The sequence below is a fragment of the Frigidibacter sp. SD6-1 genome (assembly GCF_030143255.1).
Classification (GTDB): domain Bacteria; phylum Pseudomonadota; class Alphaproteobacteria; order Rhodobacterales; family Rhodobacteraceae; genus TMP-24.
Genome location: NZ_JARJNR010000007.1, coordinates 165827 through 275473, shown reverse-complemented (window position 1 = coordinate 275473; position 109647 = coordinate 165827). Strand labels below are relative to the sequence as shown.

The window sequence follows — 109647 nt, the reverse complement described above, 5'->3', positions numbered from 1 at the left end:
CGAAGGCACGTTCTGGGCCGTGGACGAGGAACGCGCGAAGGATCTGCAACTGCATGTGAAAAGCTGGTTCGGCAACCCGGACGGCCTTTACACGCTGCAATATTTCATCTCGGACCAGGTCGGCATCTGGAACTGGGAGGGCCTTGCAAACCCCGACTATGACGCGCTGGTGGAAAAGGCGCGCGAGACGATGGACGAAGGCGAACGGGCCGCGATCTATGTCCAGCTTCAGGACATGCTGGAGGAAAGCGGCGATTTCCTCTTCCTCACGCATGAGCCGCTGACGGTCCTGTGGCGCGACAGCATCGTCCCGGGTAGCCTGCCCGATGGCCGCCCGATCTTCGGCGCTTTCGCCAAAGCGGCGAACTGATCGACAGAACGGGGCGGGCAACCCCGCCCCCCGACCTGACCGGAGCCCCTTCATGTTCGGCTATATCCTGCGGCGGATCGCGCTTGGCTGCGCCGTGCTTCTGCTCGCCATCTCGACGCTTTATGTCATCGTGCAGGCGGCGCCCGGCGATCCGGCCTCGGCCATGCTCGGGCCCAAGGCCACGCCCGCGATCAAGGCGGCCTTCGCCGAGAAACTTGGCCTCGACAAGCCGATGCCGGTACAGATCGTCCGCTATGTGGGCTCGGTCCTCAGCGGCGATCTCGGCACCGACCTGCGGTCGCGCCGTCCGGTGACCGAGGTTCTGGCCGCCCACGCGCCCTATACGGTCGAACTGATCCTCGCCTCGCTGCTGATTGCCGCCGGGCTTGGCATTCCCCTTGGCTGCGCGGCGGCGGTCCGGCGCAACAGCCTGTTCGACCAGGCGATCGGGCTTTTGTCGGTCAGCCTGATCTCGGTCCCGCCTGTGATCATCGCGATCTACGGGATGCTGCTTTTCTCTGCTGCTCTCGGCTGGCTCCCGGCCATCGGCGCGGGCGTGGGCGAGGGCCTGGGCTCGCGGCTGCACCACCTGATCCTGCCCGCCATCGCGGTCGGCATCGGCTGGGTCGGCTACATCGCCCGCCTCGTCCGCGCCTCGATGATCGAGGTGCTGAGCGCCAACTACATCCGCAATGCCCGCGCCTTTGGGCTGCCGGAACTGCGAATCGTCTACCGCTATGCCTTGCGGACCGCCGTCGCGCCGACGATCACGGTCCTTGGCGTCGGTGTAGGCTACATGCTTGGCAGCGCGGTCTTTGCGGAAATCGTCTTCGCCCGGCCCGGCATCGGCAAGCTGATGTATGATGCGGTGATCCTCAGGAACTATCCCGTCACCCTCGGCGCCGTCCTTGCCGCCACCGCGCTTCTGGTCGCGGCCACCACGCTGGCCGACATTCTCAACGCGCTGATCGACCCACGTTTCAAGGAGAGCCGGGAATGAGCGCCGTGCCCACAGAGATAAGCGCCGTGAAACCGGCCGGGGGCTTTCGCGCTTTCCTCGGCGATCCGATGGGCCTGTTCGGCCTGACCATCGCGGTCCTTCTGATCCTCTCGGCGCTTTTCGCGCCCTGGATCGCGCCCTATGATCCGGCGGCGCTGGATGTGCCCGCGAAATTGCAGGGGCCGAGCGCGGCCCATTGGCTCGGCACCGACGAACTGGGCCGCGACGTCCTCAGCCGTGCCATCTGGGGCGGGCGGGTCGCGCTGACCGTGGCGCTGGTCGCCACCACGCTTTCGGTGATGATCGGAGGGCTTCTGGGGATGCTGGCGGCGATGGGGCCGCGCTGGCTGGATTATGCGCTGACGCTCGGCTTCGACACGGTCCGCGCCTATCCGGTCATCATCCTCGCCCTTGCCATCGGGCCGATCTTCGGCGGCGGCATGGGGGTTCTTCTGGGGCTTCTGGTCGCGACCTCGGTTCCCTATTACGCCCGCGTCATGCGATCGTCGGTCATCGCGCAATCCTCCACCGAATATGTCGAGGCGCTGCGGGCGATGGGCATGGGCCGGGCCCGGATCGTGCTGCGCCACATCCTGCCCAATGTCATCGGCCCGATCCTGATCATCGCCTCGATGGACATCCCCGCCTATATCACCGCCGAGGCCGGGATTTCCTTCCTCGGTGTCGGCGTGAAGGCGCCCGCGACCAGCTGGGGCCTGATGCTCGACCAGGGCTTCCGTTATGTCGGCCACACCCCCTGGCTGGTGATCGCGGGCGGGTTGCCGCTGATCCTCGCCACGCTCGGCTTCACGTTTCTGGGGGAGGCCCTGCGCGACGCCTTCGACCCGAAACTGCGGCGGAGGGGCTAAGATGGACACGCTTCTTCAGGTCGACAACCTCGCCGTGCGCTTCGGCCCGGTTCAGGCGGTCAAATGGGTCAGCTTCGCGCTGGGGCGGGGCGAAACGCTCGGCATCGTCGGCGAAAGCGGATCGGGCAAGTCGACGCTTCTCTGGGCGCTGACGCGCCTTCTGCCGGAAACCGCCGCGATCAACTCGGGCGAGGTCTGGTTCGACAGCGAAGACCTTCTGCGCCTGCCGCCCGACCGGCTGCGCGCCCTGCGCGGGACCCGGATTTCCTACATCTCGCAGGACCCGATGACCTCGCTCGCGCCCGGCCTGACGATCGGCCAGCAGATGATGGACGTGCTGCACCGCGAGCCCTGGTCCGCCCGGGAAAAGCGTGCCCGCGCCATCGACGCGCTTGAGTGGGTCAGCCTGCCCGACCCGGCACGGCGCATGGAGATGTATCCCCACGAGCTTTCGGGGGGCCAACGCCAGCGCGTCTCCATCGCCATGGCACTGATGCTGGGCCCCGATCTGCTGCTGGCCGACGAACCGACGACCGCGCTCGATGCAACGCTTGAGGTCGAGGTGCTGGACCTGCTGAAGCGCCTACAGCGCGAAACCGGCTGTGCGGTGATCTTCGTCAGCCACCACCTCGGCACCGTCGCCACGCTTTGCGACCGGGTGATGGTGATGAAGGATGGCGAAATTCGCGAGGACGGGTCGGTGGCGCAGGTCTTCACCCGACCCGAAGATGATTATACCGCGCGGCTGCTGCGCTGCGATCCCGCGCGGATCATCGAACCCACCCGGCGGTTGCCGACCATGGCCGACGCACCAGCCGCGACGGCCGCCGCGGTGGTAGGACCTGCCGGACGCGTGAAGGGATCGGAATCACCCATATTGGCGGTGTCCGATCTTTTTGTAACTTTCCACCGTGGCGGCTTTCTCCCCGCCGCCATCGGCGGAGCGGTGGAAAGGATTCACGCGGTCCGGCAGGTCTCCTTCTCGATCTCGAAGGGCGAAACGCTGGCATTGATCGGCGAGAGCGGTTCGGGGAAATCGTCCGTGGCGCGGTCGATCCTGGGGCTGGTGCGGCCGGATGCGGGCACGATCCGCCTTGGCGAGCGAGAGCTCACCAAGGCCGACCGCGGCGGCTGGCAGGCCGCGCGGGGCGAGGTGTCGATGATGTTCCAGGACCCGGCAGGCTCGCTCTCGCCGCGCAGGACGCTGGCCGAACAGGTGGTCGAACCACTGATCGTCCATGGTCGCCGCGCCGAGGCCACACGCGCGAAGGCGGTGGAGCTTCTGACGCTCGCGGGCCTCGATAGCCGCTTCGCCGACCGCTATCCGCACGAGCTGTCCGGCGGTCAGGCCAGGCGTGCCGGCATCGCGCGGGCGCTCGCGATGTCTCCCCGGCTGATCGTCGCGGACGAACCGACGGCGGGGCTCGATGTCTCGGTCCAGGGCGAGGTTATCAACCTTCTCAATGACCTTCAGGAACGGCTCGGCCTCTCGATCCTGCTCATCACCCACAATATGGCCATCGTCCGCCATGCGGCCGACCGGGTGGCAGTGATGCTGAAAGGTCAGATCGTCGAAACCGGCCCGACCGCCCGCATCTTCGCCGCCCCCGAACACGACTACACGGCGCGGCTGATCGCCGCCGCCCATCACGACCTTCCAACCCATGAAAGTGCCTGACATGACCGCCCGCGCGACGACCGTCGATCTCGACCTCTGCTACATGCCCGCGACCGAACAGCTTCGGCTGTTCCGTGCGGGCAAACTGTCGCCGGTCGAGGTGCTTGAGGCGCAGCTTGCCCGCGCCGAGGCGGTCGAGCCGGTGATCAACGCCTTCACCGAGACCTTCGCGGACGAGGCTATGGCCGCCGCGCGGCGCGCCGAGGAGGTCTGGACAAAGCGGCCCGAAACCGCGCGGCCGCTGGAAGGGATCACCGTCGCGGTGAAGGACGAGATGCCGGTCAGGGGCCAGCGCAACACTCAAGGATCGCTGATCTACAAGGATTATGTCGCCGACCATACCCACCCGGTCGCCACCCGGCTGCAACAGGCAGGCGCGATCTTTCACGCCCGCACAACGACCCCTGAATTCTGCTGCGCCTGGATCACCGCCTCGCGGCTTCATGGCGTGACGCGCAACCCGTGGAACCCCGAATATACCTGCTCGGGCTCCTCGGGCGGGGCTGGGGCGGCGCTTGCCGCCGGGACCACCACGCTTGCCACCGGCTCGGACATCGGCGGCTCGATCCGGGGTCCGGCCGGCGCGAACGGTATCGTCGGCTACAAGCCCCCCTATGGCCGCGTCCCCGACGAGCCGCCCTTCAACCTCGACTGGTACTGCCATGTCGGCCCGATGGCGCGGACGGTGGGCGACACGGCGCTGATGCAGAACGTCATCTCGGGCATCCACCCGCAGGATATCGCCACCGTGCGCGAAAAGATGGTGATCCCCACCGGCGGCTGGGGCGACCTGAAGGGCAAGCGCATCGCCTGGACCTTTGATGTCGGCAACGGCGTGGTGGCCGATGAGGTGGCGGCGCAGACAATGAAGGTGCTTGAAGCACTTGCCGCTGCCGGGGCGGTCGTCGAGGAAGTGTCGCTCGGCTGGGGCGCGGATGTGCGCGACGGCTGCAAGTACTACCTCGACCACCTGATGGGCTCGGCCCTGAAGCGCGAAGTCGCGGCGCATCCCGATCTGGTCTGCGACTACACCGCATTTTACGCCGAACGATCCGGCACAACCACCGCCGACCAGTTTCTCTGGTCGCTTGACGTGGCGGGCGACATCTACAGCCGCTTCGGCCCGATGATGGAGGATTACTACGCCTTCATCTGCCCGACCTTCGCCACGCACGAGATCCGCGCCGAACAGATGCCCTGGGAACGGATGATCGTGCAGGGACGCGATTTCGACAGCGACTACGACTGCAACCTGCAGACCGTCTTCAACATGCTGTCGCGGCTGCCGGTCCTGGCCGTGCCCGCCGGGATCGCGTCGAACGGCCTGCCTGCGGGCGTCCAGATCGCCGCCCGCGCCTTCGACGACCCGCGCGTCTTCCACGTCGCCAGTGTTCTTGAACAGGCCATGCCCTGGCTCGACCACGAGGAACGTCGGCCGCGTCTGCCCGTCAAAGCCTGACCGGCACCGGCCCGGAACGTCGGCCGGACGAGGTGCGGCAGGTGCGGATCACTTCGGCCAGTTGCACGCGGTCGGACGGACCGCTGTCGGCCGCCGCGAGAGGTGCCCAGATATCCGGAAAACTCTCGACCCGTTTAAACTGGGACATAGCACGATGCTGAGAACTGAAAGATTTTCGCCGGGAACGAACCTTGCCTAATCTGGTTCCCTTGCCCCCGAACTTTCTTGAAGTCCTGCACGAGATCGCCACTGACGAACTCGTGATCCCTGCCGGTACGCCGTTCGTCTCGGAGGGCCAGGACGGACGGCAGGTTTTTCTGGTGCGCTCTGGACAGGGCCTGCGCGCGAACCTCTTGCAGGACGGGCGCCGTCAGGTGGTCAGCTTTCTGTTTCCGGGCGATATCATCGGCCTGCAGGCGCTGTTGATCGGTCAGTTCCTCAACAGCGCCGAGGCCCGATCAGACATGGGTGTCAGCGTTATCGAGCGCCGGGATTTGCGCGCGCTCTGGCGCGAGCGGTTCGAGGCCGTGGTCTTGTCGCTGCAGGCGATGGCCTATGAAGAGGTGCGGCTGACCAAGGCCATGGTGGCGATCGGACAGTTTTCCGCCGAGGAAGCCGTCGCCTCGCTCTTGCACACTCTGTTCAGCCGGGCCCGGACGCACGGCATGCTGCGCGGCACGTCGATGGCGTTTCCGTTCCGTCAGGCCGACCTTGCCGATGCGCTTGGCCTGTCACTGGTTCACATGAACAAGACCATCGCAAAGCTGCGGCGCGCGGGGCACCTGGAACTGGTCGACGGGCGGCTGTCCCTGCAAGATGCCGATCGTCTGGCGCGCACCTACAACCTTGACGTGACATAAAGGCGCGGCGGCGCGGCCTCAGCCCGTCGGACCGTTCAGCATCAGGAGCGCCGCATTCAGGAGCGTCGCAAACCCGACCCAGAGCGCATAGGGCACGAGCATCCAGGCCGAAGGACGGTCCTGCCGCCAACTGACCAAGAAGAGAACGGCAATGGCTGCGAACAAAGCCACGATGATGGCCAGCGCGGCGTCAATGCGGTGCACCAGGAAGAACATGGGCGACCAGAGGAAGTTCAGAACCAGCTGTGCGTACCAGGCGCGCATCGCCGTTCCCGCAGGCGCGCGCCGCCAGGTGCGCCAGCCCACGATCGCCATGAGCAGGTAGAGCACGGACCAGACCGGGCCGAAGAGCCAGTTGGGCGGATTGAACCAGGGTTTGGCCAGCGCGGCGTACCAGGGGCCGGGCGCGGTCTGCGTGCCAATGAAGAGGCCGCCCCCCATGACAATTGCAAGGAAGATCGCGAGGGCGAGGTAGGAGTGCTTGGGGTTCGTTCTGTCCATGAAAGTTCCCTTTGGTTCGCGGGGGCCGACGTCGGTGCGCGTCTTTCCAATGCCTGTGGCGGGTGCCGGTTCCACCTTACCGCCGCGAAATGATTTCGGAAGCCGGCCCAAAGACGGCCCACCGTCTGGCAGGACAGGCGCAGGCCAGTCCTGGCCCGGCGGATCCACTGACCTGGCGGAAATCGCTGCGGCCCGGGCCCGCAACCTCAGCCGTCTATGTCGTAGTCTAATGCGCCTGGCGTCGGAACTCGGCCATCTGAAGAGAGGGTGGTTGACAGGTTCCATTGCCGAACGAATTTGCAGAACACGAGACGGAAGGCCGAAAGCCGTGGGGCAGCACACTGAGGTTTCGCGCCTTCCCCGACCTCCGGAACCCGGACGCGCATTGCGGGTTGTGCGGAAGTAGGGGCGGTATCGGATGGAGGAAGGGATGCGCGTTCATTGTCAGGTTGCGGCGGTTGCGGCTGTCGCGGTTTTCCCGGGATGGGCACAGGCGCTTTGCGTCATGGAAACCGACGGCGCGCGCTGCGTCTCGGTCGTTCCGGCCAACCTTGTGACGTCAAGCCTTGCGGTCGGCGACCGGATTCCCGAAGGCACCACCATGTTGTTCAATCCCGAATATCATGGCCTGCCACCCGTCACGGGCTACTGGCGCTATTACCGGATCGATGGCCGCGTCTACGAGGTGCACCCCGAGACGATGGAAGTTCTGGCGATCGTCGGCGACGGCAACAGCAGTCTGCGTTGATCAGCGGGATTCGATCTTCCTTCCGCAGTTTCAAGGATGGTTTGCCACGCAAATGCAACGCTGCGCTTCTTGGGAACTCTTCCCTGACACAAACAGTTCTCGCAAGAGTCCGGGGACGTTTACGGGGGAGCGATGGAAGCTGGAACAGTAGGCCCGCACGCGAAGGATGCTGGCGCGCCGAGCGGTTTCCGCGATCGGCTTCGCGCCGCGGTTTCGCACGATCATGACGCCGTCGAGGCAGTTTTCGCGCCATTCCTTCAGTCGCCCGAAAGCCGGTTGTTCTGGTATCTGGCGGCACAGCGCGCAGCGCTTGCGGCCCTTCGGCAGGAGGAAGGCGGGCCAGAACCAGCCTGGACACATGAGTTTGCCTGACAGGAGTTGACGTGCAGACGGCCAATACCCCGACCGTGGATCTGACGAACTGCGACCGCGAAGCGATCCACCTTTTGGGCCGCGTGCAATCCTACGGCGCGCTTCTGGGCCTGTCGTCGGACTGGATCGTCCAGCAGGCGTCGGCAAATCTGGATAGGATCCTTGGCGTCCCCGCTGCCGAGGCGCTCGGGCAGCCGCTGTCCGAGCTTGTCGTTTCGGAGGGTTACGACAGGATCCGGCAAAGCCTGCGTTTCGTCACCGAAGGCGATGTCGCCATCCGGATTTTCGGCGTCGTCCTGAAATCGAACGGCGCGGCCTATGACGTGTCGCTGCATCAGTCCGGCGCCCATATGACCGTCGAATTCGAGCCAAAGGGCGCGCGCGCAGGACATGATCTGATGGGCGAGGTCTATCAGCAGATCGCGGGCCTGCGCGACATGGGCGATCTTGAAAGCCTCGCCAGCCGCGCCGCCGAGGCGCTGCGGGCGCTGTCAGGCTTCGACAGCGTCATGGTCTATCATTTCCAGCCGGACCATTCCGGCCGCGTCATTGCCGAAATCCGCGCGGACGGCCGGTCGGTCTACAATGGCATGATGTTTCCCGCCACCGACATTCCGGTTCAGGCGCGCGCGCTTTACAAGCGATCCCTGTTGCGGCTGATCGCCGACGTCAACGATGCGGGCAATGTCATCCAGCCCGGCGTCGACATGGCGGGGCGGCCGGTCGATCTTTCGCTGGCAGTCACGCGGGCGGTTTCGCCCATCCATATCGAATATCTGCGCAACATGGGCGTCGAAGCCTCGATGTCGGTTTCGATCATGAAGGATGGCGAGCTTTGGGGCCTGTTCTGGTATCGGAGCTGAACCACCGGGTGCGCAACATCCTGACGCTGATGCGCGGCCTTCTGGCGCAGTCGCGGACTTCGGCGCGATCGCTTCAGGAATTCACCGCAAATCTCGACGGCCGGATCCAGGCGCTGGCGCGTGCGCACGACCAGCTGACCGCCGAGAGATGGGAGCCTACTTCGCTGCGGGCTTTGATCACCTGCGAATTCGCAGCTTATGCCGACAGGAAGGTCGATCGCGTCACCATCGGCGGACTGGACGCGCTGATCAAGCCCTCTGCCTACACGACACTGGCGCTTGTGCTGCATGAAATGGTGACCAATTCCATCAAGTATGGTGCGCTCTGCGACCGGTCGGGCCGCGTCGAGATCACGCTGTCGACCGACCGGAGCGGCGGTGTCGTGATCAACTGGCAGGAACGCGGCGGCCCGCCCGTGACCCCACCAAAGCGGCGCGGTTTCGGCTCGATGATCATTGAAAGCTCAATCCCGCACGAACTGAAGGCCGACGCGACGGTGAACTACAAGATGACCGGGCTGGAGGCACGCTTTCGCATTCCTCCCATGGCAATCGATGCGATCGTGCCCGGAACAGCCGATGCTGCGCCCCCGGAACCCGCCGGCGCTCGGACCGCCGACGGCAAGAGCCGATCGCTCACCGGCCTTGCATTCGTTCTGGAAGATACGCTGATCATCGCGATGGATGCGGCAAGCATGCTTGAGGAGCTTGGCGCGTCGGAGGTGAAGATACATTCCTCGGTCGGTGCGGCGCTGGAATGGTTGAAGGAGGCCACGCCGGATTTCGCGCTTCTCGACGTCAATCTTGGCGATGAACAATCCCTGCCTGTGGCAGAAGAACTTGCGCGGCGTGGCATCCCCTTCGTGCTCGCCACGGGATATGGCGAGGCACAGGATCTTGTCGAGACTCATCGGCCCTGCGTGGTCTTGCAAAAACCTTTCACGCGCAGTTCGGTCGATGCGGCAATCTCGACCGCAATGCCATCGGTCTACAGGCCCTGATTGTGGTTGGAAGCCATCAGGCCGGAGGCAGCAAGGCAGAAAGCCCTTCCAGCGTGTCGGCCTCGGAAGGTGGCTTGTCCCAGCGCAGTCGCGAAATACGGGGAAATCGCATGGCGACACCGGATTTGTGCCGGGTTGATCGGTTCAGCCCTTCGAATGCGACCTCGACGACGAGCCCCCGATCCCGCGTGGCGCGCACCGCGCGCACCGGGCCGAAACGGTCGGTGGTATTTTCGCGCACATAGCGGTCGATCTGAAGCAGCTCTTCGTCGGTGAAGCCGAAATAGGCCTTGCCGACCGGCGTCAGCGTACCGTCGGCCGCCCAGACCCCGAATGTATAGTCGGAATAATAGCTCGACCGCTTGCCATGGCCGCGTTGCGCATACATCAGCACCGCGTCGATCAGGAAGGGATCGCGCTTCCACTTGAACCAGGCGCCCTTCGGCCGCCCGGCGAGGTAGGGGCTGTCCCAGCGTTTCAGCATCAGACCCTCGATCACCGGGTCGGGCGGCTCGGCGCGATGGCGGGCAAGCGCGGTCCAGCTGTCGAACGTCACCAGCGGCGACAGGTCGACGCGCGGAGAGCCCAGCGCGGCGACGGCGGTTTCAAGCCGGTCGCGGCGGTCGCGGAACGGCAGGGGCCGCAGGTCCTCGCCGTTCCAGACCAGGATATCGTAGGCGCGGATGAAAGCGGGGAAACGCGCGGCGAGACGGGCATCGACGGTCTTGCGGTTAAGCCTCTGCTGAAGGTCGGCGAACGGGGCAACGCCATCGCCCTTGCGCACCAGAAGCTCGCCGTCAAACGCGCCTTCAAACATCAGCGCTTCCGACAGGTCCGGGAAGGCCGCGGATATCTCGTCGCCGGTGCGCGTGTAGATCCGCCTTGTGCCCTGTTCGCAGACCACCTGCACGCGAATGCCGTCCCATTTCCATTCCGCTGCGAAATCGGAAGGGTCGAGCATCTCGCTGTCCTTGTCCGCAAGGGGCGTGGCCAGCATCACCGGGCGGAACGGCGCATGGCCGACGGCGGCGGGGCGCGGGCCACGACCGTCGAGCCAGGCGAACAGCTCGGGATAGGGCGGCCGAAGCCCGTGCCAGATTTCCTCGATCTCGTCGACCGCTACGCCGCCATGGTCGGCAAGCGCGGTCTTGGCCAGACGGGCCGAAAGACCCGCGCGCAGGGCGCCGGTGGCAAGCTTGATCAGCGCATGGCGCGATGAGGCATCGAACCGGTCGAGAAGGCCTGCGACGACGCGCGCAGCCTCGACCTTTCCCGCAGTTCCAAGTTGGTGAACGACCTCGGACAGGGGCAGGTCGCTGTCCTCGCGGCCGTCCCAGATAAGGGCAATGGTTTCGGCGAGGTCGCCCACGTAATCGTAGGAGAGGCGGAACAAGACCTCATCCACCCGTTCCGCCACCAGCGCGCGCAAAAGCGCGGGCTTGACGCCGGGCAGGTCGAGCCCGCCGGTCAAGGCCGCCAGCGCGTAGCCGCGGTCAGGATCGGGCGTCGTGGCCAGATAGTCGCGCACCAGACGCAGCTTTCCGGTGCGGGAGGGTGTGGTGACCAGACGGGCGAGAAGACGGGCGAAGGCTTTCATTCCGGCTCGTCCTCGTAGCCCACCAGGTGCAGCGGGCGCGCCGCCTGGCCGTTCAGCGTGCACCAGCGCACCAGCGCCTCTTCGCGGCCATGAGTGACCCAGATTTCCTCTGCCGCGACATCGGCGATCGTCGCCGTCAGCTCGGGCCAGTCGGAATGGTCGGAGATCACAAGCGGCAGTTCGACGCCGCGTTGCCGAACCCGCTGGCGCACCCCCATCCAGCCAGATGCGAAGGCAACGACCGGGTCGGGAAAGCGCCGCGCCCAGGGTGTGCCGAAACTGGCGGGCGGGCCAAGGATGACCTGCCCGGCGAACCGGTCGCGCGGCCCGTCCCCGGTCGCGGGCAGAAGCGGCCCGAGCGTCACGCCGCGCGCGACGTAATAGTCGCAGAGCCGCGCCATGGCGCCATGCAGGTAGATAGGTGCATCATGGCCCGCGTCACGCAAGAGGCGGATCACCCGTTGCGCCTTGCCAAGCGCATAGGCACCTACCAGATGTGCGCGGTCAGGGTTGGCGGAAAGCGAGCCGAGGAGCTTTGCGATTTCGTGCTGCGGTGACGGATGGCGGAAGACCGGCAGGCCGAAGGTGGCTTCCGATATGAAGATGTCGCAAGCAACCGGTTCGAAATCGGCGCAGGTCGGATCGCTGCCGCGCTTGAAGTCACCCGCCGCAACGATCCTCCGGCCGCCGGTTTCGATGACGATCTGGGCCGAGCCGAGGATATGCCCGGCCGGAACGAAGCGCACGCGTGCATCGCCGAGCGTCGTCCATCCGGTCCCGGCTGCCTGTCGTGTTCCGGCGAAATCCGCGCCATAGCGGATCGCCATGATGTCGAGCGTCTCGGGCGTTGCCAGGACCGCGCCGTGCCCGGCCCGCGCATGATCGCCATGGCCGTGCGTGATCAGGGCACGGGCGACCGGGCGCACCGGATCGACGAAGAAATCGCCCGCCGGGCAATAAAGCCCCTCCGCTCGCGGCAAGAGCGGCGGGGCGCCGGGGGGCAACGAGGTCTGGTTCGCCGCCATGTCGGCCCTTTCCATCCGTCTCGTTCCGGCTGCGCGGGCCGGATCAGCCATGCCCGGTGCCGCTCGCGATCCTGTCGGAGCCTACAGGGACCGCGGCGGCCTTGTCATATGGTCCGGCAGGCACGCCGCGCGGGCCAGCGGCAAGCGAGGCGACGACCGCTGCCCCGACCTCCCGTCCCATCGCGGCGCAGCCGGGAATGCCCTGAAGAAACGGGCGGCGGTGCAACAGAAACGGCGCGGCGGGCAGCCAGATGCGCCCCGGCGTTGCGGCGGGGCACAGGATTTCGAGATCGCCGGAAAGCGGCACAGGCCCGCCGCGTTCATCGGAAGTGTCCAAGGCGGCACGCAGCCCGGCGAAGGGCAGGTCCGCCGCGCCCTGCGCACCCTGCCCACGGGCATCGATGACCGCGGCAAGCCGCAACCTTTCGTTGTTACCGTTCACGGCAATGCCGCCGCGCGCCTCGGCAATCTCGTAATCCTCGCCAAGCGCCAAGACGTCGATGAGACCCGCGCGCCGCAGGGCCAGAAGCCGGTGGATCGAATGCGGCGGCACGGCCGCGTAATTGTCGATGAAGACGCGCTTCAGGCCCGCATCGAACCGCGCCCGGTCGCCCGCATCGAAATCGCCATAGATCGCGTCGAAAATCTCGTGCACGCGCAGGATGGCGTATTTCCATGCGACTGTCCGGCAGGCGGCCTGATTGGCCTCTGCCTCGCGCAGGTCCTGCGCGGCCCAGTCAAACGGATCGGCCGCCTTGCGCGCCGCGAAGTAATGGTCGGCGAATGTGTCAGGCGTGGGCTCGTCTGCCGCCCCGAGGACCGGCGCCGCAGGATCGGCGGCGCGAAACTCTGCCAAGAACAGCGCGAAAAGCCGGTCGAGGAGACCCGCGTTACCTTCCCCCACCGCTGCCGCGACGGCGTGCGCGGTCATCACCTTCGGCGGATCATAGGGAAGGGGGCAGTAGAAATCGGCCTCGGGGAGCAGGCCGTTGCGGGACATCAAGGTCACATGCAGGCCGCGGCTTTCGGGTAGAAGCGTATAGACGAGCCCGCCACCGGGGTCGTCAGTGAAGCTGCCATGCTGCAAGACGACCGCGACGAGGGCGTCGATCGCGCTGAGCGATGTGCCGAGGATGCCGATCGGTGCCGCCGGCACGCCGCCCTCCAGAAGCCCCGACCAGGGGCTGGGCACCAGCCGCCGGGGGGCAGGCGTGCCGACGCGCGCTGCCTGTGGCCAACTGTGACCGATCGCGAGGATGACGCGGTCGTGCAGGATGGGCTGTTGCGGCACGTCGCCCGCGGCAATCTCAAGCCAGATGCCGTCAGGGTCGGGACGGAGGTCGACGACCTCGCTTCCCTCGCGCAGCGCGATCTGCACGCCGGCCTCTCGCCCCCGCGCGACCAGCGTCTCGAGCGCGTCGCGGAAATAGCCGCCCAGAAGAACGCGCGGCACGAATGTCCGGTCCGACAGCGTCTCGGCCGACACGCCGTAGAGATCGAGGATGACCTGCGGCTGGCGTTGCAGCCAGGAAAGAAGCGTTTCCGCGACCGGCGGAACCTCGATGCTGGCGATATTCGCCAGCATCGCCGCATGGGTCGTTTCGGGATTATACGGCATGCCGACGCCCGCAAGGCCGGATCGTTCGTACAAAGTGATGAAACAGGGTCCCGCCTCGGCGATCAGATGCTGCAGCAGGTAGATGGCCGTCGGGCCGGTTCCGACGATGGCGATATTGCCGATCACTCTGGTCATCCTTCCTGATGGCGCGGTGCATTTCGCCCCGGACCGGTCGCGACGGTCCTAAGGGTGAACGCCGATGGGGCAATGCGGGTTGCACGGCGAAATGCGCCGCCGGGCGAAGTCCCCGCGAAACCTGCGCCGGAACCTTTCGCGTGCCCGCCTGGTTGAGATCTGGACCGGACAGGAAGAATCCGGATGTCACCCGAGAAGACCCTGTCGACCGTCGAAGCCGATCACACACTCGATAGCGAACAGGGGGCGATCGCCGTGGAGGAGGCCGGAAAACTCTCGGCCCGGCTGATCTACGAGATCACTTGCCGCGACGGCGAGGCGGAATTGGCGCGACCGCCTGCGTCGCTTCTGTGGTCGGGGGCGGCTGCGGGCGTTCTGATGGGCCTGTCCGTCCTGGGAGAGGCGATCCTGCGCACGCATCTGCCCGACACGCCCGCGCGTTTCCTGATCGAGCATCTTGGCCAGAGTTTCGGCTTTCTTGCCGTCATCCTCGGCAGGCTGCAGCTTTTCACCGCAATGGCCGCTACCGACATGCTTTCGGGCGTGCTTGCCGAAATCGCGGATCAGCATCCCCGTCCGGAAGTGCTGGCCGGATCGGACGGCTGGGCGCGCGCCATTCTTCCCGGGGTCGGCCTGCGGCAGATTTTCGGCCAGGCATTTCATCCGCTGCGCGGATCCGCAAAGGGCAATATCCTGATGTCGCAGGGTTTGGCCCGGGCCCACGGGCGCCTGTATGAAACCTGTATGAAAGCGGAGGCCACGAGGCGCGCGAGGCGATGGCGGACCATGCGCGGCACCTGCTGCGCGATCTCGATCCGTCTGCAGTGGCACCATCTGACAGTGAAAGCGTGACGGAACTTCTGCCCAGAGAGTGCGCGCAGAGCTGATCGCCGAGCCGGCAAGAAACCGACCGGCGGCGCTGCCCTGAGAGAGTTTCCTCGGAACAACAAATCGGCTGTCGCGTTGCTCTGACATGCGCCACCGACACGCACAGAAATTTATTCTGGAGTACCTCTGATGAAGAATCTTTTGCTTTCGACGGCCGTTCTTGCTGCCGTCGGCACCGCTGCATTTGCGGAAGACAAGACCGCGATGTTCCGCATGGAAGCAGATCCGATGGAAATCCATGCGTCGGACTTCATCGGCAAGCGCATCTACGCGAGCGAGGCCGAAATTGAAGGCAAATCCTATGAGCGCGCGCAGCCGGACTGGGAAGATATCGGCGAGATCAATGATGTGGTCCTGTCGCGCAACGGCAAGGTCGAGGCGGTTCTGGTCGACGTGGGAGGTTTCCTCGGCATCGGCGAGCGCCAGATCGCCATCGACATGGCTGCCGTTCGGTTCCTTGCCGACGATGCGACGCCCGAAGACCTTTCGGATTATTTCCTCGTGATCACTGCGCCGCGCGCCGCCGTCGAGGGTGCACCGGAATACACCTGGACGCATAACGCCGCGGCGAAGGTCGATCAGGCCGTGGAAAACTCCGTCGATGCAGCGACATCGACTGCAGAGGCAGCAGGGGATCAGGTTGAGCAGGCCGCAGAGAACACAGCCGACGCCGCTCGCGAGCCGATCGTGCGTGAAGGCTACGCGCCTGCGAAGCCCGAAGACCTGACCACTGAGATGCTGACCGGTACGAAGGTCTATGACGCCAATGACGAATGGATCGGCGATGTGTCGCAGCTTCTCATCACGACCGACGGCAAGATCACCGACGCGATCGTCGATGTCGGCGGCTTCCTCGGCATCGGCGAAAAGCCGGTCCAGTTGAAGATCGGCGATATCGACATCCTGCGCAAGGATGACGGCAGCGACCTGCGCGTCTATGTCGGGATGACGAAGGAACAGCTTGAAGCGCTGCCGACTTACGACAAGTAAGCCCGCTTCAAGACAGAAGAGCCCGCCGGTCGGCGGGCTCTTTTGCGCGTTCAGGCCCGCGGCATCTCGAAGCTGAAGATGGTGTCGTCGCCTTCGGATGTCACGGTCAGTGTCCCGCCATGGGCCCGCGCGATCTCGGCCGAAATGTAGAGACCCAGCCCGAGACCCTGCTGGTTGTTGTCGATATTGGCGCGAAAGAAGGGCTGGAACAGATCGTCCATCGCCGCCGGCGCTATCGACGGGCCGGAGTTCGCAACTGTCATCACGAATTTTCCGTCCCTGTCCACCGCGCGCACCCGGATCGCACGGGTCCCGTCGCCATGTGAAATCGCGTTGGCAAGAAGGTTGGACAGAAGCTGCGCGATGCGGCCCGGATCCGCGTTCAGCCCCTCTGCAAAATCCAGCATCACTTCGATGGCGACCGATGGCTGCGCAAGGCCGATCTCGGAGATCGCCTGTTCCAGGGCGGGCTTCAGGGGGACCGATGTTCGGCGATTGACGGACAGGCCCTTGCCAAGACGGGCACGGGCAAAATCCATCACATCGCTGATCAGCTTGGCCATGCGGTCGACCGAACCCTGCGTGACGTCGAGCAGATGCAGCATCTTCTCGCCCTGTGCCTCGCGCCGCATCATCCGGGTCGCGGCAGAGATTGCCGCAAGGGGATTGCGCAGGTCATGACCCAGCACTGCAATGAACTGTTCCCTCAGGCGCGCTGCCTCTTCGCTGGCCAGAAGGGCGGCGGCATTTTGCTTGTGCTCGGTGATGTCGCGCGCGCTGCAGAAGAACCGATGATCCTCCGGCACCGCATTCCAAGACAGCCAGCGATAGGTTCCGTCCTTGTGACGATAGCGGTTCTCGAAATTCAGGATCGGGCGCCCGGCCTTCACAAGCTCGAACGCCCTGCCGCTGCGCTCGACGTCGTCAGGGTGAAGCAGTTCGAAAAACAGCCGGTTCTCGACCTCTTCGGCCGTGTAGCCGAGGGTCTTCAGCCAGGCGGGATTGGTGTTCTCGAACCTGCCACTTTCGCTGAGAATCCCCAACAGGTCGGGGGTTACCATCCAGGTCAGGCTGTACTTCCGCGCAAGTTCCGGCATCTGCGTTGCTTCCATCGACCCCGAACGACCAGATGCGCGATATATCCATGAGTTTGAACGGCTTGCAACGCGCATGTCGGGGCGCCGCATACAAAGGCGCCGCGAGGAGACCTCGCGGCGCTTTGGCGTCACGTCCGGCTCTGTCAGACGGGCGGCTTGCCGCGCGCGGCGCGCGCCACCATCGCGACGACGAACAGGATCAGGAAGATCACGAACAGGATTTTCGCGATGCCGGCCGATGCGCCGGCGATGCCGCCGAAGCCAAGAGCGGCTGCGATCAGGGCGATGACGAGAAAGGTGAGGGCCCAACCAAGCATTTCATTTTCTCCTTGGGGAATGGATCTTTTCGGCGTTTGCAAAAATGAAACGCAAGGGCGCCGACTTGGTTCCCACCGGCCCCGCGGCCCTCGGGCTGCCGCCTTCGCTGCGCGCCATCACGTATGGCGTCGCGTGCACCTGTGTCGGCTCGGCCTTGGCTGGACGCAATCCGATTTGGTCTCGATCAGCGCGGAACAAGCCTTCTTCGGCTGCGTTGCTACTTCAGATACTGCCCGATCCCCGGGGCCGAAGCTGAAGGGCCCGAGATGGACCGCATCTTCTATGCAATCGGCGTTGTCGTCGTGGCGTTGTTCGTCATCAACCTTCTTGTATGAGGAGCCGAAAAATGAACCACAAAGATATCCGGACCTCGGCCGCGAAGGCCGCGGAGGCCGTCAGGGAAACCGGGCGCGACGCCTATGCCGCAGCCAGGGATGGTGTGGTGGACGCAGCGTCCCAGGTAGGGTCCGCATTGCGCGACGAGGCGGAAAGCCGCGCCGAGGCCGGCAAGAACCTGGCCGCAGAGCAGGGCCAGCGTTTCGCAAACGATCTGCGGGCCGAGGCCGGGCGCCGGGGCAACAAGACCTTTCAGGGCCAGGTCCTCGATACGATGGCAAACGGCGTCGCCGACCTGTCGGAAGGGCTGCGCGGTCACAGCATCGCGTCGATCCTGCAGCAGGCGGAAAGTTTCGCGCGGCGCAATCCTGGCGCCTTCGTGGCCGATGCGGCGCTTGCGGGCTTTGCCGTTGCACGGTTTGCCCGCGCGAGCAGCCAACCGGATCATCCGGCGTCGCCTGGCGAAGCCGCCCAGACCTCCCCGCAGGACAGCGGCGTGATCGTCGGGTCGCCGCAGAAGAACAATACCGCCAAAGCGGCTGCCACCTCGCACACTGGTGCATCTTCCCTTGCGGAGACCATGCCGTGACCCCCGATCCCCGGACGAAATCAACCGGAGAGTTGCTGACCGATATTCTGGACCATCTGTCCAACCTTGTCCGTGGCGAGGTCGCGCTGGCCCGGGCCGAGGTGGAAGAGAATGTCCGCGCCGCGGGAACCGGCGTCGGTCTGGTCCTGGCGGCGGCCGTGATCGCCACAACGGCGCTGAATGTGCTGACGGGTGCTCTGGTCGCCGGATTGACGGAACTTGGCCTGGCTGCGGGCTGGTCGGCGCTTGCGGTCGGCATTCTATTCGCGCTCATCGCCTTCCTGCTGGCGCGCAAGGGTGCCGCGGCGCTCAAACCCTCCAGTCTCGCGCCGGACCGCACGATGCGGAATGTGCGGCGCGACGCCCAAACCCTCAAGGAGATCGTGAAATGACCTACACGAACGAAACCGACACTATCGAGGCCGGCATCGAACGCGAGCGCGCCTCGCTCGCATCGACGCTGGGCGCCCTGCAGGACCGCGTGTCCGTGGACCACCTTGCCAAGGAAGCGCTGGGTCTGGTGAAGACCAACGCCGCTGCCTACACCCGGTCGATCGACAGCGCGGTGCGCGCCAATCCGCTGGCACTGGCGCTGACGGGCGTCGGCATTGCCTGGCTGGTCTTCGGCGGCAAGAAGGCCGAAGAACCGCAGGTCGAGGCACCGATGGAGCGTTGGGAAGATGAGGGCGGCAGCGGGTTTGCCTTCGCCGACGGCGCTGCACCGACCGAGGATGAGTGGCAGCGCGAGATCGATCAGCTGCGCGATTCCGCGTCGAGTACGCTGAGCAGGATAGATGCGGAAGCGCGCCGCCATGCCGAGGCGCTTCGCCGTGGCGCTGCCGATACGTTATCCAAGGCGCGCGACTTCGCGGCCGAGCGTGGGGCGGTTCTGGGCGATTTTGCCGAAGGCATGAAAAAGAGCTTCCGCTCGGGCCTTGGTGACCTGAGCGATGCGGCGCGCGAAAAGATCGCCGCTGCGCGCGAACAGGCCTATGCGGCGCGGGTCCGGGGCGAGCGCGTCATGCGCGGCGGAACGCGTGAGGCGGGTCGCCTGATCGAGGACTATCCGCTGGTCGCGGGCGTCGCCGCCCTTGCTGCGGGCGCTGCCTTTGCCGCCGCTCTGCCACGCACCGAAACCGAAGACCGTGCCTTCGGGTCGGAAAGCGACCGGCTGACCCGGGAAGCGACGCGTCTCTTGCGCGAAGAGCGCGCGCGCCTCGGCCGCGTCGCGGCAGGCGTTGCGGACGAGCTGAAGCAATCGTCGCGCGACCTTGCCGATACGATCGCTGGCGAAGTGAAGGACGCCTCACGGTCTCATGCCGCAGCGCTTTCCGACAAGCTGAGCGAGGATGCCGAGGCGGTGAAGGATAGAGCCGCCAAAGAGGCAGGCGACATCGCTGCGGCAGCGACTGCTGCGGCAGGGCCGTCGAAAGTGAAGGACAAGGTCGGCTGATCTTCCAAACTCGCCAACCAACTCGAGCAAGACGCCTGTCCGCTCTGCGGCAGGCGTTTTCTTTTATGCCGACATATGCGCGCCCGGCCGCAGGGCATCGCCCAGGCGGCAGGACTTGTCGACGCCAAAGGAAAAGGCCAGCGGTTTCCCGCCGGCCTTTGAGTGTCGCCTGATCCAATGTCAGGAAACGGCGATCAGACACCCGCCATCCATTCGTCGACTTCGCGCTCGGCCTGTTCTTTCGCGCGACCGTACTTTTCCTGGACGAGGCCGACGAGCTGCTCGCGGCGGCCGTCGACCTGATGCCATTCATCATCCGTGATGTCGCCCCAGTTGGCTTGCGCCTTGCCCTTGAGCTGTTTCCATTCGCCTTTGACTTGATCCCAGTTCATATCGTCCTCCGGGTTGCCTGCGACATCGTGGGTGCTGCCGCTTCTACATGACGGAAACGTTTGCCGGGCTGGCCGGTTCCGGTCTTGTTCATCCGGTCCGGCGGGGAAGCACCCGATAGGCTGATTCAGGCCGATGCGATGATAGGGGCGTTGGTCAGCAGGCCGCCGACGGTTGGCATCTCGGTCCGGGGCTTGCCTGATCAGCGGTCATGTGCGGCCCGCTTGCGGGCATCTGCCTCGGCCACGAAGGCCAGCGATTTCGAAAGCGAGATGAAGGCAAGCGGTAGAAGTACGACGGCGAAAATGAAGGCGAGTTGGAACCCGAGCGTATCGCGCATCCGGCGCCGCTGCGCCGGTATCTGCGTCATGCGGCCTGCGCCCCCGACTGTCCGAGGACGGCAAGCGTCGCCCTGTCGGCGCCCGCGACCGGATGCTCGCCATGTTCCAGCCCGAGCAGCTCGCACAGCCGGGCGCGTCCGCGATTGGCGCGACTCTTGACCGTCCCGACGGCGAGGCCGGTCATTTCGGCAGCCTCCTCGTAGGAAAAGCCCGAAGCGCCGACCAGGATCAGAACCTCGCGATGCTCGACCGAGAGCAAGTCGAAGGCCCTGCGGAAGTCGTTCATCGCAAGCCGCCCGTCATGGGCAGGCTGTTCACACAATCGCGCCGCATGGATACCGTTCGGATCGGCAACCTCGCGCTTGCGCTTGCGGCGCAGCGAATAGAACGTATTGCGCAGGATCGTGAACAGCCAGGCCCGCATGTTGGTTCCGGCCGAAAACTTGTCGATGTTGCTCCAGGCTTTCACGACCGTGTCCTGCACCAGATCATCGGCCGTGGAGACTTCGCGAACCAGACTGATCGCAAAAGCCCTGAGCGCGGGAAGATGTTCGGCAAGCTCGTCGCGCGGATCGCCAGCGCCCGAATTCATTTCGCGGATCCCTTCTGCCGAAGCCGATCCAGAAGCTGCTTGAACCGGTCAGGAACCTCTTCCTCGAGCACTTCCTGATATACCCGCTTGAGATTTTCGTCGATTCTCGCCTTTAATCCCTCGGCGTCCCGCTTCTCTGCCATGACTGACTGCATGCCTGTTCCAGTTGTCTTTTTCGCAGTTTCGCAGGGAACCAAACGCATGCACAGACGTTTGGTTCCCAAGAAATTCAAAAGAGGGAAGCTAAATGCCTAATACAGACGCGACCGATCTTGCTTCGTCGGTTGGTGCCAATCTGCCTTTCCTTCGCCGCTATGCGCGTGCGCTGACCGGCAATCAGGACACCGGCGATCGTTACGCGGCCGCAACCCTGGAGGCGATCCTTGCCGACAGCCAGCCATTCGACGCCGGCGAAAATCTGAAGGTCGCGCTGTTCCGCGCATTTCACCTTGTCTGGTCGAGCGCAGGAGCCCCCGTCGGAGACGCCGACTCGAAGCTCTCTGCAAGCGCCCAGAACCACATGTCCAAGCTGACACCCAATTCGCGCGAAGCTCTGCTCCTGCATGCCGTGGAAGGATTTTCCAAGGATGAGATCGAGACGATCATGAGCCTCGACCCTGGCGAGGGCGACGACCTTGTGACGATTGCGCGACGAGAGATGTTGGATGCCATTTCCGGCAAAGTGATGATCATCGAGGATGAGGCCATCATCGCGCTCGACCTCTCGGCCATTGTCGAGGAAGTCGGGCACAAGGTGACCGGCATCGCGCGCACGCGGACGGAAGCCGTCGAGCTTGCGGGACGCGAACGCCCGGACCTGATCCTGGCCGACATCCAGCTTGCGGACAATTCGTCGGGCATTGATGCAGTGAACGATATTCTTGCCCAGTTCGACGACCTGCCGGTCATCTTCATTACCGCCTTCCCTGAGCGGCTTCTTACCGGCACGCGCCCCGAACCCGCGTTCCTGATCACCAAGCCCTTCAGCGAAGAGCAGGTCCGTTCCGCCGTCAGTCAGGCGATGTTTTTCTCGTCGACGGAAACGCTCGCGGCCTGAGCGCGGCCTGAGCGCGGCCACTCGTTTCTTGATACGACAAGCCTTGTCGCCCCGGATCGGAAGGTCCGGGGTTTTGCTTGTCCGCCGATCCTCGTCTCGGCCCAGAATATCTGCCGGTGCGCAGTCTGGCGCAGTCGAAAGAAACCGCGTCCGGAACCTATCGGCGAGGTCGGCGTTGTTTCGCTGACGCGGCCACGAAATGCCGCGACAGCTTAGGAACGGAGACAAGACAATGTTCACGAAAAAAGCCAGGTCTGCCCTGATCGCGGCGCTTCTGCTGTCCACAGGCCCGGCCTTCGCGGAAACGATGGTCAAGGAGGTTCAGGTCGATATCGACATGGACGCGGTCCAGAACCTCAAGGCGGCAAACCAGTGGGCCAACATCGCCGACGATCTTGAGAACGCAGTGGTTGGCCGCCTTGCCGGCCGCACGGCGGATGACGGCGCAAAGATATCGATCGATATCGACGAGGTTACGCTCGCCAATACGATCGAGCAGATGGCCGGTGTTGCCGACTCCAAGCTGACGGGTCACGTGAACGTGACGCATGACAACAACAACACCGTGTTCGACAGCTACGACCTGACCGTCACCTTCGATCAGGCCGGCCCACTGATCGTATCCGGCACCGACCTCGCGCAGCTGACCACCAACAGCAAGGAATATTACGACGCGATGATCGCGGCCTTCGCCGATCGGGTTGTGGCCGACCTCAAGTAAGATCTTTGGTCTTGCCGCTATCGGCGCCCCGGAACTTCAGTTCCGGGGCGTTCCTCTTGGATGCATGACGCGTCCCGCCGGTGGTGCGAGTGCAGGAATGAAAATTCACCCCTACGCAATCGCAACGACCATCTGGAGAGAGCTTGGAGACGACCGAATTTGCCTCATCTGCGCAGGTATAGCCTTCTACGGTCTTCTGTCGCTTTTTCCGGGTATCGCCGCCCTTCTGGCGCTTGGCGGGCTGCTGACCGAACCCGCGACGCTTGTCGAAAACTTCCAGGCGATCGGCAGAGTCCTTCCGAAAGAGCCCTCAGACATCATCATTTCGCAGGCCAGCGATGTTGCAGGGTCCAGAGAGGGCGGACTGGGGCTAGCGGCTCTGGCAGGCTTTGCTCTTGCTTTGTATTCTTCGTCGAAGGCTGTTGCCAGCCTGATCGCCGGGGTCCATGCCGCCTACGACGAAGCTGACGACCGCGGCTATTTCGCAAACACAGTCTTTACGCTGACGATGACACTTCTTCTGCTGGGTCTCGTCCTTGCCGCGATCTTCTGCAGCGTCGGCGTTCCGATCCTGTTTGCAACCTTCTTCACCGACGAGAAGGGCGCACAATGTGTTGCGCTGGTTTGCTGGCCCTTGCTTGCGGCGCTGACGGCACTTGCTCTGGGACTGCTCTACCGGCTTTCCGTCCGGCATCGCCGCCCGCCCGTGCGCTGGATCACCCCTGGCGCTGTCACCTCGGCCGTCTTGTGGATGATCGCTTCTGCTCTTTTCTCGATCTATGTCCGGAACTTCGCCAACTACAACGAAACCTTTGGCACCCTCGGCGGTGTCATTTCCCTGCTGATGTGGATGTGGCTCTCGGCCTACATCGTGCTTCTGGGCGCCGAGATCAATTCTGTGCTGGACGACCTTGCGGCGGACACCGCCGACAGCCGAGGCGCCGGTGTTCAACCGCGCAGCACAAGACCGAGGCGGCGAAACACGATTTCCGATGAAAACGGCCTATGAAGGATGGGGGTGCGGACGCTTGCACAGGCTTCTTCAGCCTCGTCGCCAAGAAAGATCATCCGCCCCCGACGCGCATGTATCGCCGCACAAAGCCTTGTGCAGGCAAAGTCGTCCGGTGCGGCCTCGATGAAGGCCACCACAATCTCCGGAACCTTGGCAATCGCCAGCAGCGCATCGCTCGCACGGTTGACGGCAATCACGGTCGCGCCAGTGTCGAATTCGGCCACGGTATCGGACAAATCCTGCAAGACGACGCAATCGCCGACAACGACGAGATAGTGCGCGCCGGAACGTGCTGTGTGATTCTCGGGACGCATGGCAGACCCCCAGTCCTTTTGACATGATGGAACCAGGCGAGGCCGTTCGCATTAAACTGTGACATAGGATCGAGGATGGCCAAAATGTTGACCACAGCCTGCGCGGCCTGCCCGCTGAGAAAGAAGGAGCTTTTCACGCAGTTCACCGAGGAAGAGCTGGCCTTCATGATCCGCTTCAAGTCGGGCGAACTTGCGGTCGATCCGGGCACCACGATCCTGATGGAAGGGTCCAACAGCCCGCAGCTCTTCACGGTGCTCGAGGGGATGGGCACGCGCTACAAGACGCTTGAGAACGGGCGCCGGCAGGTCATCAACTTCGTGTTTCCCGGCGATTTCTCGGGCCTTCAGGCCGGGCTCATGGGCGAGATGATGCATTCCGTCGAGGCGACGACGACCATGCGCCTTTGCGTCTTCAAGCGCGGCGACCTTTGGGAGCTTTTCAAGTCGCATCCCGAACGTGCCTACGACCTGACCTGGATCGCGGCCGTCGAGGAACATTTCCTGGGCGAGACGATCGCCTCTTTGGGCCAGCGCGACGCCAGCCAACGGATCGCCTGGGCGCTGATCCGCATCTTCGAACGGCTGCGCGCCATCGGATTGGCAGACGGCAATGTCGTCCCCCTGCCTTTCCGCCAGCAGGACCTGGCAGATGCGCTTGGCCTGTCGCTGGTGCACACGAACAAGACCCTGAAGTCGCTGCGCGGCGCCGGTCTGGTGAACTGGTCTGACAGCAAACTGTGTATCCACAAGATCGGCCCGCTCGCCGATCTCGCCCTCATCGAACTGGAACAGCCCAAGCGGCGCCCGATCATGTAAAGGGCGCCATTCCGGACGGATCGACGGCCGGTTCGGGAACCAACAGGCGCCTGCGGCGTTTGCCGACAGTCCGGCAAGCCGCCGGCAAAGGGAGCGTCTAATGGGTATCCTCTGGACCATCATCATCGGCTTTCTGGCCGGGGTCATCGCCAAGTTCATCATGCCGGGCGACAATGAACCGTCGGGCTTCGTCCTGACCGCAATTCTCGGCATCGTGGGTGCTTTCGTGGCCAGCTATCTCGGCCAGAACCTCGGCTGGTATGCGCCGGGCGAGGGTGCGGGTCTCATCGGCGCCGTCGTCGGTGCCATCATCGTGCTGTTTGTCTGGGGCCTCGCCTCCCGTCGGGCATGAGTTCGGTAAGCTCGTCTCCGCCCGGAGCTTGCACAAAAGGGAGTTGCTTCAATGAGTAATCGCACTCCGTCCTTACTCGCGCTTCTCGGCCTGGCTGCCATCGCTGGCTACCAGCACCGCGACAAGATCGGCTCCGTCATCACGGATGTGAGGACGCGCCAGCAAGCGAACGGTGCAGCCACCGACAGGCCTCGGGGCGGAGATTTCCTGTCTGAGGTCGGCTCGATCTTTACGGGCAACAATGCGGGTATGGCCCTATCCGATGCGGTTGGCGGTCTGATGCGCCTTCTCTCCGGCGACACCGGAGGTTCGGCTGCGGACAGCTGGGTGGCGAGCGGTCCCAACAAGCCGATGTCCCGTGACGAGCTGCGCGACCGTCTCGGCGCGCCGCTGCTGTCTGATCTCGCACGGCGTACCGGCCTGGCGGAAGAGGTGATCGTCGATCGCCTGGCCGAGGCCTTGCCCGACATGATTGACCGGTTGACGCCCGAGGGGCGGCTGCCATCGGCTGCCGACGCTGCCTATCTCATCTGAATACGGCGACTGTCACACACATTGCCCCTCCGGATGCGCCTCGGGAGGTGAAGATACTATTGCCCAGAACTGAAAAGGAGAAATCGATGAAAACGCTGGCCGATGCCTTTCACCACACGCTGAAAGATGTCTATTACGCTGAAAACGCGCTGACGAAAGCGCTGCCCAAGGTGGCCGCCGCGGCGAAAAGCGCCGAACTGAAGAAGGCGGTGGAACACCACCTTGCCGAGACCAAGGAACAGATTTCCATTCTGGGCAAGGTCTTCGCGTCGATCGGCGCCAAGCCCGAGGGCGAAAAGTGCGATGCGATCGAAGGGCTGATCAAGGAAACCGAGGGCCTGATCAAAGGGGCCAGCGGTGTCGCCCTCGATGCCGCCCTCGTCGCCGCCGCGCAGGCGGTGGAGCATTACGAGATCGCCCGCTACGGCACGCTGCGCGAATGGGCCAAGGTGCTTGGCCATTCCGAGGCGCATGACATGCTGTCGCAGATCCTCGACATGGAAAAGGCGGCGAATGCCAAGCTGACAAGCATGGCAGTGGAATCGGTGAACGCGGCGGCCTGACCGGGGTGGTCTGACCGGGCCAGCCTGACAAGGCTCGTGCCCGGGCGCACCGCATCTTGGTGCGCCCGTGGCCGTTTCAATCTGTGCCCTGGTAAAGCGGCACGGTGGAGATCGACATTTTCGCCGATCCGGTTTCGACCTCGCGCGTGTGCGACAGATAGATCAGGGTCTGGTTCATTTCGTCGAAGACCCGCCGGACCACAAGTTTCTTGAACAGGATCGAACGACGCTCCTTGAACACCTCTTCGCCGTCCTCGCTGCGGTCGATATCGCCCAGGACGATCGGGCCGGTCTGACGGCAGGCGATGGACGAATTGGACGGATCCTCGAACCAGTTGCCGTTCTGAAGCCGGTCGATGACACCGCGATCGAAATAGGCAAGATGACAGGTCACCCCCTCGACCTTCGGATCGACGAGCGCCTCGATCACGATATCATTGCCGAACCAGTCGACGCCGACCTCTCCCACCTTCTCGCCTCGCGCGCCCGTCGCGCCAAGGCAGATGGCCAGAATCACGCCAGCGGCCAGATGCGGTCTTGCTACGGTTTTTTTCATGATGGTCCCCTTTGCGCCCTCAACGCCGGAATGGGCTGCCGGTTCCGGCGGCCCTCCACCCGGCCGGGCATGTCTTCGTCGCCCGACCTACTTGCCGGACACCCTCTCGGCCTTCGTCCAGTCACGGCTGTCTCAGGCGCGCGGCATATCGCGCTTGCCCCCGTGCTGAACCCGTCCGCAAGCCAGGCAGCCCAGCGGCCCGGTGACCGACACCGCAGACCCGGCACCTTGCAGTGACTTCACATCCCACGACGGCTCGATCGACAGGCCCGCCCGCCGGTCCAGCGGAGCAGGAGGAGCGAGCAGGCATGGACCAGGCAGGTGCGAAAGACGATTTCCAGGTAAAAGAGGGTGGGCTGGGTGCCAAGAAACATCCGTGCAATGTCGAAGGGTACGAAATCGTCACGCATCTTGTACGCCCTTGCGCGATCTGCCGGGCATCTGCCCGGCAGGCTTTCCGACCTCGTCCCGGACTGGCGGGGATCACGGGCCGGGCCATCAAGCCGGTCGCGCCTCCGGCGACACGGGCGTCAGGGGTTTTTCCAGGGAAGGCGCCGGCGCCTCCTTTCCGAAGACCGTCGCGAAGACGGCTTCCATCCCTTCCGCGACCGGAAAGTTCCTTTCCTTTCCGGTTGGTGACTGCGCCTGCCCGACGGGGATGGCCCACCGCGCCACAGAGACGCCGACCCCGGGCAGACGACGCCGGATCAGCCGGACGAGCAACGGCACGGGCGTCGCCACGACCGCATCAAGCGTGACGATGATCAGCGCGGTCGGCTCGAACTTGCCCAGGGCCCGCGGAATGGCGGCACGCAGCGGCAGGACAAGCGCTTCCGCGCCCTCGGCACGCAGCGACTGACCAAGCATCATCGCCGCAACCGCATCCAGCTCGGACTGCGCCCCGATCACAGCGACCCGGGCGCCGATCCCGTCAAGAATGCCGTTCGTCACCAGAGAATTCGCCCCCTCTTCCGAAGGTTCCTCTTCTGCATTGGCAAGCTCGTCCTCGACCACCGTTTCCAGCTCTTCGGCGAGGGTCCAGGCAGCGCTGGCGATCCGCTGCACCTGATAGTCGGACAGAAGCCCCGCCTCATGATCAACCCTCGCAAGCGCCAGCGCGGGGATTGCCGTCTGATCGTAATAGTCCGCCAGATGGCGTTGCCTGGTTGTCGATGCCGCGGCTTCGGTGAAGTCGAGCGACCGGCCGGCGAGCAGCCGATCGTAAAGCCGGGCGGATTCGGTCAGCACCGGCTCATCCCCCAACATGATCGGAAACAGCCTCAGACCGGGCACATGATGCCCGATGACAACCAGGCACACTGTCAGCGGCGTGGCGATGATCAGTCCCATCGGACCCCAGAGCCAGGTCCAGAACATTGCCGAAACGATCACGCCCAGCGGCGACATGCCGGTTTGCTGGGCATAAAACCAGGGTTCGATCACATATGATGTGACCAGTTCGACCAGCAGGAACAGGGCCACGGTCCACAGAACGATCGACCAACCGGACGATACGGCCACGGCCATCAGCAGGGGCAGGACGGCCGAGACGGCCGATCCGATATAGGGCACGAAGCGCATCACAAGCGTGACAAGCCCGAAGAAAAGCGCATTGGGAACGCCGATGACCCAAAGGCCAAGCCAGATCGGCACCGCATAGATGGCGTTCACCGTCAGTTGCGCCACCAGGAATTTCGAAACCCGCATGCCTGCCTCTTCCAGCAACCGTGACGTGGCCAGGATGTTCGAGCCTCCGATCAGCTGCACCAGCCGGTCCCTCAGGGTTCCGCGCTCAAGCAAGGCGAAGATAACGACAATGAAAATCAGGCCGAACACGCCGACGGGTGTCAGCGCCGGCAGGATGACGTCGGTCAGCCAGGCCATGAGGCTGGTCTGCTCGACCAGCTCGACCTTCATGGCCTGATTGCTTGCCGTCTCGGTGGTTTGTGCGTCAAGCCGTTCCGAGATTCGCTCGACCATGCCTTGCAGGTGCGAAATGATCTCGTTTTCCGTTCCGGCCGCAAGAAGCGTGTCGACCTTGGCAAGGACATTGCCCTGATATTGCGGCAGGTTCGCGCCAATCTGGCCAACCTGATAGATAAGGATCAGCAAGAACGATCCAACAAGCATCGAGGTCGCGACAACCGTCACCGTGACCGCGGCGGTGTCCCGCAAACCATGGGCGCGCAGGTAATTCACCACCGGCGTCAGGATGAAGGCGAACAGCATGCCAAGGACAAGCGGCAGGACAAGGTCTCTTGCCACATAGAGGATCGTGCAGACCGCAACGATGGTCACAAGCACCCTGATCGATGCAACCGATGCACCCGGCGCGGACCCTACCATCGGGCGTTGGGGCTGGATCGGTTCGATGTCGTCAGCCTGAGCCACTGAGCCTCCCACCTGCCGCTGATCCTGCAAACGCACGCGACGTCACTCAGTTCCATTCCGGCTTGGAGGCGCAATTTCCCGGGCCCGGAATCCCTGTCTGTCTGGACCGAGTCATGACAACGATCGCGGGCTCCATAAAGCGATTTCGGGACAAACGGGGCTCCCGGACGTTCAAATTTCGACCTGGATCGCAGGCTTTCCAATCTGGCCGTGTCTGGCCGTGAAGGGTCGCGACATGAACTGGCAGCCGACGCGCGTTGCGAATGTGTCGGCCTCGCCTCAGGGGATCGAGGTCTTCATGCCGTTTCTAAAGCCGTCGTGCCTGTTCATGGCGCTCGCAATGGGCCCCGCCTGGGGGCAGGACGCCGCCCTTGTCATCGGCAACGAGAAGTATTGGGCAGGAGACGACGTCGCCCGCGCCGGTGACGTGCTTGATGTCGTGACGGCGCTGAATGCGTCCGGGTTTCTTGTCACGTCCGGCAGCGACGCGACAGCGGCTTCGCTGCATCGGCTGTTTGCCGATTATTACCGCAACAGCGCCTCCGAAGGCTCCTCCGTCATCCTGCTTGCCGGTCATTTCGCCCATGCGGGCGAGGAAAGTTGGCTGCTTGGCCGCGATGCCGATGGGCCGACCCTCGCCTCGATCGGCGACGAAGGCCTGTCCCTTTCCACCGTTCTCGCCGCCGCGGCCGAACATCCCGGCGCAGCGCTCCTGTTGATCGCCACAGAAGGTGGCTCGGTTGACCTCGGGCGCGGGTTGACGCAAGGGCTCGGCCGGATCGACCCACCGCAGGGCGTTACCGTGATGACCGGCAATGTCGCGGCGATCGCCCGGCTGGCCGACCAGATATCCAGCCGCCGTGGCGAAAGCATTGCCGCCCTGACCCGAGGGGCGAAAGGTGTCGTCGTTTCCGGCTATGTCTCGGACAGACACGTGTTTCAGCGGCCCGACGGCGCTGCCCCGGCGAAAACCGATGCCGAAGCGAGCCTTGGCGCCGAGACAAAGCTCTGGGCTGCGACCAAGGCGCTGGACACGCGTCAGGCCTACCAATCCTTCCTGGACAGTCACCCGGACGGGTTGTTCGCGGACGACGCCCGCACGGCGCTGCAATTGCTGGACGACCCGCTGGCGCGTGCGGCGGCGGAAGAGGATGCGCTTCGGCTCAGCCGCGACAAGCGACGCCAGATCCAGCAGAACCTGCTTCTGCTCGATTTCGATCCCCGCGGCATCGACGGGCTGTTCGGCCCCGGAACCCGTGCGGCGATCAAGAGCTGGCAGAAGCGAAACGATCTGTCCGCCACGGGCTATCTGACAGGCCAGCAGGTGACGACCCTCGCCGGTCAGGCTGCCCGGCGCGCCAGCGAACTCGAGGCAGAGGCCGCCGCGCGCAAGGCTGAACAGGACGCGTCGGACCGGGCCTTCTGGGACAGTACCGGCGCGGCGGGCGACGAGGCGGGGCTTCGGGCCTACCTCAAGCGCTATCCGGACGGCCTGTTTGCGGAACTCGCGCAGGAGCGGTTGAAGCCCTTTGACGACGAACGCAGGCGTCAGGCGCAGGCGGCAGATCGGGCCGCGTGGGATCGCGCCGTTGCCATCAACACGGTCCAGGGCTACCAGGATTACCTTGCGGCCTATCCGAAAGGCGCGTTCGCGGCCGATGCAAAGCTGCTGATCGAACGGCAAGGCCCCAGCCCGGCCGATCAGCAAAGGATCGAGGCGGCCGCCGCCGCCGAGGACGGCCTCGGCCTTACACCTTTCATCAAACGGGTGATCGAGGATCGGCTGGATGCGTTGCAACTCAATCCGGGAAACGTCGACGGCATCGTCGACGAGGATACGCGACGCGCCCTGCGCAGATATCAGAAATCGCGCGGCCTGCCGGTCAGCGGGTTTCTGAACCAGCAAACCGTTGCACGGCTCATGGTCGATTCGCTGTGACGATCCATCGAAGTGCAAGACCCCCCGGACGCGGCCCCAAGGCCGCGTCTGCGGTTTTGGGGGACCCGCATCCCGCCCTCGACGGGTGTGCCTGCCTGCATGGCAGACGGCGCGAGCGGCGGCAAATTTCCGCCATTATCCCCGCGCTTCAGCCGACGGTTCTCCTCTTCAATGGCCTTCATCTGGCTGATGAGGGATGCGTCCATGCCGCCATACTTGGCGCGCCACTTGTAGAACGACGCACTGCTCATGCGGTGCTCGCGGCACAGATCGGCCACCGGCATCCCGCCTTCGGCCTGCCGCAGGATCGCAAGGATATGCGCCTCAGTGTATCTGCTTGTCTTCATTCAGAATCTCCTCGTTCATCTTGGCGAGAAAATTCTACTTATGCAGCCCCTTGCTTTCGGGGGGATTACCCCCCATGGGCATCCCGTTCATCACCGTCAAAGCAACAGACCCATATAGAACGTACTTGACAGCAGTTGACCTTAAAAGCTCTGTGATGTTGGGTAATGAGGTGTCGCAATGGAAATGCTTTTGTTGGTTCTTGTGGGTGGGGCGCTTGGCTGCACCGCATTCGATCTTTTCAATGACGATGACACCGCACCAGAGACTCCCGGCGGCGAGGAAGATGGCGGCCAGATCACCTTTGTCACCGACGGACTCATCTCCACGGGGGGTGATGGCGACGACGTCTACCTCTTTGACCCCAAGACCACCGGCAATGTCGCCGCGACGATCGATGGCGGCGCAGGCGACGACACCATCAGCCTGGCCGGTGTGTTCGACGGGGCATACCTCAGCGGTGCAAATCTGTCGGGCGGCGACGGCAACGATGCGATCTCTGCCGCCGGAGAAACCTCGACCATCTCGGGTGGCGCAGGCGACGACATCATCAGCGCCGACATGGTAGATGCGACCATTTCGGGCGATGCCGGAAATGACATGATCCGCGTTATCGCAGCCAACGGCTCCGTGACAACCGCCTTTGGCGGTGAGGGCGATGATATCCTGGACGGTACTGGGTCAAACAACGTGGTGCTGTCCGGCGGCGCCGGCAACGACACGATCCTGACCTCTGGCCGTACCTCTAGCGGGGCCGGCTATGGCATCGGCGCGGATGGCGGTGCCGGCAATGACACGCTGACCCATTCGGTCGAGGCCTTTCCCCTGCCAGACGAGAGTTCGGACACCGCAGCGCGGATGACCGGAGGCGAAGGCTCGGACCTGTTCGAGATCGTGCTGACAACGGGGAACGGAGATTTCACGCCCTTGCCCGATGACCCGCCTGTCTTTGTGAACGAAGCCGCCGTCATCACTGATTTCGAAAAGGGCATCGACCAGATCGGAATCGATCTGTCGGATTTGGGCAGCACCTATACCGCCGAAAGTGGCACCCTGACCGAGGACATCTCTGCCGGAGAAACCGAAATCCTCATCCGGCTGACCGGCAGCGGCTTGCCGGATCAGGATCTGCGGATCGTTATCGCCGAGACCGGACTGAGTTGGTCAGATGTAATCTTTACCGGCACCCCGCCTGCCAACTTGGTGGTGGCGTAAGGGTCGGTCAAACAGCGCGATGATCTGGGTGCTGTTCCGGGTTCCGCGTCTGAAAGGCGGCGGAGTGAACGTGAACCATTCCGAGTTTTCCGGCGCGGTTCAATGCCCTTCTCGCTCCAGCGCTTCCAGCGGCTGTAGAGCGTCTTGTGAGGCCCATAGTCCGCAGGCGCATCGCGCCAGCGCAACCCATTGCGATTGATGAAGATAATCCCGCTCAGCGCCCGCCTGTCGTCCTTACGGGGCTTGCCGGGCACCGACAGAAAGAGATCACTGGCCAGACAATTCTCTCGCGGGCTTGAATGCAATGGGGTGGCGCCCGACATTTTCGACGACGAAATCCACGAAAGCCCGGACTTTCGGCGATAGCTGCTTGTTCGACGACCAGACAAGCTTGAGGACGCCAAATGGAACCATGTAGTCCACGAGGACCGGGACGAGCGCTCCGTTCTGCAGGTGGGGGGCAGCGACATAGACGGGTAGATGCGCAAGACCCGCCGGACGCGGCCCCAAGGCCGCGTCTGCGGTTTTGGCGGACGCGCATCCCGCCCTCGACGGGTGTGCCTGCCTGCATGGCAGACGGCGCGAGCGGCGGCAAATTGCCGCCACTATTCCCGCGCTTTCGCCAACGGATCGGAACCCGAATGTGATGGCCGAGTTGTCTGTTCGCAGCGACGCAGTGCAACCCCGAAACAGTCGGGACCCACGGCGCTCGTCAAGACATTGAAGGAGTATGTCATGTTCAGAACGCTTGCAATCTCGGCCGGTCTTGTCGGTCTCATGGGTTCCGGTGCGGCGATGGCGCTGGAATCGTCGGCGACGACAGATCTCAACCTGCGTCAGGGTCCCGGTCCGCAATATGCGATCGTCGGCGTGATCCCCGCGGGCGCCACGGTCGAGGTCGAGGGCTGCGTCGATGCCGCAAGCTGGTGCCAGGTCAGCTATGACGGCAATGTCGGCTGGTCGTTCGGCGACTATCTGACCACGACTGTCGGCGAAGAGCCGATGATCCTGACGCTCGACCGGACGAAAACCCAGGTCAAGACCGTGGTGTATCAAGAGAACAAGGATGCAGCCGCGGCCGCCGGCGGCACGATGGGCGCGATCGCCGGCGCCCTGATCGCCGGTCCTGCTGGTGCCGCCGTCGGTGCGGTCGCCGGTGCGACTGCTGGCGGGACGTCCGCGCCTGACGCGACTGTCACCACTTATGTGACGGAACACCCGGTCGATTATGTCTACCTCGACGGCGAAGTGGTCGTTGGCGCGGGCGTGCCCGACACGGTCACGATCCATCCCGTTCCGGAAAGCGACTATTCCTACGCCTACATCAACGGCGTGCCGGTCGTCATCAACAACGCCGATCACAGCATCGTCTATATCGTCCGCTGACGCACCGCTTCCCGTCTGAACTGTAAGTTCGGGCAATATCAGCCAAGCATGTCCGCACTCTGGACAAGCGGTCTTAGAGCCCGGGCCAGTTTCGGCCCGGGCTCGTTCTTTTCGCCCGTATGTGCCTGGCATCTGCTGACGGCCTCGCCTTCACGGCCCACGTCGGGTACATCCTGTTGCGGCCTGGCGCGCCAAAGCCCCCGGCGCTGGGTGCCGACGCTGACGGCGCAGGGCGGTGATCCGATCCGCCACGCCATCAGGCGTCGGCTTGCGCAAAGAACAAGGGCGTGAACCGCGGTCCTGCAAACCTTCGCGCCCCTCCTGCTCATATCGCCGCCACCCCTTCGCTGCGGTCTTCGCGGAACAGCCGCAGACCGCTCCGAACCGCGAAAAACTCATCCCGCCTGCAATCATTCCGATAAGCCGCTCTCGACCCAAAGGTGTCAGTCTGGCATTCTCGTGCACGTTCATTCGATCCCTCGAAAGAGCGTTGGCGCTTGGTAACTTCAACGACTTCAGAAGGATCGAACGGACAAGCTGTTGAAAGCTCACAGCTGGCGCAGCCGAAAAGCCAGCGGCTCGTTGCGCCGGTCCGAGCGGCACGAACGTCCGACACGGGCGGATCGCTGTGGCGGCCTGCTTCTGAAACAGGGGGAACGCACCGGCACCCCCAGGAAACGCGCGAACAGGACGGGCGCCGGTGCGTATCGTCGGGGCCAGTGGGCCCCGGCGAATTCTATTCGCCGCCGCCGAGGCTGTGGACATAGGTTGCCACCGCGCGGACGTCGGAGTCGCTCAGGCGGCCCGTCCAGGCGGGCATGACGCCGAAGCGGGCCTTGGTGACCGTCTCGGTCAGGCTTGCCTGGTCACCGCCGTAAAGCCAGATCGCGTCGGTCAGGTTCGGCGCGCCCTGTGCCCGGTCGCCGATGCCCTGATCGCCGTGGCAGGCGGCGCAATTGTCGGCGAAGACCGTCGCGCCCGCCGCAGCCAGCGCCGCGTCATGTTCCTGCCCCGAGATGGCGAGGACATGGTTCACCACCGCGTCGATGTCGCCCTTCTCCAATATGTCGCCGAAGGCGGGCATCTGCGAGAAGCGGGCGTCCGGGTCGGTCGTGTTGCGGATGCCGTGGCTGATCGTCGTGTGGATATCGTCGATCGTGCCGCCCCAAAGCCAGTCATTGTCGAGAAGGTTGGGGAAGCCCTTGGCGCCGCCCGCCCCCGCGCCGTGGCATTGGGCGCACCAGGTGGCAAAGACCGCCTTGCCCGCATTCTGGGCGAAGGGTCCAAGCTCGGGGTCCGCGGCGATGCCGTCCAACGGCGCTGCGGCGAGTTTCGCCTCGATCGCCGCGTTCGCATCGTCGAAGGCCTTGATCTCGGCCGCAACTTCGGCCCGCGTCGATCCGCCCCAGAGACCGTGGGTCACGCCGTTCACCAGGGGCCAGGCCGGATAGAGGATCGTATAGCCGATCCCCCAGATGATTGTTGCGTAGAAGATCCAGAGCCACCAGCGCGGCATCGGATTGTCGAACTCCTCGATCCCGTCCCACTGATGGCCCGTGGTCGGCGGAGGCGCCTTCCTGTCTTGCGGTTTCTTGCTCATCGTCCGGTCTCCTTCACCCCTGCCGCAGATGCGGCGCGGGCGGGTCTGTCTTCGTGGCGGAAGGGAATTTGCGACACGTCTTCATGCACCGCGCGCGACCCGGGCCGGAAGGCCCAGAAGATTACGCCGACGAAAACCGTGAAGAGGGCCAGAAGCGCCCAGCTGTCGGCGAATTCCCTGAGGATGGAATAGAGGTCCATGTCCGCCCCCTATCGCTCTGGGTCGGGTTCGAAGGTCGAGAAATCGACCATCGTGCCCAGAACCTGAAGGTAGGCCACCAGCGCGTCCATTTCGCTGATCCCGGGCTGGGCGTCGAAGTTCGCGACATTCGCTTTGGGATAGCGCGCCAGAAGCCCTTCGGTGTCGGCGTCGGGCGAGGCCTGGGCCTTGAAGTCCTCCTTCGCCGCCTCGATCATTTCGGACGTGTAGGGCACGCCTACCAGCGCGTCGGTTTCGAGCCGCGCCACGATATGCTCGGGCTCGATCATGCGGTCGGTCAGGAAGCCGTACTTTGGCATCACCGATTCCGGCACCACCGATTGCGGGTCAGTCAGGTGAGCGACGTGCCATTCGTCGGAATAGCGGCCGCCCACGCGGGCAAGGTCCGGCCCGGTGCGCTTCGAGCCCCACTGGAACGGATGGTCGTACATCGATTCCGCGGCCAGCGAATAGTGGCCGTAGCGTTCCACCTCGTCGCGCATCGGGCGGATCATCTGGCTGTGGCAGACATAGCAGCCTTCGCGGATGTAGATGTCCCGCCCTGTCAGTTCCAGAGGCGTATAGGGCCTGACACCATCCACCTTCTCGATCGTATTCTGCAGGTAGAAGAGCGGTGCGATCTCCACGATCCCGCCGATGGTCACCACCAGAAGCGAGGCAACGAGAAGGAGCGTGGCGTTCTTTTCAAGATGCTTGTGTTTTTCAAGAATTGCCATGGTCCGGCCCCCCTTATTCGGCCGGGATCGCGACGCCCAGCCCGGCGCGGGCCGGTTGCTTGGCGACGGTTGCCCAGAGGTTATAGAGCATGATGAGTGCTCCGGTCAGGAACAGCGTCCCGCCCAGCGCGCGCACCACATACATCGGGAACTTCGCGGCGACCGTGTCGGCGAAGGCGTTCACGAGGAAGCCGTTCGCATCCACTTCGCGCCACATCAGCCCTTCCATGATGCCGGTCACCCACATCGAGGCGGCATAGAGAACGATGCCGATGGTGGCCAGCCAGAAGTGCCAGTTCACAAGGCTGAGGCTGTAAAGCCCGTCGCGCTTCCAAAGCTTCGGCACAAGGTAGTAAAGGACGCCGAAGGTGATCATGCCGTTCCAGCCGAGCGCGCCGGAATGGACGTGCCCGATGGTCCAGTCGGTGTAGTGGGAAAGCGAGTTCACCGCCTTGATCGACATCATCGGCCCTTCGAACGTCGACATGGCGTAGAAGCCGATCGAGATGACCATCATCCTGAGGATCGGGTCGGTGCGCAGCTTGTCCCAGGCGCCGGAAAGCGTCATCAGCCCGTTGATCGCGCCACCCCAGGACGGCATCCACAGGATGACCGAGAAGACCATGCCCAGCGTCGCGGCCCAGTCGGGCAGCGCGGTGTAATGCAGGTGGTGGGGACCGGCCCAGATGTAGAGGAAGATCAGCGCCCAGAAGTGGATGATCGACAGTTTGTAGCTGTAGACCGGGCGCTCGGCCTGTTTCGGCACGAAATAATACATCATGCCCAGGAAGCCCGCGGTCAGGAAGAAGCCCACCGCATTATGGCCGTACCACCATTGCGTCATCGCATCCTGCACGCCCGAGAAGAGCTGCACCGACTTCGACCCGAAGATCGAGACCGGGATCGAGATGTTGTTCACAAGATGCAGCATGGCGACGGTGACGATGAACGCCAGAAGGAACCAGTTCGCCACATAGATATGGGGTTCCTTGCGCTTGAAGAGCGTGCCCATGAAGGTCGCGAGGAAGGCGACCCAGACGATGGTCAGCCACCAGTCCACATACCATTCCGGCTCGGCATATTCCTTGGATTGCGTGGCGCCGAGGATATAGCCGGTCGCGGCCAGCACGATCACCAGCTGATAGCCCCAGAAAACGAACCAGCCGAGGTTGCCGCCCCAAAGGCGCGCCGCCGTGGTGCGTTGCACGATGTAGAAGGTCGACATGATCAGCGCATTGCCGCCGAAGGCGAAGATGACGGCGGATGTGTGCAGCGGACGCAGTTTGCCGAAGTTCAGATAGCCTTGCGTCAGCTCCGAAAAGTTCAGCGCGGGAAAGGCCAGTTGAAAGGCGATGACGACGCCGACCAGAAAACCAACGACACCCCAGAGCGCGGTGGCGATCGCCCCCGCCCGGACCACACCGTCGTTATATTCGTCCTGCGGATGCACCCGCACGTCGCCCGCCGTCTTCAGCGCCCAGACGAATGTCGCGGCGGCGGCCAGCATGACGGTCAGCGCGTTCACCATATAGGCCAGATCATGCGCGTAATTGGCCGCGATGGCGGCCAGAACCGCAATCGCCGCCAGCACGGCAAGCTTGATGTAATCCCACATTTTCGCGTCCCTTCGTCGCTTCGCGGGTTCCCGCAGGACAGAGTCCCACCCCCCGTTCACTGTCCGGCACTTAGTCCGGCCGGCACCCGTTTCACATTGATCTGGGTCAAGCCGCAAGCGCGCGCCTTGATCCGCGTCAATGCGGCGCATCAGGCTGGCGCTATCTTTCTCGGGCAGCGATCCCCATATCGGGGGTTCACCGACCTTCCCCGGAGGGAGACAAACATGGCTTACAAATCCATCCTGACCGTCGTCACAGCGGCCAAGTCTGCCGCCGCCCAGATCGATGCCGCCGTGGCGCTCGCGCGGCGCGAGGACGCACATCTCGACGTGCTCTGCCTGTCCATCGACCGCACGCAGAGCGGCTACTATTACATCGGTGCCGCGCCGATGGCGCCGATTGTCCTGCAGGAAACACTCCAGCAGGCGGAAAACGAGGCAAAGGCGATAGAAGCCGCCGTCCGCGCCCAGCTTGCGCCCGAAGACATCCGCTGGGCCGTAGATACCGCCATCGCCCAGATGGGCGCGGTCGGACCAGAGGTCGGGCGGCTCGCCCGATTCGCCGATCTGGTCGTGGTGCCCCAACCCTACGGCGCCGGGTCGGATGCGGAACAGGAGCAGATCCTCGAAGCCGCGCTCTTCGACGGCCGCGCCGCCGTCCTGATGCTGCCGCCCGGCAGGGTCGATGCCGACTATGGCCGCCGGGTGGTCGTCGCCTGGAACCAGAGCGACCAGTCGATGGCCGCCGTCCGCGCCGCACTGCCGGTCCTGAAGGCCGCCAGCTTCGTCGATGTCGCGGTCATCGCCCCGCCCGCGCACGGGCCGGAACGGTCCGACCCCGGCGGGATGCTCTCGCAATTCCTGTCGCGCCACGGCATCCGCAGCGAAGTGTCGGTGCTGGCCAAGACGCTGCCGCATGTCTCCGACCAGCTTTGCCGCCATATCGAGGATGTGAACGCCGACCTTCTGGTCATGGGTGCCTACGGCCATTCCCGCTTCCGCGAGGCGATCCTCGGCGGCACGACGCTGGAAATGCTGGAGAAGGCGAAGGTCCCGGTGCTGACCGCGCATTGAGCATCGGGCTTCGGCCCGGTCTCCGTCAGTCCGGCCGTTTCGGCTCGTCCCGGCGGTTGCAATAGAGGGCGATCTTGTTGCCTTGCGGGTCACGCAGATAGGCAACGTAGAAATGCGGGCCATAGGCGTCACGAAAGCCGGGCGCGCCCTCGTTCCGCCCACCGGCCGCCAATGCGGCCGCGTGAAGGTCGCGCACCAGCGCCTGCGTCCCGACGGCAAACGCCACCATCGCGCCGTTGCCGACCGATGCGGCCTGTCCGTCGAAAGGGTGACGGACATAGAGATCGGCAGGCTGCTGTTGACTGTCCGGTCGGGCCGGAATCGAACAGCTTAGCCCCTCGTCGGATACTTCCAGTTCGTAACCGAGGCGCGGCAGGAAGGCGGAATAGAACCTTTCCGCAGCCCCCATGTCATCGGCGCCGAGTGTCACATACCCTATCATGACGTCTTGACCTTTCATGCCAGGTGAAGCCTCCAAAGGCTGCGTTCTGGTGCTCTCTCAATCAATAGCGCTGATATGCCATGACTCACAGCCGCCATTGCTTCCGCCGGGGGAAAGGTGCTTCCATCGGGCGTAGGGCGCAGCGGCCCCTGCCTATTGTTTCCGGCAAAGATCTGATGCGCGAAGAAAGTCCTTGATCTCAACCTAGCTTGAGAAATTAGAACGCCCCGAGGATCATACTGAAAGAGCAGACCATGACGGGAACGGCAGAGGAAACCGGTGCGGCGCATGTACCCTGGCGGGAGGTTCTGACGCGCGCGCAGATGTCGTCGCTGATGCTTGTGTGTCTGGGTGTCTGGCTGCATGCGGCCGATGCGCTGATCGTCGCGACGATGATGCCCGCCATCGTCGCCTCGGTCGGGGGCGAGGAATATGTCGCCTGGTCGATCGCGCTTTATGAAATCGGCACGATCCTCGCGGGCGCGGCCGGAGCCTGGCTGACGCGCCGGATCGGTCTCAGGAAGCCCATGGGCGGGGCGGCGCTGATCTTCGCGGCGGGCTGTATCCTGAGCGCGGTGGCACCGACGATGCCCATTCTGCTGGTCGGACGCCTTCTTCAGGGGATCGGCGGCGGCGGGCTGACCGCCATGTCCTTCATCGCCATGAACCGGCTGTTCGCCATGCGCCACCTCGCCCGCGTCATGGCGATGATCTCGGTTCTCTGGGGCGGCGCGGCCTTTCTCGGCCCGCTGGTCGGGGGGGTTTTCGCCGAACATCTGGGCTGGCGCTGGGGCTTTGTCTTCTTCGGCGCGCAGGCGCTTGCGCTTGCGCTCTGGATCCTCCTGATCCTGCGCCTGCCGCCTGCGGCCGGGTCCGTGGCGCAAGGGGGTCCGTTGCCGCTCGCGCGGCTCGCGCTTCTGGGGCTCGGGGTCCTTGCCGTGGCCTGGGCCGGGATCGGCATCTCACCCCTGCGCACGAGCCTGCTGCTCGTCTCGGGTCTCGCCGCGCTCGCGCTCTTCCTCGTCGCCGACGACCGGGCGGGCGCCGACCGGCTTCTGCCGCGTCGCCCGCTCGATCCGCGCACGCCGATCGGCGCGGCGCAACTGATGAACCTCGCGATGAGTGTGGCGACCATCACGCTTCTGGCTTACGGGCCGCTGCTGATGGTGCTCATACACGGCGCCTCGCCGACCGAGGCCGGGATGGTGCTGGCGGTTGAAGCGATTGCCTGGACGGTGGCGGCCTTCGCCTTTTCCGGCGCGCCGGAGAGCCGTGACCCGTTTCACATCGCGCTCGGTATCGGCTGCGTGGCGGCGGGCGTGGCCAGCGCCATCTGGATTGTGCCGCAGGGGCCTTTGGCCCTGATCACCATCCCCTCCGGCCTGCAGGGCTTCGGCTTCGGCCTGGCCTGGACCTTCGTCCTGCGCCGCGCGCGCCGATTGACCGCCCCGGACGATCTAGACCGGCTGTCGGGCGCCTCTTCGACCATCGGCCATTTCGGCTATGCGTTCGGGGCGGCGCTTCTGGGCATCCTCGCCAATGCCATGGGCTTCAGCGCCGACATGACGGCACCCGAGGCCGCCCATCTGGCGCGCGGGCTGTTCATCGGCTGCCTTCCGGCGGTCGCGGTCGGGCTTTATGCCACCTGGAGGTTCACCCGGCGCGGCGCGGCGGAAGCTGCCTATTCAGGGTAGGCGGCCTTGCAGGCCGCGACGGCGGGCGCGGCGGCCTTCATCAGCGCCGCCCGCCGCTCGGTCAGACCGGCGAGCTTGCGCTTCTCGGCCGCCGGATCGATCGGCACCTCTTCGCGCACCGTATCCTCCTGCGGTTCCCAGCACATCTGGGTGCGGACCCGCGTGCCGGGTGTCTGTGGCCCCGGCGCGATGCAGGCGACCCAGGCCCAGCGCGTCACCTCGCGATAGTCATAGGCATAGCCGCGCGCGAGATTGCCCTCGGTCTCGGCAATCAGCCGTTCGATCTTCCTCAACTCGCCGGTCTCGCGGCGGATGCACTGCTCCTGCGGTGTGCCGCAGGCAACGAGGGCGAGGGGGATCAGCAGAAGGGCACGGGTACGCATGGCGACGCTCCTTGGATGCGGCCGGAGTCTACTCCGCCGCCGCCTGCGCGCAAGGGTCGCTATGGCCGCTCCGGCAGGAACCTGCTAGCAGGTCCTTCAAGCACGGAGACTGCCGATGACCGAGATTTTCGACCGCGAGAAAACCGACGCTTCCGCCTGGTTCCGTACCTTGCGCGACTGGATCGTCGCGGCGTTCGAAGCGCTGGAGGACAGCCATCTTGCTGGCCCGTTCGCCGATCGAGCAGCAGGACGGTTCGAGGTGACGCCAACGGTCCGCACGTCCGAGGACGGCAGCGACGCGGGCGGCGGGCTGATGAGCGTGATGCGCGGCGGGCGGGTGTTCGAGAAGGTGGGGGTGAACGTCTCGACCGTTCACGGTCGTCTGGGTGAAAGGGCGCAAAAGGCGATGGCGGCGCGCGGTGTGCCCGGAATGGCCGAAGACCCGCGCTTCTGGGCGTCGGGCATCAGCCTCGTCGCCCATATGCAGAACCCCCATGCGCCCGCCGTCCACATGAACACCCGAATGTTCTGGACGCCGCATGCCTGGTGGTTCGGCGGCGGCGCCGACCTCAACCCCTGCATCGAGTACGCCGAGGATACGGCACATTTCCACGCCGCGATGCAAGGCGCCTGCGATGCACACGACCCGGCCTATTACGCCCGCTTCAGGGCCTGGGCGGACGAGTATTTCTTCATCCCCCACCGGGGCCGGGCGCGCGGCGTGGGCGGCATCTTCTTCGACGATCTGAACACCGGCGACTGGCAGGCGGATTTCGCCTTCACCCGGTCGGTGGGCGAGGCCTTCCTGCCCGCCTTCCTGCCGCTCGCGGACCGCCGCCGTGCCACAGCGTGGAGCGAGGCGGACAAGGACCGGCAGCTTGTCCATCGCGGGCTTTATGCCGAATATAACCTCGTCTACGACCGGGGCACCAAGTTCGGGCTGGAAACCGGGCATGATGCCAATGCGGTCCTGATGAGCCTGCCGCCCCTGGCCAAGTGGGTCTGAGGTGGATCCGTTCGGCCTGACGCTTGAAACGATGGGCGCTTTCCTGGCGCTGTCGGCGATCATCGAACTGACGCCCGGTCCAAACATGACCTGGCTTGCCATCGTCGCGGTGACCGAGGGGCGCAGGCCCGGCTATGCGGCGGTGGGCGGGGTAGCACTCGGCCTCGCGCTGATCGGCATTGCCGCGGCACTGGGCCTTGCGGCAGCGATCAGCGCCTCGCCCGCAGCCTATCAGGCCTTGCGCTGGGGCGGCGTTCTCTACCTCCTCTGGCTCGCCTGGGACGGCTGGCGTGGCGATGGCGTGGTCGAGGGCATGGCGCGGCTCGGCTCACCCCTTTCGCTTTACTTCCGCCGGGGCCTGATCACCAACATCCTGAACCCCAAGGCCGCGGTTTTCTATATCGCGGTGCTGCCCGGCTTCGTCGATCTGTCCGGGCCGGTCCTGTCGCAGACGCTGTTCCTGTCCGTCCTCTATGTCCTGACAGCAACCGCCATCCATGCCGCCATCGTCACCGCCGCCGCTTTCTCGCGGCGCTGGCTCGAGGATCCGCTGCGCGAACGGGCCGCTCGGCGCGCGCTGTCCGCGCTTCTCGCTCTGGTGGCCCTCTGGTTCGCCTGGAAGACGCGCGGCTAGGCACCGGCCCGCAGAAGAAGCCCGACACCAAGGACGATGACCGTCATGCCGACCCACTGGCGGCGGCTGACATCCTGGCCGAACCACCAGACCGAAACCGCCTGCGCGAAGATCACCTCGATCAGCGCCAGCGTCCGGACATTCGCCGCCGCCGTCAGCGCGAAACCGAGGAACCAGAATTCCGAGGCGAAGGCGCCAAGGAACCCCGCGCCGAGCGAGGCGCGCCAGACGCGGAAGGAGGCGACCAGCGCCTGCCGGTCGGCGAGCAGCATCCAGATCATCAGGATCGTGGTCTGGATCGTCAGCGCGATGACTAGCGTGACCGTCGCCCGCATCACGAAGGAACCCTCGTCAAGCGCCACGATCCCGCCGCGATAGCCGATGGCCGACAACCCGAAGAGGCCCGCCGCCGCGATACCGGTCAGCACAGGCATCGCCTCGCCCCACGGCGCCGCACCCGGTTTGGTCGAGCTGATGATCACCCCGAGCGTCGCGATGGCGATGGCCGCCATCATCCCCCAGCCCAAGGGGTCACCGAGGATGAGCGCCGCGCCCAGCGCCAGCAGGACCGGTTCGGTCTTGATCCAGGCGGTGGCGAGCGCGAAGGACCGCGCCTGCATCACCATCAGCATCAGCGCGGTGGCGCCGATCTGGGCCAGCGCCCCCATGGCGGTGAAACCGAACGCGCGGGCGCCGGGCAGGGGCAATGTCTCGCCGGTCGCGAAGTGGACAATCAGCAGGAAAAAGACCGCAAACGGCAGCCCGAACAGAAACCGTACCTGCGTGGCACCGACGGTACCGATGCTCTTCGTCAGCCCGGCCTGCGCCGCGTTCCGCCCGGTCTGCGCCAGCGCCGCGACGATGGTGACCGGCACCCAGAGCATCGCTCAGGCCGCCGCCTTGCCCATTTCCCGACGGATCAGCCGCCCAAGCCGCCCGATGCCCTCGTCGATCATCCGGTCGCCCGCGCAGGAGAAGCTCAGACGAGCCGTATTGGCGTTCGACCCGTCGGCAAAGAAGGCCCGGCCCGGAACGAAGGCCACCCGCTCGCTCTCCAGCGACCGCGCCAGCAGGTCTGCCCCGTCCATACCCGGCGGCAGGGTCAGCCAGACGAACATGCCGCCCTCGGGCCGCTGCCAGCGCACGCCTTCCGGCATCTCGCGGGCGAGCGCCGCCAGCATATGGTCGCGCCGCGCGCCGTAAGTTTCCCGCAGCTTGGCCGTATGGCTGTCGAACAAAGCCTCGGCCACGCGGTGCGTGACAATCTGGTTCACCGTCGAGGAATGCAGATCCGCCGCCTGTTTCATCAAGACCAGCCGCCCGATCACCTCTTTCGCCGCGCAGACCCAGCCCACCCGAAGGCCGGGAGCCAAAGTCTTGGAGAACGAGCCGCAATAGATCGTCCGCGCCGCCTCGATCGATCCCGTCCGCGCGATGTCGAGCGCCAAGATCGGCGGCACCGGCCTGCCGTCGAAGCGCAGCGCCTGATAGGCACCATCCTCGATCACCGCGCACTCAAGATCGCCCGCCAGATCCAAAAGCGCCTCGCGACCCGTCAAGTCCAGCGTTTCCCCGGTCGGATTGGCGAAATCGGCCGACAGATACGCAAACTTCACCCGCCCGCCCGCGTTCTTTGCCGCTGCCGCGATCTCCTCTGCCGGGCGGTTGCCCTTCGGGTCAAGCCGATCATAGCGCGGCTCATAGGCGTTGTAGGCGCCAAGCGCACCAAGATAGGTAGGCCAGGTCACGAGCGCGGTATCACCCGGCGACAGCATCAGCTTGCCGAGATAGTCAAGCGCCTGCTGCGAGCCCGAGGTGATCAGGATATTCTCCGCCCCGCAAGGCACGCCGATCGCGGTCATATGCGCCGCCAGCCAGTCGCGCAGCGGCCGATACCCTTCGGAAACCGAATATTGCAGCGCCCCCGCCGCCGCGCCGCCCTCAAGCGCCGCCGCAAAACCGTCGCGGAATGCCTCTGCCGGGAAAAGGGCGGGGTCGGGAATACCGCCCGCAAAGGAAATGATGTCCGGCTGGTCGAGAAGCTTCAGAAGCTCCCGTATTTCCGACGCCTTCATCCGCGACGACCGGGTCGCCAGAACATCCGCCCACTGCATCGAATCCCTCCCGCAATCGGCGCCACTCTCGGATGCATCAAAAACTAAGTCAATATAATTGACCTATTTGACGCCCCTCTCTTTCGTTTCCAAATATCCCGGGGGGGTTCGGGGGGGCAGAGCCCCCCTTCCGACCTCAGACGCCTTCCCGAACCGTGTCGATCATGCGCTGCACATTGCCCGGATCGGCATCGGGCGTGATGCCATGACCTAGGTTGAAAATATGCGGCCCACCCGCGAAGGCCCGCACGATACGACGGGTTTCCTCGACCAGCGCCGCGCCGCCCGTAACCATGTGATGGGGCGCGAGATTGCCCTGCACGCAACCGTCCAACTGCACATGGGCCGCCGCCCAGTCGGCACTGACCGAATTGTCGAGCGCCACACAGTCGGCACCGGTGGCGCGGGCGAAACCGACGTAGCCCTCGCCCGCCTCGCGTGGGAAGGCGATGACCGGCAGGCGGGGGTGGCGCGCCTTCAGCTCGGATATGATCCGCCGGACAGGCGCTACCGCGAAATCGGTAAAATCCGCACCTTTCAGCGATCCGGCCCAGCTGTCAAAGAGCTTCACCACCTCGGCGCCCGCCTCGACCTGCGCGCTCAGATAGTCAACCGTCGCCGCGGTCAGAAGGTCGATCAGCGCCACGAAGGTCGCGCGATCCGCGGCCTTCAGCGCATGCGCGGGCCCCTGATCGGGCGTGCCGCGCCCGGCGATCATGTAGGTGGCGACAGTCCAGGGCGCACCCGCGAAACCGATGAGCGTCGTCTCCTTCGGCAGTTCGCCCGACAGGATGCGGACGGTTTCATAGACCGGCGACAGGGTCTCATGGATGGCGCCCGCCGGTTTCAGCCCGGCAAGATCGGCAGCTTTGGTGATGGTCGACAGACGCGGCCCCTCGCCGGTCTCGAACCACAGGTCCGCGCCCAGCGCCTGCGCGATCAGCAGGATGTCGGCAAAGAGGATCGCCGCGTCGAACCCGTAGCGGCGGATCGGCTGCAGGGTCACCTCTGCTGCAAGGTCCGGCGTATAGCAGAGCGACAGGAAATCCCCCGCCTTCGCCCGCGTCGCGCGATATTCCGGCAGATAGCGCCCGGCCTGCCGCATCATCCAGACGGGCGGCACCGCCTGACGCTCGCCCTTCAGGGCCTTGAGGATTGTCTTGGTCATCGGGCGCTCCTTCGGGTCCCTTCAAGGGTGCCTGCGACCCCTTGTCAAGGTGGGCGCGTCATCGGGGCCCATTGCGCGGCAGAGGGTCGCAAGCTAGGGAAGCATCATGCGACACCCGACCGAGACAGATCCCTTCCGCATCGGCACGCGCGGCTCGCCCTTGGCGCTCGCCCAGGCGCATGAGACGCGCGACCGGCTGATGGCGGCCTTCGGCCTGCCCCAGACCGCGTTCGAGATCGTGGTGATCAAGACCACCGGCGACCGGGTCCTGGACCGGCCGCTGAAGGAGATCGGCGGCAAGGGCCTTTTCACCCGCGAGATCGAGGAGGCGCTGAGCGAAGGCGCCATCGACATAGCCGTCCATTCGATGAAGGACATGCCGACCCTGCAGCCCGACGGGCTGATGCTCGACTGCTATCTGCCGCGCGAGGATGTGCGCGATGCCTTCGTCTCGCCCACGGTCGCGCGGCTTGCGGACCTGCCCGAAGGCGCGGTGGTCGGCTCCTCCTCGCTCCGCCGCCGGGCGCAGCTTTCGCACCGGCGGCCCGACCTGCGGCTGGTGGAGTTCCGCGGCAACGTCCAGACAAGGCTGAAGAAGCTGGAAGAGGGCGTCGCGGTTGCGACCTTCCTCGCCATGGCAGGCCTCAACCGCCTTGGCATGGCCCATGTCGCCCGTGCGGCGATCGAACCCGAAGAGATGCTGCCCGCCGTCGCCCAGGGCGCGATCGGGATCGAGCGGCGGGTGGCTGACAGCCGCGCCGCCGACATGCTGGCGGCCATCCATGACAGGCCGACGGGCGAACGGCTCGCCGCCGAACGGGCCTTCCTGAAACGGCTCGACGGGTCCTGCCAGACGCCGATCGCGGGGCTCGCGCTTCTTGAGGGGCCAAACCTCTGGCTGCGCGGCGAAATCCTTCGCCCCGACGGATCGGAAGCAATTTCGGGCGAACGGCGCGTCGCCATCGCCGACGGGGCGGCGGCGGGCGAGGACCTTGCGCGTGAATTGCTCGCGAAGGCCCCGAATGGCTTCTTCGACCAAGCCTGACGCTCTTCCGGCAGCGGCTCGTCGAGCACTCCGTGCACTCCTCGCAGGCGGGCACAATGCCGACGAGGCACGACGTGCCCGCGGAGGGTCGTGTCTAGGGCTTGTGGCGCTCTAGCGTGAGAAGGGCACCCATGGACAGCAAGGCGATAAAGGCCCCGAAAAGCGCCACAAGCCAGTAGCCGGCCAAGGCCGTACCCAGGACGAAGCACAAGACCGTCACCCCGTCGCCCGCGATCTTCTGCAGCGCCATCAGCGAGGCGCCCGCGCCGGGCCGGTCGGCCAGAAGCTCCTGCAGATAGGCGATGGGCTGGGTCAGGATCGCCGCGCCCCCCATCGCGCCCGGCAGGAGGAGAAGCCAGACGAAGGGCGTGGCGGCAACCGGCGCGAGCAGCGCCAGATGACAGCAATAAAGCGCTGTCCCCGCCGCGATCACCCGGGTCTGGCTGACCCGCGCCAGCACCCGGGGCAGCATCAGCATGAACGGCACTTCGAGCCCCGCCAGCCCCGCCGCATAGAGCGCCACGTCGCCCGCCGGGCGACCCGCCCCCTCCAGCACCAGCCCCAGCAGCGTCATGTAAAGCGCGACGATCGAACTCGCCGGACCAAGAAGCAGGACGCGCGCCATCACCGGCAGCGCCGACAATTCGCGCGGCGCGGAGCGACAGGCCACCCGCGATCCGCGCACCCGCCTGCGCCCGTCCGGCCCGCCAAAGGACGGCGACCAGCGCCAGCGCCGCCGCACAGGCCGCGGGATAGATCCAGAGGATATCGAGGCCGCCCCGGAAAAGCGCCGACCAGACCGGCAGGACCAGGACCCAGGGCAGGGCGAACCCGGCCCGGATCGTCGTCAGGATCGCCGGTCGCTCCGCCTCGGGCCGCTCCGCCGCCGCCTCGCGCGCGAGCGCGAAGCTTTGCACGAAGAGCGTGCCACCGAAGGGTGTCAGCACGCCATGGGCCAGAAGAAAGACCGGGACGGAGGGGAAAAGGCTCATCAGCCCGGTCCCCAGTGCTATCGCCCCTGCCGCCACCAGCGACAGGCGGCGGCGGTCAAGCCGCTGGTCGCCGAGGATGCCGAAAAGGACCGAACTGGTGACGAACACCGTCGAGGCGCAGACGATTATCGCGGCGAAGGCCTCGTGCGACAGCCCCAGCCGGTCGATCCCGATAAGCGAGGTATAGGGTCCAAGCGTCGCCCCGATCACCCCGTTCAGGATCAGGAGAAGCGCCGCGAGCCTGAGCCCGGGCGTCCGCAGAACGGGGCCAAGCGCGGGGATCATGACCGGTCGGGGATGACCTTTCCGGGATTGAGGATTCCCTGCGGATCAAGCGCCGCCTTCAGCGCCCGCATCACGTCAAGCGCGACCGGATCCTTGCGCCGCGCCATCGAGCCCTTCTTCGAAAGCCCGATCCCATGTTCGGCCGAGAAACTGCCGCCCAGATCGGCGACGATCCCCTCGACATCCTCCATCAGCCGCGCCTTCAGGTCCTTGCCGCCCGAGGCGGGCACCACCGAATAATGCAGGTTGCCGTCGCCCAGATGGGCAACCGTGATCGTCGTCGCGCCGGGGTCGAGGCGCGCAAGGCTTGCGAGCGCGCGGTCAAGGAAGTCCGCCACCCGGTCGAGCGGCACGGAAATGTCGGTATCGACCGTGTGGGCGACACCCACCATGATTTCCGCCGCCGCCTCGCGCCGGGCCCAGATCGCGCGGCGCTGCGCCTCGGTCTGGGCGATCACCGCGTCGATCACCAGACCCTCCTCGAACATGGCTCCAAGCGTGTCTTCCAGAAGGGCGGCCAGCGGCACCGTCCCATCGGGACCCGGGTCTGTATCGCGCGGCGCGGTGGCGCCAAGCTCCACCAGGATCGTCACGTCGTGGATTTCGGCAAAGGGCAGGCCGAGGTCGGGGCAGGCGACCCGCAGCCGCTCGTGATAATCGCGCGGCATGAATTCGAACGCCTCGACCAGCCCGCCCGTCGCCTCCTGCAGCCGGTTCAGAAGCGTCAGCGCCGCCGGAAGGTCGGGCACCGCCAGAACCGCCGTCGCATGGGCGCGGGGCGCGGGCACGAGCTTCATCACCGCCGCCGTGATGATGCCGAGCGTGCCTTCGGCGCCGATGAACAGCTGCTTCAGGTCGTAGCCGGTATTGTCCTTGTGCAGCTCGCTCATCAGGTTCATCACCCGCCCGTCGGCCAGCACGACCTCGAGCCCCAGACACAGCGCCCGCGTCGAGCCATAGCGCAAGACGTTCGACCCGCCCGCGTTGGTGGACAGCACACCGCCGATCATCGCCGAGCCGCGCGCCCCGAACCAGAGCGGGAAGTAAAGCCCCTCCGCCTCTGCCGCCTCGTGCAGTTGCGTCAGGATCACCCCCGCCTCGACCACCGCGAGCCGCGCATCGCGCTTGACCGCGCGGATGCGGTTCATGCGCTCGACCGACAGGACCAGCTGCCCCTCGGCGACGGCGGCCCCGGTGATGCCGGTGCGCCCGGCAGAGGGCACGATGGCCACGCCTTCGGCGGCGGCAAGTTTCACGACCGCCGCAACCTCGGCCGTATTGGCTGGCCGGACGACAGCCATCGGCGTCCAGTCATATTCGCCCATCCAGTCGCGGGAATAGGGCGCGCAGTCGCCACCCGTCAGCAGGTTTGCCGGCCCGACAATCCGGGCCACACGGTCGAGAAAGGTCATCGTGCCCTCCGATCTGCCGCCCAATCAACATTTCCTGACGCGATTTGACCAGAGGCTTCGTGAGGCTACAGTGAAGATCGGTTCCGGAGGTGCCCGATGTCGAACGATCCGCTGCTTGCGCCTTACAGGCTGAAACACCTGACGCTGAAGAACCGGGTGATGTCGACCTCGCATGAACCCGCCTATTCCGAGGACGGAATGCCGAAGGACCGCTACCGGCTCTATCACCGCGAAAAGGCGAAGGGCGGCATGGCGCTGACCATGACGGCCGGTTCGGCGGTCGTATCCGCCGACAGCCCTCAGGCCTTCGGCAACCTCCATGCCTACCGCGACGAGATCGTGCCTTACCTCAAGGCGCTTGCCGATGACGTCCATGAACATGGCGCGGCGGTGATGATCCAGCTGACGCACCTTGGCCGCCGGACCGGCTGGAACAAGGCCGACTGGCTGCCGGTCCTGTCCGCCTCGCCGATCCGCGAACCCGCCCACCGCGCCTTCCCGAAGGAGGCCGAGGACTGGGATATTGAACGGATCGTGCAGGACTATGCCGACGCGTCGGCGCGGATGCAGGCGGCGGGCCTCGACGGGATCGAGTTCGAGGCTTACGGCCATTTCATGGACAGTTTCTGGTCGCCCGCCACCAACCGGCGGACGGACGGGTGGGGCGGATCTCTGGATAACCGGCTGCGCTTCACTCATCGGGTGCTGGACGCCGTCCGCGCCGCCGTCGGCCCCGATTTCATTGTCGGGCTCAGGCTGGTCGCGGACGAGGATTGGGACAGGGGCCTGTCGCGCGAGGAAGGGGTGGAGATTGCGCGGCGGCTGGCGGCCAGCGGGAAGATCGATTTCCTCAACCTGATCCGCGGCCATATCGACACCGATGCGGCGCTGACCGGGGTGATCCCGATCTCCGGCATGGCCTCGGCCCCGCATCTCGATTTCGCGGGCGAGGTCAGGGCGGCGACGAAATTTCCGGTCTTCCACGCGGCGAAAATCTCTGACGTCGCAACCGCGCGCCATGCAATCGCGGCGGGCAAACTCGACATGGTCGGCATGACGCGGGCGCATCTGGCCGATCCGCATATCGTGCGCAAGGTCATGGCAGGCATCGAGGATCGTATCCGGCCGTGCGTTGGCGCGACCTATTGCCTCGACCGGATCTACGAGGGCGGCGAGGCGCTGTGCATCCACAATGCGGCGACGGGGCGAGAGGCGCACATGCCGCATGAGATACCGCGCGCCGAAGTCCGGCGGCGGACGGTGATCGTCGGCGCTGGACCGGCGGGGCTGGAGGCCGCGCGGGTGGCGGCGGAACGCGGGCACGAGGTGACGGTGCTGGAGGCCGCCGACCGCGCGGGCGGGCAGGTGAACCTGCTGACCCAGAACCCGAGGCGGCGCGAGATGATCGGCATCGTCGACTGGCGGCTCGCGGAGCTGGAGCGGCTGGGGGTCGATGTCCGATACAATGTCTTTGCCGAGGAGGCCGATGTCCTGGCGCTGTCGCCCGACGTGGTGGTGATCGCCACCGGCGGCCTGCCGCAGATGCCCGAAATGGCGGGCGCCGATCTGGCGATCTCGAGCTGGGACGTGATCTCGGGCGCGGTGAAGCCTACGGGCCGCGTGATGGTCTATGACGACGGCGGCGCGCATGCGGGCATGACGGCGGCCGAGATGCTGGCGCGGGCGGGCGCCGAGGTGGAACTGGTGACGCCCGAGCGGTTCTTTGCCCCCGACATGGGCGGCATGAACCATGTGCCCTACATGCGCGCCTTCCACGAGACCGGCACGCGGATCACCATCAACACCCGTGTGACCGGGGCCGCGCGGGCGGGCAACGGGTTGACGGTGACGCTCGGGTCCGATTTCGCGCCCGGCTGGCGCGAAGAGCGGCAGGTCGATCATCTGGTGGCCGAACATGGCACACTGCCGATGAGCGATCTTTACTTCGCGCTGAAGCCCGCAAGCCGCAATCTGGGCGCGGTGGACTATGCGGCCCTGACCGACACGGGCGATCCCTTCCCGGCGCGGAACCCGGCCGGTTCCTTCACGCTCTACCGCATCGGCGATGCCGTCCAGTCGCGCAACATCCATGCCGCGACCTACGACGCGCTCAGGTTCGGCATCCGCTGGTAGCCTGACCGGGTGGCGCACAGGGCGGCTCATCGTGCGCTTCGCTTCTCTTCGCCGGGGCGCCCCTGCGAAGAGCGGCGAAGAGCAGGCTTTTGCCAATCGCGCGATGGTGAAGCGCCCCGGCCTTGACGCACGCGGCCCGGGCGCCGAGGCTCCGCGGCATCAGGAGGCCACGATGCGCCACTTCGCCCTTTCCACTGCCGCCTTGCTGTTCGCAGGCCTGTCCGCTGCGGCCGAGGAAACGTCCGGCCCCTCGCAGGCGCCGCCGCCCGGCAGCTACCAACTCGACCCGGCCCATGCACGCCTGATCTTCTCGGTCAGCCACCTGGGATTTTCGGATTACACCGCATTTTTCCGCAAGATGGACGCGACACTCGGCTTCGATCCGGACAATCCAGAATCCATGACCCTGACCGCGACGGTCGATCCCTCCTCGGTCGAAACGCTCTATCCGGACCCGGCTTACGATTTCAACGCGATCCTTGCAGGCGAAAGCTTCCTCGATGCCGCCAATCACCCGGAGATCCGCTTCGCAAGTACCATCGTCCGCCAGACCGGCCCGCATGAGGCCGCCGTCACCGGCGACCTGACGCTGCACGGGACCACGAGGCCGATCACGCTCCGCGTGCGCTACAACGGCGGCTATGCGGGCCATCCGCTCGACGCGGGCGCGCGGATCGGCTTTTCCGCCGAAGGGGCGATTTTCCGGTCCGATTTCGGCATGGGTTTCGGCATTCCCGCCCCCGGCACCACGATCGGTGTCGGCGATCTGGTGACGATCCGGATCGAGGCGGAATTCCTCAACCCCGATGCGCAGGGCGTGCAGACGGGGCCGTGATCGCAAGGCGCGGCTTCAGGAGCGCGGGCGCATAAGCGACGGCAAGCAGAAGGCCGGACGCCGTGGGACAGGACGGCGGGTCCCGCCCAGATGAGCATCTGCCGCGCGTTGCCTGCGATCTGACCCATGCTTCGCAACGCCCCGGCGCGCTCATGCTGCGCCAAGCCTCTCCCTGCAGCCGGAAGGGGTGGACCTGCCATCCGTCGCGCCGCCGAAGGCGCTCAGATGCGCCGGAATGTCAGATAATGCGGCGCCCGCCCCTCGCGCAGCGCCTTCTGCTCGTAGCGCGTCGATATCCAGTCCTCCCAGGGCGCGTCGCCCTGCCCGACAAGCGCGAAGCCCGCCTTCGGCACTTCCTCCAGCGTCTGGCGGACATAATCGGGAATATCGGTCGCCACCCGGAACTCCGCTCCCGCCTTCAAGACCCGGTGCAGCTCCGCCAGATAGCCGGGCGTCACGAAGCGGCGGCGATGATGGCGGGCCTTCGGCCAGGGATCGGGATAGTTGAGGAAGGCCTTTTCGAAGGTTCCGTCCGGGCAGACGTCGAAGAGGTCGCGCACATCGCCCGGATGCAGCGCCAGGTTCTCGACCCCCGCGGCGCGGATCTTGCCCAGCAGCATCGCGACCCCATTCACGAAGGGCTCGCAGCCGACGATGCCCACCTCCGGATACAGCGCCGCCATATGCACCAGATGCTCGCCGCCGCCAAAGCCCACTTCCAGCCACAAGGGCCGGGCCCCGAAAACCCCGCCCAGATCGATCGTCTCGCGACCCGGATTGTCGGCGACCGAGATGTGCTCAAGGCTCAAACGCCCCAGATCCTCGGCCAGATAGGCCTTCTGGCTCTGCCTCAGCGTCTTGCCATGCACCCGCCCGTAGAAATTCCGCCGTCCCGTTCCGCGCTCGTCCGCCATCTCGTCTCCGGTCCTGCCTGACCGTCTCCACTTTCTGTCTGAAAATACTCCGGGAGGGTCCGGGAGGGCAGAGCCCTCCCGGCGGGTCGCCCGCGCAAGCGGGCGAACCTATCCCCGCCCGCGATAGGGCGCCACGCCCTGATCGGGGATCCAGACCCCCTCGGGCGGCGCGCCGGTCTGCCAGAAGACATCGATCGGAATGCCGCCACGCGGATACCAGTAGGCGCCGATCCTCAGCCAGACCGGTTCCAGCAGCGAGACCAGCCGCTTGGCGATATCGATCGAACAATCCTCGTGGAAGGCGCCGTGATTGCGGAAGGAATGCAGGTAGAGCTTCAGGCTCTTGCTTTCGACGAGCCAGTCCTGCGGCACGTAATCGATGACAATATGGGCGAAGTCGGGCTGGCCGGTCATCGGGCAGATCGAGGTGAACTCCGGCGCGGTGAAGCGCACCACATAAAGCGTCCCTGAATGGCCGGCAGGCACCCGTTCCAGCACCGCTGCCTCGGGGCTCTGCGGCGCTTCGGTCGCCTGCCCGAGCTGGGTCAGGCCTGACACATCGGTCTTGGTCATCCTTGTCTCCGGAATGAAAGATGCCCCTCGCGGGGCATCCTGTCCTAGCATTGCGGAGCGAAGACCGGAACCCGTGAGGGTCCCGGCACCTGCTCACACCGCTTTCTTCAGCGCCTCGGCCAGATCGGTCTTTTCCCAGCTGAAGCCGCCATCCGCCTCCGGCGCACGGCCGAAATGGCCATAGGCCGAGGTGCGGGCGAAGATCGGCTTGTTCATGCCCAGATGGGTGCGGATGCCGCGCGGCGTCAGGTCCATGACCTCGGCCACGGCTTTCTCGATCGCCGCCTCGTCCGCCTGGCCGGTGCCGTGGGTGTCGACATAGATCGAGAGCGGCTTCGCCACGCCGATCGCATAGGACAGCTGCAGCGTGCAGCGCTTGGCAAGCCCGGCCGCCACCACGTTCTTCGCCAGATAACGCGCGGCGTAGGCGGCCGAGCGATCGACCTTGGTCGGGTCCTTGCCCGAGAAGGCGCCGCCGCCGTGCGGTGCCGCGCCGCCATAGGTATCGACGATGATCTTGCGCCCGGTCAGGCCCGCGTCACCGTCGGGCCCGCCGATCACGAACTTGCCGGTCGGGTTGATCCACCATTCGGTCTTCGCCGTCAGCCAGCCTTCGGGCAGGACCTCGCGGATATAGGGCTCGACCAGAGCCCGCACGTCCGCAGACGACATGGACGCGTCGAGATGCTGGGTCGACAGGACGAGCGAGGTGACCTCTACCGGCTTGCCACCCGCATAACGGATCGACAGCTGCGACTTGGCGTCGGGGCCAAGGCGTGGCTCGATGCCGTTCTTCCTGACTTCCGCCAGACGGCGCAGGATGGCGTGGGCATACTGGATCGGGGCGGGCATCAGCTCGGGCGTCTCGTCGACCGCATAGCCGAACATGATGCCCTGATCGCCCGCGCCCTCGTCCTTGCCAGCGCCCGCATCGACGCCCTGGGCGATGTCGGCCGATTGCGCATGCAGATAGCTGTCGACCTTGAGGTTCGCCCAGTGGAACCCGTCCTGCTCGTATCCGATATCGCGCACGCAGGCGCGGGCGATGTCCTCGACCCGCTGGATGACAGTGGCCGGGCCCCGCACTTCGCCGCCGATCACGACGCGGTCGGTGGTGGCGAAGGTCTCGCAGGCGACGCGGGCAAGGGGGTCCTCGGCGAGGAAAGCATCGAGGACGGCATCCGAGATCCGGTCGCAGACCTTGTCGGGGTGCCCTTCCGAGACGCTCTCGGAAGTGAAGATATAGTCTTGTCGGGACATGAAATGCTCCATTGGGGTTACCCCCGCCACGCCAGGAAGCCGTTGTGGCGGTTCGAGGGGCAGCCCTAGCGCCCTTGTGCCCCACGGTCAATGGCCAGTCGGCGCCTGTTCAGCGCAATGACCCCTATGCAACCCAGAAGCAACATCGTTGCCGGTATGTCGCCAGTGCGGGCGTAAAGCGTCGCGGGCAGGGCGGGCGGTACCGCCGTGTCGATCCAGCCGTCGGTGTCGAGAGGCAGGGTCTGCAGCACCCGCCCCTTCGCATCAATCACCGCGGTCACGCCGGTGTTGGCATCGCGCAACAGCGGCAGCCCCTGTTCGATCGCCCGAAGCCGCGCCTGCGCTAGATGCTGGTAGGGCCCGGCGAGCGATCCGAACCAGCCGTCGTTCGTGACCTGCAGGATCCAGTCGGCGCGGCCCGGAAAAGCACGCAGGTCCTGGGGGAAGACGGCTTCGTAGCAGATCAGCGGCAGGACGCGCCCGGCCCGGCCGAGGTCGAGAAGCTTCGCCTCCGTGCCTGACGAATAGCCGTTCCCGGCCTGGGCCGCGAAGGCGGAAATGCCGAACCGTCCGAAGAGGTCGCCCAGCGGGATATATTCGCCGAACGGCACCAGATGCAGCTTGTCATAAAAGCCGGTCAGCCGCCCTTCGCCGTCGAAGGCGGCGAGCGTGTTGAAGTAGCGCAATCCTTCTTCGCGCTGGAGGCCGACCGCCAGCGGCACGCCTCCGGAGGCGACGCGCGCCTCCTCGATAATCGGTCCGGCGCTGTCGAGAAGATAGGGTACCGAGGTTTCGGGCCACACGATCAGGTCGAGCGGCACTTCGGACGGCGCGGCGGAAGCCGCGACCATCCGGTCGAGGAAGACATTCCACATGCCCGCCTGCCATTTCAGCGACTGGGTCGCATTCGGCTGGACAAGGCGGACCTGGATCGCCGGATCGCGCGGCGCGAGCGGCTGAGCGAGCCGCACGTTGCCCGCCGCCCAGACCCCAGCGAGGAGCGCCGAGGCACAGCCGCAGGCGACGACGAGCGGCCCAATCCGGCCAAGGGCCAGAACCGGCAGGCCGACAAGACCGAGGGTCAGCGCCGACAGAAGGATCGGCCCGCCATATGCTGCCATCTGCGCCACCGGCGTGTCGATCCAGACATGCCCGGCAAGCGCCCAGGGAAAGCCGGTGAAAACATAGCTCCGCGCAAGGTCTGCCAGACCGAAGCCCAGTGCCGCGCCAAGAACCCGGCCCGCCCAGCCGCGCCCCAGCCCCGCGCCCAGCGCCGCCGCGCCCCAGAAAAGCGCAAGCCCCGTCGCCATGAAAGTAACACCGAAAGGCGCCATCCAGCCGTCGCGCGCGGGATCGACCAGAAAGGGCTCGACGATCCAGAACATCGCCGCAGCGAAATGCCCTGTCCCCGCCGCCCAGCCCCGGAAGAAACGCTGACGCCAGCCCTCCGCGCTGGCCACATGCCACAGGATCACGCCATAGCCAGAAAGTGACAGCGCCCAGAGCCCCCAGGGCGCCTGCCCGGCCGCCGCCGCCACGCCCGCGAGCGCGGGCAGCACGGCGGCCCGCGATAAAGCCGTCAGTCGGTTCATTCCTGCGGACGCGGCAGGCGCACTCTCAGCCGCTTGACCCGGCGCGGATCGGCCTCGACCACCTCGAAGATCACGCCGCCCTCGCTTTCGACCGTCTCGCCTTTCAGGGGCACCCGACCCGCCAGCATGAAGACCAGACCGCCGAGCGTGTCGATCTCCTCTCGGTCTTCCTCGTCGGCCAGCCGCATGCCGATCTCGGCCTCGAAATCCTCAAGGGGGGCGCGGGCCTGCACCAGATACTGGAAGGGCTTTTCCAGCACCCACAGCTTGTCCTCGGCCTCGTCATGTTCGTCGTCGATCTCGCCGATCACCTCTTCGATGATGTCCTCGATCGTCAGCAGCCCGTCGACGCCGCCATATTCGTCGATCAGAAGCGCCATATGGGTGCGTTCGGCCTGCATCTTCTGCAAGAGCACGCCCAGCGTCATCGACGGTGGCGCATAGATCAGCGGGCGCAGCATCTTCGTCAGGCTGAACTTCGGCTTCACCTCGGCGAAGGCATAGTCGAGCGCCAGGTCCTTCAGGTGGACAAGCCCCAGCGGATTGTCGAGCGAGCCCTTGTAGACCGGCAACCTCGAAAAGCCGCTTTCCCTGAAACGCGCGATCAGATCGTCGAGGGGGATGGTCGAGGGGACGGCGACGATCTCGGCCTTGGGAATGGCAATGTCGTCGACGCGCAGCTTCCTGAGATTTCCGACCCCCGGCAGGGCCACCTTGGCGGGCGAGGCGCCGCTTTGCCCGTCATCGGCGTCTTCTTCGGTGTCCGGAGCCGAAAAGGCCCTGAGGATCCTCCCGAAAAATCCGCCCTCGCGACTACTGTCGCCAGCAGCGCCTTCTCCGCCCTCGGCGGAGACCGTATCTGCCTGTTCACCCATTCCGGTCCGTCCGTTTCTTGCAACCGATCATCTCGTCACTCATAGGGATTGGCAATGCCCATTGCGGCCAGCACGCGCGCCTCGGTCGCCTCCATCAGCGCCGCATCGCCGTCACGGATGTGATCATAGCCCAGAAGATGCATGATCCCATGCACCAGAAGATGGCTCACATGGTCGGTCATCGCCTTGCCCTGCTCCTCGGCCTCGCGGGCGCAGGTTTCCCAGGCGATCGCCACGTCGCCCAGCTCCTCGGGCATGTCCGGGAACCCGGGCCGGGGCCGGGCGGGCTGGCCCCCGTCGGTGGCCGCGCCACGTTCATCCGACGGCCACGACAGCACATTGGTCGGCTGCGGCTTTCCCCGGAAATCGGCGTTCAACACGGCGATCCGCTTGTCGTCGCAGCCGAGAAGGCTGATGAGGAACCCCTCGCCCGGCAGGCCAAGCTCGGCCAGCGTGGCACGCGCCGCCGCTTCGGCCAAAGCCTCAAGATCCAGCCCGTTCCAGCGCGGATCCTCGATCAGTATGTCAACCAGTGGCTCCATCGTCGCGGTCATAGGCCTCAAGCGCTGCAACGTCGTTACGGGTCAGTCGCGAAACCGACGCCGATTTCGGCGAGAAATAGCCGACGAAGCGTGCCTGACGCTAGACCTCTACAAGAGTAATCTGCCCAATCCCCTCTCTGGCCTGCTACGCTTGTCAGGCCGCTTTCTGTCGCCTGCCCAAAAGTTGCTCGCGCAAATGCATAAACTTGGGCGCCTGGCGTAACGGCGCGCGGATCACGATAGTCGGGCTGATGGACAGCATCTCCCTTGCAGCAGTTCTGAGGTCATCGACCGAGAGCGCCTGATAGGCGCGATACCGCTCTTGGACTTCGGTCACGTGACCGAGTTCGGTGATATCCGTCACCATATCGTCGACGCGGGACGCAAGGTCGTCCTGTCCCATCAGCGTACCGACGTGATGGCGCCGCTGACCTTCGGTCAGGACTGCCGGGTCAAGCCCGTCAGCGGCGGCGCGCACCGTGGCGATCGTGACATTGCTGATCTCGCCGATCTTCGCCGCCTGTCCGCTGATGTAGAGCTTGAAAATATCACGTCGTGCAACAGTGTCGATGGTGGACCAGACAGCATAGACGAGACCACGCTTGCGGCGCAATTCGTGCATGAGAAGGGACTGCGGATGCCCACCGACAATATCGCAGAACATGAAGAGCGCCCGCTTTTGCGCTTCGCCCAGTCCGGTAATGTCGAACCCGATCCACACGCTCGCATCGGTGCCATTGCTGCCAAGGAGCATGTCCCCGCCCGCGTAGGAATAGGGCGGGTAGCCTGCCTCCTCCCCGGCCGGGAAGTGTGCAAATGCCCTGGCGACCTCGGCCACGGCTGTCTCGTGGGAAAGATCTCCGCAAACCGAAACCGTCAGATTGCGACCTACATAGAAGCGGCCATGGAAGGCCAGGAGGTCTTCGCGCGTCAGCGCCTCCAGTGTCTCTTCGTAGCCGATCACCGGGTGACGGATGTTCTGGTCAGGGAATGCGGTGGCGTAGAACGCCTCGGACATTGTGCAATTGTGGCACCCGCGACAGTTTTCCTCGTTCACGATACTCTTTTCGAGGGCAAGGTCATCCTCACTCAGCGCGGGCGCGGCGAGCATCTCTGCAAAGAGCCCAAGCGCTCGGCCGAAGTCATCGCGCAGGACCGTGGCGGTGTAGGTTGTACGGTCGGGGTGGGTCGTGCCGTTGACGTGGCCGCCGAGTTCAGCAAAGGCGGTTTGCAGCGCCTCTTCGGACCGAGTTTCGGTTCCGCGAAAAATCAGATGCTCGAGAATGTGCGCGATCCCGGCCTGTTCGGCCGGTTCGTGCACCGAACCGACCCCAAAACACGCGCCGACCGCGACGCCACTAAAATTGTCCGCGCGCTCACTGACCACCCGAATACCATTCGGCAGAACCGTGCAATGGCGCTTAACTTCGAACATGGGTCATCTCTCCTTACCAACGCGGAGACGTTTCCCCAGAATTGAGGCACAACTATGACGATAGATCGCGCCTATGGCTCGTCGCGGTCATAGGCCTCGATGATGCGCGCCACAAGGGGATGGCGCACCACGTCTTTCGCGGTGAAATAGTTAAAACTGATGCCCTTTACCCCGTCAAGGATGCGCTCCGCATCCGAAAGGCCCGAAGCCTGTCCCTTGGGCAGGTCGATCTGGGTCCGGTCGCCGGTGATGACCATGCGGCTGCCTTCGCCAAGGCGGGTCAGGAACATCTTCATCTGCATGGTCGTGGCATTCTGCGCCTCGTCGAGGACGACGAAGGCATTGGAAAGGGTCCTGCCGCGCATGAAGGCCAGTGGCGCGATCTCGATCCGCTTTTCGGCCATCAGCTTTTCGACCTGTTTTGCCGGCAGGAAGTCGTTCAGCGCGTCATAAAGCGGCTGCATGTAGGGATCGACCTTTTCCTTCATGTCGCCGGGCAGGAAGCCCAGCCGCTCGCCCGCCTCGACGGCGGGGCGCGACAGCACGATCTTGTCGACATGGCCGCCGATCAGCATGGTCACGCCCACGGCCACCGCCAGATAGGTCTTGCCGGTGCCCGCCGGGCCGATGCCGAAGGCCAGTTCGTTCAGGAAAAGGTTCTTCACATAGGTCTTTTGCGCCTCGGTGCGCGGCTCGACCTGTTTCTTGCGGGTGCGGATCTCGATCCTGCCTTGCGCGAAAAGCTCCAGCTGTTCGTCAAGACTGACAGGGGCGGGCGTGCCCGCCTCTCCGGTCAGCCGGATCACCGCGTCGATCTCGCCCGCGTCCACCGCGCGCCCCGCTTCGAGCCTGCCGTAGAGCGTCTGCAGGATCGCCGCCGCCTGACCCCGGGGCCCGGACGGCCCGACGAGCGCCAGCTGATTGCCCCGCCTGAGGATATGGATGCCCAACTGATGTTCGATCTGCGCCAGATTGCGGTCGAACTCGCCGCACAGGTCGATCAGAAGCCGGTTGTTGGAAAATTCCAGAAGCGTCTCGTGGTGGTCTTCCGGATGCGGCGGCGGGGTCAAGGCACTGATGCCCAATAAAGTCTCCTTGGGGAAAAGGGTCCTGGGACTGATGGTGCCCGGGCTTTGTGACCAAAGCAAGACTTTGATCAGTATTTGCGCGGCGTCAGGCGCGACCGGCGCGCGATGCCCGTTCCTTGAGCATCCGTCCGGCGGTTTCCAGCCGCCTGTCGAGGCGCTGCTGCAGTCTCGATTTGCCGATCTTCAGGGTCTGGATCATCACCCGCGCCCCGAAAGTCAGCGGCTTGATCTCGACGGAAAGCGCGAGGCGCGTCACCTGCCGCGACAGGGGTATGAGCGTCGGTTCTACAAGAAAGCTGAAGCTGACCGTCTCGCCGGACAAAAGCAGCCGGCGCGGCGGCTCGTGCGCTTCGATCCGGCTGACGACGGTGCGGTCCTTGCCGCGAAGCCGGAAGACCGCCTGCCACGAGGATCCGCGCCCCATCGGGCCTGCGCCTGACAGACGTTCCAGCCGGACGCCGCCACGCCGGGCCAGCCCCTCGATCCAGTCAAGGTCGGTCATCGCCGCGAAGAGCGCTTCGGGCGTCGCATCGATATCGGTTTTCGAGGTAAGCCGCATCGTTCGCCGCCGAGGCCTCTCTGACTAGTTACCAGTCGTTCCTTACCCGGCCCGACAGCCATTCGTGAAGCAGATATCCGGCAATCGCGCCGCGGCGTGGCTGTTTGACCACGGAATGCGTGCCCGCGAAGACATCTGCCAGATCTTCCCGCGTCAGCCAGAGCAAGGCCTCGATTTCCGTCGGGTCGATGGAAAGCTCGTCGGCCAGCGCCTCGCCCGCGCAACCGATCATCAGGGAGGAGGGGTAGGGCCAGGGCTGGCTGGCCAGATAGCGCACGCGCCCGACGGCAAGACCCGCTTCCTCCCTCACCTCGCGGCGCACGGCGGCCTCGACCGTCTCGCCCGGCTCCATGAAACCGGCAAGCAAGGAATACATCCCCTCGGGCCAGCCGGGCGAGCGCCCGACAAGCACCTTGTTGGCACGCGTGATCAGCATGATCACCACCGGATCGGTGCGGGGAAAATGCTGCGCGCCGCAGCGCGGGCAGTCGCGTTGCCACCCGGCCTTGGCGATCCGGCTTTCCGCCCCGCAGCGGGCGCAGAAACCGTGCGTCTGGTGCCAGGCCCAAAGCGCCTTGGCCGTCGCCGCCAATTCGGCCTCCACTGGATCGAGATCGCCCAGCACGGTGCGCAACTCGGCAAACCCGGCCGCATCGCCCCAATCCGGGCCGATCAGCGGGTGATGCTGGACCGTATGATCGACGAAGGCGCTGCCGTCGGCCATTTCCTCCGGTTCCCAGTCGGAAAGATCGGCAGCAAATTGCGGCGCGCCGCAGGATCGGCCGAGGAACAGCAACGCGCGGTCCGCGACCAGCGGATGGGCGGGCGGCAGGCGCAGGACATGCGCGCCCGACATCAGAAGCTTGCCGCGCCAGAGCGCGAGGCAACGCGCAGCCGCGCTGCCCGCCAGGTCACGCAATGCCGTATCGTCTGCCCGCAGATCGGCGGCCCGGTCGAGACCGGCCGCCCCAAAGGTCACTGTCGGATCGCCGTGCACGTCACCCTCCGGTCCGCAACGCCCATCTGAGACCATATGATCGACAGCGGCACAAGCGAGCGCCCGACTGTTGCAGAAAATACAACCATTAGGAGATTTATTGTACGAAGTTACATATCGCGGTGGCGCGACCCCGCATTCTCATGTAGGATCAAGCCATTGATATCAGGGGCTGACAGGCGGGTGCGAGCCGTTTGAACTTTGCGTGGCCGCGCATCGGTGCTGACAGAAAAGGCGTTGGCAGACACAGTTCGCGGACCGCAGCAGCAGACATACGGCCTGAGGATCCTCGCGACCTCCGATATCCATGCGCATGTGATGCCTTACGATTACGCCGCCGACCGTCCGCTCGAGGCGGTGGGCCTCGCCCGGCTGACGACCCTGATCCGGCGGGCCAGGGCGGAAGTGGCCAATTCCATCACGCTCGACAATGGCGACTTCATCGAAGGCAGCCCCCTGGGCGAGCTGACTGCCGTTGACGGGCAGCTGCCGAAGGGCCGCCATCATCCGGTCGTCGCGGCGATGAATGCGGTGGGCTACGATGCGGTCGGCCTCGGCAATCACGAGTTCGGTTATGGCATCGCCTTCCTCGAACGAGCGCTCGCCGATGCGCGCTTCCCGGTCCTGTCCGCCAATATCGCCCGGCGGCTCGGGACAACGCCCGGTCAGGACGAGTTCTTCACCACACCGACGCTGATCCTGGAACGCCTGCTGGTCAATGACGCGGGTTGCCCGGCGCTGGTCAAGATCGGCGTTCTGAGCCTCCTGCCCCAGCAGGTCGAGACCTGGGAGCGCAAGCATCTGGCCGGGCGCCTGAAGACCCGCGACGAGGTCTGTGCCGCGGCCGCCTGGGCGTCCGACCTGCGCCGCCGCGGCGCGGACATTGTCGTGGCGCTCTGCCATTCGGGCATCGGCGGCGACAGCGACGGACGGCAGCACGACAATGTCGCCCTGGAGGTCGCGCGGCTTGGCGAGGTTGATGTGGTGATCGCCGGACATACCCATCGGCTGTTTCCCGGCGCAGGCATTCCCCAGACCGACGAGGTCGACCCCGAGCGGGGAAGGATCTGCGGAAAGCCGGCGGTCGAACCCGGCTTTCGCGGCTCGCATCTGGGCGTCATCGACCTTGAGCTTCTTTGCAGGGACGGGCGCTGGACCGTCGGGGACAGCGAAAGCCGACTGGAACCCGTGGCGTTGCGCGATGCAAGCGGCCAGTTCGTCGCGCGTGTCGATATCGACCCTGCGGTCGAGCAGTCCGTCGCATCCTGCCACGCGACTACGTTGGACTATGTGCGCCGCCCGATCGGGCGGGCCGACCGCCCGCTCAACAGCTATTTCGCCCCGGTTCTGCCGGGACCGATGATGGATCTGATTCATGCCGCCCAGCTTTCCTGGCTGGCGGCGGTCGCGGGCGCCGCCGGGCTGTCGCATCTGCCGCGCCTTTCGGCGGCCAGCCCCTTCAAGTTCGGCGGACTGGCGGGCCCGTGCAATTTCACCCGGATCGCGGCGGGCGATTTCCTTCTGCGCCACATCCACGATCTTTATCCTTTCCCGAATTCGATCCGCGCCCTGCGCGTGACCGGCGCCCAGATGCACGACTGGCTTGAGCGTGCTGTATCGCAATATTGCCAGATCACCCCAGGCCAGGGCGACCAGCCGCTCCTCCATGCCGGGGCGCGGCCCTATGATTTCGACACGGTCGCGGGGCTGAGCTATGAGGTGAACCTGTCTGTCCCCGCACGCCACGACCCCGATGGCAGCCTCGTCCGTCCGGGGGCGCGCCGGATCGGGAACCTGCGCTTCCGGGGGGCGCCTGTCGCGGCATCGCAGGAGTTTCTGCTTGTCACCAACAATTTCCGCGCGGGCGGCGGCGGCAATTATCCCGAGTTGGGGGAGGACAACGTGATCGCCGATCCGCTGGTCCTGTGCACCACGGTCCTGCGCCATTTCGTCGAAAGCGGCGCGAACATCGGTCTTGGCCCCCAGTGCGACTGGCGGCTGACCGGCGTGCCGCCCGGCACCGCACTGTGGTTCGATACCCATGTCGATGCCGCAGAGCACCTGCACGAGGCGCTTCCTCTGCAGGTCGAGACGGTCGGCCCGGCGCCGCCCCGGTTCCTGCGCTGCCGGGTCCTCTTCTGACGCCGCGCCGCGGGTGGCCGTTCATCGCCCCCTTGCGGCGGCTCTTCGCTGAGCGATGAGGCTTGAAGGGCCGAAGAGCGGCCAAGCGCTCCTGTCGGCCAACCGAAGCGCGACATGCGCGCAAGCTTGCATTCCCTCTGCGCAAAGCCTATCTAGGCGGCGAGAGGTTGGCGCGGGCGAGCGCCTCGCCAACCCGGTCAGGTCCGGAAGGAAGCAGCCGTAACGAGCCCCGCTTGGGTCGTTGTCCAGCCTCTCACCCCAGCCCAGCGCCCTGCATCCTCGCGGCTCTGCGACCGGGCCAGCGAAAGGCCTGTGCAAATGCGTTACGATGCCGCGATCTTTGACCTTGACGGGCTGTTGCTCGATACCGAGCGGATCGCGATCGTGGCAGGCTATCGTGCGCTGGCCGACCTCGGATTGCCAAGGACGGACGGGCTTTTCGAAGGCCTCGTGGGCAAGGACAATGCCACCGGCGCGCGGGCGCTCGTCTCTCACTATGGCGAGGATTTCCCCATCGAGCGATTCGGTAGCCGCTGGGACGGGCTGTTCCTTGCCGCGCTGGAGGAGGGCATCCCGCTTCGCCCCGGCGCGACCGACCTTCTCGACCGGCTGGAGGCGCTGGGATTGCCGCGCGCCGTTGCGACATCGAGCCAGCGAAAGAGCGCCGACCACAAGCTGTCGAAGACGGGGCTTCATCGCTATTTCGGTGCGGTTGTCACGGTGAATTGCGTGACGCGGCCCAAGCCCGCGCCGGACCCTTACCTGCTTGCGGCATCGCGTCTGGGCCATCGGCCGGAACGCTGCATCGCCTTCGAGGACAGCGACACCGGTGCGGCGGCGGCGAAAGCCGCCGGGATGGTGGTGGTGCAGGTGCCGGACATGCAGGCGACGGATGGGCGCCATGCCCATCATCTGGCCGAAAGCCTTCTGGATGGCGCCCGCGCGGCGGGGCTGATCTAGGTCCTTCTCAGGGCTGTTCTTCGGGGAATCCCAGCCGAAAGAAGCCATAGATCGTCAGCCCCAGCGTCACGATCCCGGCGATGACGAAAGGGGCGAGAAGCGCAGTTTCACGCCCCAGATGCGGCTCGCCCAGGCGGACGAGCGCCCCGCCGAGGAGTGCGCCCGCGGGCATCGTCCCCCAGCCGAGGAAACGATAGACCGAATTCACCCGGCCAAGAAGCGCGGGCGGGATCACCCTTTGGCGGTAGGAGACCGTCACCACGTTCCACAGGACCCCGCCGAACGCATCGCCGAAGAAGCCGAGCGCCGCACCGGGAAGCGTTGGCCAGAGGCCGAGGATGAAATAGGCGCCGGTGAAGATCGCCATCGAAAGATGAACTGTCCTTTCCGGCCCGAGGCGCGCGGCGATGGCGGGACCCGCTAGACCCGCGAGCACCCCGCCCGCCGCGCCGGTGGTCAGGAGGAGGCCGAAGCCGAAGGCGTCAAGCCCGAGAATCTCCTGCGCATAAAGCGCGGCCATGGTCATGGCGGCGGTGAAGACGGCATTCGTCACCCCGAGGATCACCGCGAGACGCCGGATGAGCGGATTGGCCATCAGCCAGGCGAGCCCTTCCTTCAGTTCCGCCAGAAAGGGGCGGCGCGGCGGAAGCGAGGCAGGCGGCAGCACCATTAATGCGACGAGTGCTGCGGCACCCGCAAAGGTCACTGCGTCGAAGCCGAAGGGCCAGGCGATGCCAAGACCAATCAGTGCACCGGCGAGAGGAGGCCCGATAAAATGGTTCATCACCTGCTCGGCGCTCCACATCTGACCGTTGGCGCGTTCGAGATCGGCGGGCGCGACGATAGCGGGCATCAGCGTCTGCGCAGCATTGTCGCGCAGAACCTCGGCCGTACCGAGGAGGAAGGCGAGGCCCGAAAGCGCGAGGATCGCGGCGGGACCGGCGGTGTCGGGCTGCGGCAAACCGGGCACCGAGAGGATCAGCGCGATCACGCCGAAGGTCAGTACCATCCGCACCAGATCGGCCCGGACCATCATCCGCCGCCGGTCGGCGCGGTCGGTCCAGACGCCCGCGGGCAGCGCGAAAAGAAACCAGGGCAGGCGCGCGCCGGTCACGACCAGGGAAATCAGGAACGGATCACGCGTGAGCAGCGTCGCGAGCCAGGGAAAGGCCAGCACCGACACGCCATCGCCGAGGTTCGAGATCACGCTTGCGGTGAAATGCAGACGATAGTTGCGGTTGCGGCGAAGGAGAGCGGCCGCCATCGCGCCGTCAGTTCGCGGGCACAGAGGTGGCGGGCGGCAGTTCCAGCCCCGTCACGAACGGATAGGCGAAACCGACGATCTGCAACTGGGCCGGGCCGTCGATCCGGCTGAAAAACCATGTGCCCTCTTCTTCGATCGCCAGAAGCGGCTGCTGGTTGAGGGTCTTCTTGCCGCCGCCTTCGGCCACGAACTGCGCGGGGACCACCGCCCAGACCACCGCCGTCCCGTCGGCAAGCGTGGCGTCATTGCCTTCCCATGGGCCGGGCGCGGTGACGAAATCGGTGATCTTCGTCGTCTTCATCACCTCTTTCGTCTGGGCAACGAGTGTCTCTGTCACCTTCCTTGCCTCGATCCCGGCGGTGCCCGCGACAACATTCAGCACGCGCGGCGGGATGGTACCCACCACTTTCTCGGCCTCTCTCGCCATCGTCGCCCGGCCATAGCGCGCCACCGCGGATTCAAGCGCCTTCGCCTCCGCCTCGGTCAGCGGGCGGGCGACTGCGGGCAGGCCGAGGGCGACAAGGAGGGCGGTGAGAAGGGCAAGGCGCATGAGACACTTCCATTGGCGGACGGTGCCAACCATCTTGCATGCACATTGGGGCCGGGCAAGGGCCTAGCATTTGGCCTCGCGCTTTCCCGCCCAAGCTGCCATTGTCGCGCCCGATCATCGAGGAGCCGCCCATGACCTTCACCGTCGCCACCTGGAACATCAATTCCGTGCGCCTGCGCGAACCGATCGTGGCGAAGTTGATGGGAGAGGAGGCGCCCGACATCCTGTGCCTGCAGGAATGCAAATGCCTTGAGGAACAGATCCCCGTCGAAGCGTTCGAGGCGCTCGGCTACCGCTGGCGGGTGGCGAAGGGCCAGAAAAGCTACAATGGCGTGGCGATCCTGTCGAAGCTGCCGATCACTCTGGCCGGCTCGCACGATTTCGCCAGCCTCGGCCACGCCCGCCATGTGGCTGGACGGCTGGAAAACGGCGTCACGATCCATAATTTCTATGTGCCCGCAGGCGGCGACATTCCCGATCGGGCAGAGAATGTGAAGTTCGGCCAGAAACTCGATTTCCTGACCCATATGCGCGACTGGTTCCGCGAGGAACGGCCAGAGAAGGCGATCCTCGTGGGCGATCTGAACATCGCGCCGCGTGAGGATGATGTCTGGAACCACAAGGCGCTTCTGAAGATCGTCAGCCACACGCCCATTGAGGTCGATCACCTGAGCGCCGCGCGGGAGGCGGGCGGCTGGATCGACATCACGCGGAAAGATATCCCGAACGGCACTCTTTACAGCTGGTGGTCCTACCGCTCGCCCGACTGGGACGCGGCCGACAAGGGTCGCAGGCTGGATCACATCTGGGCCACGCCCGATATCGCGAACGCAGGCCACGGCAGCCGGATCCTGCGCGCCGCGCGCGGCTGGGATCAGCCGTCCGACCATGCGCCGGTCTTTGCCGCGTTCGATCTCTGACGCCGGCGGCCGGTACGGTGGCGATCTCTTGCCGATCCACGCCGCCTCGATTGGCGCGCGGGGCGTCCTCGAATAAAGAGGGACCGGGGCAAGGAGGAAACATGCAATCTGTCACCCGTCGCGCGGCCCTTGGCCTTTCCCTTGCAGCGCTTGCCGCCTGCGGCGCCCGGCCCCGCCGCGCCGCGCCCGCGGGCCCGGCGGACGTCAACCGGCTGATCAGCAAATATGCGCGGATCCATGACATACCGGAATCGCTCCTCCACCGCGTCGTGCGCCGCGAGAGCAATTACAACCCGGCGGCCCGCAACGGCCCCTATTGGGGCCTGATGCAGATCCTGCCGCAGACGGCGCGCACCATGGGCTATCGCGGCACGCCAGAGGGGCTTCTCGATGCCGAAACCAACCTGATGTACGCGGGTAAGTATCTGCGCGGCGCCTGGCTGGTGGCGCGCGGCAAGGAGGACCGTGCGGTCATGTGGTATGCCAAGGGCTATTATTACGAAGCCAAGCGGCTGGGCCTTCTGAAAGAGACCGGCCTGGTCGCCTGAACCGGCGCAAAATCAGGGCGAGGCAGGATTTTGCCTTGCCCGTTGCGGCTGGCTGTTGCATCCCGGACCGGAGGGAAGGGACGTGGATGCGCCCGGGATTGATCAGACACCAGATGATGCGCCGCTCGCGCGCGCTTGTCGCCTCGCCGCGGCTGTGGCGCGCGCGGCTGGTCTTCTGGGCGGGCGCGATTGCGATCGGACTGATCAGCGCGGGCTTTGCGGTTTTGGCCGACGAGGCGCACGGCCTGTTCCTGACCGCCTTCGGGGACGGCTGGCGGCGCTGGTTGCCGCTTCTGGTGACGCCCCTTGGCTTCATCGCCTGCGCCTGGGCGGCGGACCGGTTCTTCCCGGGCTCGCAGGGCTCGGGCATTCCGCAGGCCATTGCCGCGCGGCACCTGCGCGAGGATGAGGATCGCGGCGGTTACCTGACCTTGCGGATCGTCGTGGGCAAGATTTCCCTGACGCTCGCGGGGCTTCTCGCCGGGGCGTCGATCGGACGCGAGGGGCCGACGGTGCAAGTGGGCGCGGCAATCATGCTGGCCTCGGGGCGGCTTGGCGGCATGGCGCATGCGCGGGGCCTGATCCTTGCGGGGTCGGCCGCCGGGATCGCCGCCGCCTTCAACACCCCGCTCGCCGGCATCGTCTTCGCCATCGAGGAGATGAGCCGCGCCTATCAGGCCCGCACGAACGGCCTTGTCCTGTCTGCAGTGATCCTTGCCGGTGTCGCCTCGCTTTCGATCCTCGGCAGCTATACCTATTTCGGCGTCACCCATGTGAGCGCGAGCTTCCCCGGCGACTGGGGTCTGGTGGCGGCGACCGGCATCGCGGGCGGGCTTCTGGGCGCGCTTTTCAGCCTCGCCACCGTCGGGCTGGTCACGCGCCTGCGCCGGGCGAAGATCTTCACGCGTGAACGGCGGCTGCTTCTGGTGGCGGGTTCCGCCGGGCTGATCGTCGCGATCCTCGGTGTCGCAACCGGCGGCGCCACCTTCGGCACCGGCTACGACCAGGCGCGCGGCGCGATCGAGGGCGACGGGCTGCCCGGCGCCTTCTTCCTTGCGAAGTTCATCGCAACCCTCGCCTCGACCGTCTCGGGCATCCCCGGCGGGCTTTTCGCTCCCTCTCTGTCCGTGGGGGCGGGCCTTGGCAGCTCGATCAGCCTCATCCTCGGCGCATCCGTGACGCTTGGCGCCATCCTCGGCATGGCGGGCTATTTCGCGGGCGTCGTGCAAGCGCCGCTGACGACCGTGGTGATCGTGGTCGAGATGACGGGCAATCACGAGAATGTCGTGCCGATCATGGCGGCGGCGATGCTGGGCTATGGCGTGTCGCGGCTCATCTCGCCCGAACCGCTCTACCACGCGCTCTCGCGGCTGTGGATCGCCGATGCGATCCGGCGGCGGCGGAGCGAGGCAGTGGCCGCTACACCGGAATCGCCGTCGTCTTGAAAACCGTGCGAAGCGCGAAAGAGGAATGCATCTGCGCGACGCCGGGCAGGCGGGCGAGGTACTGGCGGTGGATACGGGCAAAATCGTCGGTATCCTGCGCCACGACCTTCAGCAGGTAATCCGCCGTCCCGGCCATCAGATGGCATTCCAGCACGTCCGGCACCCGACGCACTTCGGTCTCGAACGCCTCCAGCACCTCGTCGGCCTGGCCGGACAAAGTGATTTCCACGAAAACCGTCGTCGGCCGCCCGATACGGCGCGCATCCAAAAGCGCCACATAACCGGCGATGAACCCCTCTTCCTCCAGCCGCGCGACGCGGCGGTGGCAGGCCGAGGGCGACAGGTTCACCCGCTCCGACAGGTCGGCATTCGTCAGGCGGCCTTCTTTCTGCAGCGCAGAAAGTATGCGGTGATCCGTTGCGTCCAGTTCCATTTCTACGCACTATTCTTCGAAAAAATGGCAATGTCATCGAACATTAATCGACGCTGTAGCGATAGCACAACCGTTCTTTGCAAAGCAATTGCGCGCATGCTGCGGCATACTGGATCCAATCGTTCATTCGGAGGATCCACGATGAAAATCGGCTGCCCCAAGGAAATCAAGCCGCAGGAATTCCGCGTCGGCATGACGCCCAATGCCGCGCGCGAGGCCATCAGCCACGGCCATGACGTCTATATGGAAAAGAACGCCGGCACCGGCGCGGGCTTTGCCGATGCGGACTACACCGCCGTCGGCGCCAAGATCCTCGACACGGCGGCCGAGGTCTTCGCCAAGGCCGACATGATCGTCAAGGTCAAGGAACCGCAGGCGGTCGAGCGCAAGATGCTGCGCGAAGGCCAGATCCTCTTTACCTACCTCCACCTCGCGCCCGATCCGGACCAGACGCATGACCTGCTGAAATCCGGCGCGACCTGTATCGCCTATGAAACCGTGACCGACAGGAACGGCGGCCTGCCGCTGCTTGCGCCCATGTCCGAGGTTGCGGGCCGTCTGGCCCCGCAGGTCGGCGCCTGGACGCTGCAGAAGGCCAATGGCGGCCGTGGCGTTCTGCTCGGCGGCGTGCCGGGCGTCTCGCCCGCCAGGGTGCTCGTGATCGGCGGCGGCGTTGTCGGCACCCATGCGGCCAAGATCGCCGCGGGCATGGGCGCGGATGTGACCGTGCTTGACCGTTCGATCCCGCGCCTGCGCTATCTGGACGACGTCTTCGGCGGCACCTTCAAGAACGCCTATGCCAACGAAGGCAACACGGCCGAGCTGGCCCGTCAGGCCGACATGATCATCGGCGCCGTGCTGATCCCGGGCGCGGCTGCGCCCAAGCTGATCTCGAAGGCGCAACTGAAAGACCTCAAGCCCGGCGCGGCGCTTGTCGACGTCGCCATCGACCAGGGCGGTTGTTTTGAGACCTCGAAGGCCACCACCCACCAGGACCCGATCTATGAAGTCGACGGCATCATGCACTACTGCGTGGCCAACATGCCCGGAGCTGTCGCCCGCACCTCGACGCTCGCGCTTGGCAACGCCACGATGCCCTTCATGCTGGCGCTCGCCGACAAGGGCTGGAAACAGGCCTGCGCCGACGATGTGCATCTTCTGAACGGCCTGAACGTCCATGCCGGCAAGCTGACCTACGCCGCCGTCGGCCAGGCGCTGAACCTGCCGACGGTCAATGCGGCCGACGTTCTGAAGTAAGACGACCGCTCACAACGAAAAGGCCCGCCGTCTGGCGGGCCTTTTTGCTTTTCTGACCGGCAATCACTTCCTCAGCGCATCGCGGATCTGCAGCAGCACATCCAGCTCGCTCGGGCCGGGAGGAGGAGCGGCCGCAGTTTCCTTCTTGACCGCGGCATCCTTGATCCGGTTCACCGCCTTGACCAGCAGGAAGACGACGAAAGCGATGATCAGGAAGTTGATGACCGCCGTGATAAACGACCCGTAGGCAAAGACCGCCGCGCCTGCGTCACGCGCTGCCGTGAGGGAGGCATATTCGCCATCACCAAGCACGACAAAGAGGTTCGAGAAATCTATCCCACCGGTGACCAGAGCGATGATCGGGTTGATCAGGTCGCCGACAAGCGAGGTTACGATGGCCGTAAAGGCCGCACCGATGATGATACCTACGGCCATGTCCATGACATTGCCTTTGGCGATGAACTCCTTGAATTCGTTTATCATTTCTGTCCCCACAATTGCTGCTGACCGCTGCGCGTCTGTTTCCCCGGGCAACGGCGCGCTGATTCTAGCATGAGATGGAAAAGGCGCACGCGGGAATTTTGCATGATGTCTCCCCGTCGTGACGGCCGCTCCGCCAAAGAAAAACGCCGCCCCGGAAGGGCGGCGTCTGGTTCAGTCTGCAGGACGATCTCAGAAACCGAGGCCCGCGTACTTGTTCTTGAACTTCGACACGCGGCCGCCGGTATCCAGCAGCTTGGCCGAACCGCCGGTCCAGGCCGGATGCGCCAGCGGGTCGATGTCGAGCGACAGCGTGTCGCCTTCCTTGCCCCAGGTCGAACGGGTCTGATAGGTCGAACCGTCGGTCATCTTCACGGTGATGAAGTGGTAGTCGGGATGAGTGCCTTGTTTCATCGGTCCGCTCCTCACTCGGCTTTTTCTTTGTAGTTGGTGACTTCGGCGATCCGGGCCGATTTGCCGCGACGCTCGCGCAGATAGTAAAGCTTGGCGCGGCGCACGCGGCCACGGCGGACCACTTCGATCGTGTCGATGTTGGTCGAATAGAGCGGGAACACACGCTCCACGCCTTCGCCGAACGAAATCTTGCGCACGGTGAACGAGGCCGCGATCGTCTCGCCGCCCTTGCGGCTGATCACCACGCCTTCATAGTTCTGAACGCGGGTCCGGGTGCCTTCGGTCACCTTGAAGCCGACGCGCACGGTGTCGCCGGCCTTGAAGTCGGGGATCTTCTTCCCGAGGCTGGCGATCTGCTCAGCCTCCAGTTGGGCGATAATGTCCATCGCTTTTCCTCATCTGCTCGCGGTTGGTCCGCGAAGGTCTGACACGATCCCAGAGCTCTCGGTCTTCATCCGGGTCCGCATGGGCCTTTCGGCCGCGCGCCCGCCAGAGGTAGGGTCATTCTCTTTATCCCGGCGCCCCGGCCCGGTTCCCGCCGAAGAAGGCAGGCGCGTCGGCCAAAGCACAAGGGTCCGGACGACTCGCTAGGGGCCCCGGACAGGGGGCGTATAGGGGGAAGGGGGGCGGGGGTCAAGTGCGGGTTCTCCGCGATACGACGGGCCAGATGTATCACAACCGAAGCATTGCGCTTTGAGCAGTTGGACTCGGTTGCTATCATTGCCGCAGATGGTCTCTAGAGACAGATATGCGCCCGGAAAATAAGCCAAGACCGCTATACCGGAAAGTAAACAGCCGAACCCACAATGTGAGGCACGGTCACGGCGGGGATTACCGCCACGAACGAAACACAAAGGCAGAGAAAGCCAATGAATCCCACTTGGGCTCGATGCACTCCGGACACAGGCACGGGCTGGATTACACGCCGCTCTTTCGTTTTCTTCTTTCGCGGGTCGGCCAGGATTGGAACCTAACCTTTGGTGAGGCCGTCAGCCGCATCGACTGTGTGGAGCCGATCTTCTGGATGGTCGCGCTCCGCGCAGAAGACAGAGAGTCTTACTTCAGGTGCGGCGAGAGCAGCTATTTCAGCAAGCTCTATGTGGACGAGCAGAACATTCTGCAACTTGTCGATCCCACATTGGTCGCCGATAGCATGAAGCCATTCTGTTCATGCTGCACACATACGCTTAATGGCGAGCGATTTGGTTTGGCCCATTCCGAAGACTGATGCCGCATATTGGCACTCCAAGCGGTTCATCAGGCGTGAGACTTTTGAACCTGTGGGGATAGAGACTCTTCCAAGCGCTTGCGCCGGTGACAGGTTGACCTAAGACTTGCATCAACCGGCGAGGCTCTCATGTCCTTCCTTCTCGACAACCAGCTTCTGATCATCCTCGGCGCCGTCGCGGCGGGCACACTCGGGTGGCTTTTCATCCTGACGAAACCTGCGGGCCACAGGCCACAGGGCTTGGCGGGTCGCGGATTTTATCTGGGTCATTCTGGGCGGCTTCGGCGCCGTTGCCGCGGTGATGGCCGGGCTTTACCGGGCCGATACCGCGCGGATCGAGCGGCAGATCGACCTTGCCTATGCCGCAAGCCGCGCCTTCGACCGCGATGCGGCGCGCTTTCGGCTGGCCTGGTGCGAGGTGCCGGACGCGCTTCTGGTTCCCTTGTGCGACAAGGCCGATTACCTCTCTGCCTCGACCGCGCTCAACCGCGACTTGCCGCTCTTCCTCGACATCACCCATATGGCAGCGCCCCTGCAGCGGCTGACGCTGTTTGGCGGCGGCGAGGAAATGGCGGGCATGGCCGCCGAGGCGGATGCGTTCGATACACAGGAAATCCTTGCCTTCACCGCGCGGGACGAGGCGACGGGCGCAGCCATTGCGGCCTTGCGTACGAACGGCCGGGCGCCGGTAGCAGCGGAATTTCAGGTTCTGGCGATGAGCTATGAGGAGCTTATCGCTGATGTCGTGGCGCTGAAGGAGGAATGGGACTACCTGCGTTCCCGCTCGATCTTCCTGAAAATCCAGGTCCTTGCGCTTGCCATGATCGCTTTCGCGGCGCCGTTCCGGGTGGGAAAATCGCTGTCGGAGATTGTCTGAGCGGCCGCCATGGTGGAATTCCTGCCTGTTTTTTCCCTGAAACGGGCGCTATTGCTCTGCCACAACCGCCGCGTCTTGGCCGGCCACAAGAAGGGAAGTCCGATGTGAGAGCGTTTCATTGCCCCCTGGCGGCGCTGCTTTTCGCCACTACCATCGCGCTGCCGGCGCAGTCCGCGGACCTTCCCGACCCGGCCAAGGTGCATGCCGCGCAGGCGGGGCTATCGTCCTATCATGACGTGCTGTCGGATATGTCTTGCGACGCGCCGACCATCGCCGCCCACAGGCTGATGTGCGAGGATGACGCGCTTTGGCAGATGGGGCTTCTGGACAGTTGGGCCTGGGTCTATGCCGTCGAAAATGCGACCGGGACCGAGACCGACCATTCCGACCCGCCGCTTGATGATTCCTTTATCGAGGCGCGCGATGCCTGCGCCGACAAGGCCTGCCTTGTGGACCTGCTGATCGCCCATACGAATGACAGCCTCGGTGGCACATCGCCCTACGAGGCCGATTGATCAGGCGCGCCAGGTGATCCGGCCGCCCGCGACGGTCAGCGCCACGTCGAGGCTGGCGATCTCTTCGGCCGGGGTGTTTTCGATATCGCCTGTCAGCACCACGACATCGGCCGCCATGCCGGGGCGGAGCGTCCCCACCAGCCCCTCGCGATGCGCCGCCCAGGCGCCGCCCGCTGTATAGGCGTAGAGCGTCTCCGCAAGGCTGACGCGCTGGTCGGTGGCGCCGGGGGCGGCATAGGGGCGGCGGCACATCTGCGCGCCGATCCCGCGGATGACATTGATATCGGTCACCGGCCAGTCGGAGGCAAAGGCCAATGGCGCACCCGCCTCTGCCAGCGTGCGGCAGAGATAGGCATCCTTCAGCCGGTCGAGGCCGACCGTGTGGATCGTCGGTTCCAGCGCGAAATCCATCGCGCCCGGCGCATGGACCGGCTGGACCGAGGCGGTGATACCGAGCGCGCCGAGACGCGGAATGTCGGCGGGGTCGATCAGTTCGATATGTTCGATCCGATGGCGGCTGTCGCGGTGGCCGTTGGCCCTCTGCGCCGCCTCATAGCCGTCGATCGTCGTGCGCACCGCGCCGTCGCCGATGGCATGGACGGCGATCTGCAGGCCGCGCCGGTCGATCTCGGTCGCGATCTCATTGAAGCGGGGGCCGGGGAACAGCGGCTCGCCCCGTTGGCCTGGATGGCCGGGATAGTCGTTCAGCATATAGGCAGTGCGGCTGTCGACGACGCCATCCATGAACATCTTCACGAAGCCCGAGGTCAGCCAATCGTCATTGAAGGCCCGCGTCATGTGGTCGGCCCGGTCAAGCTCCGACAGATCCATGTGCGGCTTGAAATGGAAGGGCACCTTGACCCGCGCGGTCAGCCCGCCTTCCTTCTGAAGACTTCTCAGAAGTTCCAGTGAATAGAGATTGCCATCCATGTTCACCATCGATGTGATGCCATGGCGCGCCGCATGGGCAAGGCCAGCCGCCGCCGCGCGCCGGTCGATGGCCATTTCGGCGTCAGCGGGCCAAGGCGAAGGTTCGGCGCCGGTCGCAATGCCAAGGCCGATCCGCGCCTCGCCGTTATAGGCGACGATGGGCGCGAAAGCCTCGAATTCCAGCAGCTCGCCGGTAGCGAGGCCGTCAGCCCCCATCACCACCTCATGCCCCGGCGGAGTCTTGAGACCGCCAAGGATGCCCGCCGCCTTCAATGCGGCGGTGTTGGCCCAGACGGTGTGATGGTCATGCGCCATGATCGCGATCGGCCGATCGGCGATCATCCGGTCCAGGTCATGTCGGCTCATCGGATGGTCGAGAAGCGCATAATGCCCGCCCTGCGCCATCAGGAGCGGCCGGTCGGGATGCTTTTCGGCGAAGACGCGGAAGGCCCGGGTCAGCGCCTCTTCGCCCTCGATCCCGGTCAGATGCAGATGCGACAGTTCCGCCCCGCCGAAGATCAGATGCAGATGGCTTTCGACGAAACCGGGCAGTAGCGTCGCGCCCTTGCAGTCGATCACGTCCGTCCCCGGTCCGGCCATCGGTTCGATCACCGACGGCGCGCCGAGGGCGAGGATGCGTTCGCCAGCCAGCGCTATGGCGCCCGCGCGCGGGTGGGCGGCGTCCATCGTCAGGATGCGGGCGTTCGTAAGGATCAGATGGGGCGTCATGGCGGAACCCGGAAATTGATCAAATGTCCGCTGCGACGCTTGCAGAAAAGCGGCCGCTCATCAAGCCCGGGCGGGCTTTCTTCGCTGCGATATCTCAGCGAGGAGGCCTGAGAGGGCCGACGAGCGGCCCGTCCTTCAAAGTGCGTCGAGAAGCGCCCGTGTCGGCCAGGCGTCGGCGGGCAGGCCGAGCCGTTCCTGTTCGGTCTGAACGGCCTCGCGGGTCTTTTCGCCGAGGATGCCGTCGATCTTGCCCACGTCATGGCCGCGCGCGGCGAGCTTCTCCTGCAGGCGCTTCATCTCGTCCGGGCCCAGACCCTTCTCGGGGCTGCCCGCGTCCATCACCGGCGCGCCTTCCAGCCGGGTGGCGAAATAGGCCGCCGTCGTCACATAGATGAAGCTCTTGTTCCATTCGAAATAGATGCGGAAATTCGGGTAGGCCATGAAGGCCGGGCCCTTGCGACCCATCGGCAAGAGGACCGATCCCTGAAGCCCGCGCGCAAGAGCGCCATTGCGCGCCGTGACGCCCATCGCCGCCCAGTCCGACGTGGGCAATTCATGATTGAGCCCGGTCTTCGACCAGTCGAGACCCGCAGGCACGACCACCTCCTGCAGCCAGGGTTCGCCCGCGCGCCAGCCGAGACCTTTGAGCATCTTCGCCGCCGACATCAGCGCATCGGGCGAGGAGCCTTTCATGTCGACGTGGCCATCGCCGTCGCCGTCGATACCATTGCGCAGAATGTCATCCGGCAGCATCTGTACCTGCCCGATCTCGCCCGCCCAGGCGCCTTTGGTCTGCGCCGGATCGAAATCGCCGCGCCCGTAGAGTTCCAGCGCGGCGAAGACCTGCGGGCGGAACAGTTCGGGCCTGCGGCAATCATGCGCCAGCGTCATCAGCGCGTTCAGCGTATTGTAATCGCCCTGCACCTGCCCGAAATCGGTCTCGAGCCCCCAGAAGGCCAGAAGCACGCCGCGCGAGACGCCATATTCGCGTTCGATCCGGTCGAAGGTCGCGGCATATGTCTCGGCCCGGCTCTTGCCGGTGACGAGGCGGTTCTTCGAGATCAACGACTGCGAGAATTCGAGGAAGGTCTTGCGGAAGACGCCCTGGCTACGGTCGGCGCCCAGCACCTTCTTGTCGATGCGGGCGCCCGCGAGGAAGCTCTTCACCCGGGCCGGATCATGTCCGCGCGCGATCGCCTCGTCGCGTATGCCAGCGACAAAACTGTCGAAGGAGCCGCCGCACTGGGCCTGGGCGGCCAAGGGCATCGAACAGAGCGTCGCCGCAAGGGCAGTGGCAAGCTTGGAGGGGCGCACGGATAGATCCTTCGGTCAACAGGCGGGCGCAGCCTAGCGGCACTATCCCGCGCGTCAACCAGAAGGCCGGTCCTCCCGACCGGCGCCGAAAGTGCGACAATTTCTACACAATTCTTCAACAATGCGGCATGAGGTGCCCTATCCTCTTCACATTGCTTACAGATTTCCCAGTTAACTAGGGATGAAGGCCGCCCGGGCGCAGACTTGCCTGCGTGTGTAGGTGCGGAGGGGAAGATGTCGGATTTTCTGTCGCGTGAAATCAGGGCCGAGATGGAGGCCGCCCGCAAGCAGGCGCTGAAGAAGCGCACGCGGATGACGATCACCGCGGGAGATGAGACTTATCCGGTTCTCAGGATGCTGCCGGACGGGTTCACGCTCGATGCCGCGGAGGTGGATCATCTGCGCGGCATCGTCGATGTCTACGACGGGGCGCGGCATCGCTGGCAATGCCTGATCATTGCGTCCGAGATTGTCGATGGCGAACTGATCTGCACGATGAAGTGGCATACGGCGGCCAGCGACCGTCCGGCGCTGGACTATGTGCGCGAGGATGACGCGCCAATGGGCTATCTGACCCGGCACTGACCGGCGGGGCTCGTCGAGCCCTGCGGGCACTCCTCGCGGGGAGGCCCCGACGCGTGCACGAAGTGCTCAAGGAGGGTGCCGGGCGGCGCCCGTCAGGGCCGGACCTCGACCTCGGTTCCGACCCGCGTGATGCGCCAGAGTTCCTCGATATCGGCATCGGCCAGCGCGATGCAGCCCGCCGTCCAGTCGCGGGTCAGGGTCGCCTTGCCGAAGAAGGCGTTCGGCTGGCCGTGGATCATGATATCGCCGCCCGGGTCGTAGCCGCCCGCCGCGGCGCGGGCGCGATCCTCGGCCTGCGGATAATCGAGGCCGAGCGATAGGTGAAAGCGGCTTTTGTCATTGCGCCGGTCGATCCGGAAACGTCCTTCCGGGGTCTTGCCGTCGCCCTGCCTTACCTTGTCACCCGTCGGCGCGAAACCGAGCGCGATCGGATAGGTCCGCAAGCGTTCGCCATCCCGAAAGACCGTCAGGCGCCGTGCCGCCTTTTCCACCAGGATCAGGTCCACCTGCCCGGTCAACGGCACCCGTTCGACCGGCGGGACGGGCGGCGGCCTGACGCCCGACCAGAGGCCGAGCGCGACCAGCGCCGCCAGAAGGGCGGCGAGCCAGATCATGAGCCGGACGAAGCGCCGGATGCCGCTCACTGCAGATCGGCGAAGGCCGTTTGCAGCCGCGCGACCGCTTCCTCGACCCGGGCGCGCGGCGTGGCGATGTTGAAGCGCAGGAAGCTTTCGCCGCCCGACCCGAAGGTGGCCCCGTGGTTCACCGCGATCCGCGCGTCCTTCTCGACGCGCGCTGTGAACTCCTCTGCTCCCATGCCGGTTCCGCTGCAATCCACCCAGGCAAGATAGGTGGCCTCAAGCCTCATCGAGGCAAGGCCCGGAATGGCGGCGATGCCCGCGTCGAAGATCTTCCGGTTGCCGTCGAGATAGGTCATCAGCTGATCGACCCAGGCGGCGCCTCCGGGGCTGTAGGCCGCTTCGGCCATATTCATCCCGAAGGAATTGGGCGAGATGCCCATGGCCATCATCCTTTTGCCGAAGGCCTTCCTCAGCGCCTCGTCGGGGATGATCACATTGCCCGAATGGCAGCCCGCGATGTTGAAGGTCTTGGTCGTCGCCGTCATCATCACCAGCCGGTCGATGATTTCCGGCGCGGCCTTGGCCATGACCGTATGCCTGCGGCCGGGATAGACCAGATCGTGGTGAATCTCGTCGGAAACGAGGATCAGGTCATGCCGCCTGCAGAAGTCGGCCACGCCTTTCAACTCCGCCTCTGTCCAGACCCGGCCGCCGGGATTGTGGGGCGAGCAGAGGATGAACATCGTCTCGCGCCCGGTCATCTGCGCATCCCAGGCGTCGAAATCCATCTCGTAGCGCCCGGCCCCGTTCTTCAGGCGGCACTCGACGACCTGTCGGTCCGAGGCTTTGATGACACGGGCGAAGGCATGATAGACCGGCGTCGTCAGCACCACGCCATCGCCGGGCTTGGTGAAGGCGTCGATGCACATCGATGTGCCGTTCACGAGGCCATGGGTGGTGAAGATCCACGACGGATCGACCGTCCAGCCGTGGCGTTCGCGCATCCACCAGCCGATCGCGTCCAGATAGGCGCGGTCATCGCCGAAATAGCCGTAAACCCCGTGCGCTGCCATCGCCTCGACCGCGCGCTGGACCGAGGCTGGCGGGGCGAAATCCATGTCGGCCACCCACATGGCGATCCCGTCCTCGGGGCTGACGCCATAGGCGGCCTGCATCATGTCCCATTTCACCGAATGGGTGCCGCGGCGGTCGATGATACGGTCGAAATCCATGGTCTCTCCGGTCTTTCGGGCGCGGGGTGCCTGTCCCGCACGGGTTTGTCCCGCCTTAGCCGAAAAGCCCGCGCCTGAGAACGGCGAAGTCCGGGGAATATTGTATTGGCGACAATCCCTGGTCCGACCGCGCGGCGCGCCATTGCGCAAACGGACGCTCTGGCCTAAATCCCGGGCCATGACCCTGCGCCCGATCCTCATCCACCCCGATCCTCGCCTGAAGAAGGCTTGCCCGCCCGTGACCGAGATCACGGACGATCTGATGCAGGCGGCCGAGGACATGCTGGAAACAATGTATGACGCCCCCGGCGTGGGCCTTGCCGCGCCGCAGGTCGGGCTTCTGGCGCGCATGTTCGTGATGGATTGCGTGAAGGACCCCGAGGCCGCGCCGCGCCCGATGGTGCTGATCAATCCCGCCGTCACCTGGACTTCGGCCGAGACGAACGTCTACGAGGAAGGCTGCCTGTCGATCCCCGAACAATATGCCGAGGTGACGCGTCCGGCGGAGGTGCGCGTGCGCTGGACAGGGCTTGATGGCAAGGAACAGGAAGAGCATTTCACCGGCCTCTGGGCGACCTGTGCCCAACACGAGATCGACCATCTCGATGGCAAGCTCTTCATCGATTATCTCTCGCCGCTCAAGCGCCAGCTCATCACCCGCAAGATGGAAAAGCTGAAACGCGACCGGGCGCGTGGTTAGGGTGCGCGGCTGATGGCGGTCCGCCCTTTCGTGCCCTATGGCGACAAACGGCTGCGCACCCCGGCCGAACCGGTCGGCGCCATCACCGAAACCGTCCGCATGATCTGGGACGACATGGTCGAGACGATGGAGGCAATGCCGGGCGTCGGCCTCGCCGCGCCGCAGATCGGCATCATGCTGCGGCTCGCGGTCGTCGACGCGTCGGAAAAGCGCGGTCAGGCGGTCAGGATGGCCAATCCCGAAGTGCTGCATGCCTCGATCCAGCTGAGGAAGCACGAGGAAGCGAGCCCCAACCTGCCCGGCGTTTCCGCCCATATCGACCGGCCGCGCGCAGTGACGGTGCGGTTCCTGAACGAGGCGGGCGAGATCGAGGACCGCGATTTCGTCGGGCTCTGGGCCACGAGCGTTCAGCATCAGATCGACCATCTGAACGGCAAGATGTACATCGACCACCTCTCGCCGCTGAGAAAGAAGATGCTGGTCGCCAAGGCCGACAAGCTGAGGCGGCAGGGATGAGTTTCTTGCGCAGCCGCGTGACGCCCCCCCACCCCCATCCCCTCCCCACAAGGGGGAGGGGAGCCGACAGGGCGATCGGGACCTGTGCCACAGTGCCGGCCCCGCGCCTCCCTCCCCCCTTGCGGGGGAGGGATGGGGAGGGGGGGCAGGTTCCCGACGGAGCAGTATCGCCATGCGGCTGATCTTCATGGGCACGCCGGATTTCTCGGTGCCGGCGCTGCGCGCGCTCGCTGCCCGGCACGAGATCGCCGCGGTCTACAGCCAGCCGCCCCGTCCCGCCGGACGCGGCAAGAAGGACAGGCCATCTGCGGTCCATCAGGCCGCCGAGGAGCTTGGCCTTGCCGTACGCCACCCGGTCAACTTCCGCGATCCGGCCGACATCGCGGCGCTTGCCGCCCTTCAGGCCGATGTCGCCGTTGTCGTGGCCTATGGCCTTCTGTTGCCGAAAGCGGTGCTCGAGGCGCCGCGCAAGGGATGCCTGAACATCCATGCCTCTCTCCTGCCGCGCTGGCGCGGCGCGGCGCCGATCCACCGGGCGGTGATGGCGGGCGACCCCGAGACCGGCATCTGCATCATGCAGATGGAGGAAGGGCTCGACACCGGGCCGGTTCTCTTGCGTCGCGCGACCCCGATCGGGGCGGACGAAACGACCGGCGACCTGCATGACCGGCTCGCGGAGATGGGCGCGGCGATGATCGTCGAGACGCTCGATAGGCTCGACGGTCTGAGCCCCGAAGCACAGCCCGAGGAAGGCGTCACCTACGCCCGCAAGATCGACAAGGCCGAGGCGCGCATCGACTGGACCCGGCCTGCGGCGGAGGTGGACCGCCAGATCCGCGGCCTGTCGCCCTTCCCCGGCGCCTGGTGCGATGTGGCGGGCGAGCGGGTGAAGCTTTTGCGTTCGCGCCTTGCGAGTGGCGCGGGCGCCCCCGGCGCGGTGCTGCGCGGCCTGACCATTGCCTGCGCCGAGGGCGCGGTCGAGGTCACGCTGGCGCAAAGGGAGGGCAAGCGCCCGATGGCGGCGGACGAACTGTTGCGCGGTCTGGTGCTGCCCGAGCGGATCGGCTGACCTTCACAACCGCGCGCACCGTTCCCATATTCCGGCCAGGAGGAGCCAACGCCATGATGCCCATCCTTGCCATGCTGATCGTCGGCACCGCCGCAGGGTTCATCGCCACCCGGCTGATGAAGGTCGAGGCCGACGTTGGCACGACCATCGCCATCGGCATCCTCGGCGCGCTGGCGGGCGGCCTCTTGATCCGGTTCCTTGCCGTCATCGCCGGATGGGCGGCGGGCTTCGTCGGCGCGATCCTCGGCGCCATGCTGCTCATCTGGCTCTGGCAGCGCTATTTCGGGTCCTGAGGCAGGGCGGCGGGGCGCAAAATCCTTCGTGAAGGATTTTGCCAAGAATTTTGGAAAATTCTTGGGCGCCCTCACTTCATCTCGACGATCGAATTGGCGCCGTCGACCACCAGCATCGCGCCATTGACGTAAGACGCCCCGGCGCTGGCGAGGAAGAGGCAGCAGGCGGCGACCTCGCCCGGGGTGCCGGGGCGGCCGGTCGGGCTGCGCCTGCCCGCCGCGATCTCGGCCTTGCTGGACGATCCGGTGGCGATCCAGCCCGGCAGCACCGCATTGCAGGTGATGCGGTGCCGGGCGTTTTCCAGCGCGACGCCGCGCGTCAGGCCGCACATCGCGGCCTTGGCGGCGCCGTAGCCCGCCGCCTTTTCGATGGCGACAACCGGACCCGTGACCGAGGCGACATTCACGATACGGCCATAGCCCGCCGCCTGCATGGCTGGCAGGGTGGCGCGGATCATGTGGAAGGCGGTCGTGACATTGAGGTCGAGATCGCGGCGCCAATCCTCATCGCCGGTCGCCTCGATCCGCCGCAGCCGGTGGGTGCGGCCGGTCTGGACCATGCCCGCATTGTTGACGAGGATCGCGGGCGGGCCGAGCCTTTCGGTGACCTCGGCCACGAGGCGGTTCGCGGCTCCGGCATCGGTCAGGTCGGCAATGAAGCCCGCGTGACCGGGGCCAAGTTCGGCCGCGCGGTCGAAGATCCTTTCCGTGGTCGCTGTGACAGCGACCCTTGCGCCCGCTTCGGCCAGCGCGCGCGCCACCGCGAAACCGATCCCCTCTTCGCTGCCCGCGCCGGTGACGATGGCGATCCTGTCCCGAAATCCGTTCATCCTGCCTCCGGACTGGAAGCGAGGGGTTTTGCACCCCTCGCGCTCCCCGCAGGATATTTGGACCAGAGTGAAAGCAAAGGGGCCTGTTCGACATTTGTCGCGGGTGACGCGGCGGCGGCGCGCGCGGAATCCCGCGTGAAGGGCTGCTTTGGCCTTCCTGCCCGGGCGTTCGACCAATATAAGGTCCCGGCCTGCGCGCGGTCACCGAGTCGCGGGCCATTGACTTATTGGGGTAGCGGAAAAGATCATGGCAGGATTTCTAGGCGGGCTGTTTTCGTCGGACATGGCGATCGACCTCGGGACCGCGAACACGCTCGTCTATGTGAAGGGCAAGGGGATCATCCTCAACGAACCTTCGGTCGTGGCCTATCATATCAAGGGCGGCAAGAAGCAGGTTCTGGCGGTCGGTGAGGATGCCAAGCTCATGCTCGGCCGCACGCCCGGCACGATCGAGGCGATCCGCCCGATGCGCGAGGGCGTCATCGCCGATTTCGAGGCCGCCGAAGAGATGATCAAGCATTTCATCCGCAAGGTGATGCGCACGAGCTGGCCGAAGCCCAAAGTTATCGTCTGCGTGCCGCATGGCGCGACGCCGGTCGAGAAGCGCGCGATCCGCAATTCGGTCATCCAGGCGGGGGCGCGGCGCGCAGGTCTGATCGCCGAGCCGATCGCGGCGGCCATCGGCGCGGGCATGCCGATCACCGAACCCACGGGCAACATGGTCGTCGATATCGGCGGCGGTACCACTGAAGTCGCGGTCCTGTCGTTGGGCGACATCGTCTATGCACGCTCGGTCCGTGTCGGTGGCGACCGGATGGACGAGGCGATCATTTCCTACCTGCGCCGCCAGCAGAACCTCCTGATCGGCGAATCGACGGCCGAGCGGATCAAGACCTCGATCGGCACGGCGCGGATGCCCGACGACGGGCGCGGTGCCTCTATGCATGTGCGCGGGCGCGACCTTCTGAACGGCGTGCCGAAGGAGATCGAGATCAACCAGGCGCAGGTGGCCGAGGCTTTGGCGGAACCGGTGCAGCAGATCTGCGAGGCGGTGATGACGGCGCTCGAGACGACGCCGCCGGACCTGGCGGCCGACATCGTCGACCGGGGCGTGATGCTGACGGGGGGCGGGGCGCTGCTGGGCGAGCTGGATCTGGCGCTGCGCGAACAGACGGGGCTTTCGATTTCCATCGCCGACCAGTCGCTGAATTGTGTTGCCCTCGGCACCGGCAAGGCGCTTGAATATGAAAAGCAGCTGAAGCACGTCATCGACTACGACAGCTGATACTCCGCGCCCGCTGACAGCCGCCTGAGGGGCCGACCGTGGCAAGAGAACGCATGAGCGATCTGGACTATCGCGGCCCGGTCCGGCGGGTGATGATCGCGATTCTTGTCCTCGTGCTTGGCGCGACGTTCCTTCTGTGGCGGATCGACAGCCCGCGGGTCGAACGGATGCGCAATGCGCTGATCGACCGTATCGTGCCGTCGATGGACTGGGCAATGGCGCCGGTGACGAAAGTCGCGGGCATGATCGACAGTTTCCAGTCCTACGCCCGCATCTACGAGCAGAACCAGGAGCTGAGGCGCGAATTGCAGCAGATGCGCGCCTGGAAGGAGGCGGCGGTTCAGCTGGAGCAGCAGAACGCCAAGCTCCTGGCGCAGAACCAGGTGCGGCTCGATCCGAAACTCACCTCGGTGTCGGGCGTGGTGATGGCCGACAGCGGGTCGCCCTTCCGCCAGTCGGTGCTTCTGAACGTCGGCGCCCGCGACGGGATCGTCGACGGCTGGGCGGCGATGGACGGGCTGGGTCTGGTGGGGCGGATTTCCGGTGTCGCGGAAAATACGTCGCGCCTGCTTCTCTTGACCGATGCCTCCAGCCGCATTCCGGTGACCATCCAGCCCTCGGGCCAGAAGGCGATGCTGGTGGGAGACAATTCAGCGGCACCGCCATTGGATTTCATCGAGGCGCCGGAACAGGTGCGGCCCGACGACCGGGTGATTTCGTCGGGCGACGGCGGGGTCTTTCCGGCGGGCATCCTTGTGGGCACGGTGGTCAAGACCACCGACAACCGGTTCCGGGTGCGGCTGGCGGCCGATTACGACCGGCTGGATTTCGTGCGTGTGCTGCGCAGCCATCCGGCCGAGCAGATCAACGAGGCGGGCGTCCTGATCCCGCCGCCCGCGCCGGTCGCGCCGTCGCTGTCCTTTCCCGATCCGGCGGCGCTGACGCCCGCCGCGGGGGAGGCGGGCGATGGTTGATCCGCGCACGGCAAAGCTCTGGGGGTTCCGGGCGCTTTTCCTCGCGCTCGCGGTGTTGATCCTGTTCTTCCGGCTTCTGCCCCTGTCGGCCCTGCCGCAGGATTGGCCACTGCCGCAGCGAATCGTCGACGTCATGCCCGGCTGGCTTTACCCGCACGACTGGCCGGGCACCGACATGCTGCTGGCGTTGACACTTGTCTGGGTGCAGCGGCGGCCCGATTTCGTGCCCGCGCCGCTGATTGCCGCGGCCTTCCTTCTGGACGATCTTCTGTCGGGGCGGCCACCGGGCCTCTGGACCCTGATCGTCGTCGTCGGCACCGAATTCCTGCGATCGCGCGAGGCGCGCAGTCGCGATCTGCCCTTCGTCGGTGAATGGCTGATGGCGGGGGCGGTGATCGCCGCAATGGTGCTGGCCAATCGGTTGGTGCTGACGATCTTCATGGTGCCGCAGGTCGGGTTTGGCCCGGTCCTCGTTCACATGGGCGCAACGATCCTGCTTTATTCGCTGCTCGCCGGATTGATGCAGCTGACCTTCGGCCTGCACCGCGCCGCGCCGGGCGAAGTGGATAGCTGGGGGAACCGGATATGAGGCGGGCCCAGCACCTTGTCGTCGAAGCCTCGCGGCAGATGACGCGGCGCGGTTTCCTGCTTGGATCGCTGCAAGGTGCCTTCATCGGTGCGCTGGCCTGGCGGATGCGGCAGCTGCAGATCGAGCAGGCGGGCGAGTTTCAGCTTCTGGCCGACGAGAACCGCATCAAGATCCGGCTGATCCCGCCCGCACGCGGCCTCATTCAGGATCGCAAGGGCGTGCTTCTGGCCGGGAACGAGCAGAATTACCGCATCACCATCATCCGCGAGGATACCGAGGATGTGCCGGGTGCCCTGGCCGACCTGTCGCGGCTCATCGCGCTGTCGGACGAGGATATCGCCAAGCTGATCGCCGAGATCGAGAAACGCAGCCCGACCTTGCCGATCACCATCGCCGACCGGCTGACCTGGGAGGAGTTCTCGCGCGTCGCCGTCAATGCGCCCGCGCTGCCCGGCGTCTCGACCGAGGTCGGCCTGTCGCGCATCTATCCGCACCGGGGCGATTTCGCCCATGTGCTGGGCTATGTCGGGCCGGTCAGCGATTATGATCTGTCGAAGATGGAAAACCCCGATCCGATCCTGCAGATCCCGAAATTCCAGATCGGCAAGCTTGGCATCGAGGCAAAGCTTGAGGAGGTGCTGCGCGGCAGCGCGGGCGTCAAGCGGGTGGAAGTGAACGTCCGCGGCCGCGAGATGCGCGAGATCGACCGGCGCGAAGGCGATGCGGGCGCCAATGTCGTGCTGACGCTCGATGCACGGCTGCAGAATTTCCTCATCGCGCGGCTCGGGGCCGAAAGTGCCGCAGCGGTCGCGATTGACCTTGAGGCTGGCGACATCCTTGCCATTGGCTCTGCGCCCACCTTCGATCCGAACCTTTTCGTGCGCGGTATATCAAGCGCGGACTATGCGCTTCTGACCGAAAACGATCACCGGCCGCTGGCCGACAAGACGGTTCAGGGCGCCTATCCGCCCGGATCGACCTTCAAGATGGTCACGGCGCTTGCCGCGCTCGAGGCGGGCGTGGTCAGCCCGGGCGAGACGGTCTATTGCCCCGGTTTCACCCAGCTCGGCGACCGCAAGTTCCATTGCTGGCGGCGCGGCGGGCATGGGCATGTGGATATGGAGCGCAGTCTCGAACAGTCCTGCGACGTCTATTACTACGAGATCGCCCAGCGCGTCGGCATCGACAGGATCGCCGAGATGGCGCGGCGGCTGGGGATCGGGGTGAAGCATGATCTGCCGATGTCGGCGGTGTCCGAAGGGGTCGCGCCGGACAAGCTGTGGAAACAGACGCGATACGGCAAGGATTGGATCATCGGCGATACCCTGAATAGTGCGATCGGCCAGGGCTATGTGCTTGCCTCTCCGCTGCAACTTGCTGTCATGGCCGGGCGTCTGGCAACCGGCAAGGCGCTTTCGCCCCGGCTGATCAAGGCGCTCGACGATGTCCCCCTGCCCAAACCGGAGGCTCCGCCCCTCGGCATTCCCGAGGCGCATCTCGCCGCAGTCCGGGGCGGCATGCATGCGGTGATGAACGGCAATCGCGGCACGGCTTCGGCCAGCCGCACGGTCGACGCGTCGGTGGTGATGGCGGGCAAGACGGGCACCAGCCAGGTCCGCAACATCTCGGCCGCCGAACGCGCCGCCGGCGTGACCCGGAACGAGGACCTGCCATGGGAACGCCGCGACCATGCGCTTTTCGTCTGCTACGCCCCCTATGATGCGCCGCGCGTTGCGGTCTCGGTCGTGGTCGAGCATGGCGGCGGCGGCTCCGCCGTCGCGGCGCCACTGGCGCGCGACATCCTTCTCTACGCGCTCTTTGACGGGCTGCCGCCTCTGGACGTCTACCCATCCGCCCAACGCGAAAAGATGCGGGAACTGCTCGAAAAGATGCCGCTGGCCGACCCCTCGACCTTCACGACCGGAGGCATTTCGCGGGCATGAGCTATCTTGACTACAGTCTCGCCACCTCGCCCGCCGGATGGCGCAAGATCCTGCATGTGCACTGGCCGCTGGTCTTCCTGATCGGCGCGGTCAGTTCGATCGGGTTCCTGATGCTCTATTCCGTCGCGGGCGGCGATCTGGGCACCTGGGCGGAACCGCAGATGAAGCGCTTCGCTGTCGGCCTGATCGTGATGTTCGTGATCGGCTTTACGCCCATAAAGGTCTGGAAGGGCCTGTCTGTCGTCGGCTATGTCGGCACCGTCCTGTTGCTCGTCGCGGTAGAGCTTTTCGGCTCGATGGGCATGGGCGCCCAGCGCTGGCTGGAGCTTGGTCCGATCCGGCTGCAGCCGTCGGAGCTGATGAAGATCACCCTCGTGATGATGCTTGCCGCCTATTACGACTGGCTCGACCCGCAGAAGGTCTCGCGCCCCTTGTGGGTCCTGATCCCGGTCCTGCTGATCCTGATACCGGCGGCACTCGTCCTCAAGCAGCCGAACCTCGGCACCACGCTTCTGCTGCTTGCGGGCGGCGGCGCGGTGATGCTCGTGGCTGGCGTCAGCCTTTGGTATTTCGGCGCCGTGATCGGCACGGCGATCGGTCTGGTATCCGCGGTCTTCGAAAGCCGGGGCACCAGCTGGCAACTGATCAAGGATTACCAGTTCCGCCGGATCGACACGTTCCTCGACCCCTCCGCCGACCCGCTTGGCGCGGGATACAACATCATGCAGGCCAAGATCGCACTCGGCTCGGGCGGCTGGAGCGGCAAGGGCTTCATGCAAGGCACCCAGTCGCAGCTGAATTTCCTGCCAGAGAAGCACACCGATTTCATCTTCAACACGCTGGCCGAGGAATTCGGCTTCGTCGGCGGCATCTCGCTTCTGGCGCTTTATGTGCTGATCATCGGCTTCTGCTTCCTGTCGGCCTTTTCCAACCGTGACCGCTACGGCGCGCTTGTCACCTACGGGATCGCCACCGCCTTCTTCCTTCTGATCGCGGTCAATATGGGGATGGTGATGGGGATGTTACCGGTTGTCGGCGTGCCCTTGCCGCTCGTCTCGAACGGCGGGACGGCGATGATCATCCTTCTGATGGGCTTTGGCCTCGTGCAAAGCGCCCATATCCACAGGCCGAGGTAGAAATGCTGAATATCCATGTCTCTGCCGGACCCGAGAACTGGGCCGAGTACCGCGAACCGCTGGCGGCGGCGCTGGCGCGCGCTGGCATCGCGGCGCGGCTGTCGGACGAGGCGCCCGATCCGTCGGCGGTCGATTACATCGTCTATGCGCCCGCGAGCGGCCTGCGCGACTTTTCCCCCTACACCCGGGCGAAGGCGGTGCTCAGCCTCTGGGCGGGGGTCGAGAAGATCGTGCCCAACCCGACGCTGACGATGCCGCTGGCCCGGATGGTCAACAACGAACTGACCGAGGGCATGGTCGAATATGTGGTCGGCCATGTCCTGCGCCATCACCTCGGAATGGATGCCCATATCCACGGCCAGGATGGCGTCTGGCGCAACCACATCCTGCCGTCGCTCGCCCGCGAACGCCCCGTGGCGATGCTGGGTCTGGGGGAGCTTGGCGCGGCTTCTGCCCGGGCGCTCGCCGCTCTGAACTTCCCGGTGATGGGCTGGAGCCGGAACCCCAAGGAGATCGCCGGGATCGACTGCCATTCCGGCGAGGCGGGGCTGGATCATGTCCTGTCGACGGCAGCGATCGCCGTCCTGCTTCTGCCGCTTACGGCGGGGACGACTAACCTGATGAACGCACGGCGGCTGGCCCTGATGCCGAAAGGCGCGGTGATCATCAACCCCGGGCGCGGGCCGCTGATCGACGATGAGGCGCTTCTTGCGGCGCTCGACAGGGGTCAGATCGGCCATGCGACGCTCGATGTCTTCCGGACCGAACCTTTGCCGGCCGTTCATCCCTACTGGGCGCATCCGCGCGTGACGGTCACGCCCCATATCGCCGCCGACACGAGGGTTCCGTCAGCTTGCGAAAAGCTTGTCGAAAACATCCGGCGCGGCGAGGCGGGCGAGCCTTTCCTCAATCTCGTCGACATGGCGCGCGGCTACTGACGCGGGACCGATGTTTTCAAAAACATCGGCACGGAGCCTTTGAAAGGCTCCGGACCGGATTTCTTGCAGAAATCCGGCGCGCTCAACGCAGGCGCGGCGGACGATCCGGGTCTGATCCGGGCGCTGAGGGCTCGGACATCGGTGCCGGTGCCACCGGACGCGTCAGGATGACCGGCGCCGCGAAACGAGCAAGCCCAAGCGCCGCGCACTCCTCCGAGGACAGGAACAGCACATCCGCCTCTTCCGGTCCGAGGGTCAGGGCCAAAGCCTCGGCAGCGGCCTTGGCAAGCGGGCCTTCCGCCCCCGGCGCTGCGCCTTCGATCACCAACGCCATCGCCACGCGGCTGTCTGCATGCCGAACGGTCACCAGCCAACCGCCTTCGGCGAGCACGCCAAGACCGGACAGCGCGGCCGAAAGCGCCTCTGCCGCTTCGGGCCGGGCAGGCGCAGCCCATCCGACGGGGCGCGCGGCGCCTGCCACTGGCTCTGCCGCAAGAAGCTCGGCAAGCCAGTCGACCGCCACGGCGGCCATCAGGAAGGCTGTTTCCTCAGACCCAAGGTTCAGCCCGACGCCGATCCCCTGTCCGGCAAGCAGCCCGACGATTACCCGACCCGGCAGGGCGGCATAGGGAACCGGGCCGTCGGCGAAAGCGGCCAACCGCTCCTCGCTGTCAAAGGCAAGGATGAACTTGCCCTCGTCGAGGTCGACCACGGTCGGCGCCAGATCGTCGCCCTCCGGCTCCCTGTCTAGGAGAAGGCAGAGTTCCGCCGCCGCGAGCCTGTGATAATAGGTGCGCCGTGCCGCCTCGTCCTCGGGGCGGGCGATCATCTCGCGGTGGGCGCGGTCAAGCGCGCTCGACTCAGCCATCGGCCAGAACCTCCGCCACGGCGGCCCGGGCGCGCGGCAGAAGCTCGGCGCCGAACCAGGGATTGCGTTTCAGCCAGCCGCTATTGCGCCAGGACGGATGGGGCAAGGGGAAAAGCCGTGGCACATGGTCGCGCCAGCGCGCGACCGTGGCTGTCACACCGCCCGCGACCGCCTGCGGTCCGAGATGCCAGCGCTGGGCATGGCCGCCGATCAGGAAGGTAAGCCGCACCTGCGTCAGGTCGGCCATAAGCGGTGCCCGCCATGTTCTGGCGCAGATCGGTGGCGGCGGCAGGTCGGCGCCCTTCGCGTCATATCCGGGAAAGCAGAAGGCCATCGGCAGGAAGGCCACGCGCGACCGGTCCCAGAACGTCGCCTCGTCCAGCCCCAGCCAGTCGCGCAGCCGCGCGCCCGACGGATCGTCGAACGGCTTGCCAGAGGCATGGACCCGCGCCCCGGGCGCCTGCCCGGCGATCAGGATGCGCGCGCTCCGCGACAGCCAGACGACCGGGCGCGGCACATGCGCCGTCGCGGTCGCCGCGAACCGATCGACGCAGAGCCTGCAGGTCGGTATCTCTTCGGTCACGGAACGGGCGGCGGTCATGGCCGCAGGCTAGCGAAGCGGTCACATACCGGCAACCAGAGGGCCGGTCACATTCGCTTCAGCCCTCGACCAGCAGGTCCATCCCCAGATCGCCAAGGCGCCTCATCGTCTTGACCCGGAAATCCTCGCGCCCTGCGTTCAGGCTCTGACGTTGCAAATACCAGTGGAGATAGGCGTCGAAATCCGGCGGCTCGCCTTCCAGATCGGCAAGCGCCTTCGCCTCGCCGTCGCGCCAGACCGAGGCGAACGGGTGGTGGAAGTCGATCCCCGCGAAGAGGAGCGCGCGCTTGCGGAAGAAGAGCGCCTCGAACGCGACCGCGCTGTTCTCGGTCGCGACAAAATCGCAGCGAGCGAGCATCTCAGGGGCAGAGCGGTGGTCGACCGTGAGCTTACCGTGCCGCGCCGTCAGTGCCGCAAGCGCGGCCCGCTCCTCCTCCGTCACATCATGCCTGGGGTGAAGTGTCGCCACGATCTTGCGGCCGGGAAACCGGACAAGCAGCCAGTCAAGCATCTCGACGGGCGACATCGCCTGAAACGGCCGCCGGTCAAGAAGCCGCGCCTGCAGAGGTACAAAGATCACACCGCCCCGCACCACGCTCTCTGTCGCCGAACCATAGAGGCGGCGGCGCCAGAAGGCGGCGAACCTTTCCGCCTCTTGCCGGTGGCGCGGATCTGGGTCGAAGGCCGCCTGAGCCACCGACCAGTCCCAGCGCCGGTCGGTCCGGTCGATCTGCCAGAAGGGCGCGACATAGGCGAGGCGGAAGACCAGCGAGCGCGGGCCTTCGGGCGGTTCCATCTCGAACATCGACCAGCCAGGCAGCGCGCCGGTGGCGATCCGTTCGGCGTAATTCGTCTCGCGGTATTCGGTTTCGTAGCCACATTCGCGCAGCACATCCGTCAGCCGGTTGAGGAAATTGTGACGCCCGGCGCGGGCGGCGTCGAGGATCTGGGGACCAAGATGGATGCGGACGGAACGTGCAGCTGTCATGGGCGGAACACTACCCATGCGACACCGCGCACGGCAAGCCGCAGAACCACCGCTTGCCCTGCCGGTTTCCATGACCCATATCTGGCGAAACGGAGCCCAGGACGGACCTTTGGCATGAGCGACGAGAAATTCCCCGGCTGGCATGGGACCACGATCCTGGCCGTGCGACGGGGCGGCGAGGTTGTGGTGGCGGGTGACGGGCAGGTCAGCCTCGGCCAGACGGTGATCAAGGGCTCCGCGCGCAAGGTCAGGCGGCTGTCGCCGGGCGGGCATGAGGTGGTGGCGGGTTTTGCCGGATCGACGGCGGACGCCTTTACCCTGCTGGAGCGTTTGGAGAAAAAGCTTGAGGCCGCGCCCGGCCAATTGTCGCGCGCCTGCGTGGAACTCGCCAAGGATTGGCGCATGGACAAGTATCTGCGCAATCTGGAGGCCATGCTGATCGTGACCGACGGCAAGGCCTTGTTCGTGCTGACTGGGGCGGGCGACGTTCTGGAACCCGAACATGACGTGGCCGCCATCGGTTCGGGCGGCAACTTCGCGCTGGCGGCGGCGCGCGGGCTGATGGCCAGCGACCTTTCGGCGGAAGAGGTCGCGCGCCGGGCGATGGCGATCGCCGCCGACATCTGCGTCTATACGAACGGCAATCTCACGGTGGAGCGTATCAGTGGCTGACGAGGCAAACACCATCGCCGCATCCGACCTTCGGGCGGCGGTCCAGGCGGGCCTGATGAGCGAGGCGCAGGCGGCGGGCCTTTCGGCGCTGGCCGCGACGCGGCAGGGCAAACGCGCGACGATGCCCGCCGAGGACGAGCCTTTCGAATTCTTCAAGGGCTTTTCCGAGATTTTCGTCTCGCTCGGCCTGATCATCCTTCTGTCGGGCATCTCGCTGTTGCTCGCCTGGTTCGGCGGCTTCGCGATGATGGTCGCGCTGCCTGCGATCTCTGCCGCCATCGCCTGGTGGTGGGCCACCTATTTCACGCTGGAACGGCGGATGAACCTGCCGTCGATGGTGCTGGCGGTTGCCTACGGGACCGGCGTCTACCTGATGGTGCTGACGCTTCTTGCAAGCGGCGATCTCGCCGACCGGGGGGCGTTCGTCGTGGCCAATATCGCGGCGATGGCGGCGATGGCCATCTGGTACTGGCGTTTCAAGCTGCCCTTTTCGATGTTCATCCTCGGCGGCTTCGGCCTTCTGGCGCTTTACGGGCTGACCGCCTCGGTCGAGGCGATCTTCGACATGCGGGGCGGGATGGCGAACGGCATCTTCGACCTGCGCGAAAGCCCGCGCTTCTCGCTTGCCACGCTCGGCTTCGGGATCGCTGCCTTTATTGCGGGCATGTGGTTCGACACGCGCGACCCGCACCGGCTTGGCCGCCATGCAGCGACCGCCTTCTGGCTGCACCTTCTGGCCGCGCCCGCGCTGGTCAATACGGTCGCGCTGACCCTGATGAATATCGGCGGCACGGCCGGGATGGCTGCGACGGGCGCTGCGCTGGCACTTATCGCGGCGCTCGCGCTCGTCATCGACCGCCGGTCGTTTCTGACTGCGGGGATCGTCTATGTGGCACTCGTCATTTCCTGGATCGTGCGGAACGGCGCCGACGATGCCGGGCCCGGCCACTGGGCCTTCATCCTCTTGATCCTGGGGTTCTTCATCACCGCGCTCGGCACCTGGTGGGTGCCCTTGCGCGGCGCCCTGATGCGCGCGCTGCCGGACTTCCCCGGCAAGTCCAGCCTTCCCCCATATACGGCCTGATCCATGACCAACCTGACCCCGCGCGAGATCGTCTCGGAGCTTGACCGCTTCATCATCGGCCAGTCGGATGCCAAGCGCGCCGTCGCGGTCGCGCTCAGAAACCGCTGGCGACGCAAGCAGCTGCCGGACGACCTGCGCGAAGAGGTCTATCCGAAGAACATCCTGATGATCGGGCCAACGGGCGTCGGCAAGACCGAGATTTCGCGGCGTCTGGCGAAGCTTGCCCGCGCGCCCTTCCTTAAGGTCGAGGCAACGAAATTCACCGAGGTGGGCTATGTCGGGCGCGATGTCGACCAGATCATCCGCGACCTGATGGACACGGCGATCGCGGAAACCCGCGAGCGGATGCGCGAGGAGGTGAAGGCCCGTGCCCACAAGGCGGCCGAGGACCGGGTGGTCGAGGCGGTCGCCGGGGCGGATGCGCGCGAACAGACGCGCGAGATGTTCCGCGCCAAGCTGAAGAAGGGCGAGCTGGACAAGACCTTGATCGAGCTGGACGTTGCCGATACCTCCAGCCCCTTCCCCGCGATGGAAATGCCCGGCCAGCCCGGGATGGGCATGATGAACCTGGGCGATATATTCGGAAAGGCCTTCGGCGGGCGGCGGATCAGGCGCAAGATGACGGTCGCGGAAAGCTACGATCTGCTGATCGCGGAAGAGGCCGACAAGCTTCTGGATGACGAGGCGGTGAAGGCCGCGGCGCTGGAGGCGGTGCAGGAAAACGGGATCGTGTTTCTGGACGAGATCGACAAGGTCTGCGCCCGGGCCGAGACGCGCGGCGCGGATGTCAGCCGCGAAGGGGTGCAGCGCGATCTTCTGCCCTTGATCGAAGGCACGACGGTTTCGACCAAATACGGGCCGGTGAAGACCGACCATATTCTCTTCATCGCCTCGGGCGCCTTCCATATCGCCAAGCCATCGGACCTGCTGCCCGAACTGCAGGGCCGCCTGCCGATCCGGGTGGAACTCAGGCCGCTGACCGAGGCGGATTTCGTGCGCATCCTGACCGAGACCGACAATGCGCTGACCCGGCAATATGCGGCGCTGATGGAGACGGAGGGGGTCGGCGTGACCTTCACGCCCGAGGGGATCGCCGCGCTGGCGGGCATTGCGGCGGAGGTGAACCGCTCTGTCGAGAATATCGGCGCGCGGCGGCTTTACACCGTGATGGAGCGGGTGTTCGAGGAACTTTCCTTCCATGCCCCCGACCGGTCGGGGCAGGCGGTGACGGTGGATGCGGCTTTCGTCGAGACGAACCTGGGCGATCTGGCGCGGTCTGCCGACCTCAGCCGCTATGTGCTCTGACAGGCCCTCATCGTCGCACTTCGTGCGCTCTTCGGGCCTGCCGACGAGACGCGAAGCGTACGAGGAGGCGCCCGGCCTGATCCCGCGCCGCGCGATCCTCGCGCTGTCGGTCGCCTCGCTTGCCGCCTGCGCGGCGCGCGGCGCGATCAAGATCGTGCCCGAAGCCAGGGGTCTTGGCGCGAGCGAGCAGGTCTTCATCGGCACGACACGCGGCTTCGATCAGGAAGAGGCGGAGCCCTTCGGCAGGGGGCGCACCGCCACCCTGCGCTTCGTCCGGGTCGACGTGTCGATCCCGCCGGGCCACCGGCCGGGAGAGATCGACTGGCCCGCGAAAAAGCACAAGGCCGATCCAGAGACGGAGTTCGTGGCGACAGCACAGGAAATCTATGACGGACCCGGCGCGTTCCGGGCCGATCTGGTGCGGGCCTTGCGCACCAGGAGGGATGCGGTCATCTTCATTCACGGTTTCAACAACACGTTCGCCGAAGGTACCTACCGTCTGGCGCAACTTGGCCATGATCTGCAGATCGGGGCCGTGCTCGTCCATTATTCCTGGCCCTCGCGCGCCAGCCCGCTTGGCTATGTCTATGATCGCGACAGCGCGCTTTTCGCTCGTGATGGGCTGGAAGAGCTGATCGGTCAGGTCCGTGCGGCGGGCGCGCGGCGCGTGACGATCATCGCCCATTCGATCGGCTGCATGGTGGCGATGGAAACGCTGCGGCAGATGGCGATTGGCGGCAAGCGCGGCCTGATCGCCGGTATCGACGGCGTGGTGCTGATGTCTCCCGACATCGATATCGACGTCTTCCATGAACAGGCGCGCCGGATCGGGCGGCTGCCGCAGCCCTTCCTGATCTTCACTTCGAAGAAAGACAAGGCGCTGGCGCTTTCCGCCCGGCTGACCGGGCAGCGTGACCGGGTGGGCAACCTCAGGGACCCGTCGGAGCTGGCCGATCTGGAGGTGACGCTGATCGACACCACCGCCTTCTCGACCGGCGGCGGGCATTTCAATGTCGGCAATTCACCCGCGCTTCTGTCGATCCTTGGCCGGATCGGCGACGTGGATTCCGCATTCGCCTCGGATCGGACGGGCAGGCCCGGGCTTCTGGGGGGTGTCGTCCTCAGCTTGCAGAGCGCCACACAGATCATCCTGTCGCCAGTGACGGCGATCGCCGACCAGTGATCAGCGGCCGCGCTTGAGATAGACGTAGTAGGCGCCCTGCCCGCCGTGGCGCAGGCTCGCGGGCGCAACCTGCAGCACATGCGAGCCGATGGGCGGCAGCATCAGCCAGTGCGGCACCTGATGGCGCAGGGCGCCGATCCGGTCGGGGACAGGCCCGTGGCTGTCCTTCGCCTTGCCCTTGCCGGTGATGACGAGGAGAAGCCGCAGACCCGCCGCCTGCGAGGTCAGCACGAAATGGACAAGTTCGGCATGCGCCTCGGACAGGGTCATGCCATGCAGGTCAAGCCGCGCCTCTGGCGCGAGCTTGCCGCGCGCCATGCGGCCAAAGGTCTTGTGATCCATGCGCAAGGGTTCGGCCTTCAGCCTTTCGTGCGGTGCGGGCGAAAGGTTGTGCGTGGCGGCGCGCGGCAAGGCCCGTTCGCCGAGTACGAAGGGCGCAAGGTCGGGTGCCCGGTGCGGCGGTGCCTTCGGCGCCACCTTCGGATGCGGCGCCGGATCATGCGGCACCGGCCGCTCGGGCCTGAGTGCGCGCGCCGAGGCGGCGATACGGTTCCAGAGCTCGCGCTCCTCCGGGCTCAGATGGCGGCGGCGGCTCATGCCCTGCCCGCCCTGGGGACAAGCAGCGTCAGCCGCCCTGTGCATTTCAGGGCACCGGCCGCGTCGCCAGCCGCCCCGCCGGTGCCGAAGAATATATCGCCCCGCCCCGCGCCCCGGATCGCCCCGCCGGTATCCTGCGCGATCATGAGCCGCGCTGCGCCCTGCCATTCGACCCAGACCGGCGCGCCGAGGGGGATGTGGTCGGGGTCGACGGCGAGCGAGCGCAGCGGCGTGACCGGGCAACCGGCGGTTCCGATGGGGCCGAGCGCGGGGTCGAGGTCGAGCGGACGGAAGAAGACGAAGGAGCGGTTCACGCGCAGAAGATCCGGCAGGTCTGCGGGGTTGGCTGCCGCCCAGGCCCGGATCGCGGCGACCGAGGCGTCGCTTTCCGCCAAGGCGCCGCGCCGGATCAGTTCCTTGCCGATCGAGGAATAGGGCTGGCCATTCTTTCCGGCATAGCCGAAGCGTCGCACCGACCCGTCGGACAGCCGCACCCGGACCGAGCCTTGTACCTGCGCGAGGAACGCCTCAAGGGCGCTGTCGAGCCAGACCAGCTCTTGCCCCGCCAGCAGATCGCCCACCTCGATTGCGGCACGGTCGTGCCACGGGCGACCCGGGTCCAGATCGGGCGGCAGGGAATAGAGCGGAAAACGGAACCTGCCTTGCGGGCGGTCCGACCCTTGCAGTTCGGGCTCGTAATAGCCGGTCAGAAGGCCCTCGGCCGACACGTCGATGTCGAAGGCTTCCTGAAAGAAGGCGCGCGCCGGACGGCCATCGGGGCGGGGCCAATGGCCAGGCAGAATGGAAATGCTTGCCGCATAGGCAGCCAGCGCGGCCTCATGGTCGTCGTTCGACCAGCCCTGCAGGCCCGCGACACCCGGCGCCGCGCTCATTCCCCGGTGGCGACGAGCTGCCAGTTCGGATCATTCGCGCCCATGCGACGCGCGAAGGTCCAGACGTCCTTTTGCTTGCGCGCATGTTTGGGGTCGCCCTCGACCACCTCGCCCGCGCTGTCGCGGGTCGAGGAAATGAGTTCCGCGACGAAGCGCACTGTCACTTCCGCCTCATTCCCGGCACGGTCGAATGCGGCAGACTGCACGGAAAGCTCGCGGATACCGAGGAATTCGCTGGATACCGTCAGGCGCTTCGCTTTCCGGTCCTCGACCACAGCGGCAAAGCTTGCGGCGACTTCGGGGGACAGGAAGGGGCGGATCCTGTCGATATCGCCGTTCGCGAAGGCGCCGAGAATCATCTCGTAGGCGCCGCGCGCGCCCTGAAGGAAGGTGCCAACGGAAAAGTCCGGCTCGACATTCTTCATCGCCTGAAGCGCGGCGGCGCTGTCGCTGCCCTCGGGCACATGATCGGTGATATCGCGGTCGGGGCCGCCCTCGATCACGTCGAAGCCGCGCCGTTCTCGCCGCGCCGGATTGGGCAGCGCATCCGGTTGAGAACGACCCTCGAACCCGTCCCGGGTGCCGAGAACGCTGCGCAGCTTGAGGATCAGAAAGATCGCCACACCGGCAAGAACGAGAAGCTGGATGATCGAATTGTTCATGGGCTTTCCTTCGCCCGTAGACCGGACGGGGTTGGTAACATCTTGCTTCCTACTTATGTATGTGAGCGGTCAGGCCAAGTCCACCTTGGGCCGGATACGAGGAAATATGTGGCTTTTTGCGCTTTTCGTCGCGGTCCCGATCATCGAGATCGCGCTGTTCATCCAGGTTGGCGGGCTGATCGGGCTCTGGCCGACACTCGCACTGGTGCTTCTGACGGCCATCAGCGGATCATGGCTGGTGCGCGAGCAGGGGCTTGGCGCGCTTGCGGACCTGCAACGCTCGATGAGCGAGCTGCGTGACCCTACCGAACCTTTCGCGCATGGTCTGATGATCCTGTTCGCCGGGCTCCTGCTGCTGACCCCCGGTTTCTTCACCGACATGATCGGCATCGCCCTGCTGATCCGCCCGGTGCGCGCCGCCATTCTGGCGCGTGTCGCCAGCCGGATGCAGATACTGAATGTTGCGCGCCCGCAGCCCCGTGACGCGTTTTCGGACCGGCCGGGGTCGCGCCCGGATGTGGTCGACGGCGACTTCTACGAAATTCCCCCAGACAGTCCCGGCATTCCGCCTTCGGGCTGGACGCGGCATTGAGGCTTCGCCTGCAAGCTGATAGAGCGGCCAAAACAGTTTCAAGGAGACAGCCATGTCCGATCTCGGCAACGGCGCCGCGCCGCAGGATCCCCAGCAGCCGAAACTTCAGGTCCTCGGCCAGTTCATTCGCGACCTTTCGTTCGAGAATGTGGTGGCGCAGAAGGGGATTTCGTCCAGCGACGTCCAGCCCGACATTCAGGTCCAGGTCAGCCTCGACGGCCGTGCGCGCAGCGTGGCGCACCAGTTCGAGGTCTATGTGAAGATCAAGGCGACCTCGACCAACAAGGCCGATCAGGCGCCGCTCTTCATCCTCGAGATCGATTATGGCGGGATTTTCCAGGTCGAGGGCGTGCCGGACGAACAGATGCATCCGTTCCTGATGATCGAATGCCCGCGGATGCTGTTCCCCTTCATCCGCCGCATCATCTCGGACGTGACGCGCGACGGCGGCTTCCCGCCGCTCAATCTCGACCAGATCGATTTCCTGGCGCTTTACCGGCAAGAGGCCCAGCGCCGCGCGGCGCAGCAGACGGCCGAAACCCCGACCCTGTCCTGATCCATGCCGGGCGCCCCGATCGCCGCCTGGGAGGGCGGGGTGCTCTCGCCGCATGACAAGATCGACGTGCACCGCCGTGGCCTCTGCCATCCGGCGGTGTCCGTTTTCCTGACGGTGGGCGAAGAGGTTCTCTTGCAGCGCCGGGCGCTGGGCAAATATCACACGCCCGGCCTGTGGGCGAACAGCTGCTGCACCCATCCGCACTGGCAGGAAACGCCCGAGGCCTGCGCCCGCCGCCGGGTGCGCGAGGAGCTGGGGGTGGAGGTCGGCGATCTTGTCCATTGCGGAACGGTCGAATATCGCGCCGATGTGGGCGCGGGCATGGTGGAGCATGAGGTTGTCGAGGTCTTTCGCGCAACCCTCGACCAAAAGCCTGCTCTCACGCCCGATCCGGCCGAAGTGATGCAATGCCGGTGGGAACCGGTTGCGGGTCTTGCGGTTCTGATTGATACGGCACCCGAGGCTTTCACGCCCTGGCTGAGAATCTACCTGCGCGATCATTTCGCCGAAATCTTCGGGAACTGAGCAAACTTTCCGGCGTTGGGCCGATAGGCGCCGTCCCTCAGCACTGTTACTGGCAATCCGGTCCAGTTTGCGGCAAGGAATGGGAGTGCTGTAACCCGGGGTTCAAGTTGCGTCGCGCTGCTGTCTTTTCCGCCTGCCTATGCCTCGCCGTCGCGGGGTTTCCGGCGGTGATCCCGACCGGCGGCCTGGCGGACGAAGAAATGATCGGCTTCTCTGCTCCCGGTGCCGACAAGGCGTTGACGCGCGCCCTGATGTCGGCCTCGCTTCTCGTTGCGGCGGGGCGGGAGGGCACGACCGACCCGCAGGACATCCTTGCGGCGGCATCGAGCGATTATGCCCGTCTGACACAGGCGCTTTATGCCGAAGGCTATTACGCCGGCGTGATCCACATCCGGATCGACGGCCGCGAGGCGGCGGATATCCCGCTGCTTGATGCGCCAGCGCGCATCGACCATGTCAGCATAACCGTCACGCCCGGTCCGCCCTTCCGGTTCGGTGCCGCGCGGATGGCGCCCTATGCGCCGGGCACCGACCTGCCGCCCGGCTACCGCGACGGACAGATCGCCCGCGCCACCGCCATCAGCGAGGCGGCCGGGGCCGGAATCGCGGGCTGGCGGAAGCTTGGCTATGCCAAGGCGCGGGTTGCGGGTCAGGACATCACCGCCAACCATGCGACCACCCTGATCGACGCGCGCCTGACGCTTGCCGCGGGTCCGCGACTTTCCTTCGGCGCGCTCGACATACAGGGGATCGAACGCCTGCCCCGCCACCGGGTCGTGAAGATCGCGGGCTACCAGGAAGGCCAGGTCTTCGACCCCGAAGTGCTGGAAAAAATGGCCTCGCGCCTGCGCCGCACCGGCATTTACCGCAGCGTCTCGGTGCGCGAAGCGGCAGAGCCTAACCCGGACGGCACGCTCGATATCCTGCTGGAGCTCGACGAGGAGGTGCTGCGCCGCTTCGGCTTCGGTGCCGAGGTGAACGGAAGCGACGGCGCCAGCCTGTCGGCCTTCTGGCTGCACCGCAACCTTCTGGGCGGCGGCGAGCGGCTGAGGCTCGACGGGCTGATCAACGGCATCGACGGCGACGCGGGTTTCACCGAATATGAGCTTGGCGCCCGGATCGACCGGCCCGGCACGCCCTTCACCGACAGTTCGGTCTTTGCCGAAACGCGGTTCGAGCGGGCCGAGGTCGCGGACCTCGATATCCGCAGCCTGACCTTCGGGCTTGGCGCGACGCGCACCGTCACCGACACTCTGACGCTCGAAGCCGGGCTGTCGTACCAGACCGCCTCGATCGAGGATACGACCTTCCGCTTCGACTATCGCCTGCTGGCGCTGCCGGTGTCACTGGAATGGGACCGGCGCGGCGACAAGCTCGATCCGGTTGACGGGTTCTATCTGAAGGGCAGCGTCACGCCCTTCGCGGGCTTCGGCACCGCCGATTCCGGGACCGGCCTGTCAGCTGACGCGCGCTACTACAAAGGGTTCGGCGCGCGCGACCAGTTGGTGTTCGCGGGCCGGGTGCAACTGGCGACGACGCTTGGCACGTCGCTTGCCAATACCTCGCCCGACTATCTCTATTATTCCGGCGGCGGCGGCACGGTGCGCGGCCATCCGTTCGAATCGCTCGGAGTTCCGGCGGTCGCGGGCGGGTCGAGTTATCTGTCCGGCGGCCTCAGCCGGATCGCCTTGTCGGGCGAGCTGCGTGGTCGGATCAACGAGCGGATCGGCGCGGTGGCCTTCTATGATGCAGGCTATGTGAGCGATGCCGAATGGTTCGGCGGCGCGGGCGAATGGCAGGCGGGCGCGGGCCTCGGCCTGCGCTATGATACGGGCTTCGGCCCCGTGCGGCTTGACGTGGCCTTCCCGGTCAGCGGATCGACCGGCGACGGGATGCAGGTCTATGTCGGCATCGGGCAGGCCTTCTGATGCGGCGCTGGTTCCTGGCCCTCATGTTCCTGATGACCGGCGCCGTTGCCGGGGCGCAGGAAAGCGACAAGGATTTCCTGACCGGGCTGCTTGAGGGTCAGCTGTCGGGTGCCGGGCGAACCGTGACCATCGACGGCTTCGCGGGCGCACTGTCGTCACGCGCGACGTTCGAGCGGCTGACGATCGCCGACGCCGACGGCGTCTGGCTCAGCATCGAGGATGGCGCGATCCAGTGGAACCGTTCCGCGCTCCTCTCGGGCCGGGTCGAGATCGCGGAACTGTCGGCGGCCCGGATCGACCTGATCCGCAGCCCGAAAGGCGAGGGCACGACCGCCGAAGCGCGGTCCTTCAAGCTGCCAGAGCTTCCGGTTTCCGTCTCCATCGGCGCACTTTCGGCTGCCGACCTCAGGATCGGTGCCGCCGTCCTGGGCGAGGAGGCGCGGGTGTCGGTGACAGGTCAGGGCCAAATCGCCAACGGCGAGGGAACCGGTGCGCTGACGCTTCACCGGATCGACGGGCGGGCGGGCGATCTGACCTTGCAGGCCGCCTATTCGAACGCCGAGGAAACCGGCACCATCGACCTTCTGGTCAAGGAAGGCGAGGGTGGGATCGCCGCGCGGATGCTCGATCTTCCCGGCCTGCCTTCGCTGCAGCTTGCGCTGCATGGCTCGGGCGGGGCGGCGGATTTTCGCAGCGATCTGGTTCTGTCGACCGCTGGTGTTTCGCGGTTTTCAGGCAATATAGAGACGAAATCACCCCCGGAAGCTAAAGGCGCGCGGAGCTTCGCCGCGCGCCTTCAGGGCGATATCTCGCCGCTGCTGCAGACCGAATATCGCCCCTTCTTCGCCGGAGAAACCCGGGTGGAAGCCGATGGCATGACGCTGCCCAGCGGCGAGAAGACTCTCAGCCGCGTAATCATCGAGTCGGCGGGCACCGGCGTTTCGGGCCGGCTGAACCTGTCGGCCGAAAACCTGCCGCTGGCGGCGGTGCTGACGGTTCGGCTGGGCTTGCCCGACAACAGGCCGATGCAGCTGCCGGGGTCGGAGGCGACGGTCAGGAACGGCGTCCTGAAGCTGCGCTACGATGCGGCCGCCGGTGAGCGCTGGGCGCTTACGGGCTTGCTTGAGGGGCTGGTGACAGACGCGGTGGGCGTCGGGTCGGTCACGCTCGAAGGGCGGGGCACACTGTCCGATGTCGCGGCGGATGCGACCGGCGCTGCGCGTCTGGACGGCCACATCACTCTTGATGCTACCGATCTCGCGCCCGCCGATCCCGCCCTTGCACAGCCGCTGGGCGACCGGCTGAGCGGCGCCTTCGATCTTGGTTGGCAGCAAGGTGCGCCCTTGCGGCTGACCGGCCTCGACCTGCGGGCAGGCGACATGGCGGTCAGGGGCGACCTCGAGCTGGCGACCGAGGGGCTCGACATCGCGGCCGGGGGGAAACTGTCGCTGGCGGTTGCGGACATGGCGCGGTTCTCCGCCCTCGCGGGCCGACAGCTTGGCGGCACGGCGGACCTGACGGTGGAGGGCCGCGCCAACCTTCTGTCGCGTGCCTTCGATGCGCGGGCGACAGCGACAGGACAGAACCTGTCGCTGGATCAGCCGATGGCCGACCGGCTCCTGGCCGGGCAGTCGGTCATAAGCGTCACGGCGCAGCGGAACGAGGCGGGCATCACGCTTGAGGACTTGCAGGTCACCGCCGCCAATCTGCGGCTCTCGGCGCAGGGCCGTCTGGATTCCCGAGAAACCGGCCTGCGCGCCGAACTGGATTTCCCCGATCTTTCGGTGCTTGGGCCGGGTTTCGCCGGCGCGCTCGCGGCCGAGGCCGATCTTTCCGGCCCGAACGGATCGCGTCGGCTGCGGCTGACCGGCACCGCCGACGGTCTCGTGCCCGGCAGCCCGTCTCTGGCGCCGCTTTTCGCGGGCCGGACCAGTGTCATGGCCGAAGCGGTCGAGACGGGCGGCGGTTTCGCGCCGGCGAAGCTGACGTTGAACAGCGCGCTTCTGTCCGCCGATCTGGCGGAGACCGATCCGGGGCAGTACAGCGTCACGGCGCGGATTGCCGATGTCGCGGCGCTGGCGCCCGGGCTTTCGGGGCCGCTCGACACCACGGGCACCGCATCGCTGAGAGATGGCGAGGTTGCCCTCGACCTCGGGCTTGCCGGACCGGGAGGCATGCGCGGGCGCGTCGCGGGCGCGATCGCCGCCGATCTGTCGGACAGCGATCTTTCCCTGACGGGGCAGGCGCAGCTTGCGCTACTCAACCGCTTCATCGCGCCGCGCAGCATCGACGGCCGGGTGGCGTTCGATCTGGCGCTGCGCGGCACGCCGGGGCTCGCGGCGCTGTCCGGGCGCGTTTCGACTTCGGGCGCGCGTCTGTCCTCGCCTGCCGACAATCTGGCTCTGGAAGGGATTTCGCTTGCCGCAGAGCTGGCGGGCGGGTCGGCGGCGGTTACCGGCAGCGGCACCGTCCGGGGCGGGGGGCAGTTCAGCCTTGGCGGCGATCTGGCGCTTTTGCCCGAGGCGGCATCGCACCTGACGCTTGCGCTCGACTCCGTGACATTCAGTGATCCGGCACTTTTCTCGGCCCGTCTCAGCGCCGGCCTGACGCTCGACGGTCCGCTTGGCGGCGGCGCGGTGATCGGTGGGCGGGTCGATGTGCATGAAAGCGAAATTCGTCTCTCTCCGGCGCTTTCATCGGTCACGGCCGACCTTGATGTCCGCCATGTGAACGACAGTGCCGAGGTGCGCGCCAGCCGTCGCCGCGCGGGGCTTGATCGACGGTCGTCAGGTTCCGGCGGGCCCTCCGGCGGGCCGGTCTACGGGCTCGATCTGACCATCGCTGCGCCCGCGCGGATCTTCGTGCGTGGCCTCGGGCTTGAGGCCGAGATGGGCGGGTCGCTGCGTCTTGGCGGCACGACGGCCGCCGTCATTCCCTCGGGCCAGTTCGAGCTGATCCGCGGCCGCCTGTCGATCCTGGGCAAGCGCTTCGTTCTCGACCGCGGGATCGTCCAGTTGCTGGGGTCCTTCATTCCCTATGTGGAGTTCACCGCCCTGGCCGACACGTTCGGCTCGACGACCACGATCCTGCTGGAAGGCCCGGCGAACAGGCCCGAGATCCATTTCGCCTCGACCAGCGGCCTGCCGGAGGAAGAGGTCCTGTCGGAACTTCTCTTCGGCAACAGCATATCGAAGATATCCACTTTCCAGCTGCTGCAGCTTGCCGATGCGATTGCCACGCTGACCGGGCGGACGGATGAAAGTGTGGTGGTCAAGCTGCGCAAGTCCATTGGCCTTGACGATCTTGACATCACCGCCGACGAGGACGGCAAGGCGGCAGTGAAGGCGGGGAAATATCTGTCGGACAAGACCTATTCCGAGGTTTCGATCGGCCAGGAAGGCAAGAGCAAGGTCGAGGTCGAAATCGACCTGAGCCGCGACCTGACGCTGAAAGGCAGCGTCGGCACCGACGGCCAGACCGGGCTGGGCGTCTTTTTCACCAAGGATTACTGAGGGCGCCTCAGGCGGGCGATCTCGGCGTTCAGGACGGCGCCGAAAAGCACGATATAGGCGGAGAGATAAAGCCACATCATCAGCGCGATCACCGCGCCGATCGAGCCGTAGATACGGTTGTAGCTGTTGAAGTTCTCGAGATAGAGCGAGAAGGCGAACGAAACCGCCGCCCAGAGGAGGGCCGCGACCAGGCTGCCGGTCGAGACCCACGAGAGGCGCGCGCCCTCGCGCGTCGCGCCCCAGCGGTAGAAGAGGCCAAGCGTCACCTTGACGGCAAGGAAGAGCACGATCCAGGGAAAGAAGCGCAGGATCGTCGCCTCGGCCGGGCCGAGCGGCAGGAAGCGGAGCGCGAGCGGCACGGCGACGGCAAGCGCGAGCGCGGTGAGGATGAGCGTGAGAAGCGAGAGCGTCAGCGCCACCGACCCGGCGATGCGCATCAGGCTCGGCCGGTGTCGGCGGGCCTGCACGGCATTGATGCCGGCTATCAGGGCCGACACCGCCGAATGGACGGAGTAGAGCGCGATGGCGATCGGCAGAAGCGCCGCCCAGTGCCAGCCGCCCGCATGGGCGCCGATCAGGCCGTTCAGCTGACCCGCGATCAGCGCGTAGGCCTCGTCCGGGATAAGCCCGTGGACCGCGTCCATATAGGAAGAGACGACGGACGGGTCGGCGAAGATGCCCCAGATGGCGATGGTCGCGGCCATGCCGGGGAAGATGGCGAAGATCGAATAGAAGGCGACGCCCGCGGCGATGAGGCCGAGGTGACGTTCGTCCAGTGCCTGCCAGACGGCTGCGGCCAGTTGCCGGAAGCCGGGATCGTTCGTCTTGTTCGCCGCATCATCGCCCATGGCGTGACCATAGCGCCCGGCGTGGGCGGCTCCAATGCCCTTGGCGGTGCGTGGGCTTCGTGCCGGTGCCGAAATCTTTGAAAGATTTCGGGCCGGATTTCGTGACGAAATCCGGCGGTGATGTCAGGTCAGGCGGCCAGATCGCGGGTCGCGCCGAGAATGTTCTCTGTGACCTGTGCCAGTGCCAGCGCCGCCGCGCCATGCGCCCACAGAAGATCGCCCCAGGCGTGGATCTCGATCTTGGGCGTGGGCTGGCCGGTGTTCAACGCCATCGCCCGCATCTCTGCCAGCGTTTCGTTGGCGTAGAGATAGTCATAGCGCATCCGTTCGCCCGAGAGGATGATCAGCTCGGGGTCGAAAAGGTTGATCACGTTGGCGAGGCCCAGCGCCAGATAGCGCCCCGCCCGGTGAAAGATCGACCGGGCCGCGCCGTTGCCGGCCTTGGCATGATCGTAAAGGCTTTCGAGAAGCTGGTTCATCGGCTGGGCCTCGCGCCCGCCCCAGTTCAGTGCCGTCGTCGCCTCGCGCGCCAGCGCATAGTCGGCGACATAGGCCTCGAGGCAGCCGCGCTGGCCGCAGCGGCAGAGCGCGCCGTCGAGCTGCACCTTGGTATGGCCAAGCTCCATCCCGAGGCCCTGCGCCCCGCGATAGATCCGGTGGTTG

At 65.6% G+C, this 109647-nt stretch carries 118 protein-coding genes, 1 other RNA gene, 2 pseudogenes and 1 riboswitch (2 of these 122 only partly in view); of the genes and pseudogenes, 61 read left to right on the top strand and 60 right to left on the bottom strand.

Going from position 1 to position 109647, the window contains the following annotated elements; translation table 11 throughout:
- The 5 genes in view from P0645_RS14920 to P0645_RS14900 are tightly spaced (at most 52 nt apart) and all read left to right on the top strand, a layout consistent with a single transcriptional unit that may run on beyond the window.
- Positions 1-370 carry the end of an ABC transporter substrate-binding protein gene (locus tag P0645_RS14920; RefSeq protein ID WP_284165373.1) on the top strand. Its footprint begins 1148 nt before the window's first position, so the window shows 370 of its 1518 coding nt (coding positions 1149-1518); the start codon falls outside the window, past its left edge; its stop codon occupies positions 368-370.
- Between the two features lie 52 nt (positions 371-422).
- Positions 423-1370 (top strand): ABC transporter permease, encoded by a 948-nt coding sequence (locus P0645_RS14915; RefSeq protein WP_284165372.1) that lies wholly within the window; start codon positions 423-425, stop codon positions 1368-1370.
- Entirely contained in the window at positions 1367-2239 is an 873-nt protein-coding gene (locus tag P0645_RS14910; protein WP_284165371.1) for an ABC transporter permease, read from the top strand. The genes P0645_RS14915 and P0645_RS14910 overlap by 4 nt, the downstream gene beginning before the upstream one ends.
- 1 nt (position 2240) lies before the next feature.
- Complete coding sequence (locus tag P0645_RS14905) at positions 2241-3917, top strand: dipeptide ABC transporter ATP-binding protein (protein WP_284165370.1); 1677 nt, start codon at positions 2241-2243, stop codon at positions 3915-3917.
- Between the two features lies 1 nt (position 3918).
- Positions 3919-5376: an amidase gene (locus P0645_RS14900; protein WP_284165369.1), complete on the top strand. Its 1458-nt coding sequence runs from the start codon at positions 3919-3921 to the stop codon at positions 5374-5376.
- Here the strand turns inward: P0645_RS14900 and P0645_RS14895 are convergent.
- Positions 5366-5524, bottom strand: coding sequence for a hypothetical protein (locus P0645_RS14895; protein WP_284165368.1), 159 nt, complete (start codon positions 5522-5524; stop codon positions 5366-5368). The two genes, P0645_RS14900 and P0645_RS14895, sit on opposite strands and share 11 nt — an antisense overlap.
- A gap of 43 nt (positions 5525-5567) precedes the next feature.
- On the opposite strand from P0645_RS14895, the gene P0645_RS14890 reads away from it, so the two are divergent.
- Positions 5568-6236, top strand: a complete 669-nt coding sequence (locus P0645_RS14890; protein WP_284165367.1) for a Crp/Fnr family transcriptional regulator — start codon at positions 5568-5570, stop codon at positions 6234-6236.
- A gap of 18 nt (positions 6237-6254) precedes the next feature.
- On the opposite strand, the gene P0645_RS14885 is transcribed toward P0645_RS14890, so the two are convergent.
- Positions 6255-6737 carry a TspO/MBR family protein gene (locus P0645_RS14885; RefSeq protein WP_284165366.1) on the bottom strand — a complete coding sequence of 161 codons (483 nt, stop codon included), beginning with the start codon at positions 6735-6737 and terminating at the stop codon, positions 6255-6257.
- Between the two features lie 430 nt (positions 6738-7167).
- Here P0645_RS14885 and P0645_RS14880 point away from each other — a divergent pair, with 430 nt between their 5' ends.
- From P0645_RS14880 to P0645_RS19315, 3 genes are all read left to right on the top strand, one after another.
- Positions 7168-7485 (top strand): hypothetical protein, encoded by a 318-nt coding sequence (locus P0645_RS14880; protein ID WP_284165365.1) that lies wholly within the window; start codon positions 7168-7170, stop codon positions 7483-7485.
- Positions 7486-7868: 383 nt separating this feature from the next.
- Complete coding sequence (locus P0645_RS19320) at positions 7869-8720, top strand: GAF domain-containing protein (RefSeq protein WP_349775090.1); 852 nt, start codon at positions 7869-7871, stop codon at positions 8718-8720.
- Positions 8693-9721, top strand: coding sequence for an HWE histidine kinase domain-containing protein (locus tag P0645_RS19315; RefSeq protein ID WP_349775089.1), 1029 nt, complete (start codon positions 8693-8695; stop codon positions 9719-9721). The genes P0645_RS19320 and P0645_RS19315 overlap by 28 nt, the downstream gene beginning before the upstream one ends.
- Positions 9722-9737: 16 nt before the next feature.
- Here the strand turns inward: P0645_RS19315 and P0645_RS14870 are convergent, their stop codons facing one another.
- From P0645_RS14870 to P0645_RS14860, 3 genes are read right to left on the bottom strand one after another with little or no spacing between them, the layout of a single operon-like run.
- The gene (locus tag P0645_RS14870; protein ID WP_284165364.1) at positions 9738-11318 is read right to left on the bottom strand and encodes a cisplatin damage response ATP-dependent DNA ligase; all 1581 of its coding nucleotides are present in this window, start codon (positions 11316-11318) and stop codon (positions 9738-9740) included.
- Positions 11315-12358, bottom strand: coding sequence for a ligase-associated DNA damage response exonuclease (locus P0645_RS14865; RefSeq protein WP_502855086.1), 1044 nt, complete (start codon positions 12356-12358; stop codon positions 11315-11317). Before P0645_RS14865 ends, P0645_RS14870 begins: the two co-directional genes overlap by 4 nt.
- Before the next feature lie 28 nt (positions 12359-12386).
- Entirely contained in the window at positions 12387-14096 is a 1710-nt protein-coding gene (locus P0645_RS14860) for an FAD/NAD(P)-binding protein (protein ID WP_284165363.1), read from the bottom strand.
- 183 nt (positions 14097-14279) lie between these two features.
- Here P0645_RS14860 and P0645_RS14855 point away from each other — a divergent pair, with 183 nt between their 5' ends.
- Both P0645_RS14855 and P0645_RS14850 read left to right on the top strand, forming a co-directional pair.
- Entirely contained in the window at positions 14280-14948 is a 669-nt protein-coding gene (locus P0645_RS14855) for a formate/nitrite transporter family protein (protein WP_284165362.1), read from the top strand.
- A 165-nt stretch (positions 14949-15113) separates the two neighbouring features.
- Positions 15114-15974 (top strand): PRC-barrel domain-containing protein, encoded by an 861-nt coding sequence (locus tag P0645_RS14850; RefSeq protein WP_284165361.1) that lies wholly within the window; start codon positions 15114-15116, stop codon positions 15972-15974.
- A 50-nt stretch (positions 15975-16024) separates the two neighbouring features.
- Here the strand turns inward: P0645_RS14850 and P0645_RS14845 are convergent, their stop codons facing one another.
- Together P0645_RS14845 and P0645_RS14840 are read right to left on the bottom strand one after the other, a co-directional pair.
- Positions 16025-17071, bottom strand: coding sequence for a PAS domain-containing sensor histidine kinase (locus P0645_RS14845; protein ID WP_284165360.1), 1047 nt, complete (start codon positions 17069-17071; stop codon positions 16025-16027).
- A gap of 143 nt (positions 17072-17214) precedes the next feature.
- Positions 17215-17388, bottom strand: coding sequence for a DUF1328 domain-containing protein (locus tag P0645_RS14840; RefSeq protein ID WP_284165359.1), 174 nt, complete (start codon positions 17386-17388; stop codon positions 17215-17217).
- Between the two features lie 473 nt (positions 17389-17861).
- Here P0645_RS14840 and P0645_RS14835 point away from each other — a divergent pair, with 473 nt between their 5' ends.
- Genes P0645_RS14835 through P0645_RS14825 form a run of 3 tightly spaced genes read left to right on the top strand, consistent with a single transcriptional unit; the run spans position 17862 to position 19767 of the window.
- Positions 17862-18314, top strand: coding sequence for a hypothetical protein (locus tag P0645_RS14835; protein ID WP_284165358.1), 453 nt, complete (start codon positions 17862-17864; stop codon positions 18312-18314).
- Positions 18311-18706 carry a phage holin family protein gene (locus P0645_RS14830; RefSeq protein ID WP_284165357.1) on the top strand — a complete coding sequence of 132 codons (396 nt, stop codon included), beginning with the start codon at positions 18311-18313 and terminating at the stop codon, positions 18704-18706. Before P0645_RS14835 ends, P0645_RS14830 begins: the two co-directional genes overlap by 4 nt.
- Positions 18703-19767: a DUF3618 domain-containing protein gene (locus P0645_RS14825; protein WP_284165356.1), complete on the top strand. Its 1065-nt coding sequence runs from the start codon at positions 18703-18705 to the stop codon at positions 19765-19767. Before P0645_RS14830 ends, P0645_RS14825 begins: the two co-directional genes overlap by 4 nt.
- Positions 19768-19961: 194 nt before the next feature.
- Here P0645_RS14825 and P0645_RS14820 read toward each other — a convergent pair whose 3' ends face one another.
- The 4 genes from P0645_RS14820 to P0645_RS14805 form a co-directional block, all read right to left on the bottom strand.
- A complete protein-coding gene (locus tag P0645_RS14820) occupies positions 19962-20159 on the bottom strand; it encodes a CsbD family protein (protein ID WP_284165355.1) in 198 nt (65 codons plus the stop codon).
- Between the two features lie 200 nt (positions 20160-20359).
- Complete coding sequence (locus P0645_RS14815; protein ID WP_284165354.1) at positions 20360-20527, bottom strand: hypothetical protein; 168 nt, start codon at positions 20525-20527, stop codon at positions 20360-20362.
- A complete protein-coding gene (locus tag P0645_RS14810; RefSeq protein WP_284165353.1) occupies positions 20524-21090 on the bottom strand; it encodes an RNA polymerase sigma factor in 567 nt (188 codons plus the stop codon). The genes P0645_RS14815 and P0645_RS14810 overlap by 4 nt, the downstream gene beginning before the upstream one ends.
- Positions 21087-21233, bottom strand: a complete 147-nt coding sequence (locus P0645_RS14805) for a NepR family anti-sigma factor (protein ID WP_284165397.1) — start codon at positions 21231-21233, stop codon at positions 21087-21089. The genes P0645_RS14810 and P0645_RS14805 overlap by 4 nt, the downstream gene beginning before the upstream one ends.
- Before the next feature lie 104 nt (positions 21234-21337).
- On the opposite strand from P0645_RS14805, the gene P0645_RS14800 reads away from it, so the two are divergent.
- The 3 genes from P0645_RS14800 to P0645_RS14790 all read left to right on the top strand — a co-directional run bounded on the left by P0645_RS14800 (position 21338) and on the right by P0645_RS14790 (position 23877).
- The gene (locus tag P0645_RS14800) at positions 21338-22147 is read left to right on the top strand and encodes a response regulator (RefSeq protein WP_284165352.1); all 810 of its coding nucleotides are present in this window, start codon (positions 21338-21340) and stop codon (positions 22145-22147) included.
- Between the two features lie 232 nt (positions 22148-22379).
- On the top strand, positions 22380-22868 hold the full coding sequence (locus P0645_RS14795) for a hypothetical protein (RefSeq protein WP_284165351.1): 489 nt from the start codon (positions 22380-22382) through the stop codon (positions 22866-22868).
- A 64-nt stretch (positions 22869-22932) separates the two neighbouring features.
- On the top strand, positions 22933-23877 hold the full coding sequence (locus P0645_RS14790; RefSeq protein WP_284165350.1) for a YihY/virulence factor BrkB family protein: 945 nt from the start codon (positions 22933-22935) through the stop codon (positions 23875-23877).
- On the opposite strand, the gene P0645_RS14785 is transcribed toward P0645_RS14790, so the two are convergent.
- Positions 23817-24194 (bottom strand): hypothetical protein, encoded by a 378-nt coding sequence (locus tag P0645_RS14785; protein WP_284165349.1) that lies wholly within the window; start codon positions 24192-24194, stop codon positions 23817-23819. The two genes, P0645_RS14790 and P0645_RS14785, sit on opposite strands and share 61 nt — an antisense overlap.
- Before the next feature lie 84 nt (positions 24195-24278).
- Here P0645_RS14785 and P0645_RS14780 point away from each other — a divergent pair, with 84 nt between their 5' ends.
- The 4 genes from P0645_RS14780 (at position 24279) to P0645_RS14765 (ending at position 26459) form a co-directional block, all read left to right on the top strand.
- Positions 24279-25010 (top strand): Crp/Fnr family transcriptional regulator, encoded by a 732-nt coding sequence (locus P0645_RS14780; protein WP_284165348.1) that lies wholly within the window; start codon positions 24279-24281, stop codon positions 25008-25010.
- A gap of 100 nt (positions 25011-25110) precedes the next feature.
- The gene (locus P0645_RS14775; protein WP_284165347.1) at positions 25111-25362 is read left to right on the top strand and encodes a GlsB/YeaQ/YmgE family stress response membrane protein; all 252 of its coding nucleotides are present in this window, start codon (positions 25111-25113) and stop codon (positions 25360-25362) included.
- A 51-nt stretch (positions 25363-25413) separates the two neighbouring features.
- A complete protein-coding gene (locus P0645_RS14770) occupies positions 25414-25896 on the top strand; it encodes a YidB family protein (protein WP_284165346.1) in 483 nt (160 codons plus the stop codon).
- Positions 25897-25982: 86 nt separating this feature from the next.
- Positions 25983-26459 (top strand): YciE/YciF ferroxidase family protein, encoded by a 477-nt coding sequence (locus P0645_RS14765; RefSeq protein ID WP_284165345.1) that lies wholly within the window; start codon positions 25983-25985, stop codon positions 26457-26459.
- A gap of 76 nt (positions 26460-26535) precedes the next feature.
- Here P0645_RS14765 and P0645_RS14760 read toward each other — a convergent pair whose 3' ends face one another.
- The 3 genes from P0645_RS14760 to P0645_RS14750 all read right to left on the bottom strand — a co-directional run bounded on the left by P0645_RS14760 (position 26536) and on the right by P0645_RS14750 (position 29406).
- Positions 26536-27015, bottom strand: a complete 480-nt coding sequence (locus P0645_RS14760) for a CreA family protein (protein WP_284165344.1) — start codon at positions 27013-27015, stop codon at positions 26536-26538.
- Positions 27016-27254: 239 nt separating this feature from the next.
- A complete protein-coding gene (locus P0645_RS14755; protein WP_284165343.1) occupies positions 27255-27425 on the bottom strand; it encodes a hypothetical protein in 171 nt (56 codons plus the stop codon).
- A gap of 88 nt (positions 27426-27513) precedes the next feature.
- Positions 27514-29406, bottom strand: a complete 1893-nt coding sequence (locus P0645_RS14750) for an AI-2E family transporter (RefSeq protein ID WP_284165342.1) — start codon at positions 29404-29406, stop codon at positions 27514-27516.
- A 235-nt stretch (positions 29407-29641) separates the two neighbouring features.
- On the opposite strand from P0645_RS14750, the gene P0645_RS14745 reads away from it, so the two are divergent.
- Entirely contained in the window at positions 29642-31345 is a 1704-nt protein-coding gene (locus tag P0645_RS14745; RefSeq protein WP_284165341.1) for a peptidoglycan-binding domain-containing protein, read from the top strand.
- A 143-nt stretch (positions 31346-31488) separates the two neighbouring features.
- On the opposite strand, the pseudogene P0645_RS14740 reads toward P0645_RS14745, so the two are convergent.
- Positions 31489-31692, bottom strand: a pseudogene (locus P0645_RS14740) (transposase); the annotation flags it as partial.
- Between the two features lie 178 nt (positions 31693-31870).
- Between P0645_RS14740 and P0645_RS14735 the strand changes: the two are divergent.
- Positions 31871-32905: a calcium-binding protein gene (locus tag P0645_RS14735; RefSeq protein ID WP_284165340.1), complete on the top strand. Its 1035-nt coding sequence runs from the start codon at positions 31871-31873 to the stop codon at positions 32903-32905.
- A gap of 92 nt (positions 32906-32997) precedes the next feature.
- Here the strand turns inward: P0645_RS14735 and P0645_RS19360 are convergent.
- Positions 32998-33228, bottom strand: a pseudogene (locus P0645_RS19360) (transposase); the annotation flags it as partial.
- On the bottom strand, positions 33173-33415 hold the full coding sequence (locus tag P0645_RS14725) for a LysR substrate-binding domain-containing protein (RefSeq protein WP_284165339.1): 243 nt from the start codon (positions 33413-33415) through the stop codon (positions 33173-33175). The gene P0645_RS14725 and the pseudogene P0645_RS19360, both read right to left, overlap by 56 nt.
- 225 nt (positions 33416-33640) lie before the next feature.
- On the opposite strand from P0645_RS14725, the gene P0645_RS14720 reads away from it, so the two are divergent.
- Positions 33641-34291, top strand: a complete 651-nt coding sequence (locus P0645_RS14720; protein ID WP_284165338.1) for an SH3 domain-containing protein — start codon at positions 33641-33643, stop codon at positions 34289-34291.
- Between the two features lie 150 nt (positions 34292-34441).
- On the opposite strand, the gene P0645_RS19355 is transcribed toward P0645_RS14720, so the two are convergent.
- The 5 genes from P0645_RS19355 to ccoN form a co-directional block, all read right to left on the bottom strand.
- Positions 34442-34762: a leucine zipper domain-containing protein gene (locus P0645_RS19355; RefSeq protein WP_349814650.1), complete on the bottom strand. Its 321-nt coding sequence runs from the start codon at positions 34760-34762 to the stop codon at positions 34442-34444.
- 265 nt (positions 34763-35027) lie between these two features.
- Entirely contained in the window at positions 35028-35891 is an 864-nt protein-coding gene (ccoP, locus tag P0645_RS14715) for a cytochrome-c oxidase, cbb3-type subunit III (protein ID WP_284165337.1), read from the bottom strand.
- On the bottom strand, positions 35888-36091 hold the full coding sequence (locus tag P0645_RS14710; protein ID WP_284165336.1) for a cbb3-type cytochrome oxidase subunit 3: 204 nt from the start codon (positions 36089-36091) through the stop codon (positions 35888-35890). Before P0645_RS14710 ends, ccoP begins: the two co-directional genes overlap by 4 nt.
- A 9-nt stretch (positions 36092-36100) precedes the next feature.
- Positions 36101-36826, bottom strand: coding sequence for a cytochrome-c oxidase, cbb3-type subunit II (gene ccoO / locus P0645_RS14705; RefSeq protein ID WP_284165335.1), 726 nt, complete (start codon positions 36824-36826; stop codon positions 36101-36103).
- A 13-nt stretch (positions 36827-36839) separates the two neighbouring features.
- Positions 36840-38441, bottom strand: a complete 1602-nt coding sequence (gene ccoN, locus P0645_RS14700) for a cytochrome-c oxidase, cbb3-type subunit I (protein ID WP_284165334.1) — start codon at positions 38439-38441, stop codon at positions 36840-36842.
- 225 nt (positions 38442-38666) lie between these two features.
- Here ccoN and P0645_RS14695 point away from each other — a divergent pair, with 225 nt between their 5' ends.
- On the top strand, positions 38667-39515 hold the full coding sequence (locus tag P0645_RS14695) for a universal stress protein (RefSeq protein WP_284165333.1): 849 nt from the start codon (positions 38667-38669) through the stop codon (positions 39513-39515).
- Between the two features lie 25 nt (positions 39516-39540).
- Here P0645_RS14695 and P0645_RS14690 read toward each other — a convergent pair whose 3' ends face one another.
- Positions 39541-39975: a VOC family protein gene (locus P0645_RS14690; protein WP_349775088.1), complete on the bottom strand. Its 435-nt coding sequence runs from the start codon at positions 39973-39975 to the stop codon at positions 39541-39543.
- A gap of 236 nt (positions 39976-40211) precedes the next feature.
- Between P0645_RS14690 and P0645_RS14685 the strand changes: the two genes are divergently transcribed.
- Positions 40212-41651, top strand: a complete 1440-nt coding sequence (locus P0645_RS14685) for an MFS transporter (RefSeq protein ID WP_284165332.1) — start codon at positions 40212-40214, stop codon at positions 41649-41651.
- On the opposite strand, the gene P0645_RS14680 is transcribed toward P0645_RS14685, so the two are convergent.
- Positions 41639-42034, bottom strand: coding sequence for a hypothetical protein (locus P0645_RS14680; protein ID WP_284165331.1), 396 nt, complete (start codon positions 42032-42034; stop codon positions 41639-41641). The genes P0645_RS14685 and P0645_RS14680 overlap by 13 nt on opposite strands.
- A gap of 115 nt (positions 42035-42149) precedes the next feature.
- Between P0645_RS14680 and hemF the strand changes: the two genes are divergently transcribed.
- Both hemF and P0645_RS14670 read left to right on the top strand, forming a co-directional pair.
- Positions 42150-43040, top strand: a complete 891-nt coding sequence (gene hemF / locus P0645_RS14675; RefSeq protein ID WP_284165330.1) for an oxygen-dependent coproporphyrinogen oxidase — start codon at positions 42150-42152, stop codon at positions 43038-43040.
- A gap of 1 nt (position 43041) precedes the next feature.
- On the top strand, positions 43042-43674 hold the full coding sequence (locus P0645_RS14670; RefSeq protein ID WP_284165329.1) for a LysE family translocator: 633 nt from the start codon (positions 43042-43044) through the stop codon (positions 43672-43674).
- On the opposite strand, the gene P0645_RS14665 is transcribed toward P0645_RS14670, so the two are convergent.
- The 3 genes from P0645_RS14665 to hemE all read right to left on the bottom strand — a co-directional run bounded on the left by P0645_RS14665 (position 43671) and on the right by hemE (position 46956).
- Positions 43671-44558, bottom strand: a complete 888-nt coding sequence (locus tag P0645_RS14665) for an EamA family transporter (RefSeq protein ID WP_284165328.1) — start codon at positions 44556-44558, stop codon at positions 43671-43673. The two genes, P0645_RS14670 and P0645_RS14665, sit on opposite strands and share 4 nt — an antisense overlap.
- A 3-nt stretch (positions 44559-44561) precedes the next feature.
- Positions 44562-45788: an aminotransferase-like domain-containing protein gene (locus P0645_RS14660; RefSeq protein ID WP_284165327.1), complete on the bottom strand. Its 1227-nt coding sequence runs from the start codon at positions 45786-45788 to the stop codon at positions 44562-44564.
- Positions 45789-45924: 136 nt separating this feature from the next.
- Positions 45925-46956 (bottom strand): uroporphyrinogen decarboxylase, encoded by a 1032-nt coding sequence (gene hemE, locus P0645_RS14655; protein ID WP_284165326.1) that lies wholly within the window; start codon positions 46954-46956, stop codon positions 45925-45927.
- A gap of 106 nt (positions 46957-47062) precedes the next feature.
- Between hemE and hemC the strand changes: the two genes are divergently transcribed.
- Entirely contained in the window at positions 47063-48001 is a 939-nt protein-coding gene (gene hemC / locus P0645_RS14650; RefSeq protein WP_284165325.1) for a hydroxymethylbilane synthase, read from the top strand.
- Between the two features lie 94 nt (positions 48002-48095).
- On the opposite strand, the gene P0645_RS14645 is transcribed toward hemC, so the two are convergent.
- Together P0645_RS14645 and P0645_RS14640 are read right to left on the bottom strand one after the other, a co-directional pair.
- Positions 48096-48671: an MFS transporter gene (locus P0645_RS14645; RefSeq protein WP_284165324.1), complete on the bottom strand. Its 576-nt coding sequence runs from the start codon at positions 48669-48671 to the stop codon at positions 48096-48098.
- Positions 48672-49274: 603 nt separating this feature from the next.
- Positions 49275-50690 (bottom strand): FAD-binding oxidoreductase, encoded by a 1416-nt coding sequence (locus tag P0645_RS14640; protein WP_284165323.1) that lies wholly within the window; start codon positions 50688-50690, stop codon positions 49275-49277.
- A gap of 96 nt (positions 50691-50786) precedes the next feature.
- On the opposite strand from P0645_RS14640, the gene P0645_RS14635 reads away from it, so the two are divergent.
- Both P0645_RS14635 and P0645_RS14630 read left to right on the top strand, forming a co-directional pair.
- Positions 50787-52823 (top strand): oxidoreductase, encoded by a 2037-nt coding sequence (locus P0645_RS14635; RefSeq protein ID WP_284165322.1) that lies wholly within the window; start codon positions 50787-50789, stop codon positions 52821-52823.
- A 172-nt stretch (positions 52824-52995) separates the two neighbouring features.
- Entirely contained in the window at positions 52996-53658 is a 663-nt protein-coding gene (locus P0645_RS14630) for a YceI family protein (protein ID WP_284165321.1), read from the top strand.
- Between the two features lie 221 nt (positions 53659-53879).
- Here P0645_RS14630 and trmB read toward each other — a convergent pair whose 3' ends face one another.
- The 10 genes from trmB to nudC form a co-directional block, all read right to left on the bottom strand.
- Positions 53880-54572 (bottom strand): tRNA (guanine(46)-N(7))-methyltransferase TrmB, encoded by a 693-nt coding sequence (trmB, locus tag P0645_RS14625; protein WP_284165320.1) that lies wholly within the window; start codon positions 54570-54572, stop codon positions 53880-53882.
- A gap of 108 nt (positions 54573-54680) precedes the next feature.
- Positions 54681-55145, bottom strand: coding sequence for a preQ(1) synthase (queF, locus tag P0645_RS14620; protein WP_284165319.1), 465 nt, complete (start codon positions 55143-55145; stop codon positions 54681-54683).
- 93 nt (positions 55146-55238) lie between these two features.
- Positions 55239-56405 carry a methionine adenosyltransferase gene (metK, locus tag P0645_RS14615; protein ID WP_284165318.1) on the bottom strand — a complete coding sequence of 389 codons (1167 nt, stop codon included), beginning with the start codon at positions 56403-56405 and terminating at the stop codon, positions 55239-55241.
- A gap of 4 nt (positions 56406-56409) precedes the next feature.
- Positions 56410-56459, bottom strand: a riboswitch (SAM-SAH riboswitch).
- Between the two features lie 11 nt (positions 56460-56470).
- Complete coding sequence (lnt, locus tag P0645_RS14610) at positions 56471-57997, bottom strand: apolipoprotein N-acyltransferase (protein WP_284165317.1); 1527 nt, start codon at positions 57995-57997, stop codon at positions 56471-56473.
- Entirely contained in the window at positions 57994-58872 is an 879-nt protein-coding gene (locus P0645_RS14605; protein WP_284165316.1) for a CBS domain-containing protein, read from the bottom strand. Before P0645_RS14605 ends, lnt begins: the two co-directional genes overlap by 4 nt.
- A gap of 35 nt (positions 58873-58907) precedes the next feature.
- Positions 58908-59414: an rRNA maturation RNase YbeY gene (gene ybeY / locus P0645_RS14600; protein WP_284165315.1), complete on the bottom strand. Its 507-nt coding sequence runs from the start codon at positions 59412-59414 to the stop codon at positions 58908-58910.
- Positions 59415-59568: 154 nt separating this feature from the next.
- Positions 59569-60849 (bottom strand): M16 family metallopeptidase, encoded by a 1281-nt coding sequence (locus P0645_RS14595; protein ID WP_284165314.1) that lies wholly within the window; start codon positions 60847-60849, stop codon positions 59569-59571.
- A 71-nt stretch (positions 60850-60920) separates the two neighbouring features.
- A complete protein-coding gene (locus tag P0645_RS14590; protein ID WP_284165313.1) occupies positions 60921-61934 on the bottom strand; it encodes a PhoH family protein in 1014 nt (337 codons plus the stop codon).
- An 88-nt stretch (positions 61935-62022) separates the two neighbouring features.
- Positions 62023-62496 (bottom strand): SRPBCC family protein, encoded by a 474-nt coding sequence (locus P0645_RS14585; protein ID WP_284165312.1) that lies wholly within the window; start codon positions 62494-62496, stop codon positions 62023-62025.
- A 28-nt stretch (positions 62497-62524) separates the two neighbouring features.
- Positions 62525-63493 (bottom strand): NAD(+) diphosphatase, encoded by a 969-nt coding sequence (nudC, locus tag P0645_RS14580; RefSeq protein ID WP_284165311.1) that lies wholly within the window; start codon positions 63491-63493, stop codon positions 62525-62527.
- A 237-nt stretch (positions 63494-63730) separates the two neighbouring features.
- On the opposite strand from nudC, the gene P0645_RS14575 reads away from it, so the two are divergent.
- From P0645_RS14575 to P0645_RS14565, 3 genes are all read left to right on the top strand, one after another.
- Positions 63731-65635, top strand: coding sequence for a bifunctional 2',3'-cyclic-nucleotide 2'-phosphodiesterase/3'-nucleotidase (locus P0645_RS14575; RefSeq protein ID WP_284165310.1), 1905 nt, complete (start codon positions 63731-63733; stop codon positions 65633-65635).
- A 161-nt stretch (positions 65636-65796) separates the two neighbouring features.
- An RNA gene (gene ffs, locus P0645_RS14570) (signal recognition particle sRNA small type) lies at positions 65797-65893 on the top strand.
- 60 nt (positions 65894-65953) lie between these two features.
- Positions 65954-66595 carry an HAD family hydrolase gene (locus P0645_RS14565; protein ID WP_284165309.1) on the top strand — a complete coding sequence of 214 codons (642 nt, stop codon included), beginning with the start codon at positions 65954-65956 and terminating at the stop codon, positions 66593-66595.
- Positions 66596-66602: 7 nt separating this feature from the next.
- Here the strand turns inward: P0645_RS14565 and P0645_RS14560 are convergent, their stop codons facing one another.
- Together P0645_RS14560 and P0645_RS14555 are read right to left on the bottom strand one after the other, a co-directional pair.
- Positions 66603-67859 (bottom strand): MFS transporter, encoded by a 1257-nt coding sequence (locus tag P0645_RS14560; RefSeq protein WP_284165308.1) that lies wholly within the window; start codon positions 67857-67859, stop codon positions 66603-66605.
- Between the two features lie 7 nt (positions 67860-67866).
- The gene (locus P0645_RS14555) at positions 67867-68409 is read right to left on the bottom strand and encodes a hypothetical protein (RefSeq protein WP_284165307.1); all 543 of its coding nucleotides are present in this window, start codon (positions 68407-68409) and stop codon (positions 67867-67869) included.
- 131 nt (positions 68410-68540) lie between these two features.
- Between P0645_RS14555 and P0645_RS14550 the strand changes: the two genes are divergently transcribed.
- From P0645_RS14550 to P0645_RS14540, 3 genes are all read left to right on the top strand, one after another.
- Complete coding sequence (locus P0645_RS14550; protein WP_284165306.1) at positions 68541-69329, top strand: exodeoxyribonuclease III; 789 nt, start codon at positions 68541-68543, stop codon at positions 69327-69329.
- Between the two features lie 101 nt (positions 69330-69430).
- Complete coding sequence (locus P0645_RS14545) at positions 69431-69877, top strand: lytic transglycosylase domain-containing protein (protein WP_284165305.1); 447 nt, start codon at positions 69431-69433, stop codon at positions 69875-69877.
- An 86-nt stretch (positions 69878-69963) separates the two neighbouring features.
- Positions 69964-71322, top strand: a complete 1359-nt coding sequence (locus P0645_RS14540; protein WP_284165304.1) for a chloride channel protein — start codon at positions 69964-69966, stop codon at positions 71320-71322.
- Here P0645_RS14540 and P0645_RS14535 read toward each other — a convergent pair.
- Positions 71297-71755 (bottom strand): Lrp/AsnC family transcriptional regulator, encoded by a 459-nt coding sequence (locus tag P0645_RS14535; protein WP_284165303.1) that lies wholly within the window; start codon positions 71753-71755, stop codon positions 71297-71299. The two genes, P0645_RS14540 and P0645_RS14535, sit on opposite strands and share 26 nt — an antisense overlap.
- 141 nt (positions 71756-71896) lie before the next feature.
- On the opposite strand from P0645_RS14535, the gene ald reads away from it, so the two are divergent.
- Positions 71897-73012, top strand: a complete 1116-nt coding sequence (ald, locus tag P0645_RS14530; protein WP_284165302.1) for an alanine dehydrogenase — start codon at positions 71897-71899, stop codon at positions 73010-73012.
- 63 nt (positions 73013-73075) lie between these two features.
- Here ald and mscL read toward each other — a convergent pair whose 3' ends face one another.
- The 3 genes from mscL to rplS all read right to left on the bottom strand — a co-directional run bounded on the left by mscL (position 73076) and on the right by rplS (position 74292).
- Positions 73076-73495: a large conductance mechanosensitive channel protein MscL gene (gene mscL / locus P0645_RS14525; RefSeq protein WP_284165301.1), complete on the bottom strand. Its 420-nt coding sequence runs from the start codon at positions 73493-73495 to the stop codon at positions 73076-73078.
- Between the two features lie 189 nt (positions 73496-73684).
- Positions 73685-73906, bottom strand: a complete 222-nt coding sequence (gene rpmE / locus P0645_RS14520; RefSeq protein ID WP_267632968.1) for a 50S ribosomal protein L31 — start codon at positions 73904-73906, stop codon at positions 73685-73687.
- An 11-nt stretch (positions 73907-73917) separates the two neighbouring features.
- On the bottom strand, positions 73918-74292 hold the full coding sequence (rplS, locus tag P0645_RS14515) for a 50S ribosomal protein L19 (protein WP_284165300.1): 375 nt from the start codon (positions 74290-74292) through the stop codon (positions 73918-73920).
- Between the two features lie 362 nt (positions 74293-74654).
- Here rplS and P0645_RS14510 point away from each other — a divergent pair, with 362 nt between their 5' ends.
- Positions 74655-75134: a hypothetical protein gene (locus tag P0645_RS14510; RefSeq protein WP_284165299.1), complete on the top strand. Its 480-nt coding sequence runs from the start codon at positions 74655-74657 to the stop codon at positions 75132-75134.
- A gap of 111 nt (positions 75135-75245) precedes the next feature.
- On the opposite strand, the gene P0645_RS19310 is transcribed toward P0645_RS14510, so the two are convergent.
- Positions 75246-75404 carry a hypothetical protein gene (locus P0645_RS19310; protein ID WP_349775087.1) on the bottom strand — a complete coding sequence of 53 codons (159 nt, stop codon included), beginning with the start codon at positions 75402-75404 and terminating at the stop codon, positions 75246-75248.
- Between the two features lie 31 nt (positions 75405-75435).
- Between P0645_RS19310 and P0645_RS14505 the strand changes: the two genes are divergently transcribed.
- Both P0645_RS14505 and P0645_RS14500 read left to right on the top strand, forming a co-directional pair.
- Positions 75436-76011 carry a hypothetical protein gene (locus tag P0645_RS14505; RefSeq protein WP_349775086.1) on the top strand — a complete coding sequence of 192 codons (576 nt, stop codon included), beginning with the start codon at positions 75436-75438 and terminating at the stop codon, positions 76009-76011.
- 104 nt (positions 76012-76115) lie between these two features.
- Positions 76116-76526, top strand: coding sequence for a hypothetical protein (locus tag P0645_RS14500; RefSeq protein WP_284165298.1), 411 nt, complete (start codon positions 76116-76118; stop codon positions 76524-76526).
- Here P0645_RS14500 and P0645_RS14495 read toward each other — a convergent pair whose 3' ends face one another.
- A complete protein-coding gene (locus tag P0645_RS14495) occupies positions 76527-78185 on the bottom strand; it encodes an amidohydrolase (RefSeq protein ID WP_284165297.1) in 1659 nt (552 codons plus the stop codon).
- A 135-nt stretch (positions 78186-78320) separates the two neighbouring features.
- Complete coding sequence (locus P0645_RS14490) at positions 78321-79499, bottom strand: lytic murein transglycosylase (RefSeq protein WP_502855062.1); 1179 nt, start codon at positions 79497-79499, stop codon at positions 78321-78323.
- Positions 79500-79733: 234 nt separating this feature from the next.
- On the opposite strand from P0645_RS14490, the gene P0645_RS14485 reads away from it, so the two are divergent.
- The gene (locus tag P0645_RS14485) at positions 79734-80084 is read left to right on the top strand and encodes a hypothetical protein (RefSeq protein ID WP_284165296.1); all 351 of its coding nucleotides are present in this window, start codon (positions 79734-79736) and stop codon (positions 80082-80084) included.
- Positions 80085-80176: 92 nt separating this feature from the next.
- Here the strand turns inward: P0645_RS14485 and P0645_RS14480 are convergent, their stop codons facing one another.
- Together P0645_RS14480 and P0645_RS14475 are read right to left on the bottom strand one after the other, a co-directional pair.
- Positions 80177-80728 carry a L,D-transpeptidase family protein gene (locus P0645_RS14480; protein WP_349775085.1) on the bottom strand — a complete coding sequence of 184 codons (552 nt, stop codon included), beginning with the start codon at positions 80726-80728 and terminating at the stop codon, positions 80177-80179.
- On the bottom strand, positions 80725-81897 hold the full coding sequence (locus tag P0645_RS14475; protein WP_284165295.1) for a MalY/PatB family protein: 1173 nt from the start codon (positions 81895-81897) through the stop codon (positions 80725-80727). Before P0645_RS14475 ends, P0645_RS14480 begins: the two co-directional genes overlap by 4 nt.
- Before the next feature lie 178 nt (positions 81898-82075).
- Between P0645_RS14475 and def (P0645_RS14470) the strand changes: the two genes are divergently transcribed.
- From def (P0645_RS14470) to P0645_RS14455, 4 genes are all read left to right on the top strand, one after another.
- Entirely contained in the window at positions 82076-82597 is a 522-nt protein-coding gene (def, locus tag P0645_RS14470) for a peptide deformylase (protein WP_284165294.1), read from the top strand.
- 12 nt (positions 82598-82609) lie between these two features.
- Entirely contained in the window at positions 82610-83113 is a 504-nt protein-coding gene (def, locus tag P0645_RS14465) for a peptide deformylase (RefSeq protein ID WP_284165293.1), read from the top strand.
- Between the two features lie 172 nt (positions 83114-83285).
- Positions 83286-84182: a methionyl-tRNA formyltransferase gene (gene fmt, locus P0645_RS14460; RefSeq protein WP_284165292.1), complete on the top strand. Its 897-nt coding sequence runs from the start codon at positions 83286-83288 to the stop codon at positions 84180-84182.
- Between the two features lie 56 nt (positions 84183-84238).
- On the top strand, positions 84239-84475 hold the full coding sequence (locus P0645_RS14455; RefSeq protein WP_284165393.1) for a GlsB/YeaQ/YmgE family stress response membrane protein: 237 nt from the start codon (positions 84239-84241) through the stop codon (positions 84473-84475).
- Positions 84476-84546: 71 nt separating this feature from the next.
- Here the strand turns inward: P0645_RS14455 and P0645_RS14450 are convergent, their stop codons facing one another.
- Entirely contained in the window at positions 84547-85305 is a 759-nt protein-coding gene (locus P0645_RS14450; protein ID WP_284165291.1) for an SDR family NAD(P)-dependent oxidoreductase, read from the bottom strand.
- 247 nt (positions 85306-85552) lie between these two features.
- On the opposite strand from P0645_RS14450, the gene P0645_RS14445 reads away from it, so the two are divergent.
- The 6 genes from P0645_RS14445 to P0645_RS14420 are packed head-to-tail and all read left to right on the top strand — an operon-like array spanning position 85553 to position 92170.
- Positions 85553-86590: a rod shape-determining protein gene (locus P0645_RS14445; protein WP_284165290.1), complete on the top strand. Its 1038-nt coding sequence runs from the start codon at positions 85553-85555 to the stop codon at positions 86588-86590.
- A 38-nt stretch (positions 86591-86628) separates the two neighbouring features.
- The gene (gene mreC, locus P0645_RS14440) at positions 86629-87564 is read left to right on the top strand and encodes a rod shape-determining protein MreC (RefSeq protein WP_284165289.1); all 936 of its coding nucleotides are present in this window, start codon (positions 86629-86631) and stop codon (positions 87562-87564) included.
- Entirely contained in the window at positions 87557-88153 is a 597-nt protein-coding gene (locus P0645_RS14435) for a rod shape-determining protein MreD (RefSeq protein ID WP_284165288.1), read from the top strand. The genes mreC and P0645_RS14435 overlap by 8 nt, the downstream gene beginning before the upstream one ends.
- Entirely contained in the window at positions 88150-90096 is a 1947-nt protein-coding gene (gene mrdA / locus P0645_RS14430; protein WP_284165287.1) for a penicillin-binding protein 2, read from the top strand. The genes P0645_RS14435 and mrdA overlap by 4 nt, the downstream gene beginning before the upstream one ends.
- Positions 90093-91232 (top strand): rod shape-determining protein RodA, encoded by a 1140-nt coding sequence (rodA, locus tag P0645_RS14425; RefSeq protein ID WP_284165286.1) that lies wholly within the window; start codon positions 90093-90095, stop codon positions 91230-91232. Before mrdA ends, rodA begins: the two co-directional genes overlap by 4 nt.
- 2 nt (positions 91233-91234) lie before the next feature.
- Positions 91235-92170 (top strand): 2-hydroxyacid dehydrogenase, encoded by a 936-nt coding sequence (locus P0645_RS14420; RefSeq protein ID WP_284165285.1) that lies wholly within the window; start codon positions 91235-91237, stop codon positions 92168-92170.
- A gap of 82 nt (positions 92171-92252) precedes the next feature.
- Here the strand turns inward: P0645_RS14420 and P0645_RS14415 are convergent, their stop codons facing one another.
- The 3 genes from P0645_RS14415 to P0645_RS14405 are packed head-to-tail and all read right to left on the bottom strand — an operon-like array spanning position 92253 to position 94627.
- The gene (locus P0645_RS14415) at positions 92253-93038 is read right to left on the bottom strand and encodes an SseB family protein (RefSeq protein WP_284165284.1); all 786 of its coding nucleotides are present in this window, start codon (positions 93036-93038) and stop codon (positions 92253-92255) included.
- On the bottom strand, positions 93031-93639 hold the full coding sequence (locus tag P0645_RS14410; RefSeq protein ID WP_284165283.1) for a uracil-DNA glycosylase family protein: 609 nt from the start codon (positions 93637-93639) through the stop codon (positions 93031-93033). The genes P0645_RS14415 and P0645_RS14410 overlap by 8 nt, the downstream gene beginning before the upstream one ends.
- 58 nt (positions 93640-93697) lie before the next feature.
- Positions 93698-94627: a hypothetical protein gene (locus tag P0645_RS14405; RefSeq protein ID WP_284165282.1), complete on the bottom strand. Its 930-nt coding sequence runs from the start codon at positions 94625-94627 to the stop codon at positions 93698-93700.
- Positions 94628-94741: 114 nt separating this feature from the next.
- On the opposite strand from P0645_RS14405, the gene hslV reads away from it, so the two are divergent.
- From hslV to P0645_RS14385, 4 genes are read left to right on the top strand one after another with little or no spacing between them, the layout of a single operon-like run.
- The gene (gene hslV, locus P0645_RS14400) at positions 94742-95299 is read left to right on the top strand and encodes an ATP-dependent protease subunit HslV (RefSeq protein ID WP_284165281.1); all 558 of its coding nucleotides are present in this window, start codon (positions 94742-94744) and stop codon (positions 95297-95299) included.
- Entirely contained in the window at positions 95292-96383 is a 1092-nt protein-coding gene (locus tag P0645_RS14395) for a hypothetical protein (RefSeq protein WP_284165280.1), read from the top strand. Before hslV ends, P0645_RS14395 begins: the two co-directional genes overlap by 8 nt.
- Positions 96384-96386: 3 nt before the next feature.
- On the top strand, positions 96387-97688 hold the full coding sequence (hslU, locus tag P0645_RS14390; protein ID WP_284165279.1) for an ATP-dependent protease ATPase subunit HslU: 1302 nt from the start codon (positions 96387-96389) through the stop codon (positions 97686-97688).
- 22 nt (positions 97689-97710) lie between these two features.
- A complete protein-coding gene (locus tag P0645_RS14385; protein ID WP_284165278.1) occupies positions 97711-98871 on the top strand; it encodes an alpha/beta hydrolase in 1161 nt (386 codons plus the stop codon).
- Here P0645_RS14385 and P0645_RS14380 read toward each other — a convergent pair whose 3' ends face one another.
- From P0645_RS14380 to P0645_RS14370, 3 genes are read right to left on the bottom strand one after another with little or no spacing between them, the layout of a single operon-like run.
- The gene (locus P0645_RS14380) at positions 98872-99468 is read right to left on the bottom strand and encodes a Smr/MutS family protein (protein WP_284165277.1); all 597 of its coding nucleotides are present in this window, start codon (positions 99466-99468) and stop codon (positions 98872-98874) included.
- Positions 99465-100361, bottom strand: a complete 897-nt coding sequence (locus P0645_RS14375) for an MltA domain-containing protein (protein ID WP_284165276.1) — start codon at positions 100359-100361, stop codon at positions 99465-99467. Before P0645_RS14375 ends, P0645_RS14380 begins: the two co-directional genes overlap by 4 nt.
- Entirely contained in the window at positions 100358-101023 is a 666-nt protein-coding gene (locus P0645_RS14370; protein ID WP_284165275.1) for a Tim44/TimA family putative adaptor protein, read from the bottom strand. Before P0645_RS14370 ends, P0645_RS14375 begins: the two co-directional genes overlap by 4 nt.
- A 106-nt stretch (positions 101024-101129) precedes the next feature.
- On the opposite strand from P0645_RS14370, the gene P0645_RS14365 reads away from it, so the two are divergent.
- The 5 genes from P0645_RS14365 to P0645_RS14345 all read left to right on the top strand — a co-directional run bounded on the left by P0645_RS14365 (position 101130) and on the right by P0645_RS14345 (position 108136).
- Positions 101130-101615, top strand: coding sequence for an FxsA family protein (locus P0645_RS14365; RefSeq protein ID WP_284165274.1), 486 nt, complete (start codon positions 101130-101132; stop codon positions 101613-101615).
- Positions 101616-101667: 52 nt separating this feature from the next.
- Positions 101668-102171 (top strand): protein-export chaperone SecB, encoded by a 504-nt coding sequence (secB, locus tag P0645_RS14360; RefSeq protein WP_284165273.1) that lies wholly within the window; start codon positions 101668-101670, stop codon positions 102169-102171.
- A gap of 3 nt (positions 102172-102174) precedes the next feature.
- Entirely contained in the window at positions 102175-102696 is a 522-nt protein-coding gene (gene idi, locus P0645_RS14355) for an isopentenyl-diphosphate Delta-isomerase (RefSeq protein ID WP_284165272.1), read from the top strand.
- Between the two features lie 107 nt (positions 102697-102803).
- Positions 102804-104624 carry an autotransporter assembly complex protein TamA gene (locus tag P0645_RS14350; RefSeq protein ID WP_284165271.1) on the top strand — a complete coding sequence of 607 codons (1821 nt, stop codon included), beginning with the start codon at positions 102804-102806 and terminating at the stop codon, positions 104622-104624.
- Positions 104624-108136, top strand: coding sequence for a translocation/assembly module TamB domain-containing protein (locus tag P0645_RS14345; RefSeq protein ID WP_284165270.1), 3513 nt, complete (start codon positions 104624-104626; stop codon positions 108134-108136). The genes P0645_RS14350 and P0645_RS14345 overlap by 1 nt, the downstream gene beginning before the upstream one ends.
- Here the strand turns inward: P0645_RS14345 and P0645_RS14340 are convergent.
- Entirely contained in the window at positions 108130-108984 is an 855-nt protein-coding gene (locus P0645_RS14340; RefSeq protein ID WP_284165269.1) for a YihY/virulence factor BrkB family protein, read from the bottom strand. The genes P0645_RS14345 and P0645_RS14340 overlap by 7 nt on opposite strands.
- Positions 108985-109112: 128 nt before the next feature.
- Positions 109113-109647, bottom strand: partial view of an ROK family protein gene (locus P0645_RS14335; protein WP_284165268.1) — the 3' end only. 740 nt of this gene lie beyond the right edge of the window; the window shows 535 of its 1275 coding nt (coding positions 741-1275); the start codon falls outside the window, past its right edge — the gene reads right to left on this strand; it ends in the stop codon at positions 109113-109115.

Bases quoted from the DNA above. Each gene is read 5' to 3' on its own strand.
- fmt (WP_284165292.1), top strand. From the start codon at position 83,286: ATGCGGCTGATCTTCATGGGCACGCCGGATTTCTCGGTGCCGGCGCTG.
- ald (WP_284165302.1), top strand. From the start codon at position 71,897: ATGAAAATCGGCTGCCCCAAGGAAATCAAGCCGCAGGAATTCCGCGTC.
- P0645_RS14560 (WP_284165308.1), bottom strand. From the start codon at position 67,859: ATGGCGGCCGCTCTCCTTCGCCGCAACCGCAACTATCGTCTGCATTTC.
- P0645_RS14455 (WP_284165393.1), top strand. From the start codon at position 84,239: ATGCCCATCCTTGCCATGCTGATCGTCGGCACCGCCGCAGGGTTCATC.
- P0645_RS14915 (WP_284165372.1), top strand. From the start codon at position 423: ATGTTCGGCTATATCCTGCGGCGGATCGCGCTTGGCTGCGCCGTGCTT.
- def (WP_284165294.1), top strand. From the start codon at position 82,076: ATGACCCTGCGCCCGATCCTCATCCACCCCGATCCTCGCCTGAAGAAG.
- P0645_RS14905 (WP_284165370.1), top strand. From the start codon at position 2,241: ATGGACACGCTTCTTCAGGTCGACAACCTCGCCGTGCGCTTCGGCCCG.
- P0645_RS14710 (WP_284165336.1), bottom strand. From the start codon at position 36,091: ATGGACCTCTATTCCATCCTCAGGGAATTCGCCGACAGCTGGGCGCTT.
- P0645_RS14605 (WP_284165316.1), bottom strand. From the start codon at position 58,872: ATGGGTGAACAGGCAGATACGGTCTCCGCCGAGGGCGGAGAAGGCGCT.
- P0645_RS14815 (WP_284165354.1), bottom strand. From the start codon at position 20,527: ATGACGCAGATACCGGCGCAGCGGCGCCGGATGCGCGATACGCTCGGG.
- P0645_RS14445 (WP_284165290.1), top strand. From the start codon at position 85,553: ATGGCAGGATTTCTAGGCGGGCTGTTTTCGTCGGACATGGCGATCGAC.
- P0645_RS14860 (WP_284165363.1), bottom strand. From the start codon at position 14,096: ATGACCAGAGTGATCGGCAATATCGCCATCGTCGGAACCGGCCCGACG.
- rpmE (WP_267632968.1), bottom strand. From the start codon at position 73,906: ATGAAACAAGGCACTCATCCCGACTACCACTTCATCACCGTGAAGATG.
- P0645_RS14485 (WP_284165296.1), top strand. From the start codon at position 79,734: ATGTCGGATTTTCTGTCGCGTGAAATCAGGGCCGAGATGGAGGCCGCC.
- P0645_RS14535 (WP_284165303.1), bottom strand. From the start codon at position 71,755: ATGGAACTGGACGCAACGGATCACCGCATACTTTCTGCGCTGCAGAAA.
- def (WP_284165293.1), top strand. From the start codon at position 82,610: ATGGCGGTCCGCCCTTTCGTGCCCTATGGCGACAAACGGCTGCGCACC.
- P0645_RS14880 (WP_284165365.1), top strand. From the start codon at position 7,168: ATGCGCGTTCATTGTCAGGTTGCGGCGGTTGCGGCTGTCGCGGTTTTC.
- P0645_RS14435 (WP_284165288.1), top strand. From the start codon at position 87,557: ATGGTTGATCCGCGCACGGCAAAGCTCTGGGGGTTCCGGGCGCTTTTC.
- P0645_RS14910 (WP_284165371.1), top strand. From the start codon at position 1,367: ATGAGCGCCGTGCCCACAGAGATAAGCGCCGTGAAACCGGCCGGGGGC.
- P0645_RS14820 (WP_284165355.1), bottom strand. From the start codon at position 20,159: ATGAACTGGGATCAAGTCAAAGGCGAATGGAAACAGCTCAAGGGCAAG.
- P0645_RS14415 (WP_284165284.1), bottom strand. From the start codon at position 93,038: ATGGCTGAGTCGAGCGCGCTTGACCGCGCCCACCGCGAGATGATCGCC.
- P0645_RS14665 (WP_284165328.1), bottom strand. From the start codon at position 44,558: ATGCTCTGGGTGCCGGTCACCATCGTCGCGGCGCTGGCGCAGACCGGG.
- secB (WP_284165273.1), top strand. From the start codon at position 101,668: ATGTCCGATCTCGGCAACGGCGCCGCGCCGCAGGATCCCCAGCAGCCG.
- P0645_RS14685 (WP_284165332.1), top strand. From the start codon at position 40,212: ATGACGGGAACGGCAGAGGAAACCGGTGCGGCGCATGTACCCTGGCGG.
- hemF (WP_284165330.1), top strand. From the start codon at position 42,150: ATGACCGAGATTTTCGACCGCGAGAAAACCGACGCTTCCGCCTGGTTC.
- P0645_RS14895 (WP_284165368.1), bottom strand. From the start codon at position 5,524: ATGTCCCAGTTTAAACGGGTCGAGAGTTTTCCGGATATCTGGGCACCT.
- P0645_RS14405 (WP_284165282.1), bottom strand. From the start codon at position 94,627: ATGACAGCTGCACGTTCCGTCCGCATCCATCTTGGTCCCCAGATCCTC.
- P0645_RS14795 (WP_284165351.1), top strand. From the start codon at position 22,380: ATGTTCACGAAAAAAGCCAGGTCTGCCCTGATCGCGGCGCTTCTGCTG.
- P0645_RS14365 (WP_284165274.1), top strand. From the start codon at position 101,130: ATGTGGCTTTTTGCGCTTTTCGTCGCGGTCCCGATCATCGAGATCGCG.
- hemC (WP_284165325.1), top strand. From the start codon at position 47,063: ATGCGACACCCGACCGAGACAGATCCCTTCCGCATCGGCACGCGCGGC.
- P0645_RS14825 (WP_284165356.1), top strand. From the start codon at position 18,703: ATGACCTACACGAACGAAACCGACACTATCGAGGCCGGCATCGAACGC.
- P0645_RS14785 (WP_284165349.1), bottom strand. From the start codon at position 24,194: ATGCGTCCCGAGAATCACACAGCACGTTCCGGCGCGCACTATCTCGTC.
- hslV (WP_284165281.1), top strand. From the start codon at position 94,742: ATGAGCGACGAGAAATTCCCCGGCTGGCATGGGACCACGATCCTGGCC.
- P0645_RS14780 (WP_284165348.1), top strand. From the start codon at position 24,279: ATGTTGACCACAGCCTGCGCGGCCTGCCCGCTGAGAAAGAAGGAGCTT.
- P0645_RS14510 (WP_284165299.1), top strand. From the start codon at position 74,655: ATGCGCCCGGAAAATAAGCCAAGACCGCTATACCGGAAAGTAAACAGC.
- P0645_RS14695 (WP_284165333.1), top strand. From the start codon at position 38,667: ATGGCTTACAAATCCATCCTGACCGTCGTCACAGCGGCCAAGTCTGCC.
- P0645_RS19310 (WP_349775087.1), bottom strand. From the start codon at position 75,404: ATGACCCAGATAAAATCCGCGACCCGCCAAGCCCTGTGGCCTGTGGCC.
- P0645_RS14755 (WP_284165343.1), bottom strand. From the start codon at position 27,425: ATGCGTGACGATTTCGTACCCTTCGACATTGCACGGATGTTTCTTGGC.
- P0645_RS14375 (WP_284165276.1), bottom strand. From the start codon at position 100,361: ATGAGCGCGGCGCCGGGTGTCGCGGGCCTGCAGGGCTGGTCGAACGAC.
- P0645_RS14720 (WP_284165338.1), top strand. From the start codon at position 33,641: ATGTTCAGAACGCTTGCAATCTCGGCCGGTCTTGTCGGTCTCATGGGT.
- P0645_RS14565 (WP_284165309.1), top strand. From the start codon at position 65,954: ATGCGTTACGATGCCGCGATCTTTGACCTTGACGGGCTGTTGCTCGAT.
- P0645_RS14735 (WP_284165340.1), top strand. From the start codon at position 31,871: ATGGAAATGCTTTTGTTGGTTCTTGTGGGTGGGGCGCTTGGCTGCACC.
- P0645_RS14370 (WP_284165275.1), bottom strand. From the start codon at position 101,023: ATGAACAATTCGATCATCCAGCTTCTCGTTCTTGCCGGTGTGGCGATC.
- P0645_RS14555 (WP_284165307.1), bottom strand. From the start codon at position 68,409: ATGCGCCTTGCCCTTCTCACCGCCCTCCTTGTCGCCCTCGGCCTGCCC.
- hemE (WP_284165326.1), bottom strand. From the start codon at position 46,956: ATGACCAAGACAATCCTCAAGGCCCTGAAGGGCGAGCGTCAGGCGGTG.
- P0645_RS14790 (WP_284165350.1), top strand. From the start codon at position 22,933: ATGACGCGTCCCGCCGGTGGTGCGAGTGCAGGAATGAAAATTCACCCC.
- ybeY (WP_284165315.1), bottom strand. From the start codon at position 59,414: ATGGAGCCACTGGTTGACATACTGATCGAGGATCCGCGCTGGAACGGG.
- P0645_RS14340 (WP_284165269.1), bottom strand. From the start codon at position 108,984: ATGGGCGATGATGCGGCGAACAAGACGAACGATCCCGGCTTCCGGCAA.
- P0645_RS14630 (WP_284165321.1), top strand. From the start codon at position 52,996: ATGCGCCACTTCGCCCTTTCCACTGCCGCCTTGCTGTTCGCAGGCCTG.
- P0645_RS14850 (WP_284165361.1), top strand. From the start codon at position 15,114: ATGAAGAATCTTTTGCTTTCGACGGCCGTTCTTGCTGCCGTCGGCACC.
- P0645_RS14505 (WP_349775086.1), top strand. From the start codon at position 75,436: ATGGCCGGGCTTTACCGGGCCGATACCGCGCGGATCGAGCGGCAGATC.
- idi (WP_284165272.1), top strand. From the start codon at position 102,175: ATGCCGGGCGCCCCGATCGCCGCCTGGGAGGGCGGGGTGCTCTCGCCG.
- P0645_RS14745 (WP_284165341.1), top strand. From the start codon at position 29,642: ATGAACTGGCAGCCGACGCGCGTTGCGAATGTGTCGGCCTCGCCTCAG.
- P0645_RS14495 (WP_284165297.1), bottom strand. From the start codon at position 78,185: ATGACGCCCCATCTGATCCTTACGAACGCCCGCATCCTGACGATGGAC.
- P0645_RS14690 (WP_349775088.1), bottom strand. From the start codon at position 39,975: ATGAAAGGTCAAGACGTCATGATAGGGTATGTGACACTCGGCGCCGAT.
- P0645_RS14800 (WP_284165352.1), top strand. From the start codon at position 21,338: ATGCCTAATACAGACGCGACCGATCTTGCTTCGTCGGTTGGTGCCAAT.
- P0645_RS14595 (WP_284165314.1), bottom strand. From the start codon at position 60,849: ATGTTCGAAGTTAAGCGCCATTGCACGGTTCTGCCGAATGGTATTCGG.
- P0645_RS19355 (WP_349814650.1), bottom strand. From the start codon at position 34,762: ATGAACGTGCACGAGAATGCCAGACTGACACCTTTGGGTCGAGAGCGG.
- P0645_RS14775 (WP_284165347.1), top strand. From the start codon at position 25,111: ATGGGTATCCTCTGGACCATCATCATCGGCTTTCTGGCCGGGGTCATC.
- P0645_RS14845 (WP_284165360.1), bottom strand. From the start codon at position 17,071: ATGCCGGAACTTGCGCGGAAGTACAGCCTGACCTGGATGGTAACCCCC.
- metK (WP_284165318.1), bottom strand. From the start codon at position 56,405: ATGTCCCGACAAGACTATATCTTCACTTCCGAGAGCGTCTCGGAAGGG.
- rodA (WP_284165286.1), top strand. From the start codon at position 90,093: ATGAGCTATCTTGACTACAGTCTCGCCACCTCGCCCGCCGGATGGCGC.
- rplS (WP_284165300.1), bottom strand. From the start codon at position 74,292: ATGGACATTATCGCCCAACTGGAGGCTGAGCAGATCGCCAGCCTCGGG.
- P0645_RS14635 (WP_284165322.1), top strand. From the start codon at position 50,787: ATGTCGAACGATCCGCTGCTTGCGCCTTACAGGCTGAAACACCTGACG.
- P0645_RS14760 (WP_284165344.1), bottom strand. From the start codon at position 27,015: ATGAAAAAAACCGTAGCAAGACCGCATCTGGCCGCTGGCGTGATTCTG.
- P0645_RS14585 (WP_284165312.1), bottom strand. From the start codon at position 62,496: ATGCGGCTTACCTCGAAAACCGATATCGATGCGACGCCCGAAGCGCTC.
- ccoN (WP_284165334.1), bottom strand. From the start codon at position 38,441: ATGTGGGATTACATCAAGCTTGCCGTGCTGGCGGCGATTGCGGTTCTG.
- P0645_RS14540 (WP_284165304.1), top strand. From the start codon at position 69,964: ATGCGCCCGGGATTGATCAGACACCAGATGATGCGCCGCTCGCGCGCG.
- P0645_RS14420 (WP_284165285.1), top strand. From the start codon at position 91,235: ATGCTGAATATCCATGTCTCTGCCGGACCCGAGAACTGGGCCGAGTAC.
- hslU (WP_284165279.1), top strand. From the start codon at position 96,387: ATGACCAACCTGACCCCGCGCGAGATCGTCTCGGAGCTTGACCGCTTC.
- P0645_RS14475 (WP_284165295.1), bottom strand. From the start codon at position 81,897: ATGGATTTCGACCGTATCATCGACCGCCGCGGCACCCATTCGGTGAAA.
- P0645_RS14345 (WP_284165270.1), top strand. From the start codon at position 104,624: ATGCGGCGCTGGTTCCTGGCCCTCATGTTCCTGATGACCGGCGCCGTT.
- trmB (WP_284165320.1), bottom strand. From the start codon at position 54,572: ATGGCGGACGAGCGCGGAACGGGACGGCGGAATTTCTACGGGCGGGTG.
- P0645_RS14865 (WP_502855086.1), bottom strand. From the start codon at position 12,358: ATGGAAAGGGCCGACATGGCGGCGAACCAGACCTCGTTGCCCCCCGGC.
- P0645_RS14900 (WP_284165369.1), top strand. From the start codon at position 3,919: ATGACCGCCCGCGCGACGACCGTCGATCTCGACCTCTGCTACATGCCC.
- P0645_RS14410 (WP_284165283.1), bottom strand. From the start codon at position 93,639: ATGACCGCCGCCCGTTCCGTGACCGAAGAGATACCGACCTGCAGGCTC.
- P0645_RS14680 (WP_284165331.1), bottom strand. From the start codon at position 42,034: ATGCGTACCCGTGCCCTTCTGCTGATCCCCCTCGCCCTCGTTGCCTGC.
- P0645_RS14840 (WP_284165359.1), bottom strand. From the start codon at position 17,388: ATGCTTGGTTGGGCCCTCACCTTTCTCGTCATCGCCCTGATCGCAGCC.
- P0645_RS14885 (WP_284165366.1), bottom strand. From the start codon at position 6,737: ATGGACAGAACGAACCCCAAGCACTCCTACCTCGCCCTCGCGATCTTC.
- P0645_RS14640 (WP_284165323.1), bottom strand. From the start codon at position 50,690: ATGACCTTTCTCGACCGTGTGGCCCGGATTGTCGGGCCGGCAAACCTG.
- P0645_RS14770 (WP_284165346.1), top strand. From the start codon at position 25,414: ATGAGTAATCGCACTCCGTCCTTACTCGCGCTTCTCGGCCTGGCTGCC.
- P0645_RS14855 (WP_284165362.1), top strand. From the start codon at position 14,280: ATGTCACCCGAGAAGACCCTGTCGACCGTCGAAGCCGATCACACACTC.
- queF (WP_284165319.1), bottom strand. From the start codon at position 55,145: ATGACCAAGACCGATGTGTCAGGCCTGACCCAGCTCGGGCAGGCGACC.
- P0645_RS14450 (WP_284165291.1), bottom strand. From the start codon at position 85,305: ATGAACGGATTTCGGGACAGGATCGCCATCGTCACCGGCGCGGGCAGC.
- P0645_RS14870 (WP_284165364.1), bottom strand. From the start codon at position 11,318: ATGAAAGCCTTCGCCCGTCTTCTCGCCCGTCTGGTCACCACACCCTCC.
- ccoP (WP_284165337.1), bottom strand. From the start codon at position 35,891: ATGAGCAAGAAACCGCAAGACAGGAAGGCGCCTCCGCCGACCACGGGC.
- mrdA (WP_284165287.1), top strand. From the start codon at position 88,150: ATGAGGCGGGCCCAGCACCTTGTCGTCGAAGCCTCGCGGCAGATGACG.
- P0645_RS14810 (WP_284165353.1), bottom strand. From the start codon at position 21,090: ATGAATTCGGGCGCTGGCGATCCGCGCGACGAGCTTGCCGAACATCTT.
- P0645_RS14765 (WP_284165345.1), top strand. From the start codon at position 25,983: ATGAAAACGCTGGCCGATGCCTTTCACCACACGCTGAAAGATGTCTAT.
- P0645_RS14550 (WP_284165306.1), top strand. From the start codon at position 68,541: ATGACCTTCACCGTCGCCACCTGGAACATCAATTCCGTGCGCCTGCGC.
- P0645_RS14805 (WP_284165397.1), bottom strand. From the start codon at position 21,233: ATGGCAGAGAAGCGGGACGCCGAGGGATTAAAGGCGAGAATCGACGAA.
- P0645_RS14380 (WP_284165277.1), bottom strand. From the start codon at position 99,468: ATGAGCCGCCGCCGCCATCTGAGCCCGGAGGAGCGCGAGCTCTGGAAC.
- mscL (WP_284165301.1), bottom strand. From the start codon at position 73,495: ATGATAAACGAATTCAAGGAGTTCATCGCCAAAGGCAATGTCATGGAC.
- ccoO (WP_284165335.1), bottom strand. From the start codon at position 36,826: ATGGCAATTCTTGAAAAACACAAGCATCTTGAAAAGAACGCCACGCTC.
- lnt (WP_284165317.1), bottom strand. From the start codon at position 57,997: ATGAACCGACTGACGGCTTTATCGCGGGCCGCCGTGCTGCCCGCGCTC.
- P0645_RS14545 (WP_284165305.1), top strand. From the start codon at position 69,431: ATGCAATCTGTCACCCGTCGCGCGGCCCTTGGCCTTTCCCTTGCAGCG.
- P0645_RS14660 (WP_284165327.1), bottom strand. From the start codon at position 45,788: ATGCAGTGGGCGGATGTTCTGGCGACCCGGTCGTCGCGGATGAAGGCG.